Origin of the sequence: Guyparkeria hydrothermalis, assembly GCF_023555385.1 — a bacterium.
GTDB classification, from domain to species: Bacteria; Pseudomonadota; Gammaproteobacteria; order Halothiobacillales; family Halothiobacillaceae; genus Guyparkeria; species Guyparkeria hydrothermalis_A.
Genome location: NZ_JAJSED010000001.1, coordinates 1,142,530 through 1,257,872, shown reverse-complemented (window position 1 = coordinate 1,257,872; position 115,343 = coordinate 1,142,530). Strand labels below are relative to the sequence as shown.

General features: G+C 66.1%; 93 protein-coding genes and 3 tRNA genes (3 of these 96 cut by a window edge). 60 read left to right on the top strand and 36 right to left on the bottom strand.

Annotated features, from left to right (window positions below; genetic code table 11):
• A protein-coding gene (locus LV476_RS05740; RefSeq protein ID WP_250074302.1) for a F0F1 ATP synthase subunit epsilon crosses the window boundary here: on the top strand, positions 1-6 show its 3' portion. It extends 384 nt beyond the left edge of the window; the window shows 6 of its 390 coding nt (coding positions 385-390); its start codon lies beyond the left edge, outside the window; it ends in the stop codon at positions 4-6.
• A protein-coding gene (locus LV476_RS05735) for an AtpZ/AtpI family protein (protein ID WP_250074300.1) crosses the window boundary here: on the top strand, positions 1-343 show its 3' portion. 2 nt of this gene lie to the left of the window's left edge; the window shows 343 of its 345 coding nt (coding positions 3-345); only part of the start codon is in view: it crosses the left edge, with 1 base visible at position 1; the stop codon is at positions 341-343. The genes LV476_RS05740 and LV476_RS05735 overlap by 8 nt, the downstream gene beginning before the upstream one ends.
• Positions 336-647: an ATP synthase subunit I gene (locus tag LV476_RS05730; RefSeq protein WP_250074298.1), complete on the top strand. Its 312-nt coding sequence runs from the start codon at positions 336-338 to the stop codon at positions 645-647. The genes LV476_RS05735 and LV476_RS05730 overlap by 8 nt, the downstream gene beginning before the upstream one ends.
• Positions 638-1,321: a F0F1 ATP synthase subunit A gene (locus LV476_RS05725; RefSeq protein WP_250074296.1), complete on the top strand. Its 684-nt coding sequence runs from the start codon at positions 638-640 to the stop codon at positions 1,319-1,321. The genes LV476_RS05730 and LV476_RS05725 overlap by 10 nt, the downstream gene beginning before the upstream one ends.
• A 26-nt stretch (positions 1,322-1,347) precedes the next feature.
• A complete protein-coding gene (locus tag LV476_RS05720) occupies positions 1,348-1,626 on the top strand; it encodes a F0F1 ATP synthase subunit C (RefSeq protein WP_250074294.1) in 279 nt (92 codons plus the stop codon).
• A 3-nt stretch (positions 1,627-1,629) separates the two neighbouring features.
• Positions 1,630-2,439, top strand: coding sequence for a F0F1 ATP synthase subunit delta (locus LV476_RS05715; protein ID WP_250074292.1), 810 nt, complete (start codon positions 1,630-1,632; stop codon positions 2,437-2,439).
• Positions 2,436-3,998, top strand: coding sequence for an alternate F1F0 ATPase, F1 subunit alpha (locus LV476_RS05710; RefSeq protein ID WP_250074290.1), 1,563 nt, complete (start codon positions 2,436-2,438; stop codon positions 3,996-3,998). The genes LV476_RS05715 and LV476_RS05710 overlap by 4 nt, the downstream gene beginning before the upstream one ends.
• The gene (locus LV476_RS05705) at positions 3,995-4,873 is read left to right on the top strand and encodes a F0F1 ATP synthase subunit gamma (protein ID WP_250074288.1); all 879 of its coding nucleotides are present in this window, start codon (positions 3,995-3,997) and stop codon (positions 4,871-4,873) included. The genes LV476_RS05710 and LV476_RS05705 overlap by 4 nt, the downstream gene beginning before the upstream one ends.
• A 79-nt stretch (positions 4,874-4,952) precedes the next feature.
• Here LV476_RS05705 and LV476_RS05700 read toward each other — a convergent pair whose 3' ends face one another.
• On the bottom strand, positions 4,953-5,606 hold the full coding sequence (locus LV476_RS05700; protein ID WP_250074285.1) for a c-type cytochrome: 654 nt from the start codon (positions 5,604-5,606) through the stop codon (positions 4,953-4,955).
• On the bottom strand, positions 5,584-6,957 hold the full coding sequence (gene soxC, locus LV476_RS05695; RefSeq protein WP_250074283.1) for a sulfite dehydrogenase: 1,374 nt from the start codon (positions 6,955-6,957) through the stop codon (positions 5,584-5,586). The genes LV476_RS05700 and soxC overlap by 23 nt, the downstream gene beginning before the upstream one ends.
• A gap of 417 nt (positions 6,958-7,374) precedes the next feature.
• Here soxC and LV476_RS05690 point away from each other — a divergent pair, with 417 nt between their 5' ends.
• From LV476_RS05690 to LV476_RS05665, 6 genes are all read left to right on the top strand, one after another.
• A complete protein-coding gene (locus LV476_RS05690) occupies positions 7,375-7,848 on the top strand; it encodes a molybdenum cofactor biosynthesis protein MoaE (protein WP_250074282.1) in 474 nt (157 codons plus the stop codon).
• 16 nt (positions 7,849-7,864) lie between these two features.
• The gene (locus tag LV476_RS05685) at positions 7,865-9,058 is read left to right on the top strand and encodes a molybdopterin molybdotransferase MoeA (RefSeq protein WP_250074279.1); all 1,194 of its coding nucleotides are present in this window, start codon (positions 7,865-7,867) and stop codon (positions 9,056-9,058) included.
• Positions 9,055-9,543 (top strand): cyclic pyranopterin monophosphate synthase MoaC, encoded by a 489-nt coding sequence (moaC, locus tag LV476_RS05680; RefSeq protein ID WP_250074278.1) that lies wholly within the window; start codon positions 9,055-9,057, stop codon positions 9,541-9,543. Before LV476_RS05685 ends, moaC begins: the two co-directional genes overlap by 4 nt.
• Before the next feature lie 276 nt (positions 9,544-9,819).
• The gene (moaA, locus tag LV476_RS05675; protein WP_250074276.1) at positions 9,820-10,806 is read left to right on the top strand and encodes a GTP 3',8-cyclase MoaA; all 987 of its coding nucleotides are present in this window, start codon (positions 9,820-9,822) and stop codon (positions 10,804-10,806) included.
• Positions 10,807-10,962: 156 nt separating this feature from the next.
• Positions 10,963-12,351 (top strand): NfeD family protein, encoded by a 1,389-nt coding sequence (locus LV476_RS05670; protein ID WP_250074275.1) that lies wholly within the window; start codon positions 10,963-10,965, stop codon positions 12,349-12,351.
• Between the two features lie 50 nt (positions 12,352-12,401).
• Positions 12,402-13,190, top strand: coding sequence for a slipin family protein (locus tag LV476_RS05665; protein ID WP_349665997.1), 789 nt, complete (start codon positions 12,402-12,404; stop codon positions 13,188-13,190).
• 75 nt (positions 13,191-13,265) lie between these two features.
• On the opposite strand, the gene LV476_RS05660 is transcribed toward LV476_RS05665, so the two are convergent.
• Positions 13,266-14,537, bottom strand: a complete 1,272-nt coding sequence (locus LV476_RS05660) for an Npt1/Npt2 family nucleotide transporter (RefSeq protein ID WP_250074272.1) — start codon at positions 14,535-14,537, stop codon at positions 13,266-13,268.
• Between the two features lie 105 nt (positions 14,538-14,642).
• Here LV476_RS05660 and LV476_RS05655 point away from each other — a divergent pair, with 105 nt between their 5' ends.
• Entirely contained in the window at positions 14,643-15,533 is an 891-nt protein-coding gene (locus LV476_RS05655) for a serine hydrolase (RefSeq protein WP_250074270.1), read from the top strand.
• A 26-nt stretch (positions 15,534-15,559) separates the two neighbouring features.
• On the opposite strand, the gene LV476_RS05650 is transcribed toward LV476_RS05655, so the two are convergent.
• Together LV476_RS05650 and LV476_RS05645 are read right to left on the bottom strand one after the other, a co-directional pair.
• Positions 15,560-16,849, bottom strand: coding sequence for a hypothetical protein (locus LV476_RS05650; protein ID WP_250074267.1), 1,290 nt, complete (start codon positions 16,847-16,849; stop codon positions 15,560-15,562).
• A 40-nt stretch (positions 16,850-16,889) separates the two neighbouring features.
• Entirely contained in the window at positions 16,890-19,874 is a 2,985-nt protein-coding gene (locus LV476_RS05645; protein WP_250074265.1) for a PEP/pyruvate-binding domain-containing protein, read from the bottom strand.
• 180 nt (positions 19,875-20,054) lie between these two features.
• On the opposite strand from LV476_RS05645, the gene LV476_RS05640 reads away from it, so the two are divergent.
• Positions 20,055-20,303: a hypothetical protein gene (locus LV476_RS05640; protein WP_250074262.1), complete on the top strand. Its 249-nt coding sequence runs from the start codon at positions 20,055-20,057 to the stop codon at positions 20,301-20,303.
• A 3-nt stretch (positions 20,304-20,306) separates the two neighbouring features.
• Here LV476_RS05640 and LV476_RS05635 read toward each other — a convergent pair whose 3' ends face one another.
• Positions 20,307-21,098 (bottom strand): dienelactone hydrolase family protein, encoded by a 792-nt coding sequence (locus tag LV476_RS05635; RefSeq protein ID WP_250074261.1) that lies wholly within the window; start codon positions 21,096-21,098, stop codon positions 20,307-20,309.
• A gap of 60 nt (positions 21,099-21,158) precedes the next feature.
• The gene (locus LV476_RS05630) at positions 21,159-22,727 is read right to left on the bottom strand and encodes a BCCT family transporter (protein ID WP_250074258.1); all 1,569 of its coding nucleotides are present in this window, start codon (positions 22,725-22,727) and stop codon (positions 21,159-21,161) included.
• A 381-nt stretch (positions 22,728-23,108) separates the two neighbouring features.
• Here LV476_RS05630 and alaC point away from each other — a divergent pair, with 381 nt between their 5' ends.
• The 3 genes from alaC to LV476_RS05615 are packed head-to-tail and all read left to right on the top strand — an operon-like array spanning position 23,109 to position 27,104.
• Positions 23,109-24,317, top strand: coding sequence for an alanine transaminase (gene alaC, locus LV476_RS05625; protein WP_250074257.1), 1,209 nt, complete (start codon positions 23,109-23,111; stop codon positions 24,315-24,317).
• A 29-nt stretch (positions 24,318-24,346) separates the two neighbouring features.
• Positions 24,347-25,660, top strand: coding sequence for a homoserine dehydrogenase (locus LV476_RS05620; RefSeq protein ID WP_250076263.1), 1,314 nt, complete (start codon positions 24,347-24,349; stop codon positions 25,658-25,660).
• Positions 25,661-25,694: 34 nt separating this feature from the next.
• Entirely contained in the window at positions 25,695-27,104 is a 1,410-nt protein-coding gene (locus tag LV476_RS05615; RefSeq protein WP_250074255.1) for an exonuclease domain-containing protein, read from the top strand.
• Positions 27,105-27,120: 16 nt separating this feature from the next.
• On the opposite strand, the gene LV476_RS05610 is transcribed toward LV476_RS05615, so the two are convergent.
• The gene (locus LV476_RS05610) at positions 27,121-28,635 is read right to left on the bottom strand and encodes an AAA family ATPase (RefSeq protein WP_250074253.1); all 1,515 of its coding nucleotides are present in this window, start codon (positions 28,633-28,635) and stop codon (positions 27,121-27,123) included.
• Positions 28,636-28,808: 173 nt separating this feature from the next.
• Here LV476_RS05610 and mrcB point away from each other — a divergent pair, with 173 nt between their 5' ends.
• The 6 genes from mrcB (at position 28,809) to rnt (ending at position 38,167) form a co-directional block, all read left to right on the top strand.
• Entirely contained in the window at positions 28,809-31,205 is a 2,397-nt protein-coding gene (gene mrcB, locus LV476_RS05605; RefSeq protein WP_250074252.1) for a penicillin-binding protein 1B, read from the top strand.
• Between the two features lie 31 nt (positions 31,206-31,236).
• Complete coding sequence (locus tag LV476_RS05600) at positions 31,237-31,821, top strand: tetratricopeptide repeat protein (RefSeq protein ID WP_250074250.1); 585 nt, start codon at positions 31,237-31,239, stop codon at positions 31,819-31,821.
• Positions 31,818-33,797, top strand: coding sequence for an ATP-dependent DNA helicase (locus LV476_RS05595; RefSeq protein ID WP_250074249.1), 1,980 nt, complete (start codon positions 31,818-31,820; stop codon positions 33,795-33,797). Before LV476_RS05600 ends, LV476_RS05595 begins: the two co-directional genes overlap by 4 nt.
• A 167-nt stretch (positions 33,798-33,964) precedes the next feature.
• Positions 33,965-36,559 carry a putative bifunctional diguanylate cyclase/phosphodiesterase gene (locus LV476_RS05590; protein WP_250074247.1) on the top strand — a complete coding sequence of 865 codons (2,595 nt, stop codon included), beginning with the start codon at positions 33,965-33,967 and terminating at the stop codon, positions 36,557-36,559.
• Between the two features lie 77 nt (positions 36,560-36,636).
• A complete protein-coding gene (folD, locus tag LV476_RS05585; RefSeq protein WP_250074246.1) occupies positions 36,637-37,497 on the top strand; it encodes a bifunctional methylenetetrahydrofolate dehydrogenase/methenyltetrahydrofolate cyclohydrolase FolD in 861 nt (286 codons plus the stop codon).
• 7 nt (positions 37,498-37,504) lie between these two features.
• A complete protein-coding gene (gene rnt / locus LV476_RS05580; RefSeq protein ID WP_349665996.1) occupies positions 37,505-38,167 on the top strand; it encodes a ribonuclease T in 663 nt (220 codons plus the stop codon).
• A 10-nt stretch (positions 38,168-38,177) separates the two neighbouring features.
• Here rnt and LV476_RS05575 read toward each other — a convergent pair whose 3' ends face one another.
• Positions 38,178-39,011, bottom strand: a complete 834-nt coding sequence (locus tag LV476_RS05575; RefSeq protein ID WP_250074244.1) for an HPP family protein — start codon at positions 39,009-39,011, stop codon at positions 38,178-38,180.
• A 224-nt stretch (positions 39,012-39,235) separates the two neighbouring features.
• On the opposite strand from LV476_RS05575, the gene LV476_RS05570 reads away from it, so the two are divergent.
• The 8 genes from LV476_RS05570 to LV476_RS05535 all read left to right on the top strand — a co-directional run bounded on the left by LV476_RS05570 (position 39,236) and on the right by LV476_RS05535 (position 47,695).
• The gene (locus tag LV476_RS05570) at positions 39,236-40,168 is read left to right on the top strand and encodes a metal ABC transporter solute-binding protein, Zn/Mn family (RefSeq protein WP_250074242.1); all 933 of its coding nucleotides are present in this window, start codon (positions 39,236-39,238) and stop codon (positions 40,166-40,168) included.
• A complete protein-coding gene (locus LV476_RS05565) occupies positions 40,165-40,980 on the top strand; it encodes a metal ABC transporter ATP-binding protein (protein ID WP_250074241.1) in 816 nt (271 codons plus the stop codon). Before LV476_RS05570 ends, LV476_RS05565 begins: the two co-directional genes overlap by 4 nt.
• Positions 40,981-40,989: 9 nt before the next feature.
• Positions 40,990-42,195 (top strand): metal ABC transporter permease, encoded by a 1,206-nt coding sequence (locus LV476_RS05560; RefSeq protein ID WP_250074239.1) that lies wholly within the window; start codon positions 40,990-40,992, stop codon positions 42,193-42,195.
• Positions 42,195-43,121, top strand: a complete 927-nt coding sequence (locus LV476_RS05555) for a metal ABC transporter permease (protein ID WP_250074237.1) — start codon at positions 42,195-42,197, stop codon at positions 43,119-43,121. Before LV476_RS05560 ends, LV476_RS05555 begins: the two co-directional genes overlap by 1 nt.
• 189 nt (positions 43,122-43,310) lie before the next feature.
• Positions 43,311-44,345 carry an LbtU family siderophore porin gene (locus LV476_RS05550; RefSeq protein ID WP_250074235.1) on the top strand — a complete coding sequence of 345 codons (1,035 nt, stop codon included), beginning with the start codon at positions 43,311-43,313 and terminating at the stop codon, positions 44,343-44,345.
• 31 nt (positions 44,346-44,376) lie between these two features.
• A complete protein-coding gene (locus LV476_RS05545; RefSeq protein WP_250074232.1) occupies positions 44,377-45,474 on the top strand; it encodes an imelysin family protein in 1,098 nt (365 codons plus the stop codon).
• A 10-nt stretch (positions 45,475-45,484) separates the two neighbouring features.
• Entirely contained in the window at positions 45,485-46,966 is a 1,482-nt protein-coding gene (locus LV476_RS05540; RefSeq protein WP_250074230.1) for a di-heme oxidoredictase family protein, read from the top strand.
• Positions 46,967-47,041: 75 nt separating this feature from the next.
• Positions 47,042-47,695: a DUF1614 domain-containing protein gene (locus tag LV476_RS05535; RefSeq protein ID WP_250074229.1), complete on the top strand. Its 654-nt coding sequence runs from the start codon at positions 47,042-47,044 to the stop codon at positions 47,693-47,695.
• 41 nt (positions 47,696-47,736) lie between these two features.
• Here LV476_RS05535 and LV476_RS05530 read toward each other — a convergent pair whose 3' ends face one another.
• The 4 genes from LV476_RS05530 to LV476_RS05515 all read right to left on the bottom strand — a co-directional run bounded on the left by LV476_RS05530 (position 47,737) and on the right by LV476_RS05515 (position 53,392).
• On the bottom strand, positions 47,737-48,456 hold the full coding sequence (locus tag LV476_RS05530; RefSeq protein ID WP_250074228.1) for a YrbL family protein: 720 nt from the start codon (positions 48,454-48,456) through the stop codon (positions 47,737-47,739).
• A 43-nt stretch (positions 48,457-48,499) separates the two neighbouring features.
• The gene (locus LV476_RS05525) at positions 48,500-49,495 is read right to left on the bottom strand and encodes a 2-hydroxyacid dehydrogenase (RefSeq protein WP_250074225.1); all 996 of its coding nucleotides are present in this window, start codon (positions 49,493-49,495) and stop codon (positions 48,500-48,502) included.
• 121 nt (positions 49,496-49,616) lie between these two features.
• Positions 49,617-51,779, bottom strand: coding sequence for a tRNA(Met) cytidine acetyltransferase TmcA (locus tag LV476_RS05520; RefSeq protein WP_250074223.1), 2,163 nt, complete (start codon positions 51,777-51,779; stop codon positions 49,617-49,619).
• A gap of 38 nt (positions 51,780-51,817) precedes the next feature.
• On the bottom strand, positions 51,818-53,392 hold the full coding sequence (locus tag LV476_RS05515) for an inorganic phosphate transporter (RefSeq protein WP_250074221.1): 1,575 nt from the start codon (positions 53,390-53,392) through the stop codon (positions 51,818-51,820).
• Between the two features lie 121 nt (positions 53,393-53,513).
• Between LV476_RS05515 and recQ the strand changes: the two genes are divergently transcribed.
• A complete protein-coding gene (gene recQ, locus LV476_RS05510; protein WP_250074219.1) occupies positions 53,514-55,322 on the top strand; it encodes a DNA helicase RecQ in 1,809 nt (602 codons plus the stop codon).
• On the opposite strand, the gene LV476_RS05505 is transcribed toward recQ, so the two are convergent.
• Complete coding sequence (locus LV476_RS05505; protein WP_250074218.1) at positions 55,319-57,919, bottom strand: DUF2339 domain-containing protein; 2,601 nt, start codon at positions 57,917-57,919, stop codon at positions 55,319-55,321. The two genes, recQ and LV476_RS05505, sit on opposite strands and share 4 nt — an antisense overlap.
• Positions 57,920-58,062: 143 nt before the next feature.
• Here LV476_RS05505 and LV476_RS05500 point away from each other — a divergent pair, with 143 nt between their 5' ends.
• The 5 genes from LV476_RS05500 to LV476_RS05480 all read left to right on the top strand — a co-directional run bounded on the left by LV476_RS05500 (position 58,063) and on the right by LV476_RS05480 (position 65,186).
• Positions 58,063-61,170: an error-prone DNA polymerase gene (locus tag LV476_RS05500; protein WP_250074215.1), complete on the top strand. Its 3,108-nt coding sequence runs from the start codon at positions 58,063-58,065 to the stop codon at positions 61,168-61,170.
• Positions 61,171-61,559: 389 nt separating this feature from the next.
• Complete coding sequence (locus LV476_RS05495; RefSeq protein WP_250074213.1) at positions 61,560-62,465, top strand: alpha/beta hydrolase; 906 nt, start codon at positions 61,560-61,562, stop codon at positions 62,463-62,465.
• A gap of 151 nt (positions 62,466-62,616) precedes the next feature.
• The gene (locus tag LV476_RS05490) at positions 62,617-63,516 is read left to right on the top strand and encodes a universal stress protein (protein ID WP_250074212.1); all 900 of its coding nucleotides are present in this window, start codon (positions 62,617-62,619) and stop codon (positions 63,514-63,516) included.
• Positions 63,517-63,625: 109 nt separating this feature from the next.
• Positions 63,626-64,555 (top strand): histone deacetylase family protein, encoded by a 930-nt coding sequence (locus tag LV476_RS05485; RefSeq protein WP_250074210.1) that lies wholly within the window; start codon positions 63,626-63,628, stop codon positions 64,553-64,555.
• Positions 64,545-65,186 (top strand): uracil-DNA glycosylase family protein, encoded by a 642-nt coding sequence (locus LV476_RS05480; protein WP_250074208.1) that lies wholly within the window; start codon positions 64,545-64,547, stop codon positions 65,184-65,186. Before LV476_RS05485 ends, LV476_RS05480 begins: the two co-directional genes overlap by 11 nt.
• Here LV476_RS05480 and LV476_RS05475 read toward each other — a convergent pair.
• Both LV476_RS05475 and LV476_RS05470 read right to left on the bottom strand, forming a co-directional pair.
• Positions 65,146-66,876, bottom strand: coding sequence for a potassium/proton antiporter (locus tag LV476_RS05475; RefSeq protein ID WP_250074206.1), 1,731 nt, complete (start codon positions 66,874-66,876; stop codon positions 65,146-65,148). The two genes, LV476_RS05480 and LV476_RS05475, sit on opposite strands and share 41 nt — an antisense overlap.
• A 101-nt stretch (positions 66,877-66,977) precedes the next feature.
• A complete protein-coding gene (locus LV476_RS05470) occupies positions 66,978-67,283 on the bottom strand; it encodes a hypothetical protein (protein ID WP_250074204.1) in 306 nt (101 codons plus the stop codon).
• A gap of 126 nt (positions 67,284-67,409) precedes the next feature.
• Between LV476_RS05470 and LV476_RS05465 the strand changes: the two genes are divergently transcribed.
• From LV476_RS05465 to fhuB, 10 genes are all read left to right on the top strand, one after another.
• Positions 67,410-68,273 (top strand): helix-turn-helix transcriptional regulator, encoded by an 864-nt coding sequence (locus LV476_RS05465; RefSeq protein WP_250074203.1) that lies wholly within the window; start codon positions 67,410-67,412, stop codon positions 68,271-68,273.
• A gap of 195 nt (positions 68,274-68,468) precedes the next feature.
• Entirely contained in the window at positions 68,469-69,110 is a 642-nt protein-coding gene (locus LV476_RS05460) for a hypothetical protein (protein ID WP_250074201.1), read from the top strand.
• Positions 69,111-69,275: 165 nt separating this feature from the next.
• A complete protein-coding gene (locus tag LV476_RS05455; protein WP_250074199.1) occupies positions 69,276-69,863 on the top strand; it encodes a thioredoxin family protein in 588 nt (195 codons plus the stop codon).
• 195 nt (positions 69,864-70,058) lie between these two features.
• Entirely contained in the window at positions 70,059-70,859 is an 801-nt protein-coding gene (locus LV476_RS05450; RefSeq protein WP_250074197.1) for an energy transducer TonB, read from the top strand.
• A gap of 102 nt (positions 70,860-70,961) precedes the next feature.
• A complete protein-coding gene (locus LV476_RS05445) occupies positions 70,962-71,699 on the top strand; it encodes a MotA/TolQ/ExbB proton channel family protein (protein ID WP_434062816.1) in 738 nt (245 codons plus the stop codon).
• Positions 71,700-71,703: 4 nt separating this feature from the next.
• Positions 71,704-72,111 carry an ExbD/TolR family protein gene (locus LV476_RS05440; protein WP_250074193.1) on the top strand — a complete coding sequence of 136 codons (408 nt, stop codon included), beginning with the start codon at positions 71,704-71,706 and terminating at the stop codon, positions 72,109-72,111.
• A 77-nt stretch (positions 72,112-72,188) separates the two neighbouring features.
• Positions 72,189-72,977: a siderophore-iron reductase FhuF gene (gene fhuF / locus LV476_RS05435; RefSeq protein ID WP_250074190.1), complete on the top strand. Its 789-nt coding sequence runs from the start codon at positions 72,189-72,191 to the stop codon at positions 72,975-72,977.
• Complete coding sequence (locus LV476_RS05430; protein WP_250076259.1) at positions 72,977-73,744, top strand: ABC transporter ATP-binding protein; 768 nt, start codon at positions 72,977-72,979, stop codon at positions 73,742-73,744. The genes fhuF and LV476_RS05430 overlap by 1 nt, the downstream gene beginning before the upstream one ends.
• Positions 73,745-73,748: 4 nt before the next feature.
• Positions 73,749-74,630 carry an iron-siderophore ABC transporter substrate-binding protein gene (locus LV476_RS05425; RefSeq protein ID WP_250074188.1) on the top strand — a complete coding sequence of 294 codons (882 nt, stop codon included), beginning with the start codon at positions 73,749-73,751 and terminating at the stop codon, positions 74,628-74,630.
• The gene (fhuB, locus tag LV476_RS05420; protein WP_250074186.1) at positions 74,620-76,599 is read left to right on the top strand and encodes a Fe(3+)-hydroxamate ABC transporter permease FhuB; all 1,980 of its coding nucleotides are present in this window, start codon (positions 74,620-74,622) and stop codon (positions 76,597-76,599) included. Before LV476_RS05425 ends, fhuB begins: the two co-directional genes overlap by 11 nt.
• A 250-nt stretch (positions 76,600-76,849) precedes the next feature.
• Here the strand turns inward: fhuB and LV476_RS05415 are convergent, their stop codons facing one another.
• From LV476_RS05415 to LV476_RS05395, 5 genes are all read right to left on the bottom strand, one after another.
• On the bottom strand, positions 76,850-79,021 hold the full coding sequence (locus tag LV476_RS05415; RefSeq protein WP_250074184.1) for a TonB-dependent siderophore receptor: 2,172 nt from the start codon (positions 79,019-79,021) through the stop codon (positions 76,850-76,852).
• 332 nt (positions 79,022-79,353) lie between these two features.
• Entirely contained in the window at positions 79,354-81,405 is a 2,052-nt protein-coding gene (locus LV476_RS05410; RefSeq protein WP_250074182.1) for a copper-translocating P-type ATPase, read from the bottom strand.
• Positions 81,406-81,570: 165 nt separating this feature from the next.
• Positions 81,571-82,359, bottom strand: coding sequence for a copper resistance protein B (locus LV476_RS05405; protein ID WP_250074180.1), 789 nt, complete (start codon positions 82,357-82,359; stop codon positions 81,571-81,573).
• A gap of 20 nt (positions 82,360-82,379) precedes the next feature.
• Complete coding sequence (locus LV476_RS05400; protein WP_250074179.1) at positions 82,380-84,302, bottom strand: copper resistance system multicopper oxidase; 1,923 nt, start codon at positions 84,300-84,302, stop codon at positions 82,380-82,382.
• A gap of 87 nt (positions 84,303-84,389) precedes the next feature.
• A complete protein-coding gene (locus LV476_RS05395; RefSeq protein ID WP_250074177.1) occupies positions 84,390-84,845 on the bottom strand; it encodes a cupredoxin domain-containing protein in 456 nt (151 codons plus the stop codon).
• A 363-nt stretch (positions 84,846-85,208) separates the two neighbouring features.
• On the opposite strand from LV476_RS05395, the gene LV476_RS05390 reads away from it, so the two are divergent.
• Positions 85,209-85,802 carry a Spy/CpxP family protein refolding chaperone gene (locus tag LV476_RS05390; RefSeq protein WP_250074175.1) on the top strand — a complete coding sequence of 198 codons (594 nt, stop codon included), beginning with the start codon at positions 85,209-85,211 and terminating at the stop codon, positions 85,800-85,802.
• A gap of 149 nt (positions 85,803-85,951) precedes the next feature.
• Here LV476_RS05390 and LV476_RS11300 read toward each other — a convergent pair whose 3' ends face one another.
• Entirely contained in the window at positions 85,952-86,026 is a 75-nt protein-coding gene (locus LV476_RS11300) for an SHOCT domain-containing protein (protein ID WP_434062831.1), read from the bottom strand.
• Positions 86,027-86,221: 195 nt separating this feature from the next.
• A complete protein-coding gene (locus tag LV476_RS05385; protein WP_250074174.1) occupies positions 86,222-87,721 on the bottom strand; it encodes a multicopper oxidase domain-containing protein in 1,500 nt (499 codons plus the stop codon).
• Positions 87,722-87,955: 234 nt separating this feature from the next.
• On the opposite strand from LV476_RS05385, the gene LV476_RS05380 reads away from it, so the two are divergent.
• Together LV476_RS05380 and LV476_RS05375 are read left to right on the top strand one after the other, a co-directional pair.
• Positions 87,956-88,639, top strand: a complete 684-nt coding sequence (locus LV476_RS05380) for a heavy metal response regulator transcription factor (RefSeq protein WP_250074172.1) — start codon at positions 87,956-87,958, stop codon at positions 88,637-88,639.
• Positions 88,636-90,060 carry a heavy metal sensor histidine kinase gene (locus LV476_RS05375; RefSeq protein WP_250074170.1) on the top strand — a complete coding sequence of 475 codons (1,425 nt, stop codon included), beginning with the start codon at positions 88,636-88,638 and terminating at the stop codon, positions 90,058-90,060. Before LV476_RS05380 ends, LV476_RS05375 begins: the two co-directional genes overlap by 4 nt.
• Before the next feature lie 107 nt (positions 90,061-90,167).
• Here LV476_RS05375 and LV476_RS05370 read toward each other — a convergent pair whose 3' ends face one another.
• The 4 genes from LV476_RS05370 to LV476_RS05355 form a co-directional block, all read right to left on the bottom strand.
• Entirely contained in the window at positions 90,168-93,260 is a 3,093-nt protein-coding gene (locus LV476_RS05370; protein WP_250074168.1) for an efflux RND transporter permease subunit, read from the bottom strand.
• A 12-nt stretch (positions 93,261-93,272) separates the two neighbouring features.
• Positions 93,273-94,886, bottom strand: a complete 1,614-nt coding sequence (locus LV476_RS05365) for an efflux RND transporter periplasmic adaptor subunit (RefSeq protein ID WP_250074166.1) — start codon at positions 94,884-94,886, stop codon at positions 93,273-93,275.
• Entirely contained in the window at positions 94,883-96,106 is a 1,224-nt protein-coding gene (locus tag LV476_RS05360; protein WP_250074165.1) for a TolC family protein, read from the bottom strand. Before LV476_RS05360 ends, LV476_RS05365 begins: the two co-directional genes overlap by 4 nt.
• A 175-nt stretch (positions 96,107-96,281) precedes the next feature.
• Positions 96,282-96,656 (bottom strand): hypothetical protein, encoded by a 375-nt coding sequence (locus LV476_RS05355; RefSeq protein ID WP_250074163.1) that lies wholly within the window; start codon positions 96,654-96,656, stop codon positions 96,282-96,284.
• Positions 96,657-96,912: 256 nt separating this feature from the next.
• Between LV476_RS05355 and LV476_RS05350 the strand changes: the two genes are divergently transcribed.
• A complete protein-coding gene (locus tag LV476_RS05350; protein WP_250074161.1) occupies positions 96,913-97,266 on the top strand; it encodes a DUF3147 family protein in 354 nt (117 codons plus the stop codon).
• On the opposite strand, the gene LV476_RS05345 is transcribed toward LV476_RS05350, so the two are convergent.
• Positions 97,239-100,397, bottom strand: a complete 3,159-nt coding sequence (locus LV476_RS05345; protein ID WP_250074159.1) for an efflux RND transporter permease subunit — start codon at positions 100,395-100,397, stop codon at positions 97,239-97,241. The genes LV476_RS05350 and LV476_RS05345 overlap by 28 nt on opposite strands.
• Entirely contained in the window at positions 100,394-101,749 is a 1,356-nt protein-coding gene (locus LV476_RS05340) for an efflux RND transporter periplasmic adaptor subunit (protein ID WP_250074158.1), read from the bottom strand. The genes LV476_RS05345 and LV476_RS05340 overlap by 4 nt, the downstream gene beginning before the upstream one ends.
• A gap of 164 nt (positions 101,750-101,913) precedes the next feature.
• Here LV476_RS05340 and LV476_RS05335 point away from each other — a divergent pair, with 164 nt between their 5' ends.
• Both LV476_RS05335 and LV476_RS05330 read left to right on the top strand, forming a co-directional pair.
• Positions 101,914-102,543 carry a TetR/AcrR family transcriptional regulator gene (locus LV476_RS05335; RefSeq protein WP_250074156.1) on the top strand — a complete coding sequence of 210 codons (630 nt, stop codon included), beginning with the start codon at positions 101,914-101,916 and terminating at the stop codon, positions 102,541-102,543.
• 35 nt (positions 102,544-102,578) lie between these two features.
• Complete coding sequence (locus LV476_RS05330) at positions 102,579-103,034, top strand: cytochrome c (RefSeq protein WP_250074153.1); 456 nt, start codon at positions 102,579-102,581, stop codon at positions 103,032-103,034.
• 13 nt (positions 103,035-103,047) lie between these two features.
• Here LV476_RS05330 and norR read toward each other — a convergent pair whose 3' ends face one another.
• Positions 103,048-104,622, bottom strand: coding sequence for a nitric oxide reductase transcriptional regulator NorR (gene norR / locus LV476_RS05325; protein WP_250074151.1), 1,575 nt, complete (start codon positions 104,620-104,622; stop codon positions 103,048-103,050).
• Positions 104,623-104,827: 205 nt separating this feature from the next.
• On the opposite strand from norR, the gene hmpA reads away from it, so the two are divergent.
• On the top strand, positions 104,828-106,000 hold the full coding sequence (gene hmpA / locus LV476_RS05320) for an NO-inducible flavohemoprotein (RefSeq protein WP_250074149.1): 1,173 nt from the start codon (positions 104,828-104,830) through the stop codon (positions 105,998-106,000).
• A 289-nt stretch (positions 106,001-106,289) separates the two neighbouring features.
• On the opposite strand, the gene LV476_RS05315 is transcribed toward hmpA, so the two are convergent.
• The 4 genes from LV476_RS05315 to LV476_RS05300 all read right to left on the bottom strand — a co-directional run bounded on the left by LV476_RS05315 (position 106,290) and on the right by LV476_RS05300 (position 111,102).
• Complete coding sequence (locus LV476_RS05315) at positions 106,290-106,898, bottom strand: HD domain-containing protein (RefSeq protein ID WP_250074147.1); 609 nt, start codon at positions 106,896-106,898, stop codon at positions 106,290-106,292.
• 96 nt (positions 106,899-106,994) lie between these two features.
• Positions 106,995-107,071, bottom strand: a tRNA-Pro gene (locus tag LV476_RS05310).
• Between the two features lie 87 nt (positions 107,072-107,158).
• A complete protein-coding gene (locus tag LV476_RS05305) occupies positions 107,159-108,781 on the bottom strand; it encodes a bifunctional diguanylate cyclase/phosphodiesterase (RefSeq protein WP_250074145.1) in 1,623 nt (540 codons plus the stop codon).
• Positions 108,782-108,921: 140 nt separating this feature from the next.
• A complete protein-coding gene (locus LV476_RS05300; RefSeq protein WP_250074143.1) occupies positions 108,922-111,102 on the bottom strand; it encodes a response regulator in 2,181 nt (726 codons plus the stop codon).
• A gap of 159 nt (positions 111,103-111,261) precedes the next feature.
• Here LV476_RS05300 and cysM point away from each other — a divergent pair, with 159 nt between their 5' ends.
• The 4 genes from cysM (at position 111,262) to LV476_RS05280 (ending at position 114,089) form a co-directional block, all read left to right on the top strand.
• Entirely contained in the window at positions 111,262-112,164 is a 903-nt protein-coding gene (gene cysM / locus LV476_RS05295) for a cysteine synthase CysM (RefSeq protein ID WP_250074141.1), read from the top strand.
• Positions 112,165-112,258: 94 nt separating this feature from the next.
• Positions 112,259-113,629: a 23S rRNA (uracil(1939)-C(5))-methyltransferase RlmD gene (rlmD, locus tag LV476_RS05290; RefSeq protein ID WP_250074139.1), complete on the top strand. Its 1,371-nt coding sequence runs from the start codon at positions 112,259-112,261 to the stop codon at positions 113,627-113,629.
• Between the two features lie 240 nt (positions 113,630-113,869).
• Positions 113,870-113,960 (top strand) — tRNA-Ser (locus tag LV476_RS05285).
• 38 nt (positions 113,961-113,998) lie between these two features.
• Positions 113,999-114,089, top strand: a tRNA-Ser gene (locus LV476_RS05280).
• A 132-nt stretch (positions 114,090-114,221) separates the two neighbouring features.
• Here LV476_RS05280 and LV476_RS05275 read toward each other — a convergent pair.
• Positions 114,222-114,440, bottom strand: a complete 219-nt coding sequence (locus LV476_RS05275) for a hypothetical protein (protein WP_250074137.1) — start codon at positions 114,438-114,440, stop codon at positions 114,222-114,224.
• Between the two features lie 279 nt (positions 114,441-114,719).
• Positions 114,720-115,343: the final stretch of a hypothetical protein gene (locus tag LV476_RS05270; RefSeq protein WP_250074135.1), read on the bottom strand. It continues 1,536 nt past the right edge of the window; the window shows 624 of its 2,160 coding nt (coding positions 1,537-2,160); its start codon lies beyond the right edge, outside the window; the stop codon is at positions 114,720-114,722.

Sequence of the window (115,343 nt, the reverse complement as noted above, 5' to 3'; positions counted from 1 at the left end):
GACTGAGGGGCGCGATGAGAGAGAGGTCGACCGTAACGACGGCAACGACTTCAGCCGTGCCGTGGGTGCCAAGGCAGCGCGCAAGCTGGCTGCCCAGCGCGACACCACTCACGGTGTCTGGTTCGGCCTGGGCATGATGGGGCTGGTCGGCTGGTCCGTGGCGGTGCCGACCCTGCTGGGTGCACTTGCCGGATTGTGGCTCGACGGGCACTACCCCGCACCATTTTCCTGGACGCTGGCACTGATTGTGGCCGGCCTGATGCTCGGTTGCCTCAACGCCTGGCGCTGGGTCAGTCGCGAACGTCAGGCAATCGACTCGATCGGGGAGGATGCGGATGAATGATCTGTTGGCCCTGCCGCTGGCCGTCATTGCCGGGTTCGCGCTGGGGCTGTTCTTCTTCGGCGGACTGTGGTGGACCGTCCAGCGTGGGGTGATCACACGTCACCCAGCGTTGCTATTCATCGGCAGCATGGTCCTGCGCCTTGCTGTGGCGGCCGGGGGCTTCTGGCTGATCTCGGCTGGCGACTGGCGACGACTGGTCGCCTGCCTGGCCGGTTTCCTGGTCGCCCGCTGGCTGGTGACACGTTGGACGCGCCGGCAGCAGGCTCCCGCCAAGATGGGCGAGGAGAGTCGATCGTGCAGCTAAGCCCCGACGAGATCGTGCTGTGGCAGGCCGGCTGGTTGAAGCTCAACGCGACCATCCTGTTCACCTGGGCGGTGATGCTGTTGCTGGTGCTGGGCTCATGGCTGATCACCTCGCGGCTGTCGAGCGGCGAGGCGCGCTCGCGCTGGCAGAACCTGCTAGAGATCATCGTTATCCAGATCGAGCGGCAGCTTGATGACGTCGGTCTTGATAGTCCGCGCGAGCACGTGGGGTTTCTCGGCACACTCTTCCTGTTTATCGCCGTCTCGGCACTCTGCACCATGATTCCCGGTTACCTGGCGCCCACCGGCTCGCTGTCAACCACCACCGCGCTGGCCTTGAGCGTATTCGTCGCCGTGCCTTTCTACGGCATCGCCGAACAGGGGGTGGGCAGCTACCTGCGGTCGTATGCCCGGCCGACCCCCATCATGCTGCCGTTCAACGTCATCAGTGAGTTCTCGCGGACACTGGCGCTGGCGGTGCGCCTGTTCGGCAACATGATGAGCGGGGCGATGATCATCGGCATCCTGCTGACGATCACGCCGTTCCTGTTCCCGGTCGTCATGACGGCGCTCGGCTTGCTTACCGGGATGGTACAGGCCTATATCTTCTTCATTCTGGCTGCTGTCTACATCGCGGCGGCCACGCGGGTGCACCGGACCGACACCGATCGCTGACAGTCATCAAGGGGAGAAGGGAAACCATGGACAGCATGACCATTATCGCGGTGGTCTCCATCGTCACCGCCGGCCTGACGCTGGGAATCGGCGTACTGGGGCCGTCGCTGGGCGAGGGGCGTGCAGTTGCCACCGCCCTGACCTCGTTGGCACAGCAACCGGATGCCGCCCCCACTATCACGCGGACGCTGTTCGTCGGCCTGGCGATGATCGAGTCGACCGCCATCTATTGCTTCGTGGTCGCGATGATCCTTTTGTTCGCCAATCCGTTCTGGAACCACTTTCTCGCCGCGACGGGTGGCTGATCGATGCTGGTCGACTGGTACACCGTCGCCGCCCAGGTGATCAACTTTGCGGTCCTGGTATGGCTGCTCAAGCGCTTCCTGTATCGCCCGATCCTGGAGGCGATCGACGCCCGCGAGAAGCGCATCAGTAATTCACTTGCCGAGGCGGATGCAACGCGAGCCGAGGCCGAACGCGAACGCGAGACTTTCGAGGAACGCAATGCCGACTTTGAAAGGCAGCGCGACCGGCGGCTTAAAGAGGTGGCCGAGGAAGCGCGCGAGGAGCATCACCGCCTGATGGAAGCGGCGCGGCGCTCTGCCGAACAGCTTCGCGAGCGTCAGATCGAGTCGTTAAAACGGGAGCAGGAGCGTCTGGGGGACGAACTGATGCGCGAGGCCCGCGAACAGGTCCTGGCCATCACTCGGCGGGCCCTGCGTGATCTTGCCCATCGTGACCTCGAGGAGGCAATGACGTCGGTGTTCCTCGAGCGGCTGACGTCGTTGGACGAGGGCGAGCGGCAGCGTCTGACCGAGCAACTGGCGGGAGAGGCTGACGCGGTCCGGTTGCGCACGGCTTTCCCGCTGTCCGACGAGCAGCGGCAACGTCTCCAGAAGTCCCTTTCAGACATCCTGGTCCTGAAGGCCTCGGTGCGTTTCGAGGTCGCCCCCGAGATCATCGGCGGCATCGAACTGGCCACCGACGGTGAGAAGTTGGGGTGGAGCATCGACGAGTATCTCCGGGCCCTGCGTCACCATCTGGCCGAACGGCTCGACGGGGAGGTCGGGGAAAGGAGCGACGGCGACCGCCCGGCCACGGAGGCCCCGTCGCCATGACGGCGCCCGACCAGCTGCTCGCCAACGAACTCGAGCAGGGTCTGCGTGGTCTTGGCGAGGCCTGCGACTCGTTCGCGCCCCGGATCGGCGTGCGTGAAATCGGTCACGTGCGCAGTGCGTCGGCGGGTATCGCGCGGGTGACCGGATTGCCGAATGTCGGCTACGAGGAACTGCTGCGATTCCCGCGCGACGTCATGGGCATCGCGTTCAACGTCGATGCCGACGAGATCGGGGTGGTGCTGCTCGGCGAGCACTGGCAGCTCCAGGCGGGGGACGAGGTGGAACGAACCGGCCGGGTAATGGATGTGCCGGTTGGCGAGGAGCTGATCGGGCGTGTCATCGACCCGCTGGGCCGGCCGCTGGACGATCGGCCGGCGCCGCGTGGTAGTCGTCGTCTGCCGATCGAACGTCCCGCGCCGGCGATTATGGATCGCGCCCCGGTAGCCGAGCCGCTGCAGACCGGGATTAAGGTGATCGACGCCATGATCCCGATAGGCCGCGGCCAGCGGGAGCTGCTCCTTGGCGACCGCCAGACGGGCAAGAGCAGCATAGCGATCGACACCATTCTCAACCAGCGCGACAAGAACGTCTTCTGCCTTTACTGCGCGATCGGGCAGCGCACGGCGTCGGTGGCCAAGGCCGTTGCCACGCTGCGTGCGCATGGGGCGATGGAATACACCACTGTCGTGGTGACCGAGGGCAACGGCCCGCCGGGACTTTCCTACATCGCACCCTATGCGGCCACCAGCATAGCCGAGCACCTGATGGCCGAAGGGCAGGATGTGCTGATCGTCTACGACGACCTGACCCAGCATGCGCGCGCCTACCGTGAGCTCTCCCTCCTGTTGCGCCGGCCGCCGGGGCGCGAGGCCTTTCCCGGCGATATCTTCTACATCCACTCGCGGCTGCTCGAGCGGGCGACTCACCTGCGCGAGGAGGAGGGTGGCGGTTCCCTGACCGCGTTGCCCATCATCGAGACCGAGGCGCAGGACATCTCGGCCTACATTCCCACCAATCTGATATCGATCACCGACGGGCAGGTCTACCTGTCGCCGTCGCTGTTCGAGCTCGGCATGCTGCCGGCAGTCGACGTGGGCAAGTCGGTTTCCAGAGTGGGCGGCAAGGCACAGTTCAAGGCATTCCGTCGCGAAGCCGGAGCTCTCAAGCTCGCCTACGCCCAGTTCGAGGAGCTGGAAACCTTCGCCCGTTTCGGTGCGCGGCTGGACGAGCACACGCGGCGCCGAATCGATCACGGTCGACGCATTCGGGCCAGCCTGAGACAGCCAGAGGCAAGCCCGGTGCCCGTGGCCGAGCAACTGGTAGTGCTGATGGCGCTCAACGAGCAATTGTTCGAACGAGTGCCTCTGGAGCGGATGCCCGAGGCCGAGCACGCGTTGCGGGCGGCCGTGACGGACCTGCCGGAGGCCCTGCGCCGACGTCTGCAGGCGGGGGAGGTCGTGACGGCGGAGCAGCATGCACGCATCATCGAGGTGGCGCGGGATGCGGTGGCATCGATTGCGGTAAACCCGGAGGACAGTCAGGAAGGGACGACCTCGTGACCGCAGGCATGCTGGCATTGCGTCACCAGATAGAGAGCGCACGTGACCTGCAATCGGTCGTGCAGACAATGAAGGCGCTCTCGGCATCGAGTATCGGCCAGTTCGAGGAGTCGGTGCGTGCCCTGGAGGACTACCACCGGACGGTCACCCTGGGGCTGGCGGCCGCGTTGAGGGGCAAGGCTGGCGAGGCGGTTCCGGCACCGGCGGGCAATCGAGGCGAAAGGGTGCGGGTGGCTATCGTGTTCGGGTCCGATCAGGGGCTGGCCGGCCAGTTCAACGAGCGGATCGCGGCCGTCGCCGGGCGTCGCCTCGGAGGAGAGGGCGACACATTGCATCTGTGGGCGGTCGGCGAACGTGTGGAGGCGCGGTTACTGGATCTTGGCCTGGCGGTGCAGGGGCGCTTCGACGTGCCCGCTGGCGTCCACGGGGTCGGCGAGTTGGTTGGCCGCCTGTTGCTGGCAAACGAGGATCAGCTGGGTGATACCGAGGCAACCGAACTGCACTTGTTCCACAATCGGCCGGGCGGCGATGCCCCGTTCGAGCCGACTCACCGGCGACTGTTGCCGCTGGATCGTGACTGGCTCGTCTCACTCAGGGATCAGCCATGGCCGACGAACAACCTGCCCGAGGTGATGGGGGAGGGGGGAGACACCCTGCGGGCCCTGCTGCGCGAGTATCTGTTTGTGACGCTGTTCCGGGCCTGTGCCGAGTCGCTGGCGAGCGAAAACGCGGCTCGCCTGGCGGCCATGCAACGGGCCGATCGCAATATCGAGGACATGCTCGAACGGCTCGAAACGCGCTTTCATCACCAGCGGCAGAGCGGTATCGACGCGGAGCTGTTCGATCTGATCGCGAGCTTCGAGGCCCTCGGCTAGGCGGCCGGAACAGGATTGCCGGACACAAAAAAAGCCCCGCCAGTGGCGGGGCTTTTTCTTACCGAGAGTTTGTCGCGATTTACTCGCTGACGCCGGTTACCGCGGCGCCGACAACCTTCGGCTTCTCGTCGTAGCAGTCGCTCATGCAACGCTTGTTGTCCACGTCCGGACGGGTGTCGGTGACGTAGTACTCACGTGCCGGCATGTCGACGTCTGCGAGCGTCTCGTTGCTGCAGGTGAAGTCCATGTCGACGATGCCGCCCAGGTTCAGGACGTAGCAGGTGACAGCGTAGGACTCGTCAACACCCATGGTGCCCGGTGCGTAGAACGGCATGTGGCGCTTGATCATGTCGAACAGCGTCGGAGCGTGGCCCCAAGCGTTGTTCACGCCACGGTTGCCTACGCCATCGAGGCCCTGCTTGAGGGACTGGATGAACGCGGGCATCGGGTCGCCGGCCATCTTCGGGTAGCCCTCGGCGCCTTCACCGAACGCGCCGTGGCACATGGCGCACTTGGCGTCATACGGCTGCTGGCCCGCCTCGACGGTGCCCGAGCCCTTCGGCAGGTTGGTGCCGTCGTAGAACACACTGATGTCCCACGGATCGACGGCTTTCTCGGTGATGTTCGCGCCGATGCCGTTGAAACCGCCTGCGATACCGGCGGTGCTCAGGCCCAGGGCCATCACACCAGCGGCAAGACCCAGGCCGAACTTAGAAGTTTTCAATTTGGACATTCTTCACCTCGCCGGTCTTCTCGATTTTCCAGGCCTGAATGGAGTTCTTGTGGTAGATGCTGTTGGTGCCGCGAACGTTGCGCAGCTGCATCAGGGTCGGCTGGACATAGCCGGTCTCGTCGGTGGCCCGGCTCATGATCAGGTGCTCGTCCCCGTTCCACTCGAACGGCAGCTTGAACTTGGTCACGCACTTGCTCATGACCGGCTCGACCAGTTCGGCCTCTTTCCAGTTCTTGCCACCATCGACGGATACGTCGACGTGAGCGATCTTGCCGCGACCCGACCAGGCGATACCACGGATCTCGTAGGCGCCTTTGCCCTTCATCTGGTTGTCCGGGCACGGGTAGTTGATGACGGAGTTCGTCTCGTTCACCAGCGAGAACTGGCGGATGGTGCCATCCGGCAGCGGCTCGATGTAGTGGCGGGTCTCCTGGTAGGTGACCAGCGGCTTGTCGACGAACTTGATGCGGCGCAGCCACTTGATCGACATGTTCGCTTCGCAGCCCGGGAGCAGGAAGCGGATCGGGTAGCCGTTTTCCGGACGCAGCGCTTCGCCGTTCTGGGCGTAGGCGATCATCGCGTCCTTGTACATCTCGCAGCTGTCAGCCGGCAGCGGCTCGCCGAACTGGTCCTTGGCGCCTTCCATCGGGATGGAACGCTGCAGGGCAGAACCGTCGGTGCCTTCGGCGTACAGCCAGGTCGACTTCGGATCGACACCAACGTACTCCATCAGGTCGGTCAGCTTGACGCCGGTCCACTCGGAGCAGGCCATCATGCCGTGGGTGAACTGCATGGAGTCCATCTGGACGCCGCGCCATTCCATTGCGCCGTTGGCCGGGCACTCGAGGAAGTGGATCGCGGTGTGCGACGGCATGCGCTTGAGATCTTCCATGGTGAAGATCATCGGCTTGTCGACCATGCCGTGGATAACCAGGCGGTGGGTCTCAGGATCAACGTCGACGGCACCGGCGTGGTGACGCTCGAAGTGCAGGCCGTTCGGCGTGATGATGCCGTTGAGGTCCTGCCACGGGGTGAAGCTGATCGAGGCGACGGTATCGGCGGTCAGCCAGCTGACGTTGCGACGAACGACGTGCTTCTCGAACTTCGACGGCATGCCGTAAGGAACGGATACCACGCCGCGGCCGAGGATGTTGCGGGTCGCGCCAGGCTTCAGCGGATCCGTTACGGTCTCCAGCTTGACGTCACCTGCGTAGGCATTGCCGGCGGCTGCAGCGGCAGCGCCAGATGCCGCCAGCGCGACGCTCTTGCGGAGGAATTTGCGACGGTCGCTGGAAGCCACGCCCTCGCGGGCATCGCTCTGCGGCGTCTGATCAAGTGTGGTTTCTGACATTGCTCACTCCTGCATCGTAGGCAATTGGTCGGATCAACTCATTTCGATCCATTCCGTGCCTTGCGGTTCTCCGACAACCGCAAGGCGCGCATTTTTGAGGACAGGCCGGCGGCTTGCCGATGTCGCCAATTGACCCGCTATTGTTCATGGGTCTTCCGGTCGGGTCAATCCAGACAGGGGTCCATGATCGACCACCGGATCAAAAATTTGAACCGGCAGCAATCTACATCAGAGGGTTCTAATTAACAACCGAGGCCGGTTTTGAACATTTAATGGGGTATCAGTCATGCAGGCGGCTTCAAGCGGGCTTCCTGGCCAGGCGGCATGCTACCGCGCCCCGGCAATAACGCCCTTGGCCGGCGCACGCCGGACCGTTATAGTCTGCCGGAAATATCCAGAAGGGCATCGACAGCAACCGTGTACCGTTCCATTCGTGTTCAAGAGGCCGATTTCGACATCGGCGGTGTGCTCGGCGAACTGCGTTCGCAGTGCGCTCATGTGGGTGCGGTGGCGAGCTTCCTCGGCACCGTGCGCGACATCAACGACGATCTCGAGGTCAGCGACCTGGTGCTCGAGCACTATCCGGGCATGACCGAGCGCGCCCTGGGACGGGTGGCGGACGAAGCGATTTCCCGGTGGCCACTGGCCGGCGTGAGCATCGTTCATCGAGTGGGTCACCTGCGGCCCACGGATCAGATCGTGCTGGTCGCGGTCGCCAGTGCCCACCGACGTGATGCGCTGGATGCTTGCACCTTCATCATGGATTACCTCAAGACGCACGCGCCATTCTGGAAGAAGGAGGTTGATCCCGAGGGCAACACCCGCTGGGTGGATGCTCGTGAGAGCGACGAGGCGGCGCGCCGCCGCTGGTTTGCCGAGTTCGAGGACTGAAGGGGTGGCCGCGCCGATGGATACGGTCGATAACGTGGTTGCGCGCCTGCGCGACTGGATCCAGCCACTCGGGGATGCCGAGCAGGTGCCGGTGCTCGAGTCGGTCGGCCGGGTGCTGGCCGAGCCGGTCACCGCGCCGCGCGACGTGCCGGTTGCCCCGTTGAGCCTGTTCGACGGTTACGCGGGTGCCGGCCCTCTGGTGGCCGGCGAGTCGTGTCCGGTCGTCGGCAAGCAGTTCGCCGGCGACCCGCCCGCGACCCTCGAGCCAGGGACCGCGATGCGCATCTTTACCGGGGCGCTGTTGCCGGAAGGGGCCGATACGGTCATCGCCCAGGAATCCGTCGAGATCGATGCCGACCGGGCCTGTTGGCAGGCTGACGTCTCGCAGGGCGATGGCGTGCGTCAGACCGGTGCGGATACGCGTGAAGGCGAGCGGCTGTTGTCCGCCGGCACGCGTGTCACGGCCGCCATGCTCGGCCTGCTCGCCAGCACGGGGCAGGCAAAAGTGACGGTCGGTCGGCGGGTGCGCGTGGCCCTGTTGACGACCGGTGACGAGCTGCTCGCGCCCGGCGATCCGTTCGCGCCGGGCAAGATCTACGATGCCAACGGGCCGATGCTGGAGGTGCTGCTGGCTGCTGCTGGTGTCGAGATCGTCCAGCGAGCCGTGCTGCCCGATGACCGCTCCGAAATTGACGCGCGCCTGCGCGAGGCGGCCGAGGCCGACCTGATCGTCACCTCCGGCGGTGTGTCGGTGGGGGAGGCCGACCTGGTGCGCGCCGGAGTCGAGGCGCTGGGACGCATCGATCACTGGCGCATCTTCCTCAAGCCGGGCAAGCCGTTGGCAATCGGTGAGGTGCTGGGCACGCCGTTCCTCGGCCTGCCGGGCAACCCCGTTTCCACTTTCGTCACCTACCTGCGCTTTGTGCGTACGGCGATCGACCGGCTGGCCGGGCAGGAAGATCCCGGCGCGTGGCCGACGCTGCCGCTGCCGCTGGCCTCGGCGAGAACCGGTGGGGATCGGCCGGAGTACATCCGCGTGCGCCGTGTCGAGGTCGACGGTCGGGTGATGCTCGACGTCTACCCGGACCAGAACTCGGGGCTGTTGAGCTCGCTCGCCTGGGCCGACGGCCTTGCATTGATCCCGCCCGGAGCCCGTCTTGCCGCCGGCGATACAGTCGAATTCACCGCCTTCAAGGAGCTTGGTCTATGAGCCGCACACTCACCCACCTGGACGAGAAGGGCGAGGCCCGCATGGTCGACGTTGGCGACAAGGCGCACACCCAGCGTGTCGCCGTGGCCGAGTCACGCATCGTCATGCAGCCCGAGACCCTAGAGCTGATCCTCTCGGGCGGCCACAAGAAGGGCGACGTACTCGCCACCGCGCGGATCGCCGGCATCATGGCGGCCAAGCGCACCGGCGATCTGATCCCGATGTGTCACCCGCTGATGCTCACCAAGGTGAAGGTCGAGCTCACGCCGGAGCCGGAACAGCATGCCGTGCACATCACCGCCGAGTGTGCCGTGACCGGTCAGACCGGCGTGGAGATGGAGGCGCTGACCGCTGCCTCGGTTGCCGCGCTGACCCTGTACGACATGTGCAAGGCCGTCGATCGCGGCATGGTGATCGAGCAGACCCGGTTGCTGGAGAAGCGGGGCGGCAAGAGCGGCCACTGGCAGGCCGACGCCGCGTCCTGACGCCAGGCCGCCGGCCACGTTGATCGTGCGTTATCCGTTCGGTTTGTCTCGCCATAACGCTTGCATTTTCATGCGTGGCTGATACCGTTATGTCCAAGTGAACATGACGCACGTTTCACTTGCTCCTGCATAGCAGGCTCCGGTCGAGGCCGATTCCGACCCCTCGGTCCCGGCCGGACCCATTCCCGCGCGATCGGCCGCCGTGCCGGTCACGCTTCTTTCAGACACCCATGCCACTCGGATGTCGGCATGGTCCAGGCAAGGGCTGACAAGACAATGCAGCAGTTGACCGACCCCTTCGGACGTTCCATCAACTACCTGCGGCTGTCCGTGACGGACCGCTGCGACCTGCGCTGTTTCTACTGCATGCCCGAGGGCTTCAAGGACTTCGAGGTCCCCGAGCACTGGCTCACCCCCGACGAGATCGAGCGCCTGGTGGGCGTGATGGCCGACATGGGCCTCTCCCATGTGCGGATCACCGGCGGCGAGCCGTTGGTGCGCAAGGGCATCGAGGACATTGTCGGCCGGGTCGCGTCGATGCCCGGCATTCAGGACGTGTCCCTGTCGACCAACGCCACCCGCATGAACAAGATGGCCGAGACCCTGCGCGCCGCCGGGGCCGATCGGATCAACGTCAGCCTCGACACACTCGATCCCGAGCGCTTCAAGTCGATCACCAAAGGCAAGGTCGACAAGGTCCTCAACGGCCTGGCCGCCGCCAAGGATGCCGGCTTCGATCCGATCAAGATCAATGCCGTGGTGATGAAGGACCTCAACGAGCACGACATGGAAGATCTGCTCGACTACTGCATCGACAACGGTTTCAGCCTGCGCATGATCGAGACCATGCCGATGGGCGAGACCGGCCGCGACGCCATCGATCGCTACGTCAGCCTGCAGGACGTCAAGAAGCGCCTCAAGGCGAAATACGACCTGATTCCCGCAGTCAACTCGGTCACCGGCGCCGGTCCGGCGCGCTACCTGCAGGTGGCGGGTACCGAGACCATGGTCGGTTTCATTACCCCGATGTCCGACCATTTCTGTGAGACATGCAACCGCGTGCGCCTGTCCTGCGACGGCACCATGTACATGTGCCTGGGACAGGAGGAGAGCTTTTCCTTCCGCCCGCTGCTGCGAAAGGGCATTCCCGACGACGAGCTCAAGGAGGCGCTGATGCAGGCGATCGCTCTCAAGCCCGAGCGCCACGAGTTCACCGAAAAACCCGAGAAAGTGGTCCGCTTCATGTCGATGACCGGCGGCTGACGGCTGTCTCTCGACACTCGGTAAAAGAGGCCGCCCATGGGCGGCCTTTTTCGTGGACGGGGCGTTCCTGCCCGGGACAGATCAATGACCTATGCTGGTGTCGGGTTCCGGCCGTCATTGCGGTCGGTGACGGAAGTAAGGAGACGGGTATTCGGCATGCAGGCAGCATCCCACGAGGGAAAAAGGTTCCGGATCGCATGGCGCTGGTTCGCGTGGGTGCTGGTGGCCTTGGCCGGGCTGGTCTGGCTGATTGCCGCCACGGCCCAGGATCGCCAGCGCGAGGCGATCCTGCTGACGGTGCAGGATGCGATCACGCCGGCGACTGCCGATTACGTCATGCGCGGTATCGAATCGGCGGAGACGTCCGGGGCCGAATTGGTCGTCCTGCAACTCGATACGCCCGGCGGCCTCGATTCCAGCATGCGGTCGATCATCCAGGCGATTCTCCAGGCCCGCGTACCGGTAGCGAGCTACGTCCACCCGGCCGGGGCACGGGCCGCCAGTGCTGGCACCTACATACTCTACGGTTCGCCGGTGGCGGCGATGACGCCATCGACCAACCTCGGCTCGGCCACGCCGGTTCAGATCGGCGGCGGTGGCCTGCCCGGCATGCCGTCGCCGGATGAGGGCGGCAATGGCAATGGCGAGGAGGAGCCCGCCAAGGCGGGTAGTGCCATGGAGCGCAAGGTGCTCGAGGACGCGGTCGCCTACATCCGTGGGCTGGCGGAGCGTCACGGGCGCAACGCCGACTGGGCCGAGAAGGCGGTTCGCGAAGGCGCCAATCTCGGGGCGCGCGAGGCACTCGAGCAGAATGTGATCGACATCGTCGCCAAGGACGTTTCCGATCTGCTTGCCCAGCTCGACGGCCGCGAGGCGCTGGTCGGCGGAACGCCACGGACGCTCTCGACCGACGACCTCGAGGTGGTGCGCAAGGACCCGGGCTGGCGCGCCGAGCTGCTCGCCGTGATCACCAATCCCAATATCGCGTATATCCTGCTCCTGATCGGGATCTACGGCATCATCTTCGAGCTGGCCAACCCCGGCGCAATCGTGCCCGGGACGATCGGCTCGATCGCGCTCATCCTGGCCTTCTTCGCCCTGCAGGTGATGCCACTCAACTACGCGGGCCTGGCACTGATTCTGCTGGGTATTGTGTTCATGATCGCCGAGGCGTTCGTGCCCAGTTTCGGCGCGCTTGGCATCGGCGGCCTGGCCGCTTTCACCGCGGGATCCATCATGCTCTGGGACGACCCCAACCTGAATATTGCCCTGCCACTGATCATCGGCGTTGCGCTCGGCATCGCCGGCTTCTCCATCTGGGTGCTGGGCCGCTTTCTCGACGTGCGGCGCAAGAAGCCGGCCACCGGTTACGAGGAAATGGTGGGCATGGAAGGTACGGCGCGCGAGGACTTTTCCGCCACCGGCCGGGTGTGGGTGCACAGCGAGCTGTGGAATGCGCGCACCCGTTCGCCGGTCCGCTCCGGGCAGACGGTACGGGTGGTGGCCATCGACGGGCTGACGCTGACCGTCGAGCCGGTGGAATAGTGACGACGAGACGATAACGAAGGGCCGAGGGCCCCGGGAGGAGACGGACGATGCTCGGTAATTTCGGTGTTCTGGTGGTGCCACTGATCATCCTGGTCGCGATCATCGCGATGTCGCTCAGGGTGCTGCGCGAGTACGAGCGCGGCGTGGTGTTCTTTCTCGGCCGGTTCCAGCGGGTGAAAGGGCCCGGTCTGATCATCGTCGTGCCGGTGATCCAGCAGATGGTCAAGGTCGACCTGCGCATCATCACTCTCGATGTCCCCAGTCAGGATGTGATCTCGCAGGACAACGTCACCGTGCGGGTCAATGCGGTGCTCTACTTCCGGGTGGTCGATTCGGAGAAGGCGGTGATCCAGGTGGAGAACTACTACGCCGCCACCAGCCAGCTCGCACAGACCACGTTGCGGTCGGTGCTCGGCAAGCACGACCTCGACGAAATGCTCTCCGAGCGCGACAAGCTCAACAACGACATCCAGGGCATCCTCGACCAGCAGACGGATGCCTGGGGCATCAAAGTCACCAACGTCGAGATCAAGCACGTCGACCTGGACGAGTCCATGATCCGCGCGATCGCCCGCCAGGCCGAGGCCGAGCGGGAGCGGCGCGCCAAGGTTATTCACGCCGAGGGCGAATTCCAGGCTGCCGAGCAACTCGTCAATGCCGCGAGGATGATGGAGGAGAGCCCGGCGGCGCTGCAGCTGCGCTACCTGCAGACCATGGCGGACATGTCGACCAGCGGCAAGACCAGTTCGATCTTCTTCCCGCTGCCAATGGAGCTCACCGGCGCCTTCCAGCAGTTCGCGGAACACTTTACGCCGAAGGGGCGTGGGGAGGGCTGACGACCGCCCGGCAAAGCCTGCGGACAAAAGACCCGGCCCCTGGAGCCGGGTTTTTTCATGCCCGGCGAGAGACCCTCATGAATTGCGGTGGATTGTCTCGGCCCGCTCCAGTAGATCTCGGTAGCGGGTGCCCAGCCGGGTCAATACGAGCATCCACACCAGACAGATGCCGAGCACCAGCCACGCCAGGCCGGCCGCCTCGAGCGGCCAAGGGATCCACTGCGTGAGCAGCAGGATCAGCAGCGAGCCGGTCACCTTGAACAGCCGGTAGCCGAACATGTCGATCCAGGCCTTGGCACGGAACATCAGCAATGGCGCGATCGGGACGTACAGGAGCTCTTTGGAGGCGCGGTTGATCGAGTAGGACAGGCCGCGGTCGGCGATCTTGAGAAAAGCGCCCGCCTGCAGCGTGGCCTGCGACATGAACCAGAGGCTGCCGGCCAGCACGGCGAGCGGTTGGACGAACAGGCCGCCAAGCGCGCCGAGCCAGCGGTGGATTAGCGGCGTGATCAGCAGGTTGATGCCGATGGCCACCGCGCTGAGTACGCTGAAGAACGCGCCCAGATAGGCGGTGCGCGCGTCCCGGTCAGTGATGGTCGCCTCGACCACCTTCATGAACTGATACTCGATGATCGGCTCGGCCATCTGGGCGAGCAGCAGGATCAGGGCGATCAGCAGCAGGTATCGGTGATGCAGGATCGCGCGCCAGTCGCCTGTCGATGGGCTGACGTGACTGTCCACGCCGTGCTTCTCGGTGTACAGGCCCAGGCGCCCCATAAGCAGGGTGAGCAGGGCCAGCAACCCGAACAGGGCCGCCCCGATGGGAAGCAGGTCCATCGTTTCCAGACCGAACTGACGGATCCACGCGCTCGACGCGATCCCGCCGACAACCCCGCCGACCAGCCCGCCGGTCGCGATGAAGCCGTACCAGCGCTTGCCCTCGCGCGTGGTGGACATGCTGTTGGTCAGGCTCCAGAACTGCTCCACCAGGATCACGCTGGTCATGTCGACGAAGACATAGAACGCGAACGCGGGCGCGAAGCCGCCATTGTCGATCAATGGGTAGAGTGCCAGCAGCACCCCGATGACGATCGTGCAGGTGCCGAGCACCACATGGATGCGCGAGAAGCGCGCAATCAGACGGTGGTAGAGCCCGATGGTCAGTCCGAGCGCGATGGCCGTAGCAATCCAGACCCAAGGCAGGGCATCGGCACCCAGTGCACTGAGGAACAGCGAGCGGCTCGCCGGCTTGAGGTGGTACACCGCGGCGATGATCAGAAAGAAGTTCGTGAACAGCAGCACGCGGCGCAGCGTCAGCGAGGTTTCATGGCGCGGCAGCAGATTCACACGGGGTCCCTCCGTCGAGCTATCACCATGACTTTACGGCAAAAGTGCGGTATTGTGGCGGAGATTTTGTGTTTGATTCCGACCGGCTCCGGTCAGGAGGTGGCCATGCGGCTGATGTGGGCGATGATGTTGTTGGTAGGCAGCGCGTGGGGCGCGGCGCAAGCTGCGCTGCCCGCCGATGCCTCCACCCTGCGCGATGCTGCCGACCCGACCCTGCAGGCCCGCCTCGAGGCCCGGCTGGACGAACTGCGACTGAACGACAGCGTATCGGCGGGCCAACTGGCCGTGACCCTGGTGGACGTGACCGATCCCGAGCGGCCGCGTCTGGCCGAGGTCAACGGTGACGAGATGCTCTACGCGGCCAGCCTGCCCAAGATCGCCATCCTGCTGGCAGCCTTCCAGCGCATCGATCAGGGCGAACTGGCACTGGATGCGGAAACCCGCGATCTGCTCACACGGATGATCCGGAAGTCCTCCAACTCGGCTGCCACCGAGATGATCCGCCGAGTGGGGCGTGACTACATCAACGATGTGCTCCGTTCGCCACGCTATCGCCTCTACGACGAGGAGCTCAACGGCGGGCTTTGGGTCGGCAAGGAGTACGGTCGCGGCTCGGCCTACGAGCGTGACCCCCTGCACCATCTCTCGCACGGGGCGACCACCTTCCAGGTGGCGCGGTTCTACTACCTGCTCGAGACCGGCGGCCTGGTTTCTCCCAAATGGTCGCGGGAGATGAAGTCGATCCTCGGTGAGCCGGCCATCAATCACAAGTTTGTTGGCGGGCTGCTGCACGAGGCGCCGGATGCGCAGATCTATCGTAAATCCGGCAGCTGGCGCGAATGGCACGCCGACAGCGCGATCGTCGAGCACGGTGGGCGGACCTACATTGCCGTGGCGCTGGCCCGGAATGCTCGTGGTGGTGACTGGCTCAAGCGCCTGATCGTCGAGCTCGATGGCCTGATCCTCAAGTCGCCGGTACGCACCGCCGGTCTCTGATCGGGGACGGGGCAGCCGCACGCCTCTCACTCTCGCCAGCCGGTCAGCAGACGGTGGAGCCGGGTGGCGAACGTCTGGTGGGCGACCGCGGAATTCCTTCCCAGCACGTTCGACGTCATGGTCACCAGGTAGACGTGATCGGGGTCGCCAGCGGGCGACTCCACGATGGCGACCGAGTGCATGTAGTTGTAGACGTTGCCCCGATACTTACCGCAGTCCGGGTTCTTCTCCCGGTCGCACTTGTAGAGCGAGCCGGACTTGAAGTACACCGCCGCGTCCCGGAGCGCCGGTGACGAGGCATAGCGGATGCGCCGCTGAGTGATGTAGAGCAGGCGTTTCAGCTCGCGGCTCGACCAGGCATCCACCAGCTCACCCTTTTCCATCTTCACCAGCAGCTCCATCAGCGTTCGCGTGGTCGCGAGGCTGTTGGTGCCGGGCATGCGCTGCTTGCCTTTCGAGGTGAAGAACGCCCCCTGACGCAGGGTTTCCGTGTCGAAGCCGTTGCGCGCCAGCGGGGTGAGCAGGGCGTCCAGCAGCACCTCGCGCCGCTCGCTCCACGACAGCTCCTCGAACAGTTCCGATTCGCGCTCCGGGGGCACCGGATAGGCGTCGCCGAAGTAGTGGAGCAGCACTAGCTGCTTCATCACCGCGCTGGCCGCGGCATTGGAGCTAGCGGAGAGGGTCCAGTCGAGATAGGTCCACAGGTTGGCGGTGTCGCCCACCCGCAGCGGGCGGCGCGTGAAGCGTTGTCGCTCGGCGCTCCACAGCGGCACCTTGTGGCTGTCCCAATGGATGAACTCGTCGGCCGTCACCTGCGTTTCGCGCAGCAGGCGCTTGCGGGCCTCGATGTCGTCTGGGTAGCGGTCGGCGATTGCCTGCAGCAGGGCGACGGCCAGCATTACCTTGCCGACGCTACCGGGCGTGCGGCGGGCATGGCCGTTGTGTTCGGCATAGAGCGGAGCGTCGGGATCGCTGATGTCGAGGACGCTGAGGCTGTATCGCGGTGCATCCGATCCCAGCAGCCCAACGATTCGCCGGGTGAGCTCCGGGTCTTTCGGCGGCAGCGAGAAGCCGGGCTGATCGGTCAGTCGTAGTTGAATCTGATCCCGATCGAGCAGGGCGCCGGGGTGGACCCGATTGCCCGGGATGACGCCGTCGTTGGCCAGACGATAGCCGGTCAGCCGCTCGATGCCGGTTTCCTCGGCGGCATCCAGTGGGTAGGCGCTCACCGTGCCGGGCGCGATCGCTGCCGCCAATACGGCGAGCAGGATGCCCGGCAGGCGACCAGAGGCTGACTGTCCGTTCCACGGGCTCATGAACTGAGCGTAGGCCAGTGCACAGGATGGTGCCTGCCGTTCATGGGGCGCCGCCGAACGGACCGCTGCGCGGCGGTTCGGATAAGGTGACATGCGTCGGGCGGCCGTGCCGGAGCGGGGCGTCCATGTCGGCCAGATAGGCGCTCGCCCGGGCGTGGCGGTTCTCAACCAGCGGGCGGGTCTGGAACAGCGCCAGCCGGCCGTCAACGAAGCCGAACTCGATGTCCGCCGGTGCGGGCGACCCGTCCTCTCCGGTCACCAACGAGCGGCGGTCGACATCATTCGCCAGCGCCCGCAGGCGTTCGATTTCCCCCTCGCTCAACAGGCGTGACGGACCCGCGGCCCGCACTTGCCGCAACCCGCCGCTGGCGACTGCCTCGCGGCGATAGGGGGCAGTTGCCTCGCTCAGCAGGCGCACGGCGCCGGTTTGACGGTGGATGCGCAGCTCCTCGGCGGCCTGTCCCTCGACGACACCCCCCAGGCCCTCGCTGGTGGCGACGCTCAGCCAGTGCGGGTCGCCGCTGTCGAGATCGACCGTCACCATCACTCCCGACTTGTCCACCGGCACCGTCGCCTGTAGCAGGACGGAGGGGTAGACGTGTTCGGGGCTGTCCATGCGCGCTTGTCGCCATGCGAAGGCCCGTTCGGTAAATGGCGAGGCCCAGACCTCGCGGATGGCGGCCACGATCGATTCGAACCCGACGACATGGGCTACGGTGCGATTCAGGCCGGCGCCGCTGAATCCCGGCAGATCCTCGACGTTGGTGTCGCTCCGGACGAAGATGCCGTCGGTATCGGCAGTTCCGAATGTTCCGGTCAGCGCGGCGCGCAGTGCACGCAGAAAGCCGGCGGGAAGTTCGGTGCGGCCGATCCATGCGCGCAGCCGTTCCAGTGTCGCGCGAGCCTCCTGACGGCGACGGTCGGGGTTGCCGATCCGGTCGAGTCGACGGTACTCGGCCTTGAGCCATTCCCGGGCGGATGGGCCACCGGCCTCGATCGGCTGGGCGAGGAGTTGTCGGAAGACGCCGAAGGGAATCACCACCCCGGGACTGACCTGCTGCGGGTAATGGTGGGCCAGTTCGCCGAGATTGGCCGCCTTCGGTCCGACCCGACGCCCCGAGTCGGCCGCCCGAAGGGAATGCAGCCGGATCAGCTCGGTGTGGTCGAGATCGAGTTTTTCGGTGTCGACCTCCAGTTTGCTCTCGGATGGCTGGTCCGATCGTGGGAAGAACCGGTCCCATTCCGGGCTGTCGCGTGCCAGCTGCACTCGTCCGCCGGGGCTGACGGCCAACACCACCGGTTTGCCGAAGAACGGCTCGATTCGGTCGAGTAGCTCGAAGTCGATCACCACGTTGGGAATGCCGAGGTTGCGGGCGAGCAGTTGCACGTGCGACAGCGAACTGCCCTCGTCCCGGGTGAGGATGCCGGCGATCGGCGGCAGGTCGGCGGTCGTCTCCGGCAAGACGTAGATGCCGTCGGCCTGGAAGGCGCCGATCTGGTTGGGGGCATCGGGCGCACGACGGAGCACCCCGCGGCGCAGCCCGGGGTTGAGGGCGCGCAAGCCGCCGCTGACCGACGTGCCGAATAACTCGTCCGGTGTGCCCAGCAGCCGCGAGGCATCGGCACGCAGCGGATCGATCACCCGGCTGAAGACCAGCAACGGGCTGTCACGCAGCCGGTCGGGGATGTAGTAGCGAACCGACGGCGCGAGTTCCGCCCAATGATCCAGTGCCGGGCCGAACTCGAACGCCATGGCCCGTTGCGCCCAGGTCACGACACGCGACAGGTAGGCCAGCCGGTCGGCGTAGTGGCTGGCCTCGAGCGGGGTTTCGCGAAGGTCTGCCACGGCCTCTTCCAGATATTTCTGCTGGCGGGCGGACAGCAAACCTGTTCCATAGAGGCTCTGGCCCAAGGCGGCCAGCCAGTCGAGGCGCTCGGCGCGGCTGGACGGCACTTGCTGTTGGCGGGCAGTGAGCTGGCTGCCGATGGCATAGGCCTCGTTCTCGAGCGCGAGACTGGCCCGCATGAGAAGCAGGCGGTTCTCCGCCGACAGGTCGTTGTCCGCGAGAATCAACTCGCGTGCCGTGGCAGCCAGTTCGCCGGTGGCGGTGAGGCGCTTGCCCAGGTCGTGGCTTGCGGTCAGCCGTTGTGCCGCGTCACCTAGCCACGAACGGAGCGCTGGGTCGCGGGTGTCGCTTGCCAGCTGTTCCAGCCGGTGCACGGCGGTCTGCGGCGCATGCAGGCGCTCGAGAGCCGCCACCAGCTCGTCGAATCGTTCGTCGAGTGCCGGATCGCCATGGGCCTCGGCGTAGTCGCGTACCCGTTCAGCATCGCCGGCATCTGGAAGGCCGTGTATCTTGCTGCGAAGTGGCTGGAAATTGGGGTCAACCTCGGCGATTTCGATGGCAAGGTCGCGGGCGAGGGTGGCGTCGCTTCTGCCTCCCTCTACCGGCAGGAGGCGAGTAGCCTCGCGCAGCGTGAGAAAGCGCTGCGGGTCGCGCCAGTATGGATCGTCGAGCAGGGCGAGCAGCAGTGTCCGTGTCTGGCGTTGCTCGTCCTCAAGCTGGATGGCGCCACGGTAGAACCGGGCGCGACGGAAGACCCAGCCGTCATCGAAGCGGATCAGGAAGCGCTCGACCAGTATCTCGCGTAACCGTTGGTGCTGGCCGTCGGGCCCGAGGAAATCCTCGGCTTCGAGCTCGGCCAGCAGGGTGGCGAAGGGGTAGCCCTGTGCCCGGATCGCCATGGCCCGCTCGTTCCATTGGCCGTGTTGTATCCCCCCACCATGCGGGCGGCACGCATAGGGCGTCGGGGGGAGGACGGTGCCGTCTTCGCAGAACCAGCGGATGCGTTCGAACGGCCCTCGCGGCGCGTTCTTCATGGTCTCTATCCAGGCGCGCATCTCCGCAGGGGTCGCGGAAACCGCCTCGTCCGCGACAGTGATCCCGGTTGCCGTGGCCGCCATGAGAGCCAGGGCGGGAGGCAGGAATCGGAGCGCGCGGCGATTGAGCAGGGCGTGCAGCATGGCCAGGTCATCACGACGGGGTGGCGGTCAGGGGGCGAACCCCTTCGTTAAGTCTAGACGCGGAAGACATCGTGGTGGGCGAATGAGCTGGCTCCGGGCAAGCCGAGCCGGTAGGATGCCGCCCCCGTCGTGGCCATCCCCGAGCCACAACCAAACGTCCTGCGTGTTGCCCCTGATCCGATGAGTACCAGTACGAGAGAAATCCTGACCAGTCAGGCCATCAAGTTTGCCCTGGACTGGCTTGCCGAGAACCGGGTGGAGATCGAGCCGCTCAAGCGGGCCGTCGCCGCCGAGATGGAGCGCTGGGATTACGCCCAACGGGTGCCCAGGGCCCAGTGCGAGGCGATCGTCGAACTGGCCGCCTCGCGCGCCGTGCGCCAGCACATCGAGCGACTCAAGGCACGGCGGTTCGAATGGACGCGCGCCTGAGCGTCAGAGCGCCGTGTCGAGCAGGTCGGTGAAGGCGTCCCAGGATTTCTCGTCGGCCCGCTTCTGGTAGCGGGGCGTGCCGAAGACGGTGAACGCGTGCGGTGCGCCCGAATAGATCTCGATTTCGTAGCTCGCCCCGACTGATTCGAGATCGCGGCTCAGGGTCGTGACGTCCGTCATGGGAATGGCCGTGTCCGCGCCCCCGTGCGTGACCAGGATCGGCACGCCCGGATCGCTCCACTCCTGGTCATCCGGCGTTGCCAGCGTGCCATGGAACGTGGCGAAGCCTCGGATGGAATCGCCCAGGCCATTGCGGGCCATCTCCAGTACCACCGCACCGCCGAAGCAGTAGCCCATCACAACCGTCTCGCGTTCCGCTCCCTGTTCGCGGGCAACATCAAGCCCGGCGAGAGCGAGGCGGCGCATGCGTTCGCGATCCTGGTAGAGCCGCTGGGTTTCGGCCTTCTTCGCCCCGGTTTCCTGAGGGCGATTGCCCTTGCCGTAGATATCGACGGCGAACGCATCGAAACCCATCTTCGACACCATGTCGGCCCGTTTGCGCTCGTAGTCGTCGATCCCATCCCAGTCGTGGATCACCAGAACGGTCCCGCGCGCCATCCCGGCGGCCGGACTGAAGTACCCGCTGAAGGTCTCGTTGCCGACCCGGTAGTCGACTGTCTCCCCGGCCGGTTTGAAGTCGCCCTGGGCGACGGCCGGTGCTTGCCAACCCAGACCGGCACCCAGCAGTACCACGGTCCGGAGGAGGCGCGCGGCAGAGATCCATTGTACGTGCATGATCGGTTCCTCCCGGTGGGCAATCCGGGAGTATAGACACCGCGACAGGTGCCTGTCGGGCTAGTCCTCGGGGAGCAAACCTTGGGCGCGTGCCATTGCATAGGCCGTCTTTGGGCCGGTCCAGAGGGAGGGCAGCAGGATCAGTGACACCGGTATCGCGGTAATGACGATGAACTGCTGCAGCACGCTGATCTGGCCCGATCCCATGTACAGGAGCATCGCCGCCATTACGGCCATTACGCCGCCCCAGAAGGCGCGTACCAGCGGGTGGGGCGCATCGTGTCCCGAGCCAACCATGGCGATCGAGTAGCTCATCGAGTCCCCGGTGGTGGCGACGAAGATCAGGGTCAGCACCATGATCGCCCCGGCCATCCAGGTGCCGCCCGGAAGGGCCTGGGCGACGGTCAGGGTGGCGACGTCGAACTGGAAGTTGTTCAGCGGTTCGGTCAGGTCGATCGCGCCGTCGAGCTGGTAGAAGATGCCCGAGCCGCCCAGCAGGGTGAACCAGATGGTGGTGGCGATCGGCGCCATCACCGCCACGGCGAGGATCATCTGGCGAATAGTCCGCCCGCGCGAGATGCGCGCGACGAACACCGCCATCAGCGGCGCGTAGCCGATGAACCAGGCGAAGAAGAACACCGTCCACCACTGCATCCACCAGCCCGGCGCGGTCTCGGCGGTCATCGTCGCCATGGTGAAGAACGACGAGACGTATTCGCCCATGCCCTGCACGTAGATGTTGGCGAGGAATAGAGTTGGGCCGAAGACGAAGATCACCGCGCCGATGACCATGGCCAGGATCACGTTGAAGCGGCTCAGCCACTGGATGCCGCGGTGCACCCCGGTGACCGCCGAGGTGATGTAGATCGCGCCGAGAAACGCCAGGATCCCCAGCTGCGTTGAAAAGGTCGCCGGCAGGCCGAACAGCTCGTGCAGGCCGTAACTCAGCTGCGTGGCGAGAAAGCCGATCGGCCCGACCGTGCCCGCGACCACCGCGATTACACAGAAGGTATCCACCACGCCGCCGAACCAGCCGCGCATGATGCGTTCGCCGAACACCGGGTAGAGCAGGGTGCGCGGGCGTAGCGGCTGGCCCTTGATGTAGTGCGCGTAGGCGAGCACCACGGCGGTGAGCGAGCCGAGCACCGCCCAGGCGAGAAAGCCCCAGTGCATGAATGACTGCGCCAGGGCGCCGGCGATTGCGCCGGGCGTGCCCGCCTCGGTATCGAACGCCGGTGGCGTGACCAGGAAGTGGTAGACCGGCTCGCCGGCGGCGAAGAACACCCCGCCACCGGCGAGCAGGGTGCACATGATGATCGACAGCCACTTGAAGGTGCTCATCTCGGGGGTCTCGAGATCGCCCACCGTGGCCTTGGCCGCCGGCGACAGAGCCACCCCGATCGCGATGAAGAAGGTCAACAGCAGGAACAGCTGGAAGTAGGAGCCGAGCACGCGGGCCGTCCAGGCAAAGCCCGCGCCGATGCCATCGGCGACCCGATCCATGTCGTACAGGCTCAGGCCGATGAAGGTGACGACGAAGCCAATGGTCAGCACGAGCACCAGGGGGTCGCCGAGACGGCGCATCCCGGTTTCTGTGTCTCGACGCGACAGCGACGGATCGTTCATCATGAGGGGAGTCCCTTCCGTATTCGACGGCCAGGACGGGGAAGCCCGCCCATTCCTGTCCCGTTTGGATGTGTCTGAACCTTAGCATGCGGAGTCGTGGTGCGGAGGGGCGTTGGCGATCGATCGGGGCAGAGGCGAGCCAATCGGTGCCGACAGGCAGGCGGTGTGCGTGCTTCTCCGGACCGGACCGGCAGGTCTGATCGAGGGGGGCGTGGGCCCGTCCGCATTCTGCTCTGCAGATGCTCGTCCGAGCCGCTCGGGAAGGCGGCTCGAACATTGACAGTCAGCCCGCCTCTCCTTACTGTTTGTACCCTTTGCCCGAGCTCGGCCCTTGAGTCGAGCCAGCCGCGTTTTGTCCACCATCCCAGACGCACCAGAGTCCAAGTGAACGAACATTTCGCCCGCATCAAGCGACTGCCGCCCTACGTCTTCAACATCACCGGCGAACTCAAGGCGAAGGCGCGAGCCGCCGGCGAGGACATCGTCGATTTCGGCATGGGCAACCCGGACCAGCCGACCCCGCCGCACATTGTCGAGAAGATGGTCGAGGCGGCTCGCCGCGGCGACACGCATCGCTACTCGCAGTCGAAGGGCATTCCGCGTCTGCGTCGCGCGATCGCCAATTGGTACCGCAATCGCTATGACGTCGAGATCGATCCGGAGTCCGAGGCGATCGTCACCATAGGCTCGAAGGAAGGTCTTGGCCACCTGGCGATGGCGACCCTGTCCGCGGGCGATACGGTGCTGGTGCCCAACCCGGCCTACCCGATCCACCCCTATGGCTCGGTGATCGCCGATGCGGACATTCGTCACGTGCAACTCACGCCGGACGTGGACTTCTTCGAGGAGCTCACCCGGGCGATCAAGGAGACCTGGCCCAAGCCGAAGATGCTGATCCTCAACTTCCCGGCGAATCCGACCACGCAGTGCGTGGATCTGGAGTTCTTCGAGAAGGTGGTCGGGATCTGCCGCGAGGCCGGTATCTGGGTGATCCACGATCTCGCGTATGCCGACATCGTCTTCGACGGCTACAAGGCGCCGTCGATCATGGAGGTGCCCGGGGCGAAGGACGTGGCGGTTGAGTTCTTCACCCTGTCGAAGAGCTACAACATGCCCGGCTGGCGTGTCGGCTTCATGGTGGGCAACCCGACGCTGGTCGGCGCGTTGTCGCGGATCAAGTCGTACTTCGACTACGGCACGTTCACCCCGATCCAGGTTGCCTCGATCCTCGCGCTCGAGGGCGACCAGACGTGCGTCGACGAGATCTGCGACATGTACCGTCGCCGCCGCGACGTGCTCTGCGAGGGGCTGAACGCCGCCGGCTGGCCGGTCGAGCCGCCCAAGGCGACGATGTTCGTCTGGGCGAAGATTCCGGAGCAGTTCGCGCACCTGGGGTCGCTGGAGTTCTCCAAGCTATTGCTGGCCGAGGCCAAGGTGGCCGTCTCGCCGGGCATCGGTTTCGGCGCCTACGGCGACGACCACGTGCGCTTCTCGCTGATCGAGAACGAACACCGCACCCGACAGGCGATCCGCGGCATCAAGGCGATGTTTCGCGCCCACGGGATCACCCCGCCGTCGGAGGGAGGTCAATGAGCCAGATGCAGACACACGAGACAGAGGCGCTGCCGCCAGTACGTATCGGGCTGCTGGGCCTGGGTACCGTTGGTGGCGGCGTGGTCAACGTCCTGACCCGCAATGCCGAGGAGATCGCCCGCCGCGCCGGCCGGCGTATCGAGGTGGTGCACGCCTCGGCCCGCAATCTCGACGCGCCGCGCATCTGCCCGCTGGAAGGCATCACGCTGACCACCGATCCGATGGAAGTGGTCGAGAATCCGGAAGTGGACGTGGTGGTCGAGTTGATCGGCGGCATGCGTCCGGCCGGCGACCTGATGCGGCGCGCGCTCGAGCTGGGCAAGCCGGTGGTGACGGCCAACAAGGCGCTGATCGCCCACGAGGGCATGGAGTTGTTCGAGCTGGCCCAGAAGCATCACACCATGGTCGCCTTCGAGGCGGCCGTGGCCGGCGGCATCCCGATCATCAAGGCGATCCGCGAGGGTCTGGCCGGCAATCGCATCGAGTGGCTGGCGGGCATCATCAACGGCACGGGCAACTACATCCTCACCGCCATGCGCGATGAGGGTCGGGCGTTCGCCGAGGTGCTCGCCGAAGCCCAGTATCTTGGCTTTGCCGAGGCCGATCCGACCTTCGACGTCGAGGGCATCGACGCGGCGCACAAGCTGACCATCCTGGCCGCGATCGCCTTCGGCATGCCGCTGAAGTTCGACGAGGTCTACACGGAAGGCATCTCCGGCATCGAGACCGAGGACGTCCAGTACGCCCGCGAGTTCGGCTACCAGATCAAGCACTTGGGCATTGCCCGACAGCGTGACGACGGCGTCGAGCTGCGCGTCCACCCGACCCTGATCCCCGAGCGTCGCCTGCTGGCGAACGTCGACGGCGTGCAGAACGCCGTGCTCGCCTGGGGCGATGCAGTCGGTCCGACCATGTACTACGGCGCCGGTGCCGGCGCCGATCCGACCGCCTCGGCGGTGGTCGCCGATCTGGTCGATGTTGTGCGCACGCTCACCGCCGACCCGATGCACCGCGTGCCGCATCTCGCGGTGGTCCCCGATCAGATCAGTGACATGCCGGTCGCGCCGATGGAGTCGATCGAGACGGCCTACTACTTGCGCATTGCGGTGCAGGACAAGCCGGGCGTGCTCGCGCGCATCGCCCAGATCCTTGCCGACCACGAGGTCTCCATCGAGGCGATGATGCAGAAGGAGATGAGCGAGGACGAGCGGACCCTGCCGATCGTCATGCTCACGCACCAGGTGCGCGAGAAGGCGATGAACGAGGCGATCGCCGAGATCGAGGCACTCGATACCGTCCGGGCGCCGGTGGTGCGCATGCGCGTGGAGACGCTCGACGGGTAGGGCGTTGATCGGTCTTCCCCAACCCGGTGAGCGCATGGAGGCGCTGGCATCCCTGCCAGTGCCTTTTGACCGTCTGGCGTTCGTCGATCTCGAGACCACCGGCACGCGGCCGACGCGTGACCGCATCACCGAGGTCGCCATCATCCCGGTCGATAACGGCGTGGTCGGCGAGCCGCTGCAGAGCCTGGTCGATCCGGGCGTGGCCATTCCCCCCACTATCACCCGCCTGACCGGCATTTCCGATGCCATGGTCGAAGGGGCGCCCGTGTTTTCCCGCCTGATCGAGGCGATCGCGGAGCGGCTCGAAGGCCGCTGGCTGGTGGCGCACAACGCCCGCTTCGATGCCGGTTTCTTGCGCAATGCGTTTCGGGCGGTCGGTGAGGTGCTCACGCTCCGCGAGCTGTGCACGGTGAAGCTGTCGCGACGGCTGGACCGGGGTGAGCGACGTCACAACCTCGACAGCCTGGTCGCCAGGCACCAGCTGCCGGTGGGCGACCGCCACCGGGCGATGGGCGACTGCCAGGCGCTGCCGGCCCTGATGGCGCGCTTTGTCGAACGCGACGGGGTTGAAGCGGTGATCGAAGCGCTCGCCCGGCAGGTCCCCCGCGCCAGCACGCCGCCCAACCTCGACCCGGCGGTCCTTGATGCCGTGCCGGCTGTGCCGGGCGTGTATCGCTTCTACGGTGAGGAGGGGGCGCTCCTGTACGTCGGCAAGAGCGTCAATCTGCGCTCGCGGGTACGCTCGCACTTCTCTGACGACCACCGCAACGATCGCGAGATGCGCATCGCTCAGCAGACTTATCATCTCGACTGGATCGAGACCGCCGGCGAGTTCGGTGCGTTGCTGACCGAGGCCTGGCTGGTCAAGCGCGACCAGCCGATTTTTAATCGCCGCCTGCGTGCCCAGCGTTCGCTTCTGACCTGGTACTGGGACGACGAGAGCGACCGGCCGCCGCAGCTGCGCGCGATCGACGAGATCGATCCGGCCGACCTGCGTCGCGCCCACGGCATGTTCCGTTCCCGTCACAAGGCGCGCGAACGCCTGACCGAGCTGGCGCGGGAGCATGGTCTGTGCCCGCAGTTTCTCGGACTGGAGTCAGGCAAGGGGCGGGCCTGCTTCGCCCACCAGATCGGTACGTGTCGAGGGTTGTGCGCCGGGGCCGAACCGGAAATCGCCCATCGCCTGCGGTTGAAGCTGGCGCTGGCGCCGCTGGCGTTCGAGGCCTGGCCGTACCCGGGCGCCATCGCCATCCTCGAGTCGCGAGACGGCAGGGAGGAGCGGCACCTGTTCCGGCACTGGCGCTATCTGGGCACGGCGCGAGCGCCCGGTGAGGTGGAAGAGATACTGCATGGCGTGGATGCCGAGCCGCCGCTGGATATCGACATGTATCGGCTGGCGGTCGACGCGGTCCGGGGTGGGGCGACGGTCGAGCCGCTGGAGTGATGGCCGGTCGGTCGCCTCAGGGGAGGCGCTCGGCGATCTGTGCCCCGAAAGGAACGTCGCATTTCAGGCGGACGCAGTGCCTTGCCTCGTCCGGGCCGAGGGCCTCGAGTTTCTGCAGCTGATGCTCGAGGACCTGCTCGTCGGCCTCGGAGATGTCGCCACCGTGAGCCTGACGGTCGCGCAGGTACTTCAAGAGCTGCTCGTTGTCGCACTCGATGAACAGGATCGTGTAGGGCGTGCCGATCTCTTCTGCCAGCGACTCGAACTGGGCGCGACGCTCACGCTCCAGGAAGGTGGCGTCGATGGCCATCGGCCAGCCGGTCTCCGCGCCCAGTCGGGCGATCTCGGCCAGGCGGTCGTAGGTGCGATCGCTCGCCATCTGCGTGTAGCGTTCGGCCGGGTCGGTGAACATGCGCTGGCGCTCGGCGTCCGAGCGGACCCGCACCGCGCCGCGGCCGATGACCAGTTCCTGGCTGGCGAGCGACTTGCCGCTGCCACTGACGCCCATGGTGATGTAGATCTGCCCCTGACTCGGGGTGAAGAACGCATTGGCGAGGTCCGCGTAGTCGCGGAAGTCCTGCCATGCGGCCTCGCGCTCCTCGTCGGGCATGCCGTCGCGAAGGCTCAACAGCGCGATCTTGGCGCGCACCGCCGCACGGTAGCCCTGGTAGTAGCGCAGGGTGGGCAGGGCCTCGTAGTCGCCGCTGATCTCGAGGTAGCGGTTCAGCAGCTGGCGCGCCGCGGCAATGAAGCGCCGCTTGTTGAGGTCCATCAGGGCGAAGGCAAGGTCGTTGGCGGTATCGGTCCAGCGGAAATCGTCGTTGAACTCGATACCGTCAAAGATGGTCACAACCCCGTCCTGCAACGCCATGTTGGCCAGATGCATGTCGCCATGGCATTCGCGGATGTGACCTTCGCGCTTGCGACGCTCGAGGGTCGGGCGAACCGCCTCGAAGGCGGAGCGGGACAGGCGGGCCATCTCGTCGAGGCGTGCACGATCCTCGTCGGTTTCCAGCAAGGGCCCGATCTGGTCGAGATTCTGCTGCATCGGTGCCCACGCCGTTTCGGGGGTGCCGAAGTGCGTCTCGGCCGGGGCGACCTCGGCCCGGGCGTGGAAAGCGGCAATCTGGTCGGCGATCTGATCGACGAGCTCCTCGTCGAGGCCCTTGTGTCGGGCGAGGTGGTCGAGCCGGTCGGCCTGATCGAAGCGGCGCATTCGAATGACGAATTCCTCGGCCGCCTCACTCGACTCGATCAACTTGCCGTCGGCGTCCAGGCCAAGCACCGAGTCGTATAACTCGGGAGCCAGTCGGGCGTTGAGCCGAAGCTCTTCCTCGCAGAAGTGGCGGCGTCGATCGAGGGTGGAGAAGTCGAGAAAACCGAAATTCATCGGCTTTTTCACCTTGTAGGCCCAGGGACCGGTCAGGAACACGTGCGAGATATGCGTCTGCATATGTTCGAGTGACGGGTCGTCGGCGGCGAGGTTCTCCTTGAACCGTTCGATGAGTCGCTCTTGCGGATGCTCGGCCATGGGCGCTCCTGGATTGGATCGATTCGGATGCGAACGCATCGGACGGCGTGACGGGGAGGGCGGCTCGTTCCGGGCGCGTGCCCGCCGGTCTCGCCGGCCTGATAGACTGGCGCTCGGGCCGCATCAGCATGCGGACCGGGATCATTCACCAAGTGTAACAGTGTGGGTTGACGGTGGCATCCAGCAAGGGAAGCGGTAAGGGCAAGACGCGCCAGGCGCGTCGTGGCCCGGCGAAGAAGAGCACGCCGGCGCGTGGCCGGTCGAGCAAGCGCACGCCGCGGCGCAGTTGGCGCCGCCGTGCGGTCGGTTGGCTTTTGCGCGGTGTCCTGCTTGTGGCCGCCATTGGTCTGCCGCTGCTCGCCGCCTGGGCGTGGTACCTGAACGAGCGCGTGACCGAACGCTTCGAGGGGGCGTTGTTTACCCTCCCGGCTACGGTCTACGCGGCGCCGGACGAGATCTATGTCGGGCAGTCGCTGGATGTCGACCAGCTGGTGGCGTCGCTCGAACGGTTGAATTACGAATCGGCGGATTCGCTCGATGGCACCGGTACCTTTCAGCGACGCGGTAACCAGGTGGCCTTCCATCGGCGCGCGTTCGCCTTCCCGGACGGGCAGCAGCCGTCGCGGCGGGTCGAAGCCCGCATCGTGGACGGGCAGGTCGTCGAACTCGATGATCCCAATGGTGAATCCGTCGGCATCATCCGCCTCGAGCCCCGTTCGATCGGTACGCTCTATCCCAATCGGACCGAGGATCGAGTCCTGCTGTCGATCGACGAGGTTCGTGACCAGGCGCCGCTGCTGATCGACTCCCTCCTGGCCGTTGAGGACCGGGCCTTCTACGACCACGGCGGCGTGGTGCCTACCGCGATCCTGCGGGCGTTCCTGACCAATCTGGTGTCGGGCGAGCGCGTGCAGGGTGGCAGCACCATCACCCAGCAGCTGGCGAAGAACCTGTTCCTCACTCACGAGCGCACCTACCGGCGAAAGCTTGCCGAGATGATCATGGCGCTCGAGATGGAAACTCATTATTCGAAGGACAAGATCCTCGAGGCCTATCTGAACGAGGTCTACCTTGGTCAGGACGGCAACCGTGCCATCCACGGCTTCGGTCTCGCGGCCAGCTTCTATTTCGGTCGACCGGTAAGCGAACTCAAGCCCGAGCAGGTCGCGCTGCTGGTCGGCATGGTCAAGGGGGCGAACTACTACAACCCGCGCCGCAACCCCGAACGGGCGCTCGCGCGCCGCAACCTCGTGATCGACGTGATGGTCGACCTGGGGCTGACCGATCCGACCACCGCGGCCGAGTGGCAGTCGCGTCCGCTGGGCGTGCTCGAGCGGGCCGGGTCGCGTGACCGGCATCCGGCCTTCGTCGACCTGGTGCGCCGGCAGCTGGTCGAGCAGTACGAGGCCGAGGACCTTAGAACCCGCGGACTGAACATCTTCACCACACTGCGCCCGCGGGTGCAGGCGGCTCTGGAGCGGAGCACCGAGCGGCTCGGCGACGTCGAGGCAAGCCGGGGGCTCGACGAGGAGACCCTCGAAACCGCCGGCGTGATCGCCTCGGTGAGCACCGGCGAGGTCGAGGCCATGATCGGCGGCCGCGATGCCGATTTTGACGGCTACGATCGGGCACTGGATGCTCGGCGTCAGATCGGCTCGCTGATCAAGCCGGCGATCTATCTCACCGCGCTGTCGCGCCCGGCGGAGTACAACCTGATCACCTCGCTCGCCGACGAGCCGATCGCGGTCGAGCAGAAGGGGTCGGATACTTGGGAGCCGGTGAACTACAGCGACACGTTCCACGGGCCTACCCCGCTGATCGAGGCACTGGCACACTCGCGCAACGTGCCGAGCGTGCGCCTCGGGATGGACCTGGGTCTCGACTCGGTGGCCGACACGCTCGAGCGCCTCGGTGCGCCGAGGCCGTCGCCGTTCTATCCGTCGATGCTGCTCGGCTCGATGGGCATGACGCCTTTCGAGGTCGCGCAGATGTACCAGACGCTGTCCGGCGACGGCTTCGTCACACCGCTGCGGGCGATTCGCAGCGTGGTCGACCAGCAGGGCAACGAGTTGTCGCGCTACTCGCTGGATGTGCGCCGCGCGGTGGACCGTGAGCCGTTGTATCTCCTCCAGCACGGCCTGCAGACGGTGGTGGCCGAAGGCACCTCCACCCGGCTGAATCAGGTGATCCCGCCCTCGCTGGGCGTGGCCGGCAAGACCGGTACGACCAACGACGGCCGTGACGCCTGGTTCGCGGGCTTCACCGGCAACCGGGTCGGGGTGATCTGGGTCGGTCGCGACGACGACCGACCGGCGAACCTGACCGGGGCGAGCGCCGCCCTGCCGCTGTGGGCGGCGACCTTCGAGCGACTCGACAACCAGCCTCGCGACCGGCTGGTGCCGCGCGGGGTGCGTATGGTCAACGTGGACCCGGAACGGAAATTTGTCGTGCCCGACGACTGCCCCGGCGAGCAGTTGCCATTCATCGCCGGGCATGTGCCCGAGATGGCCGAGACCTGCGATGGCGAGTCGTCCCGAGATCGGGGCAGCGTCTGGGACTGGTTTCGCTGAGTAGTACTATTAGGACCCAATGGATAGCAGCATGAACACAACAAGACTTCTCGTGGGCGCCTCCTGGCGTCGGCCTCTCCTGTCGATGGCGGTGGCGGGTCTCGTACTGGCCGGCTGTGCACCGATGCCGTCTCGTCAGACGACTCCGCCACCGGCGCCTGAGCCGGAATCCGAATCGGACGTGCGCGCCTCGCCGCTGCAAGAGCCGACCGTTCGCCAGGAGCAACTGCCGAGTGCCTCCGAGCGCGAACAGCAACCCTCGAAAACCTCCCCGGCGGTGCTTGCCCTGGTGACTCAGGCCGATCAGCGCCGTCGCGCCGGTGATCTCGCCGGCGCCCAGTCGACCCTCGAGCGGGCTGTGCAGATCGAGCCGACCAATGCGCGTCTGTGGCTGGATCTGGCCCAGGTGCGTCTCGCGCAGAATCAGCCGGCCCAGGCCGAGCAGCTGGCCCTGCGCGCCGTCGAGCACGCGGCCGACACCGAGACGCTTTCCGCCGCCTGGTCCTTGGTTGCGAAAGCCCGTCGCGCACTGGGTGACGAGGCCGGGGCTCGCGAGGCCGAGGAACGTGCCGGGGGCCACTCCGCAGCACTGACGCGCCGCGCCGCGCGCGCATGAGCGAAACGGCCGAGCGCCCGCCCCGGCTGGGGCTGGACGAGGTCTTCGGTGCCGGCGGTCGCCTGGCCGAGGCCTTCGAGGGCTACCAGCCGCGTGCCGGCCAGCAACGGATGGCCGAGCGCATCCGTGACGCGATCAACGACCAGCACACTCTGGTGATCGAGGCGGGCACCGGTGTCGGCAAGACGTTCGGCTACCTCGCCCCGGTGCTGCTCTCGGGCAAGCGGGCCCTGATCTCCACCGGCACCAAGCACCTGCAGGACCAGTTGTTCGACCGCGATCTGCCGCAGATGCGCGAACTGCTCGGGGTCAAGGCACAGGTGGCGCTCCTCAAGGGGCGGGCGAACTACCTCTGCAAGTACCGGCTGGAGCTGGCCGAGGAGCAGGCGCGTCTGCCGCGCCGCGAGGATGCCCGGGCTCTGAGTCGTGTCCGTGACTGGGCCGCCCGCACCATCGACGGTGACCGGGCCGACTGCCCGGGCGTGGCAGACGACCACGAGATCTGGCCGCTGGTCACCTCGACCAACGACAACTGTCTGGGGCGCGAGTGCCCGCTCTACGACGAGTGTTTCGTCGTCAAGGCGCGCGACCGCGCACAGAAGGCGGATATCGTGGTGATCAACCACCACCTGTTCTGTGCCGACCTCGCTCTGCGCCAGACCGGGTTTGCCGAACTGCTGCCCGATACCGACGTGGTGGTCCTCGACGAGGCGCACCAGGTGCCGGAGGTTGCCTCGATGTTCTTCGGCGAATCGATCGGCTCGCGCCAGTTGCGGGATCTGGCGGCCGATACCCGGGTCGAGCAGAAGCACGAAGCGCGCGATCAGCCGGGTCTGGCCGAGGCGGCCGATACCCTCAAGGGGGCGACCGACCCGGTGCTGGAAGCGCTGGGCCGGGTCGAGGTCGACCGTCTGCCCTGGACGGAGGTCGCCGAGGATGCGGTGATGACCGGGGCACTCGACCGGCTGACCGAGGCCCTGGATGGCCTGATCCACGAGTTGGAGATCGGTGCGCCGCGAGGCAAGGGCTTGCAGGCGCTGCTCGGTCGGGCACAGGGGCTGCGCGAGGAGCTCACCGCCTTCCGCGAGGGCAAATCGGAGGCGGAAGGGCACGCGGTTCGCTGGGTGGAGCGCCGGCCGCGCTCGTTCACCCTTCACACCACCCCGGTCAATGCTGCCGGGCAGCTCAAGTCGCACGTCGAATCGGCGCCGCGCGCCTGGATCATGACCTCGGCGACGCTGGCGGCGGGAAAGGACTTCAGTCACTTTACCCGCCGGATGAATCTTGATGACGCCCGCTGCGAACAGGTGGAGTCGCCATTCGACTTTCCCAACCAGGCGGTGCTGTATTTGCCGCCCAATCTGCCCGAACCGTCCGGGCCAGGCGGGCCGCGCGAGCACACGCTTGCCTCGTTGCGGGCGGTCTACCCGTTGCTCAAGGCCAGCGGTGGTCGCGCCTTTCTGCTGTTCACGTCGCACCGGGCATTGAAGCTTGCGGCCGAGACGCTGGGTGAGCACCTGACCGAGTTGCCGCTGTTCGTGCAAGGCACCCGGGCCAAGTCGGCCCTGCTCGAGGACTTCCGTGCCGCCGGCAACGGGGTGCTGCTCGGTACGCAGAGCTTCTGGGAGGGGGTCGACGTGCGTGGCGAGGCGCTGTCGCTGGTGATGATCGATCGCATCCCCTTCGCCGCCCCCGGCGATCCGGTGCGTGCAGCCCGCGAGCAGCGATTGAAGGACAAGGGGCTGGTGCCGTTCGTGCACATGGCCCTGCCCGAGGCGATCATCACCCTCAAGCAGGGCGTCGGCCGGCTCATCCGCGACACCGCCGATACCGGCGTGATGGTGCTCTGTGATCCCCGTCTGCAGACCAAGGGGTATGGGCGAACGATCCTCGACGCGTTGCCTCCCATGCGTCGAACCCGCGATGGACGAGTTGCCCGCGACATGCTGGTGCGCGTTTCCGGCGAGTCCGCCTGAATTCCAATAATCAATTCCAATAATCAGCGAGTTGCGCCTCTCCAGGGCGTTCTCCGTCAGATGGCGCTTATATAAGCGTTCCATTAACCGAGAAAAACAGTGCGTTGAGCGGTCCGCCGGCTCTCCCTACTATCGCCGATCAGACCGGGGCAGGGAGGTGAACCGGATTGATCCACGGCTACCGCAACATCATCCGCATGCGCACCATCAAGTCGTTCATCCTCGCGATGTCCCTGCTTGTCTCCCTGCTGTTCTTCGGCGGGGCCTACCTGATCGTTTCCAGCATCTTCAATCAGTCCGTGCAGCAAAGCGCGCTCAAGGATTCCGATCTGCTGGCGCGCTCGACCTTCGCCTCGATGTACCAGCTGATGAGCACCGGCTGGACCCGTGAGCAGCTCGAACAGTTCGTGCAGGCGAATCGCGAGGCGCTCGCCGGCAGTGGCTACGAGCTGGACATTTTTCGCGCGCCTGCAGTTGAACGCCAGTATGGCGAGATCGACCAGGCGCCGATCGACGACACGGTGGCGGCGGTGTTCGATTCCGGCGAGACCCGCGAGCAGGTCGTATCCGAGCACGCCATCCGCTACATCTTCCCGCTCAAGGCCGAGGAGAAATGTCTGTCCTGCCACGCGACCGCCGAGCGAGGCGACGTGCTCGGCGTGATCGACGTTGAGCAGGATTTCTCCGGTGCGGTCGCCGAGGCGCGCGAGAATTTCTTCTTCTGGCTGATCCTGCTTGCGCCGCTGCCGGTCATCGGCGCCGGGTTGATCACGCTACTGGTCAACAGTCGCATCACGCGTTCGGTGGAGCTGCTCGAGGAGAACGCCGAGAAGGTCAATCGGGTCGCCGATCTGCGCAAGCTGTCGTTAGGCGATACCGATCTCGGCTTCGACGAGCTCAATCGCGTGTTCCGCAGTTTCGAGGAGCTGGTGGGCAAGTTCCGATCGGTGGCGGTCGACCGGGATCTGCTCGAATTCGAGATCAAGCTTCTCGAGAAGTTCATTATCACCTCGGAGGTGGTGCGCGACTGGCACGACTATGTCTGCCGGCTGATGACCGACATAAACGAGGTGATCGACACCTACACGCTGTTCTCGATCTTCAAGGTCGACGACGAACTGTTCGACCTGGACGTGTTCTGGCGCTCACCGCCCGCCCAGTCCAGCAAGGAACTGCTGGAGGCATCGGTCCGCGAGCACATGAGTGCCCACCCCAGTTTCGGCGATTCCGCCCTGGTGCACATCAATCACCACGTCGCCAATCCGGACGGGCCCGAGATCGAACTCGACCCGGAGGACGTGCGGGTGCAGGTCAAGTCGCTGCTGGTCGACTCGCCCAAGATCGGCGGGATCGTCGGTATCGGGGTGCAGGCCGAGACGGTCAACGACGAGACCCGCCTGCTGGTGATCGAGAGCGTGCTTTCGACGCTGCTTAACGTGGTCGGTTCGGTCAAGGCGATCTTCAAATACACCCGTGATCTCGAGTACTACGCCACCCGCGATCCGCTGACCGATCTCTACAACCAGCGGGTTTTCTGGGAGCTGATCGGCTACGAGATCGACCGGGCCCAGCGCCACGACCAGCGGTTCGCGCTGCTGCTGATCGACTTGGACAATTTCAAGCTAGTCAACGACGGCTACGGCCACGCCTTCGGCGACTCCTTCCTCAAGGCCTTCGCCAGTGCAATCGGCAAGGGCCTCAAACGCGGCGACATCTTCGCCCGGTACGGCGGCGACGAGTTCGTGGTGGTGCTGCCCGAGACGGACCTGGAGCAGGCCTGCGTGGTCGCCAACCGGGTGCTGGCCGAGACCGACCGCATCGCGCTCTCCGCGCCGGACGGCGAGCAGGTTTCCGCTTCTGCCTCCATCGGGGTGGCCGTGTTCCCCGACCACGCGGTCGAACCCAAGGACCTGTTCCTGTTCGCCGACAACATGATGTACAAGGCCAAGGCGGAGGGTAAGGCGCGCGTGGCCGTTCCGAGCGAGGAAGACGTCATGGACGTGTTCCGCTCGATCAGCGAGAAGGGGCTGACCATTCAGCGCGCGGTCGAGGAGCGCCGCATCGTGCCGTACTTCCAGCCGATCCTGGCCACCGCGGACGATCGCATCGAGGCGGTCGAGGTCCTGTCGCGTATTGACCTGGGCGATACCGTCATGGGCGCGGGCGAGTTCATCGAGATCGCCGAGAAGATGGGCGTGATCGACCGGATCGACTACATCGTGATCGAGAAAGCGCTGGCCGAGATCGATCGCAGCGGCTTCGACGGGATGGTGTTCATCAACCTCTCGCCACGAGCCCTGGTGCTGTCCGAATTCCTGCCCACGGTGCGCGGCATCGTCGAGCGGGCCGGCGTGGCCAAGGAACGGATCGTGTTCGAGCTGACCGAGCGCGACACGGTCAAGAACATCCAGCTGCTGGAAAAGTTCGTCCAGGAGCTGCGCATGGAAGGCTTCAAGTTCGCTGTCGACGACTTCGGTTCGGGCTTCTCCTCGTTCCACTACCTCAAGCACTTCCCGATCGACTTCCTCAAGATCGAGGGCGACTTCATTCTCAGCCTGCTCGATGATCCGCGTGACCGGGCCTTTGTCCGACTGATCGCCGAACTGGCCCGCGAACTGTCGATTCTCACCGTGGCCGAATTTGTCGAGAGCGACGAGGTTCTCGAGCAGGTCCATCGGCTCGGCATCGACTACGCGCAGGGCTTCCTGATCGGCCGGCCGGATCCGTCGCCCATGCGCTACCTGGTGGCGACGGTCGACTAGGCCGGCGACGTGCGCGGCGTTGAGTCGCTCCGGGGCGCGTGCGACAATCGCGCCTTTCCCCGCATGTGACACGTCCCATGACTGCAAGACTTCTCGATGGCAAAGCCGTCGGCGCCAATGTGCGCGCCGGGCTTGCCGAGACCATCGCCGCCTATACCGAGAACGGCCATCGTCCGCCCGGCCTGGCGGTGGTGCAGGTGGGAGGCGACCCCGCCTCGTCGGTGTACGTGGCCAACAAGCGCAAGGCCTGCGCCAAGCTCGGTATCGAATCGTTCTCGCACGATCTCGATGCCGGCATCAGTCAGGCCGAGCTCGATGCGCTGGTCGACGAACTCAATGCCGACGAGCGCGTCGACGGCATCCTGGTCCAGCTGCCGCTGCCCGAGCACCTGAGCGCCGAGTCGATCATCAACCGCATCGATCCGGACAAGGACGTCGATGGCTTTCACCCGACCAACATCGGCCGGCTGGCCATCCGTCAGCCGGGGCTGCGCCCCTGTACGCCCTACGGCGTGATGCGGCTGCTCGAGGAGACCGGTCGCGATCTGCGTGGCGTCGAGGCGGTCATCGTCGGGGCGTCGAACATCGTCGGTCGGCCGATGGCCCTCGAGCTGCTGCTCGCCGGGGCCACCGTCACCGTTTGCCATCGCTTCACCGAGGATCTGGCCGCGCACGTCCAGCGTGCCGATTTGGTCGTGGTCGCCGCCGGTAAGCCGGGGCTGGTCAAGGGCGAGTGGATCAAGGACGGGGCGATCGTGATCGATGTTGGTATCCACCGCCGCGAGGATGGCACGCTGCACGGCGACCTCGACTTCGAGGCCGCCTCCGAGCGAGCCGGTTACATCACGCCGGTGCCCGGTGGGGTGGGGCCGATGACCATCGCCATGCTGATGCACAACACGGTGGTCTCCTGGCGGGGCCGGCTGGGCCTTGACTGAGCAGATGATGAGCGAGGCTGTCGCCGACCAATCCGACTGGACCGTCGCGCGCCGCTTCCGCGGTTTTGTGCCGGTGGTGGTGGACGTCGAAACCGGCGGACTCGACCCGCAGGGGCATGCGCTGCTGGAACTCGCCGCGGTCCTGCTCGACGTCGACGAGCACGGCCGGCTGTACCCGACCGAGGAGATCGCGGTCTCGGTGCATCCCAGTAGCCTCACTGAGGTCGACCCGGTCTCGATCAAGATTCACGGTATCGACCCGGACGACCCCGAGCGCGAGGCGCTCGAGGAGCGGGCGGCCCTGGAAGACTTCTTCCGTCCGATCCGCCGCCAGGTAAAGTCGCTCAACGCGCGCCGCGCGATCCTGGTAGGGCACAACGCCCCGTTCGACCTGGCGGTGGTCAAGGCCGCCTGCGAGCGTACCGGCTACAAGCGCAATCCCTTCCACCCGTTTTCCACGCTCGATACGGTCACCGCTGCCGCCGTGGCGGTGGGCGAGACCGTCCTGGCGCGCGCCTGCACTGCGGCCGGCTTCGATTGGGACAACAGCCGCGCCCACGGCGCGCTCTATGACGCGCAGATGACGGCCAAGCTGTTCTGCCACATCACCAACCAGCTCTCGACCGAGAACGGCCGGGCGGCCCTGCGGGTGCGCGAGCCGCTGAAGTAATCGCGCCGGCCTAGTCCCGGGAGTCGCCTGCGTTTTGCTTGCCAACCACGTTGAGAGTAATGCGACCGCGCCCTTGAGACTCCTCCGTCTCGTCAATCCGCTTGTGAATGGTGACCGACTCGCCCTTCTCGGCGTGTACGTAGCGCTCGCCGATCGGGACCTGTAGGGGCGAGTTGTCCTGGGTGGCATGAGCGATGGCGCTCCTCGCGATCGCGTCGAGTTCCGCGGGTGTTATGTCGACCACCACGTTCAGATCGCGCACGGCGGCCTGCAGATGTTGCGATGTCAGCGGTGGCGCGGGCGGCTCGTCCCAGTGCGCCAGACCGATCGGATAACGGCGCCATGGGAACGGGTAGTTCGCGGCGACGGCCACGAGAAAGATGATCGCGGTATTGGCCAGCACCGGCAGCAGCACGTAGCCGTAATTTAGCTCGTGGACCGCCGGCCCGCCGATTACCGCGATCAGTGCCGTCGCCCCGCCGGGCGGGTGGATACAGCGCAGTGCCTGCATGGCCGCGATAGCTCCGCCAACGGCCAGGCCGGCTGCCAGTCCCGGGTCGGCGATCCACTGCGCCGCGGCAACCCCGATCACCGCGGACGCCACTTGCCCACCGAACACCGGCCAGGGCTGGGAAAGCGCCCCGTGCGGCACCGCGAATAGCAGCACTGCCGCCGCGCCCATCGAGCCCACCATGAAGATCGCGGCCTGAGGGCCCGCAATCCAGCTTGTCAGCGTATGGACTGCCGCGATGCCGATCAGGGCAGCAATGCCGGCGATGACGATTTCTGCCAAGCCGACCGCCGTGGTGCCCGGACCGATCAGTTTCCCGAGGCGCTCGTTCATGGAAAGGTTTCCCTGGCTATGAATTTGGAGCCGGATTCTACGCCGAATGCCCCGTTGTGGTGCAAACCTTAATGCCGTGCTGAGACATTGACGGCAGGCCCGCGGCCTCGCTAAAGTGCAAAGTTAGTCTTATCTAACTTTTATCGGGCGGTGACATGCGAACAGCGGGAATTCCAGACAGAAGGGCGGGTGCCAGCCGTGCCGTGCCGGGATGGCGATTGGTCGTGTTTCTGGCGACTTTGTTCCTGGCACCCGTCGCTCCGGCCCAGGAGCCGCTGGCGGTGGTTGCCACTACCGGGATGATCGCCGACGCGGCCCGCGAAATCGGCGGTGAGTCCGTCAGCGTCAAGGGGCTGATGGGCCCGGGGGTCGATCCGCACAGCTATCGTCAGACGCGCAGCGATATCGTAGCGCTGGCCCAGGCCGACCTGGTGCTCTCGCACGGGCTGTACCTCGAGGCGCAGATGGAGGAATTCCTGCATCGCCTGTCCGGCCGCCAGACGGTGGTCGCGGTGGCCGAGGGATTGTCGCGGGACCGTCTGCTCGGCCACACGGATTACGAGAACAAATTCGACCCGCACGTCTGGATGGCCCCGACCCTGTGGGCCGATGTCGTGGGCGCCATCCGCGATGCCCTGGCCGAGGCCCGGCCCGAGCAGGCCGAGCACTTTGGCGAGCGGGCCGATGCATACCTCGAGGAGATCGAGCAGCTGTCCGCCTACGCCGAGAAGGCGACGGCCAGCGTGCCTGCCGACAGCCGTGTGCTGCTGACCGCTCACGATGCCTTTGCCTACTTCGGTCGGGCCTTCGACTTCGAGGTGATCGGCATCCAGGGTATCTCGACCGAGTCCGAAGCCGGCCTGCGCCGCATTCGCGACCTGGTCGACCTGCTGGTCGAGCGCGACATCGGCGCGGTATTTGTCGAGAGCTCGGTGCCTGAGCGCAATGTCCGCGCCCTGGTCGAGGGCGCCGGCGCCCGCGGTCACGAGGTGCGTGTCGCCGGTACACTCTACTCGGATGCCATGGGCCCGGTGGGCACCTACGAGGGCACCTATCTGGGCATGATCGATCACAACGTCACCACCATCGTTCGCGCCCTCGGCGGTGAAGCACCGGAGGACGGCATGCAGGGCCGACTGGGTGAGGAGGCGCGATGAGTCTTCGCCTGCCGTTCGGCCGTAGTGAGCCGGCCGCTGCCGCCCCGCTTGCCGAACTCTCTGACAAGCCACTCGCCGTCCGTGGCCTGACGGTGGCCTACGGGCAGAAGCCGGCGGTGTTCTCGCTCGACATGACCATCGAGGACGGTTCGATGACCGCGATCATCGGGCCGAACGGCGCCGGCAAGTCGACCACGCTCAAGGCCGTGCTGGGCATCGTGCCGCGCTTGTCGGGGGTGATGGCCGTCTACGGTCAGCCGCTGGCGAAAAGTCGTCAGCGCATCGCCTACGTACCGCAGCGTGCCTCGGTCGACTGGGACTTCCCCACCCGCGTGATCGACGTGGTCCTGATGGGACTGGCCCGCGAGCTCGGCCTGCTGCGCCGGGTGAGCGCCACTCATCGCCAGCGGGCGTTCGACTGTCTCGACCGGGTCGGCATGCGCGACTTCGCCGATCGGCAGATCGGCCAGCTCTCCGGCGGTCAGCAGCAGCGGGTGTTTCTCGCCCGCGCGCTGGCCCAGGGCGCCGATCTGTATCTCCTCGATGAGCCGTTCGCCGGCGTGGATGCCGCCACCGAGCGGGCCATCATCGACGTCCTGAAGACCCTCAAGGCCGAGGGGCGCACCGTGGTCGCGGTGCACCACGATCTCTCCACCGTCCGTGACTATTTCGACCACGTGATGATGATCAACGTGCACAAGGTGGCCGAAGGGCCGGTCGCCGAGGCGTTCACCGAGGATCACCTGCAGAAGGCCTACGGCGGGCGGCTGGCCGCCAACCTGATGGACCAGCTCCAACTCGGTGGCCACTGAGGCGCTTTGATGTTGATTGATGCGCTCACCCTGCAACTGGGCTACAACGCCACGCTGGTCGCCATCGGGGCGGCGCTGCTGGGTATTGCCGCCGGGGCGGCCGGTACCTTCCTGTTTCTGCGCAAGCGCGCGCTGGTCTCGGATGCCATCAGCCACTCGACCCTGCCTGGGGTGGGTCTCGCCTTCCTGGTGATGGCGGCTTTCGGTGGTGACGGCCGACATCTGGCCGGCTTGATGCTGGGCGCGGCACTCACCGCGGGTGCGGGGCTGTTGTGCATGCACTGGCTTACACGCCATACGCGGTTGGCTGAGGATGCTGCCATCGGTGCGGTGCTGTCGGTGTTCTTCGGCTTCGGCGTGGTGCTGCTGACCGTGATCCAGACGGTCTCGATCGGCCGGCCGGCGGGGCTGGCGGACTTTCTGCTCGGGGCGACCGCGGGCATGCTCTTCGGCGATGCCGTGCTGATTGCAGTCGCCGGGGCGTTGGCGGTGCTCGCGGTATGGGCGCTGCGCCGTCCGATGACGCTGGTCGCCTTCGATGCCGGTTTCGCCGCGGCCTCGGGCATCGACGTGCGCCGGGTCGACCTCGCCATGATGGGGCTGGTAATGGCCGTGACCATCATCGGCCTGAAGGTGGTCGGGCTGGTGTTGATCGTCGCGCTGTTGATCATCCCGCCGGTGGCCGCTCGCTTCTGGAGCGACCGCAGCGACCGGGTGCTCGGTATCGCCGGTGTGTTCGGTGGCTTGTCGGGTTTCATCGGTGCGGCTATTTCGGCCACGGCACCGTCGCTGCCGACCGGGCCGATCATCGTTCTGACCGCGTTCGTACTGTTCACGCTGTCGATGCTGTTCGCGCCCGGCCGGGGGCTCTTGGTCGGCTGGCTGCGCCATCGCCGTCAGCAGCGGCGCATCCACCTGCGCCAGGGGCTGCTGGCCATCGCCCAGGATCTGCCCATCTACGAGCGGTACACGCTCAATCTGCTGGTCAAGGCCGGTCTTGCCCGGCCCGACGGCGTGGCCACCGAGTTGGGGCGGTTGCGGGCAACCAAGGCCTGCCGTGACGAGTCGCGCTGGGCCGTGGCGCGACGGATGCATTCCCACGAGGCGACCGTGTCGCGCTACGACGGCCTGCGCCCGATCGAGGCGGTGCTGACCGGAGACGAGATTCGCGAGATCGACCGGCAGCTCGCCGAAGACGAGGAGGGCTGCGCGTGATGGGTGCCGAATTCGTGATGCTTTCCCTGGCGCCGATCCTGATCGGTGTGCTGGCAGCGATTGCCTGCGCGTTGCCGGGCAACTTCCTGGTCTTGCGTCGTCAGGCCCTGATCGGCGATGCCATCAGCCACGTGGTGCTGCCCGGGATCGTGGTCGGCTTCCTGTTGAGCGGCACGGTCAGTTCCTGGGCGATGATGGCTGGAGCGGCCGGATCGGCGGTGGTCGCCGTGGTGCTGATCGAGTTGATCCGGCGGCTTGGCCGGATCGAGCCGGGGGCAGCCATGGGGGTGGCCTTCACCGCGATGTTTGCCTTTGGCGTGCTCTTGCTCGAGCAATCGGATACCTCCTCGGTGCACCTCGACGTCCAGCATGCGCTCTACGGCAACCTCGAGAGCCTGATCTGGGTGGACGCTCGCGGCTGGGGTTCGCTGCTCGATCCGGCCGCGCTGGCCGAGTTGCCTCCGGAGCTGCCCCGCATCGCCATTGTTGCCGCCCTGATGCTGATCTTCACGGTGGTGTTCTGGCGGCCGCTCAAGATCTCGACCTTCGACGAGGGCTTCGCCCAGGTGCTGGGCATGCGCACCAACCTGATCGGCTTCGGTCTTGTGATCATGGCGGCGGTGGCGGCGGTCGCCGCCTTCGATGCGGTTGGTTCGATCATCGTCATCGCCATGTTCATCTGCCCACCTGCCGCCGCCCGCCTGATGACCAACCGCCTCGAGCATCAGGTGCTCTGGTCGGTGGCCTTCGCGGTGTTCTCCGCGGTGGTCGGCTACGTGGCGGCCGGTTATGGACCGCTGTGGCTGGGCGCCGAGGATGCCGTCAGCGCGGCCGGCATGATCGCCACCGTCGCGGGCCTGGTGTTGGCCATCGCCGCGCTCTATGCCCCGTCTCGCCGGGGTAGCGGCGTTACCGCCGATCGCTGATCCCGACGCTAGGGCTGTGCCCTTCCGGGAATCGCACCAATAGGTGCAATACGAACGATTTGCATTACAATGCGGGGCCAGCGCACGGCCCGACTCGTGCGTTTTCTCTAAAGGGCAAGCCAGCCGTCGCCAGCCAGCCCTGACCAACAGTCGCCTCTCAATAGGGGCGAATGACGATCAGGAGTTGTCATGCAGCAGATCAAACCTGCCGGCCGACTGGCTGTTTCCCTGCCTCTCTCGCTGGCGTTGGCCGCACCGGCTATCGCCGAGAAGACCCCATCCTTCCCGAGAATCGCCGTCGAGGGGCTGGGGGAGATCGAGGCGTACCACGCCACGCCCTACACCGGGGCGGACGAAAGCGACATTGTGCTGGCAACCGGGGCACTCGGGGTTGAGGCGATCCTCAACGAGTGGTTGAGCGCCGAGGTCACCACGCTCTACGAGGAAAACGCGACGCCGCTGGAGATCGACACGGCGAGCGTCTCCGTGATCCATCCGGATCAGGTCTGGTCACTGCGTGCCGGCCAGTTTTACGTGCCGTTCGGGCTTTTCGAAACCGCTATGGTGTCCGACCCGCTGACGCTGGAACTGGGCGAGGCGCGCGAAACGGCCATCTCGGCTCAGGCCGGTGCCGGTGGCTTCCGCGTTGGGGTTTACACCTTCAATGGCGATGCGGACGGTGAGACCCGGGTCGACAACTGGGGCGCGACCGTCGATTACGAGGCGGATCTCGGGGAGGTCGACGTGCTGGTCGCCGGCGGCTACCTCAACCACTTGGGTGAATCCGACGCGCTTCAGGAGCAGGTCGCCGCTTCCGACGAGGGCCGGGGCGAGGAGGTCGGCGCCTGGACGGCCACCACGGTGCTCGACTTCCATGGATTCACCCTGGTGGGGGAATACCTGGCCGCGATCGACGACTTCGCCGCGGGGCAGCTCGCCTTTCATGGCGTCGGGGCTCGCCCGGCCGCCTGGAACGTCGAGGTTGGCTACGGCTTTCATATCCATGGCCGGCCGGCCCAGGTCGCACTTGGCTACCAGGGCAGCGAGGAGGCGGTCGAGGTGGGCCTGCCGAGACGCCGGGCCCTGGCGGCTTTCTCGGTGGATGTCTGGCGCAACACCACGCTCGGCTTCGAGTACGCCCACGATCATGACTACGACCCCGCCGAGGGCGGTACCGGCGAGACGGCCGGCACGTTCACCACCCAGCTGGCGCTGTCCTTCTAAGTCACCCTGCCGAGTTCACGAGGAACGATCCATGAGCATTCACGTACCCATGCACGGCCTGGTCCTGGCTTCGGCCTTCATCCTTGTCGCCCCGGTCGCCCAAGCGGGCACGACGGCCTCCACCGCGCCGGACACGAAGGTCGTTCTCGAACACGTGGCCACCGACGTCATCGCACGCAACTATCGGCGTTTGGCCGGCGCCACCGATCGGCTCGCCGACCGGCTTGCGGCCCTGGAGAGGGAGCCGCTGCCGGGGAATGTGATTTCCGCCCGCGAGGCATGGCGCAGCGCGCGTGCCTACTGGGAGACGGGCGAGGCGCACCTGTTCGGGCCGGTCGATACCGACGGCCACGACCCGGCGATGGATTCCTGGCCGCTCGACCAGCAGGAGCTCGCGGGCCTGCTGAGCGGCGATGCGGCGATCGATGCCGAAACGGTCGCCGGGCTCGACGGTGACCTGAAGGGCTTCCATGCCATCGAGTACCTGCTCTGGCACAGCGCTGTCGTCGATGGCCGCGAGTCGGCCCAGGCCGCTGCCGAGCGTCTGGCCGCCTCACCGCGCCAGCGGGCGATGCTTGCCGCCCTCGGAGGCGATCTCCACTCGCATGCCCGTGCCATGGCCGAGGCCTGGCAGGGCGATCAGGGTTACGCCGTCCAACTGGCCCGCGCGGGCACCCCGGAATCCCGTCTCTATCCGGGGCAAAAAGGGGCGCTCCAGGAACTGACGGAAGGCGTGGACGGCATCGCCGACGAACTGGCTGCCGCCAAGCTCGGCGAACCGCTTATTTCCGGACGACTGGACGGGGTCGAGTCGCCGTACTCGCGCAACACCCGCGCCGACATGCGCTTCAACGTCGAAGGTATCCGCAACCTGTGGTTTGGCTCGCTCGACGGGATCGATTCCGGTCTCGGCCTGCGGGCACTGGCCTCGGATCCTTCCGGTGTCGACCGCGCCCTGCTGGCCGCCGAAGGGCACTTGGCTGCCATCGGAGAGGTCGACGCTAAGGAGGGACGGCTTGCGTTCGCCGAGGCGATCGCCTCGGACGCCCCGGCGCAGCGTGCTCGCATCGAGGCGGCCGTCGCGGCGGTGCGGGACCTGCAGGACCGACTCAACAAGGCCCTGCACTAGGAGAGTCGAGATGGCGGAATCGCTTGTTCCCGACGCGAGGTCGGTCTGCGACGCAGCAGGGGGTCCGGGGCACCGCTGTCGCCGTTCCTTGTTGCTGGGTGTGCTGCTGGCACTTGCGCCGGGATTGGCTGTTGCCGAACGGCCGCCGGTGACGGTCGACTCGGCCAGCAGCAATGCGTTCTCCCACCCCACACCGGGGATGGACGACGAGGAGCTGGCCCGGTTCACGCGAGGCGATGCCGATTTCGAGACGCCGTTCGTCAGCAGCGGCAATGCCATCCGCCCCGGCCTCGGGCCGGTATTCAACGCCTCGAGCTGCGAGGGCTGCCACCCGCGCGACTCGCGTGGCGCGCCGCCTCCGGATCCCGCCGATCACCGCAGCAACCTCGCGGATGCCGAGTCGATGCTGCTTCGGGTAAGTATTGGCAACGATCCGCGAACCGGGCCGATTCCCGTGCCGGGCATGGGCACCCAGCTTCAGCACCAGGCGGTTGCCGGCGCCGTCCCCGAGGCCGATGTCGAGGTGCACTGGCATCACCGCACCGGGCAGTACGCCGACGGCGAGGCCTACCAACTGCGTTGGCCGACCATTCACCTTTCGCAGCCGGCCGACCCGGATGCACTCGCCGAGGCGGGGCTCGATATCGACGACATCCGCATCTCGCCGCGCGTGGCCCCGCCGCTGCACGGGCGGGGCCTGATCGAGGCGGTCCCGGCGGCAACCCTCGAAGCCCTGGCAGATCCGGATGATGCCGACGGCGACGGTATCAGCGGGCGTATCAACCGCGTGCGGGACCCGGTGACTGGCGAGACCCGGGTCGGCCGGATCGGTCTCAAGGCCAATAATCCCGATCTGCTGCTGCAGAACGCGGGTGCCTACCACCAGGACATGGGGGTAACCAACTCGGTCTACCCGGAGGAGAGTGGGGGTAAGGCCGCCAGTCGGGATGCCGTTGCCGACGACCCCGAGCTCGGCTGGGACAGTGCCGCCGGACAGATCGACCCCGAGGCAGCGAAACGGATACTCGACGAGGTGACCTTCTACACCCAGACGCTGGCGGTGCCGTCGCGCCGTTTCGTCGACAACCCGCGCGTTCGGCGCGGGGAGGGGCTGTTCCGGCAGGCCGGCTGCGCGGCCTGCCACGTTCCGCAGATGCGTACCGGCGAGCACCCGGACGGCATTGCCGTGCTGTCCGACCGCGAGATCGAGCCGTACTCGGACTTCCTGCTGCACGACATGGGCGAGGGGCTGGCGGATGGCCGCGGTGACTTCCTTGCCAGCGGGCGCGAATGGCGCACGCCGCCGCTATGGGGCATCGGCCTGACGGAGCTGGTCACCGGCCACCGATTCTTTCTGCACGATGGCCGGGCGCGCGGGCTGGCCGAGGCGATCCTGTGGCACGGTGGCGAGGCCGAGCCGGCGCGCGAGCGTTTCCGCCGACTGTCCGCCGGGGACCGCGAGGCACTGCTCGCCTTCCTGCGCAGTCTCTGATCGTGCAGGCCGTGTCCGGCGCGGCAAAACTCTGCCATCCTCGGGGACGTTGATCGCAAGCGTTCCCGAGGAGCCATGCCCAATCCCGCCTTCCTGTTTGCCGCGCTCGGCCTGATCGTCCTGTTCACGCTGATCCAGCTTGGGGCGTTGCAGCTGGCGTTCGGCAAACTGGGGTTGGACCCGCAGGCCGGAGTCACGCTGCTGTTCGTCTCCCTGATGGGCAGCCTGGTCAATGTGCCCCTGTTCCGCATGAGTGCCGAGGGGCCGGAGCAGCCGCTGCCCGAACCCATCCGTCGCATCCTGAGCCACAGCCAGCAGCCGTTCGAGGGCTTCACGACGGTGGCGGTCAACCTGGGCGGTTGTCTGCTGCCGATGACGTTCTCCGCCTATCTGGTCATGCATGCCGGCGCGGGCCTGTTCGACTACCTGGTCGCGGTGGGATTCGTCTCGGCGGTCGCCTATGTTTCCAGCCGACCGGTGCCCGGTCTGGGCATCGGCATGCCGGTGCTGGTCGCCCCGCTGGCGGCGGCTGCGGCAGGGTTGATGCTCGACCCCGAGCACAGCCCGGCGCTGGCCTATGTCGGCGGGACGGTGGGGGTGCTGATCGGTGCGGACATTCTGCGATTGAAGGACGTGCGCAAGCTGGGTTCGCCGGTGGCCTCGATCGGCGGGGCGGGCACCTTCGACGGCATCTTTATCACCGGCATTCTGGCGGTGCTGCTGGCCTGAGGTGGTGTTGCCGGTTTGCTAGCCAGCCGACGGGCGGGACGTTAGTCGAGCAGCAGGTCGATCTGGGTGGCGATCAGGCCGAGCAGCGCCACCAGGATAGCGATGGCGATCGCGACCGGATGCTTGCGGCGGGCCGGTTCGGCTTCCGGACCGATTTGCTGCACCAGCCGTTCGATCTTCTTGCGCTTGTAGCGACGGTTTAGCCACTGGCTGTGCGAGCGGACCGGAATGGCGGCGCGGTCTCCCATGCCGTCGATCAGGACGAAATGCCCATCCTGGTGCCAGACGAGGTTGTCGGGGGAGAGGTCGTTGATCAGCACGTTCGAGGTCAGCGCCCAGTCGGCGAAGGTGTCGAGCGCCTGTTGCTCGCGCGGCCCGAACTCGCCGCGCCGCCGCAAGTCGGCGAGGCTTGGCGCCGGCTGTCCGTTCTCGTCGAGAACGGCCTCGACCAGCAGGGCGGCGCCCAGGTCGGTGTCGACCATGCCGAGGATGTTCTGCAGGTGGCGACAGGGGGCATAACGGCCCGCATGGCGGGCTCGCGAGGCGAGGTGCTCGCGGACTTCACGCTCGAAGGCGCGGTAGTGGCCGATCCGCCGGCGGCGCTTGTAGAAGGCGTCCTTGCGGTCATGGCGCGTGATGAAATCGGGGTTCACCACCTTCACCAGCACCCGCGGATCCTCCGGGTGCCGGTAGACGAGTTTCTGCGCCCCGCGACCGATCGGGTCGAGCGGAGCGAGTGTCAGTGGGGCGAGCAGGTCCATGGGCAAGCGCGGTATCGGAGCAAAGCGGCGGATTATACCCGCGCTACGCCGCCAGGGTGAGTTCCCGCTCGCAAGCCACGCCGGTCTCGATGCAGGTCAGGTTTTCCAGCGTCTGCTTCGCGATCTGGTCCAGCGCCTCGCGGGTCAGAAAGGCCTGGTGGCCGGTGACCACCGCGTTCTGGAACCCCAGTAGCCGGGCGAACTGGTCATCGGTGAGCGGCTCGTCGCTGCGATCCTCCCAGAAGAGGGGACCCTCGTTCTCGTAGACGTCGATGCCGAGTCCGCCGATCTGTCCGGATTTCAGTCCGTCGATGGCCGCCTGCGTGTCGATGACCGCACCGCGGCTGGTGTTGACGATCAGCACGCCTCGCTTGAGCCGCGAGATCGCCGCTGCGTCGATCAGGTGGTGGCTGTCCTCGGTCAGCGGGCAGTGCAGGCTGATGATGTCCGAGCGCGCCAGCAGATCTTCCAGCGGGACGTAATCGATGCCCATCGCACGACATTCGTCGTTGGGATACGGGTCGTGGGCGATGACCTCGGCGCCAAATCCCTGCTTGAGAATGCGGGCGAACACCGTGCCGATGCGCCCGGTACCGACCACGCCGACCGTCTTGTCGACCACGTCCATGCCGACCAGTCCGTGCAGGGCGTAGTTGCCCATACGGACCTGCGAGACGGCGCGCGGCAGGTGGCGGTTGACGGCCTGCATCAGTGCCACGGCGTGTTCGGCGACCGCGTTGGGCGAGTAGGCGGGAACGTTCACCACGCGCAGACCGGTCTCGCCGACCGCGTCGAAATCGACGTGGTTGCAGCCGGCGCATCGCAGGGCGAGCACCTTGGTACCGCCCTCGACCAGGGCGTGGATCACCCGCGCATTAAGGATGTCGTTGGCGAAGACGCAGACCGCCGGATAGCCCTGGGCCAGATGGACGGTTTCTTCGCTCAGGCGCTGGTCGAAGTAGTCGATCTCATGGCCTTTCCGTTCGGCCTCGAAGGCCTCGCGATCGTAGGGCTTGGTATGGAAGAAAGCGACTTTCATAACAGTGTGGTCCCCGCAACGATGTTCTTGTCTGCAACGGTGGTGCCGGCCGGCCGGTCGCTGGCTGATGGGCCCAGCTCACGGTTGGCACTGGTTCCAAGCATAGCGCGTGACCGCGCCCCTAGTGCGACAGCACCGCGAGTATCTGGCCGAGGGTTTGTCGGCAGGCCGCCTCGATCTGGCGTCGTCCGGCAAGATCGAAGCGGCGGGCCAGTGCTGCTTCCTCGCCAAGCTGCAGAAAGCGCCCGACCAGCAGGGCGCGATCATCCGGAGTGACGGCCTCGACCACGGCCGGTCGTGTCAGGGCCGCCGGCAGCAGGCGACGCAACGGGCCGAGTGCGGCATCCAGATGATGCTGACGGTAGGCGCAGGCCTCGATTTGCCGGCGTTCGAGGTCGTCGAGCGACGGCAGGGGGATTGGCGGCGTGCTTGCCAGTAGCCGTACCAGTCGGGCCGGGTCGGCATGGCGCAGCGGGCCGGCGGCCCGGTCGGCGAAGGCATCGACCAGACGGCGCGCAGTGTGGTCGATCGCCTTTTTCCCGGCCGGCGAGAGCCCCGTGGCCATGACCATGGCCTGTTCGCCGGAGGCCGGGTCGCGGTGCTGGCCGAGGTGCAGGCCGACGAGATTGCAGGCCTGCCAGAAGTCGACCAGGTCGTCCTGTGCGCCGAAACTCACGCCGAGGAAATCCTGGCCGTCGGCACGGGCCGCCTTGGCGATGGCCGCCACCAACTGCCGGCCGAGTCCGCGCAGGCGGGCCGACGGATGCACGGCGATGCGCTGGATCCGTCGGCCGGACAGCGTCGGCCAGTCGATCTGGCCGGCGTGTGCCGCGAGGGTCTGCGGCAGCAGGTGGCCGTGCAGGCGCCGCTCGCCGGCAAACACCGCCTCGGCCAGCGATGCGGGCAAGCCGCCCTCGTCCTGTACCACGGCGGTTGCCAGGATTCGGGCGTCCGCCTCGATTGCCCACAGCTGGGTGCCGGGTGCCTCGAGCAACTGGCGCAGATCGCGTGGTGTGGTGCGGTAATGGGCGCTGACCAGCAGACCGAACAGCTCGACCAGCCGGGCCTCGTCGACGGCCAGGGCGTTGCGATCCAGTTGCCGTGGCGGGCCGGGGTCGAGCGGTCCATCCGCCGGCAGGTCGGCCGGCTCGGCATCGAGAAGCAGCAGTCGGTCGATCAGGGTCTCGAGCGGGTCGTCTGCCGCCCAGCGTATCGGTGCGGTGAGCCGTTGGTGATACACCGAGACCGCCCGATCCTCGAGACGTGGCAGGAACCGCAGCGCGAAGCCGCGGCCGCTGCCCTCGTAGCCGTGTTCGGTGGTGGCGAACACGCAACGCGAGTGGCTCTCGAACAGGTCGTCGAGCAGGCCGGCGGGCAGGGCCGCGGCCTCGTCGACCAGCAGCAGGCGGCCCGAGGGACCTTGCTCGATCAATACATCGGGCGGCACAAAGCGCAGCTGGTGTTCGCCGAGAGGGATTGCCCCGTTGGCGTCCATCCCGACACCGAGGAGTTCGGCGGCTCGTTCGAATAGTGGCCTGGCCGCTTCGCGGCGAGGTGCGGTGACCAGTACGTCACCCAGCCCCATCTGCAGGGTTCGAGCCGCGGCGATGCCGAGCGCCGAGCTCTTCCCCCGACCACGGTGTGAGCGCAGCACCAGCGGTCGGCGTGGGCGCCCGTTGGCTACGGCAAGAATACGCTCGACCGCTTCGGCCTGCTCGGGCGTGCGGCAGGGTGCCTCGGCCAGTTTCGGTTCGCCGACATGCGTGGCGGGAAGCGGTGCCGGTGGCAGCGGCTGGCCTTCGCTCACCCTCCATAACACGGGCTGTTCGGCCAAGAGGCGAATCAGGCGGTGGATATAGGCCGAGCCGGCATCCGCCGGGGTGAACGGGTAGGGCGTGATCCGGGCGAGTTCCGGGTCCTCCCGGTCGGACCAGTCGGCCAATGGCGGGGCGAGCAGGATCAGGCAGCCGCCGGCGCGGGGCAGGCCGGCGACTGCACCGAGGGCGTCGGGATCGAAGCCCGAGAGGGCATTGAACACGATCCGGTCGCATTCCCCGCCCAGCGATTCGCGTGCGCGGCGCAAGCTCGTCGATCGCACCGACGCGGGGGCATCCGGGCCGACCCAGAGCGTGTCGTCACTGACGAGCGACTGCGCCGCGCTCAGGGCCCAGTCGCGGCAGCCGCTGATCAGGATCGGCAGCCGGTGCCCGGCCCGGCGCCAGGCGGGCAGGGCGGCATCGAGCGCGTCGCGCAGCTCGTCTTCGCGAAGAGTGGTGGCAGCCATGGCAAGGATTGTACTGTCCCCGCCCGTGCGGCGGCGTATCAGCCGGATGCGATGGCGCGAATCAGGACGAAGAACAGGGCGGCGAGCAGAGCGGCGGCCGGTACGGTGATCACCCAGGCTGCAGCGACCTTCAGCACTAGCGAGCGCTTGACCAGTTCGCGCTTGTAGATCTTCTTCAGTCCCTTGCGCTGACGCTTGCTGATGTGGACCTCTCGCCGGGTGCTCTTGCTCTTGAGTTCCTGCAGCATCAGCTTCTTCTGCTTGAGCGAAGCGGCCCGGAACCGCTCCAGGTAGTCCTGCATCACCTCGTCGTCGTCACCGTTCGGGTGCAGGTCGCGCACCTGTTGTTCGAGGCGGTCGTAGTTGGACTTGAGGTGTTCGCGCAGGAACCCCACGCCGAACACCGCACCGATGGTCACATGGGTGGTGGAAACCGGCAGGCCCAACTGCGAGGCGAGGATGACGGTCAGCGTCGCTGCCAGGGCGATGCAGAAGGCACGCATCGGGTCGATGTCGGTGATCTCGTGGCCGACGGTGCGGATCAGCTTCGGGCCATAGAGCGCGAGCCCCACCGCGAGGCCCAGCGCCCCGATCGCCATCACCCACAACGGGATGGCCGCCTTGGCTGCGGTACCGGCGTGGGTGAGCGCCTCGTTGATCGCGGCGAGCGGGCCGACGGCGTTGGCCACGTCGTTCGAGCCATGGGCGAAGCTCAGCAGGGCGGCGGCGAAAACCAGCGGCAGGGTGAACAGACGGTTCACGCTCGCCTTGCTGTTCTCCTGCATTCCGTCGGCGGCGCGCGCCACCAGCGGACGCACGGCGACATACACCAGCGCCGCGATTACCAGCCCGACGGCCGCCGCCCCGAGGAAGGGGATATCGGTGATCCGCTTGAGGCCCTTGACGGCAAGATAGGTGGCGAACGCCCAGGCCATCAGCGCGAGGAACCAGGGTACGCGGCGCTTGGCAGCCGCGATCAGGTCGTCCTGATAGGTGATGCTGCGCTTGATCAAGTAGAGCAGGGCGGCGGCCAGCAGACCGCCCAGCAGCGGCGAGATCACCCAGCTGGCGGCGATCTGACCTACCGTGCCCCAGTTGGCGATGCCCCAGCCGGCCGCGGCGATGCCGCCGCCCATCACGCCACCGACGATCGAATGCGTGGTGGAGACCGGCGCGCCCAGGGCAGTGGCGAGGTTGAGCCAGATGGCCGCGGCCAACAGGGCAGCCATCATCAGCCAGACGAAGGTCATCGGATCGCCGATCGCCGTGGGATCGATGATGCCGCCCTTGATGGTGGAGACCACCTCGCCGCCGGCGATCAGCGCACCGGCCGCCTCGAAGATCGCGGCAATGACGATCGCCCCGCCGAGGGTCAGGGCGCGGGAGCCCACCGCCGGGCCGACGTTGTTGGCCACATCGTTGGCGCCGATGTTCATCGCCATGTAGGCGCCGATCACGGCGGCGATCACCATTACCACGCTGACGTGGCCCTGCGTGATCCAGGTGAACAGCGCCACCCCGATCACGAACAGCACAGCCAGGCCGAAGCGCAGCAGTTCGTGGCGGGTGGAGCGGGGAACCTTGTCGAATGCGTCTACTTCATCGAGATCCATGTCGGGGCGCCTGTCATCCTGTCATGTTGTCACCCGGACGACCCTAGCCCAGACCGTCGCGGTCGTCCATCGCCGGTCGCAGCGGTTCCTTTCATGTGAGGAATCTGGCCCAATAGCCGCCATGTCGAAAAGCCCCCGCGAAATCCTGAACAGCGTCTTCGGCTACGAGGACTTCCGCCCGCCGCAGGGCGAGGTGATCGATACCGTCATGGGTGGTAACGACGCCCTGGTGTTGATGCCCACCGGCGGCGGCAAGTCGCTGTGCTACCAGGTGCCGGCGCTGGCACGCTCCGGCACGGCGATCGTGGTCTCGCCGCTGATCGCCCTGATGCAGGACCAGGTCGCCGCATTGCGCCAGCTGGGTGTGGCCGCTGCCTTCCTGAATTCGAGCCTGTCGGCCGAGGAGGCGCGCGAGGTGCTCGGCCGGCTGCACGAGGGTTCGCTGGATCTGCTCTACGTCGCCCCCGAGCGGCTGATGATGCCGGCCACCCTCGAGCGGCTGGCCGGTGTGCCGCTGTCTCTGATAGCGATCGACGAGGCGCACTGCGTTTCGCAGTGGGGCCACGACTTCCGTCCGGAGTACATCCGCCTGGGCGAGCTGGCCGGGCAGTTCCCGGGCGTGCCGCGCATCGCGCTGACTGCCACCGCCGACGAGGCCACCCGCGAGGAGATCGTCGAGCGGCTGGGGCTCGGTAACGCGCGACGCTTCATCTCGGGCTTCGACCGCCCCAACATCCGCTACCGCATCAGCCAGGGCACCGGCGGCGGCCGCGACCGGCTGCTGCGCTTCATCCGCGAGTCGCACCCGGGTGAGGCGGGCATCGTCTACTGCCTGTCACGCAAGAAGGTCGAGCAGACCGCCGAGTGGCTGGAAAAGCAGGGTCTGACCGCGCTGCCCTACCACGCCGGGCTCTCGGCCGAGCACCGGCGTCGGGTGCAGGAGCGCTTTCTCGCCGAAGAGGGTGTGATCGTGGTCGCGACCATCGCCTTCGGCATGGGCATCGACAAGCCGGACGTGCGTTTCGTCGCGCATCTCAATCTGCCCAAGAGCATCGAGGCCTACTACCAGGAAACCGGCCGGGCCGGCCGCGACGGCCTGCCGGCGGATGCCTGGATGGACTATGGCCTGCAGGACGTGCTCACCCTGCGCCAGATGATGGCCGGCTCCGAGGCCGACGAGCGCATCAAGCGCATTGAGCGAACCAAGCTCGACGCCATGTTGGGCCTGACCGAGATGACCACCTGTCGGCGCCAGGCGCTCCTCGCGTACTTCGGCGAGACGCTGGCCGAGCCCTGCGGAAACTGCGACAACTGCCTCGAGCCGCCTGAGACCTGGGATGCCACCGAGGCGGCGCAGAAGGCACTGTCCTGCATCCATCGCACCGGGCAGCGCTTCGGCGTGAACTACCTGGTGAGTGTGTTGCGCGGCGAGGCCGACGAGCGCATGCGCCGTTTCGGCCATGATCAGATTTCGACCTTCGGTATTGGCACCGACCTGTCCGCGGCGGCCTGGCGCGGCCTGTTCCGTCAGCTGATCGCCCGCGGACTGATCGCCGTCGACGCCGAGGGCCACGGTGGACTGCACCTCGACCCGAGCTGTCGGGTCGTGCTTAAAGGCGAGGAGACCCTGCGGTTGCGCCCGGAGCTCAAGCGCAAGGCTGCCACTCGTGGGGGTTCCCGTCGTCAGCCGATCGCGGTGCCGGTCGAGGACGAGCCGCTATGGGAGTCGCTGCGCGCCCATCGCAAGCGGCTGGCCGAGGAGCAGGGCATTCCGCCCTACACCGTCTTCCATGACGCGACCCTGAAGCACATGATCGAGATCCGCCCGGCCACCCTCGAGGAGATGGAAGCGGTCTCAGGCGTCGGCGAGCGCAAGCTGGAGAAGTACGGCGAGGGATTCCTGCGCATCCTGCACGCTCACGCCGGCTAGGCCGCCTCGTCGGCCGGCGTGCGTGGTCGCGCCAGCAGCTGGTGGACGTAGGCCAGGGCCAGGAGCGACAGCCCCAGCCCCATGAACGAGACCGCCCGCAACAGGCCGGTCAGCCCGCTCATGTCCACCAGGAAGATCTTGACGATCACCAGTGTCAGCAATGCCAGGCCGCCGCGGTATAGCGCAGGGCGTTCCCGCACTATGCCGGTGAGCAGGGCCGCCATCGCCATCAGCAGCCACACGGCCGAATAGGTGTAGAGCTCGCCGTTGGAGGTAGCGTCGACCAGGGAAAGCTCGCCCTGCCAGATATGGCGGATCTCGAAGCTTGCGAACAGCCACAGGCCGATGCCGGCCACCACGGCGAACTGGCGTCGGGTCATCGGTTCGTAGATGCGGCTGGCCAGAGCGAACAGCACCACCGGTAGGCCGTAGGCGAGCAGCAGCAGGTTGAACAGCGGCGTGTCACCGATGGTGCCGGCCTGCGGCCCGCCCCACAGCGGATTGGCGTGGATGAGCAGGTAGGCATAGGCGAGCAGCGCAAGCACCATCATCACCCGGCCGGCCAGCCGATAGACGACCTGCAGCTGGGTCGAAAGCTGGCCACGCCAGTGATAGACCAGCCCCAGCGCGGCGGTGAGGTTGACGTCGATGGCCGCCTCGAGGAAGTCGAAGCGCGGCGCGAACACCGCGCCGTCGTAGAGCCAGTAGCGCAGTTCGACCACCAGGAACAGCAGCAGCAAGTGCAGCGCCCCGCCTTCCAGCCAGCGTCGCAGCGGAACATCGGGTGGCACCTGCCGGCTGGCCAGCACGGCCAGCAGCAGGCTGCCGCCATAGGTCCACAGCGTCCAGTGGCCTTCGCCCGCGTAGGTGAGTAGCCACGGGTTGAGTGTCAGGCGGATCACCACCACGGCCAGCACCAGCTTGACCAGCCAGTGCAGGTTGTCCATCGGCACGCGTCGCATCACCCAGGTGAGCGACACCAGCTGGGCGGCCAGCGCGAGCGTGAGGGTGGCGTCGTCGAGCGCGATCACCGCGGCCAGCGAATAGGCCAGATGACCACCGGTGACCAGCCAGAAGGCGACGCCGTCGGTCGACCCGTGGCGCAGTCGCCAGACGGCCAGGTTCAGCAGCAATCCCCCGTAGACGATGCAGGCGACGGCAAGCCCCCAGGGGGGCAGCGCCGCGCGGGCCAGCAGGTAGGCCAGTGCCACGGCCACCAGCGGTGCCACCACGGCCAGCGAGGCATCCAGCGCCGAACCCGGCCGATTGCGCAGGTGCCATAGCCCGGCACCCGAGAACAGGCCGGCCAGCAGGGCGAGGAAGGCGAATAGCGTGCCGTGATGCTCCGCGGAGACCGGGTCGACCATCAGCGTGGGCTTTTGGGTGGGCAGTGGCGCGATCTGGGCGGCGATCAGCCCGACGGTGATGACGGCCAAGGTCAGCCACGGCAGCGGCCGCAGATGATCGTTGTAGCGTGCCGCAATCAAGAGTACGGCGGGCAGGGGTAGCCAGACCAGCGGTCCCCCGGCCCAGTGCGGGTCGCGGCCCAGGCTGAGTCCCAAGCCAGCCAGCAGCACCAGCAGGCCCAGGAGGAGACCGCGCTGTTCTGTCGGTATCAGGCGCAGCCAGTCGCGCCAGTGGGGCGGGTTGTCGGCTGCGACGACCTGGTCTAGCCGCCAGTTGCTCGAGCGGATGGCAAGCATGCCCCAGGCGAGCACGGCGAGATAACTGCCCAGCCAGGCTTCGCTGTGCTTGCCCGTCATCAGGGCCACCCACCACCAGAACAGGGCGCCGCCGATGGTGCCCCACCACAGCCAGTCGCGGTAGACATAGCGCATCAGCGTGAAGCCTGACAGGGCGATTACCGTGCTGTAGACCAGCGTCGTGACCAGCTGGTCGGACTGTGTGCCCAGGAGGGCCGGGACCGCATAGCCGCCCAGCAGGCCGAGGATTGCGAGCACCGGGCCGTGCCACAGGGCCAGTACGAGGGTGGCGAGCGAGATCAACGCCAGCACGGCGAAGACCAGTCCCACCGGCCAGAGCTGGTACAGGTGCAGGGCGGCCAGGGCGGCCGCGTAGAGGGTCAGGCTCGCACCGCCGGCCAGTGCGGCGACGGCGTCCGATCGCCAGTCCGAGCGCCGGCGCAGCCATTCGGCCAGTGCATGCAGGCCAAGCCCCGTGACCAGTCCCGCCGTGATGCGGGCGGCCGGACCGAGATAGCCCTGCTCGATCGAGTAGCGCACCAGGAAGACGCCGGCGAGACCCACCGACAGCCCGCCGAGCCAGATCATCCAGTGCTCGCGTACGCGGCCGACGACCCCGGCGGCCCGGCCCGGCGCGGCAGCGGGTGTGCTGGCAGCCGTTTTTTCGGTCGGGGCGGGGTGTCGGCGTCCTTCGGCCCACTTGGGTGGGGCGTGCCGTGGCGGGGGCGTCTCGTGCTCCGGTTGGGGTTCCGGTTCTGCGGGGCGTTGACGGGCCTCGAGCCGGTCGAGGCGCTCCTCCAGTCGGCGCAGTTTGAAAAAGCTGATCCAGCCGAGCACGCCACCGGTGAGCAGGGCCAGGAATGAAAGCACGGCAAACAGCAGCAGCTCGCCCATGAGTCATGTCCTTGAAGTATCCGAGGAGCTTTCGCGCCGCCTTCCGCTGCGGCGATCAGGTGATGGTAGCCCCATTCGGTGCGGGTCGATACCGCCCGACGACAGGGTGGATTTCGGTAACTGTACAGATATACAGTATCGGTATGAATGCCTATGCCGAATTGTCTGCCCGCTCCAACTTCAGTTTTCTCGCCGCCACCGCCGATCCCGAGCAACTGGTGGCGACGGCGGTCGAGCGCGGCTATGCGGCCATCGCCATCTGCGACGAGTGCTCGTTCGCTGGGGTGGTGCGCGCCCAGCAGGGCTGGAAGGCGCTGCCGGCGGATGACCGGCCGCAGCTGATTCTCGGTGCGCGGCTGGTGCTGGAGGAGGGCGACGAGCTGGTGCTGCTGGCGGCCGACCGGGCCGGCTATGCCGCGATCAGCCAGCTGATCACCCGCGGTCGGCGGGCGGCGGCCAAGGGCGAGTACCGCCTCGATCGGGCGGCGGTACTCGACGGGCTCGCAGCCGGGGTGCGCGTGATCTGGCAGGTGCCGGCCGACGACCGCCTTGGCCCGGCGTGGCTGCTGGCCGCCACCCGTCCCTGGCTCGGCGTGGTGGCCTGGCTCGACGGGCTCGATGGTGCGCGCGCCGCAAACGCGCGGCGGCTGGCTGCGGCGCACGGCCTGCCGGTCACGGCGCTGGGCGACACGCTGATGGCCGAGTCCGAGGAAAAGCCGCTGTTGGATGTGGTTACGGCCCTGCGCCATCGCACCACGGTGATGGCGGCGGCCGACCGCCTGCCGCGCAATGCCGAGCGCCACCTGCGCCCGCTCGAGGCACTGGCCGAGCTGTTCCCTGCCGAATGGCGTGCCGAGGCGCTGCGGCTGGCCGGCACGTGCCGGTTCTCGATCGACGAGCTGGCCTACGAGTACCCGCTCGACGACATCCCGCCGGGCGTGCCGGGCCATGAGCACCTGCGACGGCTGACCTTCGAGGGGGCGGCGAAGCGCTGGCCCGACGGTGTGCCGCCGAAGGTGGCCGCGCAGATCGAGCGCGAGCTCGGTATCATCCGCGAGATGGCCTTCGAGCCGTACTTTCTCACCGTCCACGACATCGTCCGCTTCGCCCGCTCGCGCGGGATCCTCTGCCAGGGACGTGGCTCGGCGGCCAACTCGGCGGTGTGCTTCGCGCTCGGCATCACGGCGGTCAACCCGGCCGAGTCCTCGATGCTGTTCGAGCGCTTCATCTCCAAGGAACGTGCCGAGCCGCCGGACATCGATGTCGACTTCGAGCATCACCGCCGCGAGGAAGTGATGCAGTACATCTACCGGCGCTACGGCCGCGAACGGGCGGCGCTCGCGGCCACGGTGATCCGCTACCGGCGCCGCTCGGCCCTGCGCGACGCCGCTCGGGCGCTGGGTATCGGCGAGGACGTGCAGGAACGGGTCAATGAGCAGCTGGCCTGGTGGGATCGCGAGGTGAGCGCCGAGAAGCTGGCCGCGGCCGGCATCGACGGCGAGCAGCGACGCATCCGCTGGTGGCTTGCGATCGCCCGGCAGCTGACCGGCATGCCACGTCATCTCTCGCAGCACGTCGGCGGTTTCGTCATCGCCCGCGGGCAGCTGGCCGACCTGGTGCCGGTGGAGAACGCCTCGATGGCCGACCGCACCGTGATCCAGTGGGACAAGGACGACCTCGATGCCGTCGGCCTGATGAAGATCGACGTGCTCGCACTGGGCATGTTCTCGGCGGTGCGCCGGGCGTTCGAGCTGGCCAACCGGCATCGGCCGCGCGAACTGCCGCTGGCGCTGTGGTCGATCCCGCGCGAGGACGCCGCGACCTTCGAGATGATCAGTCGTGCCGATACCGTCGGCGTGTTCCAGATCGAGTCGCGCGCGCAGATGAGCATGCTGCCGCGCCTGCAGCCGCGCTCGTTCTACGATCTGGTGATCGAGATCGCGATCGTCCGCCCCGGCCCGATCCAGGGCGAGATGGTTCACCCGTACCTCAAGCGCCGTCAGGGTCTCGAGCCCGAGGAGTATCCGAACGAGGAGATCCGGCGGGTGCTGGGGCGCACCCTGGGCGTGCCGATCTTCCAGGAACAGGTGATCGAGCTGGCCATGGTGGCGGCGGGCTTTTCCGCCGGCGAGGCCGACCAGCTGCGCCGGGCGCTGGGGGCATGGCGAAAGCGCGGCACGCTCGAGGACTTTCGCAAGAAGCTGTATGACGGCATGACCGCGCGCGGCTTCACGCCCGATTTTGCCGACCGGGTCTACCGCCAGATCCTCGGTTTCGGCGAGTACGGCTTCCCCGAATCGCACTCGGCCAGCTTTGCCGTGATCGCCTACGCCTCGGCCTGGCTCAAGTGCCACGAGCCGGTCGCCTTCTACTGCGCGTTGCTTAACAGCCAGCCGATGGGCTTCTACGGGCCATCGCAGCTGGTGCAGGACGCCCGTCGCCACGGCGTGGTGGTGCGTCCGCCCTGCGTGCTGGCCAGTCAGGACGAGAGCACGCTCGAGCCGCTGGCAGGGGGTGGCGGTGCCACCGCGACCCACGCCTTGCGTCTGGGGCTGGACCGCATCCGCGGGCTGTCCGCCGGCGGTATCGAGCGCCTGCTGGCCGCTCGTCGGGTCGCGCCGTTCCGGCAGGTGGCCGACTGCGTGCGCCGTGCCCGGCTGGATGCGCGTGACCGGCGGGTGCTGGCGCAGGCCGGTGCCTTCGCCGCGCTGGAAGGCAACCGGCATGCCGCCCACTGGTCGGCGACCGGCATTCCGGACGATCTCGCGCTCGAGGCGGGTCTGCCTGCCGACCGCTCGGTCGGCGAGCCGGCCGTCGAGTTGCCCGCCCCCGATGCCGCACAGACCATCCTTGCGGACTATCAGCGGCTGGGGCTGTCGCTGAATGGTCATCCGCTGGCATTGCTGCGCGAGCGGTTGCGCCGGCTGCGGCTGCGACGCAGCGACGAGCTCAAGACCCGACATGACGGCGCACACACGCGCTACTGCGGGCTGGTGACCATGCGCCAGCGCCCCGGTACGGCCAAGGGGACGGTGTTTATGACGCTCGAGGACGAAGCGGGCACGGTCAACGTGATCGTCTGGCCCGATCGGGTGGCCGAATACCAGCAAGTGGTGGTGGGTGCCCGCCTGCTGGAGGTGCGCGGCCAGTGGCAGCATCGCGAGGGCGTGGCGCATCTGGTCGCGCGGGTGCTGGTCGATCACAGCGAGTGGCTGGGGCGCCTGCCGGCGCGCTCACGCGACTTTCACTGACGAGCCCCACGCGTCTCGCAAACGGAAACGCGAAACGTTTGCATTTGCATGTGTGATTGATATACTTCTCCCCGTCACATGAAAACGAAGTGAGGCAGGCCAAGTCAGCCAACCCAGCCGCTCACGATGTATCGATCCGGGGAACTCCTGAATCTTTTTCCGGTCAAAGCATGTGGGTCGCGTTGAGAGCTTCTTCTCTTCGTTTTTATTGACTCCTCCTGCGGTGAGTTTTCGGGCAGGCCGATCCCTTTTGGGGAACGGCCTGCCCATTTTTTTGTGGCATGGCTTATCGATTTTCCTCGCCCGGGCCTGCCTACGGGGCATTATTTCCCCTTTCGTCCGGCTAGACTTTCCGGCGGAACCGGTATTCACCAAAGGAGCCAACAACAATGAAAAGCATCTTCCGGACCCTGACCGCCGTCGCCTTGAGTCTGCCGCTTCTCGGTGGCCTCGCGCAGGCGGCCGAGCGGGTCGAACTGGACCACGACGGCACGACACTGGTCGGCCACATGGAAATCGCGCCGGGCAGCGAGATCGCCGACGGCGTGGTCCTGATGGTCCATGGCACGCTTGCCCACGGCCAGATGGAGATCATGCGCAGCATGCAGTCCCTGCTGGCCGAGTCGGGCTACAACGCGCTCGCCATCAACCTCAGCCTGGGGCAGGATGCGCGCGAAGGCATGTACGACTGCGCCAGCACCCACCGCCACAAGCACGAGAACGCCGTCGACGAGATTGCCGCCTGGGCCGAATGGCTGAAAGGCGAGGGCGCCGACCGACTGGCGGTGATGGGCCACTCCCGTGGTGGCAACCAGGTGGCGCGCTATCTCGCCGGCGAGCCCGATCCGGCCGTCGAGAAGGCGGTGCTGCTCGCGCCTCAGACCTGGACGGCGGGCTATCACGCCAAGGACTACCAGAAGCGTTACGACGCTGAACTGGCGCCGCTCCTCGAGAAGGCCAAGACCCTGGTCGCCGAGGGCAGCGGCGACGAGGTGATGGAGATGGACTTCATCTACTGCGAGGACACCACGGCCACGGCCGCCAGTGTGGTCAGCTACTACCGCGAGGACCCGCTGATGGATACCCCCACCGTGCTGGGCGCGGTTTCGGTGCCCACCCTGGTGATCGTAGCCGGGGCGGATACCACGATTACCGACCTCGAGGAGAAGATGGCCGAGCCGGCCAAGGAAGAGCACATCGAGATGACGGTCGTCTCGGGCTCGGATCACATGTTCCGTGACCTGTTCCTCTACGACGCGGCGGATGCGGCCACCGCCTTCATCGGCTGGCACTGACGAGTCTTCGCCCCACCGGGGCATACTCGCGTCCACACGGCGGCCTCCCGGGGCCGCCGTTTTCGTTCGTGCCGGCGCATTCCGCTGGTGGGAAAGCGATTCGCAGGTGCTACTGTTTTTGCATTGATCGATGGCAGACGAGGAAGCAGCCATGAGCCAGCCACGCCCGATCCTGATCGCCAGTGACCTCTCGCCGGCCAGTGACGCGGCAGTCACGCGCGGTCTGCAACTGGCCGATCAGCGCGGGTGCTCGGTCATCCTGCTGCATGTTATCCGCGAGGAGCCCCTGTGGTGGGTGATCATGAGCCGGGAGCTCGATCCCGAGGAGTTGCGCGCGGCGCTGGCGCGCGAAGCGACAGCCGGCCTGCAGGACCAGGTGCGTCAGGGCGTATCCCAACTGGGGATCGCCTCGCCTCGAGTCGAGATCGTGGTGCGTTGGGGCAAGCCGGCAGCGCTGATTACCGAAGCGGCAGAGTCTCGCGAGGCGGAACTGATCGTCGCCGGCACCGATACACGACCCGATGCGAGTCGCTGGATCATCGGTTCGACGGCGGAAAAGCTGGTACGCGCCGGCAGTTGCCCGGTGCTGGTCGTCCGTCACTCTCCCGGGCCGGGATACGCGCGTATTGCGGCCGCCGTCGACTTCTCGCCGGCCAGCCGCGAGGCCCTGGCCGAGGCGCTCGCTCTGGCACCGGAGGCCTCATTCACCTTGATTCATTCCTACGAGACCTGGTTCGAGACGTACATCGACCCGGCAACCTACGAGCGGCTTCGTTACGAACAGGAAGAAGCCTTGCATGAGCGACTGAGGGCCTTTGCCCACGATGCCGGTGTGCGTGAAGGACAGGACGTCGACTACCAGGTGGTGGCGGGGCTGCCGGGGGTGGCAGTGCTTGATGCCGCCCATGCGTTCGAGGCCGATCTGGTCGTCTGCGGCACCCAGGGGGAGACCGGCCTGCGGCACCTGCTGCTCGGCAGCGTTGCCCAGCATATACTGCGCTCCGCGGGGACCGACGTGCTCGCGGTCAGGGCATCGAGTGCCGGGGGCTGAGTCGCTTGTGGCGGGCTTTGCGTTGACTGGGTTGGCCAGCCTTTTCCGGTTTACAAACCCGGGGGCGCATGCTTGATTTGAGCGATATCCCGAGCCGAGGAATGCCGCCATGTTGATCTACAGCCATCCGGTCTGCTGGAAGCACGAGAACGAGAACGACGTGATGCTGCCGCACCCCGAGCGCCCCGAGCGCCTGGATGCGGTGATGGCCGCCATCGACCGGTTCCCGGCCGACCGTTACCAGCGCCTCGAGCCGCCACTGGCCGACAAGGCCGACTACGAACTGGCGCACGACCCGCGCTACGTCGATGCCATCTTCACCCAGGCGCCCAAGGACTTCGGCGTGCTGCGCGTCGACGGCGACACCTCGCTCAACGAGTACACCCTCGATGCCAGCCGGCGGGTGGTCGGCGGGGCCATGGACGCGGTCGATCGGGTGCTGGCGGGACCGGATCGCCGTGCCTTTCTCGCCACGCGCCCGCCGGGCCACCACGCCGCCCCGTGCCAGCCGGCGGGGTTCTGCGTGTTTAACAACGTGGCGATCGCCGCCTACCACGCCATTCGTCATCACGGCCTCGAACGGGTGGCGATCGTCGATTTCGACGTGCATCACGGTGACGGCACCGAGCAGATCGTCGCCAACAGCGCGCCGGTGCGCTTGTTCTCGTGTTTCCAGCACCCGTACTACCCCTATTCGGGCATCCCGCCGCTCGCGGACAACTGCCTGCCGGTGCCGCTGGAGAACCTCACCGACGGCGAGGGCTTCCGTCGGGCGATCCGTGACTCGGTCTGGTTCGACACGCTGGCCGAGTTCCAACCGCAGCTGCTGCTGTTCTCCGCGGGCTTCGATGCGCACAAGCAGGACCTCCTCGGTGGACTGCTGCTCCTGGAGGAGGATTTCGCCTGGATCACGCGCGAGGTGATCGCCGCGGCAGGCGGCGACGATCTGCCGGTGGTTTCCCTGCTGGAAGGGGGCTACGACCTCCAGGCGCTCGAGGATTCCGTGCTCGCGCACCTGACCGCACTGGATGTCGGCTGAGCCGCTGGAACTCAACGCGCTCGAGGCCGAGATCCGGGCCTGCCGGCTGTGCGAGGCCGAGCTGCCGCTCGGCCCCCGGCCGGTGTTCATCGCCCGTCCCGAAGCGCGTCTGCTGATCGCCGCCCAGGCGCCGGGGCGACGGGTCCACGAGACCGGCTTGCCGTTCAACGACCCCAGCGGCGACCGGTTGCGCGACTGGCTCGGCATCGATCGCGAAACCTTCTACCACCACCCGTCGATCGCCATCGTGCCGATGGGGTTCTGCTATCCGGGTACGGGGCGGGGAGGGGATCTGCCACCACGACCGGAATGCGCCCCGACCTGGCGTCGACCGCTACTGGAAGCCATGCCGCGGGTCGAGACCACCGTGGTGATCGGCCGCTATGCGCTGGGTTGGCACCTCGGGCTGAAGCGCGGACAGCGCGTCACCGACCTGGTGGCCGACTGGCGCCGCCTTGCGCCAACGCAGTTCCCGCTACCGCACCCCAGTCCGCGCAACAATCGCTGGTTGCGCAACAACCCATGGTTCGAGGCCGAGGTGGTTCCCGCCCTGCGGGCGCGGGTGGCGTCCCTGCTCGAGACGTCGTGGGCTACCCGCTGGTCTCACGGAACTTCAGGCCCACCTGGGTGATGGTCGATCCTTCCATCTCGCGCACGGTCAACTCGACCCGGTCGAGCAGCACGGCATCGCCCACTACCGGCGGATTGCGCAGTAGGGCTTTGATCGCTTCGTCGAGCGTTGTCTCGCGCAGCTCTGCCGGCGGGTCGATGCCGTAGACCTGGGCGAGATCGCTCACGCGGGCGCCGCCGCGCAGGGAGAAGGCGCCGAAGAAGGTCTGCTCGGCGAGCGCCGGCTTTTTCCTGCGTTCGCCGGTGAAGAAGCGGTTGAGGTCGTTGATCATGTCCTCGGGGATGATGGTCAGCACGATGTCGCCAGCCCGGAAACGAAAGCCGCGTTCGGGCGTGCGCAGCCCGAGGTTGCGGACCACCCCCGCCACCGTCACCGACTCGCCGAACGGCAGACGGTCGAGCCCGACGCCGTCGGCATCGGTGTGTTCGCCCACGACGAACTGCACCATCTCCAGCCTGGGTTCGATCGGCAGGTTGAGATCCGCCCGCTGGCGGGGTTCTGCCAGCGGCGGCACCTCGACCTTGAGCAGGCGGGCAGCAAGCGGCACGGTGCTGCCCTGGATCAGGAGCGAGGTGATCACGACCACGTAGGCCACCTCGAAGAAGCGGTCGGCCTCGTCGATGCCGTAGATCATCGGGAACAGGGCCAGCACGATCGGCACCGCCCCGCGCAGTCCGACCCAGGCGATGAAGGCCGTCTCTCGCCAGTTGAAGTGGAAGGGCCACAGACCGATGGTCACCGCGAGCGGCCGGGCGACCAGCAGCAGGGCGAAGGCAAGGATCAGGGCCGGCACGATCTGGTCGAGCACCGCCGTGGGTGTGACCAGCAGACCGAGGATGAGGAACATGCCGGCCTGCGCGAGCCACGCTAGCCCGTCCATGATGCGCAGGACGTGGAAGGTGCCCCGGTTCTTTGCCGTGCCGATCACCAAGCCAGTGAGATAGACGCCGAGAAAGCCGCTGCCGCCGAGCTCGTTGATCAGCGCGAAGGAGAGCAGGCCCCCGGAAGCGATCAGCAGGGCATAGAGGCCCTCGGCCAGTTCGATGCGCCGCAGCGTCTCGCGCAGTATGAAACCGAAGGCGACGCCGAGCACCGCGCCGATGCCGAACTGCTGGATCAGGAACAGCCCGGTCCAGGGATCGAACAGGGACTGGTCGGTCGAGATGACCTCCAGCAGCGTGATGGTGAGGAATATCGCCATCGGGTCGTTGATGCCCGACTCGATCTCAAGCGTCGAGCCGACCCGCTCGTTGAGCCGTGTGCCGCTGCCCTTCAACAGTGAGAACACCGCCGCGGCGTCGGTTGAGCCGATGATCGCCCCCATCAGCAGCCCGTAGTGCCAGCCGAAGCCCATCAGCCAGGCGGCCAGTGCCCCCATGGCGCCGGCCGTGATCATTACACCGACGGTGGCGAGAGACAGTGCGGGCTTCAGGGCGACCCGGAAGGTGCGGATGTGGGTGCGCAGGCCGCCGTCGAGCAGGATGATGGCCAGCGCGATGTTGCCGATCAGGAAGGCGGTCTGGAAATCGTCGAAAACCACGCCGCCGATGCCGTCCTGGCCGGCGAGCATGCCCACGCCAAGGAAGATCAGCAGCAGCGGGAAGCCGAAACGCGACGAGGCCATGCCGGCGAGAATGCTGGTGAACAGCAGCAGGGCACCGAGCAGAATGAAGGAATTGGTCGCGTCCATAGCGTCCTTGAGAAACCGTGCGGGCCGATCGGTTCCATCATACGCGAGCTCCCCCGGCGTGTTGGCGCCGGGGGAGCGTTCTGGTCGGTATTGCGGCAGGCTCAGATCGGTTGGGCGACCAGCGTCGGCAACGGAGCAATCAGGCGGCGTGCCGCCGGCGCCGGCGTTGCCGGTGCCTCGGGCAGGGGATAGCGGGCATCGATCTCGCGCCGTACCGCGGCCTGCTCGGGCAGTAGCGGCAGGTGACCGCCGGCGAGCATCTCGACGGCATCGGACAAGCCGAGCTGATCGAGATGCTGCTGGGGATCCTCGAGAAAGGTCTCGAGATCCAGCCCGGCCGTCGAGAGGCGGCAGGCCCGAAAGATGTTGGCCCAGAAATCGATCACTTCGTCGCGGTAGGTATGCATGACTGTGCTCCTCTGTTGACTGCCTACAAAATAGGCATGTCCAGATAGTATGCATACAATATGGGCGTGTCAACAAAATCGTGTCGTTTTTATTGACACACGATTCGCCTGCCGCAAAATGACCGCATGGAACCTTCCGTCGACACCCTCAAGTGGGATCTGCGCCAGCGGCTCAAGCTGCTCGAATGCACCTTGCTCCTCAATGGCTGGGTGCGCACCCAGGCCCTGACCGAGAGCTTCGGCATCAGTCGGGCCCAGGCCTCCAAGGATTTCGCCGTCTACCAGTCGCTGGCCCCCGAGAACCTCATCTACGACCGATCGCAGAAACGGTACGAGGCTTCTTCGGCATTCGCTCCGGTGTTGTTGTCCGGGCGGACCTCGGAAATGCTGGACGTGCTGGCCGCGCTGCCGGGAGAGGACAGCCCGGTACTGGCACTGGCGGCACTCGGGCCCAGTGTCGAGATTCTCCGCCCCATGGAGCGCGAGCTGGACCTGGCGGTGTTCCGTTCGGTCAGCGCCGCGGCGAGCAATGGCCATCGGGTGGAGGTCGATTATCAGTCGATGCGGCGCCCGGAGCCCCGGCGCGTGGTGCTCTCGCCGCACACGCTCGTCTACAGCGGGTTCCGCTGGCACGTCCGTGCCTACAGCCACGCGCATGACGAATACCGCGATTTCGTGCTCGCCCGTATCAAGCGGGCCGAGTCGTTGCCGGAGCTGGCCGGCGAGTCGCGCGACGGCGATCGCGACTGGTTCGAGGAGGTCGATCTGGCCGTCGGAGTGCATCCGGATCTGCCGGCGACGCAGCAAGCGGTGATCGCCGCGGATTACGGCATGAGCGACGGGCGGGTCGTGTACCCGGTGCGCCGCGCGATGGTGCCGTACTTCCTGCGGCTGATGCAGATCGAGCCCGAACGCGAGCATCCCGATCCATCGATCCAGCAGATCCGGTTGCTCAACCCCGAGGTGGTCGAGGACGCTCGCTGGGACTAGGGGGCCGTCTGTCGGTCGTGCTACCGGCAGGCAAAGGCGTGTGCCGTCAAACGGTGATCGATCGTAACTTGTTGTTTCTTTGACACATACGCGTCGGTTTTCTAGCGTCAGTGGCAGTTGGGGCACGACTTGTCGGGAGACGAGGAAGTGCTCCATCCCATTTGCCGATATCCCTGGTTAGGGAAGGAGGCGCACATGAAACGCAATCTGATTACCACCGCGCTGATGCTGTCCTTTGCCAGCGGCAGTCTGGCTGCCGAGAGTCCGTCCGGGCTGCCGGATCAGTCCGCCCTGGTGTTGTCGGGCACGGCGGTCGAGACCACGCCGAGTTCGTTCGTGATGGATTACGGCCAGGGCCTGATCACGGTCGAGGTCGACGATTGGGAGTGGGTCGAGAAGGAGGCCCGCGGCCTGATCGAAGGTGATGAAGTGACGGTATACGGCCGCATCGACGACGACTTCAGCGAGGCCCGGACGATCGAGGCCAGCAGCCTGTACGTCGAGAATCTCGGCACCTACTTCACTGCCGAGCCAGGCGACGGGGAAGACGTTTCGGTTATCCCGACGCTGGTGTTCAACGTCGACTCCGGGATGGACGTCACCGGCAAGGTGACATCTGTCTCGCCGGGCGAGAAGGAGTTCACCATCGATTCGGGCGCCCGACAGATCACCGTGGATACCACCGAGTTGAACTACGACGTGCTGGATGATCAGGGTTTCCAGCAGATCGACAAGGGTGATCTCGTTGCCGTCAACGGCTACATGGAAAACGACTTCCTGGAGAGCATGGAGTTGAAGGCCGACTCGGTCGTCACCTTCGCCCAAGGTTATTACTAAGCGCTATTCCGAAACGATCCCTTGCTTTCATCCCCCTTGTGGCAAAGGGGGATTTTTTTGTGTTGACGAGCGGTGTGATGGAGTGCCGGTCACAAAACGTGCGACTATCGCCGGACTACGAATCATGCCGGCGTGTCCGGCGGACGTGACAGGGAGAGAGCATCGATGAAGGGACAGGCAGCAAGTCGCGGGAACGGCATCAAACGGCAGGGCAGGGGGCTGGCGCGGTTGGTCGCGCTGACCCTGTTCCTGCCGCTGGTCGGGCTGGCGCAGGCGGGTGATTCCGACCCCTATACCGACGAGGTCGCATTCGTCGATCACCTCAACGATCTGCCGGCGGACCTGGCCTGGATGCAGGAACACGACAAGCCGATGATGGTGTTCTTCCATGCCAGCTACTGTGGCTACTGCCAGAAGATCGACGACGAGTTCATCATCCCGATGCGGCTGAGCCCCAAGTACCAGGGGCGATTGATCATCCGCCGGGTGCAGATCGACGGCGACCAGACATTCACCGGTGTCGACGGTACCACCCAGCAACCGGAGGCCTTCGCCGACCGCCTAGACGTGCGAGGCGTGCCTTACGTCCTGTTCTTTGCACCGAACGGCCAGCGGATCGGCGAGATCACCGGCACCGCGCCCGGGTTCTACAACCACTACCTCGAACGCAATGTTGACCTCGCCGAGCGCTGTGCCCGCGACATGGGGGCCGAGGAATGCCAGCAGATGAGTAACCGGCCCGGCCTGCGGTAGGCACCCACCGGTTCTCGTTGCGGGGTGATCGTGGCCAGGCGGTAGGCGCCGCGACTGATTGATGCCGGCTTCAATAGAACTGCGAATCATTGCTATTTGCGCCCGTGATTCGTTTGGATTACCGTGGCGGCCCGCTGGGTTCGATCGGCCACGATCGAATCGGCCGCGCTCGTCGTAATCCGGTGTTCTTCAGCCATGCCAAGACAAACAACTCGGTTGGTCGTGATCGGGGTGACGGTCAGTGCCTTGTTGCACGCGGCTCTCGCCTGGTTTGTGCTCGATCAGCCGGCACAGACGCCCGATTCGTCCGCAGCCGAGAATGCTCCTCACGTCCAGTGGATCGATCTGGCCCGGGCCGAGGCGAATCAATCGCCTGACACCGTCTCCCGGCCCTCGGCTTCCGCTGCGCAGGCTATGCCGTCCACGCCACTGGCGGCGAAATCCTCTCCGGCGGCCAGCATGGAGCCCAAGCTCGAACCGAAGCCTGAACCGGAGTCCAAGCCTGAACCGGAGTCCAAGCCCGAACCGGAGTCCAAGCCCGAACCGGAACCGAAGCCCGAACCAGAACCCAAGCCGGAGCCGAAGCCAGAGCCGAAATCGGATCCTGAGCCAGCCCGCCAGGAAGTCGGGACTGGGGCGCCCGCTGAGGCGAGTGCTCCGTCGGCCAGTGATGGGGCGTCACCGACCGAGCCGGCTCGGCCGGAGCCGGAGCCCGTTTCGCCGCCGAGTTTCTCCGCGGGGTATCTCGACAACCCGCCGCCGACCTATCCGCGCGCGTCGCTACGGTTGCGGCAGGAGGGGACGGTACGCATCCGGGTGCAGGTCGGCCCCGACGGACGACCGGTGGACTGGTCGATCGAGCGTTCCAGCGGTCACGAACGGCTCGACCGGGCGGCGATGGCGGTCATCGAACAGTGGCGCTTCGATCCGGCCACAAAGGGAGGGCGCCCCGTCGCGGGTGACGTGATCGTGCCGCTGACCTTCCGCCTGCGCTAACCGATGGCTGGCGGGCGAGGGTGAGATCAACAACCGAAATGCGAACGGTTTGCATTGGCATGATCAATCCAATAGGATTCGCCCTGTTTTCTCCGGCAAGGGGTGTTTCCCGTGGACCTGTTCAGTGTTTTTCATCAAGGCGATGCCGTCCTGGTGGCTGTGTTCCTGATTCTCGCCGCGATGTCGGTGGCGACCTGGGCCGTGGCCGTAGCCAAGTTGATGGCCTGGTTCGAACGGGCTCGCTCGAGCAGTCGGTCCCAACGGGAGATTGCCGAGTCCCGCTCGGCCTCGACCCTCTCGCAGCGGGTTGCCGGCCGGAAGAATCCGGTGGCTGCCATCGCGCGGGCAGGGCTCCAATCGGCGCGCGCGTTCCGCGGTCGCCTTGATGGCAGCCTGGTCGACAACCAGCGGCTCGACGAGTCGCTGATCCGCGGGATTCGCCAGGAGCTCGACCGACAGGAAGCACGGGTACAAGCCGGGCAGACGCTGTTCGCCAGCGTCGGCTCGTTGGCACCGTTCGTGGGTCTGTTCGGCACCGTCTGGGGGATTCATGGGGCTCTCGTGGGACTTGCCGATGCCGAACGCGTCACCATGGATCTCGTCGCCGGCCCCCTCGGCGAGGCGCTGGTCGCGACCGCGGCAGGGCTTGCCGCCGCGATTCCCGCCGTGCTGTTCTTCAACCTCTACAACCGCAGCCATCGGTTGTACTCCCAGGCCCTGGAGGCGAGTGCCCACGACGTGCACGCCCTGTTGATGCACGATCCGGAACTGGCTCGTTGGGCGCGCGGCGAGCGCGAGCCGGCGGCGACACCCGCCTCCCTCTCGACGGTAGAGGCCTGATCCCATGGCATTCGGTCGCCTCGGCGAACAGCGCGAGCCCATGGCGGAGATGAACATCATCCCGCTGGTCGACGTGATGCTGGTGCTGCTGGTGGTGTTCATCGTCACCGCCCCCGTGATCACGCACTCGGTCAACGTGAAATTGCCGACGGCCGACGCCTCGCCACAGGACGAACGCCCCGACAGCCTGACGATTTCACTCGATGCCGCCGGGCAGCTCTACCTGGCTGACGAGCCGGTTCGTGCCACGCGACTCGAATCGCGCCTGGAGCAGGCGATGAGCGAGAACCCCGAGCTGGTCGTCTACCTGCGTGCCGACGAGTCGACCCCCTACGGCCGCGTGGCCGAGACGATGGCCAAGGCCCGCCAGGCGGGGGTCGAGCGGCTCGGCTTCGTTTCCCGTCCCGAATGATGACGTCCCGGGGAGACACGATGAACGTAGCCACCCGTCCCGCTTTGCCTGTCGCGTTGTCCCCTCAGGACCGCGGCATGGCGATATTCCGATCGGTATTCTCCGGTCCGCTGGCAAGGCTGCCTCGCCCGGTGCTGGGCGAGTGGTCGGGGGAGGGGGTCTCGCTCACTTTGCGACAACTGCGCGATCCGTCGGCCCTGGCGGTGATCCTGGAGCGGTTTGCCCCCAACTATCCGGGAGGTGACCGCCGCGCGGTGGCATCGATGTGGTCCAAGTGGTTCTTCAACGCTGTGCTGCCACCCGTCGTCGGGCTTCTGCTTGCCGAGCGACGGGCATGCATCGCCGACGATGCCTCGGTCGGCGTGATCATCGATGCCTCCGCTCGTCCCAGTCGGTTCTGGCTGCGGGAATCAGGTGATATCACCGATCCCGTATCAGTTGAGACGGGCATGGAGCGGCTGGTTCGTGAGCGTCTTTCCCCCGTGGTCGAGGCCCTGTCGGTCGCATCCGGGGCCTCGCGCAATGTCTTCTGGAGCAATGCCGGCAATTCGGTCGAGTACCTGGTCGGCGAAATGGCGCGTCATCCGGCGATCACGCCGGCAACGCTCCAGGTGGCCTATGCCTTTTTCGAGTGTCGGCGATTCGGCGACGGGCTGCGCAACCCGCTGTCCCGTCCGGTGCGCTACCGCGCGATTGCCGACGAGAGCAGGGGCGTCGAGCGGCAACGGCGGGTCTGCTGCATCCGGTACCTCCTGCCGGAGGTGTCGTATTGTGCCAACTGCCCGCTGGCTTGCCGCCGCACCGACGAGGCGTCGACGGGCGGAGCATGCCGCACCGTGCGGCACCCCTCTCGGGGGGCGGCGTGATGTTCGAGCTCGAGGACGTCACCTTCTCCGTCAACCACAAGCGGCTGCTCGAGCCGGTCGACCTGCGTCTCGAGCCCGGTCGCGTCGTCGGCCTGGTCGGGCACAACGGCTCGGGCAAGTCGACGCTGGTCAAGCTGCTCGCTCGGCAGGCCCCACCGTCCGGCGGCACACTGCGGTTTGAGGGACGGCCGCTGGGCGAGTGGTCGTCGCGGGCGTTTGCCCGACGCGTGGCCTACCTGCCGCAGCATCCGCCGGCCGCCGGGCATCTCACCGGCCGTGAGCTGGTCGGTTTCGGCCGCTATCCCTGGCATGGGCTGCTGGGACGGTTCGGCGCGACCGATCGGCGGCAGGTCGATCAGGCTATGGCGATGACGCAGACGACCGCATTCGCCGACCGGCGTGTCGAGACGCTTTCCGGTGGGGAGCGGCAACGGGTCTGGCTTGCGATGCTGCTCGTCCAGGAAAGTGACTTCCTTCTCCTCGACGAGCCACTCTCGGCGCTCGATATCGCCCACCAGGTCGAGATGCTGCATTTGATCCGTCGCCTCTCCCACGAGCTGGGATTGAGCGTCGTGATCGTCCTGCACGACATCAACATGGCCGCGCGCTACTGCGACGAACTGGTCGCCATGCACAGCGGTCGCCTGCTGGTGCGCGGCACCCCGGACGAACTGATGGATGCCGCAACGCTGCGATCGATCTACGGCGTCTCGATGCAGGTGGTCACGCCGCCGGGCCAGTCCCGCCCCGTGGCAATCGTCGACTGATCCCATGGGTGGCTCGCTGGTTCGTCACGCCGTGCGGCGGTGGGTGATCACGCTCGTGGCATGGCTTGCCACGACGAGTGTCGTCGCGGCCACGCCGGACGGGGCGCCGCGGATTGCGACGCTCGACTGGACCATTGCCGAGACCCTGATCGCGCTCGACGCCCGCCTGGTTGGGCTTGCCCAGATCGACGGCTACGCCGCCTGGGTCGGTGAACCGGCGGTGCCCACCAGCGTGCTGGACCTCGGTCTGCGGGCGCAACCGAATCTCGAGCAGCTGGCCGGGCTGGCGCCGGACCGGCTCGCGCTGTCCCCGATGTTCGCTGGTCTCGCGCCGCGACTGGAGACGATCGCCCCGGTCACCACCTTCTCTCTCTATGGTCCGGATGCCGAGACGTGGCCGGCGATCCGGCGCCTGACGCGTGAGTTGGGTGCCTTTGCCGACCGCGAGCGGGAAGCCGAGGCGCTGATCGCGCGCTCGGAGGCCAAGATCGATCAACTGGCGCAACGCCTGCCCGCCGGGACCCCGCCGCTGATCGTGGTGCAGTTCATGGATTCGCGCCACGTACGCGTGTTCGGCGAGAACGGGCTGTATCACGCGGTGCTCGAGCGGCTGGGGCTCGAGAACGGCTGGACGGGGGAAACCAATCGCTGGGGCTTCTCGCTGGTCGGGCTGGAATCCCTGGCGCGACTGGACGGTCGGCTGGTGGTGGTGCGGCCGTACCCCGTCGGCGTAGCCCGGTCGCTGGCCGACAGTGCGCTCTGGACGCGGCTGTCCAGCCGGTCGCACGGCGAAGTGATCGAGCTCGATCCGGTCTGGAGTTTCGGTGCCTTGCCCTCGGCGACCCGTTTCGCCGAGGCGCTGGTGGAGGCGCTCGATGCGGACTGAGCGAGGCGCCATCTCGCCGGCCGGGGCGAGCGGCCTGCTGCTGTTCGTCCTCCTGGGGTTGATGGTGCTGGAGCTGCAGGCCAGGACCGGCGGGTTCGTGCCCGGGCAATGGTGGCCCTGGCTCGGCGACGGGGCCATTACCCCGCCCGAATGGCTGCTGGCCCTGGCGTGGTGGCCTCGGCTGGTGACCGCGCTTGCCGCCGGGGCGGGGCTTGCGATTGCCGGCGTGTTGATGCAGCAGGTCCTGCGCAATCCGCTCGCCTCGCCAACCACCCTGGGTGTGGCCGGCGGGGCGAATCTTGCCCTGATGGCGGCCAGCCTGTTTGCCCCGGCGTTGATGCTCGCGGGTTCCGAGTGGGTCGCGCTTGCCGGTGGGGCGGCCGCCATGGGACTGGTCTTCCTGCTGTCGTGGCGTCAGGCGCTCTCGCCGCTGGTGGTCGTGCTGGCGGGCCTGGTGGTCAATCTCTATCTCGGCGCGCTGGCCATGGTCTTGCTCCTGTTCAACCAGGAGACCCTGCAGGGGCTGTTGATCTGGGGGGCGGGCTCGCTGGCGCAGGACGGGTGGCATGATGCCGTGTTCCTGCTGCCGCGACTGGCGCTTGGCCTGCTGGTCGCGTGGCTGCTGCTGCGGCCGCTACGGGTGCTCGAACTCGACGATGCCAGCGGACGCAGCCTCGGGGTCAACCTGGCCGGGCTTCGCCTGGCTGCCCTCGGCGCGGCGGTGTTCCTGACGGGGAGCGTGGTCAGCGTGGTCGGCCTGATCGGTTTCATCGGTCTGGCCGCACCCAACATCGCCCGTTTGCTTGGCGCCGAGCGCCTCGGTTCCCGGCTGCTCTGGGCGCCGATCATCGGGGCACTGCTGCTGGCCGTCACCGACCTGTTGCTGCAGTCCGCCGACGCCTGGCTGCCGACGCTGATCCCGACCGGCGCGATGACCGCGGCACTCGGGGCGCCGATGCTGCTGTGGCTGATCCCCCGCCTTCGCCTGGAAGCCGCGTCACCGGCCTCGGTCGAGACCGGCTGGCCCCGGGCGTCTCGTCCGGGGCCAGGGCTGGCATGGCGCGCCGTGGCACTCGTGCCGGTGGCCTTGCTGGCGCTGTTCAGCGGCCATGTGGCGGGCGCGTGGCGCTGGTGGGCCGCCGCGGGGGTATGGGAGTGGCGCGTGCCCCGCCTGCTGGCGGCGGCCGGGGCCGGCATCCTGCTCGCCGTCGCCGGCACCCTGCTGCAGCGCCTGACCGGCAACCCGATGGCCAGTCCGGAGGTGCTGGGTGTCAGCAGCGGGGTCACGATCTTTCTGCTGCTCGGAATCGTCCTGTTGCCGGGCGTGGATCTGCCGTTGTTGGTATTGCTGGGCGTGATGGGCGCCTTCGCGGCCCTGGCGCTGCTGGTGCTGCTCAATGCCCGCAGCGGCTTTCTCCCCGAGCGGCTGCTGCTGACCGGGGTGGCGATCACCGCGCTGGCCGAGGCGGTGCGCGCGCTGGTGCTGGCGGGAAGCGATCCGCGTGGCCAGCAGATCGTCGCCTGGCTGTCCGGCTCGACCTATTTCGTCGGCACGACCGAGGCATTGCTGGTGCTGGGGTTCGGCGTACTCGCCGCCCTCGGCGTGCTGCTGCTTTCCCGCTGGCTGGATGTGCTTCCTTTGGGCGCCTCGGTCAGCCGGGCGCTGGGGGTGCCGGTGGGTGCCGGGCGGCTGGCGGTGCTGGCGGTCGCGGCCGTCTTGACCGCCGCGGCCACGCTCGTGATCGGGCCGCTGTCCTTCGTCGGTCTTCTCGCCCCGCACATGGCGCGCCTGCTGGGCCTGTCGCGTGCCCGCGATCACGTGCTCGGGGCGGCGCTGATCGGTGCCGTGCTGATGATCGCCGCCGACTGGATCGGACGACAGATCCAGTTCCCGCAGGAGATCCCCGCCGGCCTGGTGGCCTCCCTGATCGGTGGCACCTACTTCCTCTGGGCGCTGCGGCGCCTCTAGCCCGTCGGTGGACCGCGCCGGGGTGGCGTCGCATGCCCGCGGTCCGCCACCAGCCAATCCGCGTTCCGCGTCATCCATGACCACAAGACGTTTGCCCTTCATGGCCGCCAAACGGGGCAGGGGGAATGGGTTTATGCCAGCGGCCTGGTGGTACGGCAGCGTGGTGCCGGGCGAACCGGCATGAAAAAGCCCCGCCGAATGGCGGGGCACTGTCGGTCATCGTTCCGGCGTCGAAGACGCCGGGCAGGGGTCAGTAGCGCCAGTTGACGCTCAGCATGGCGTTGCGCGGTGCGCCGTAGTAGCCCTGGTCCCACTGCAGGCTGGTGAGGTATTTCTCGTCGGTGACGTTGTTCAGGTTGAGCGTGACGTCCACCTGGTTGTTCACCTCGTAGCGGGCCATCAGGTCGACCACCGTGTAGGCATCCTGGCGGGTCGTGCCGTCGGCAGAGGTCTGCTCCCGGGAGATGTCGCTCTGCCAGCGCAGCTGGCCACCAACTGTCAGTTTCGGCAGGAACGGCAGCCGGTACGTCGTGCTGGCCCGCAGCATCTGCTTCGGGATGAAGCTGCGCGCACGCTCGCCGTCGGCGTTCTCGATGTCCACGTAGGTGTAGCCGGCCATGGCTCGCCAGCCCGGCAGAATCTCGCCGGCGGCGGTCAGCTCGATGCCCTGGCTGGTGATCCCGTCGGCACCGCGGTAGTAGGTGTCCACGGTACCCGGGATCGTGCCCGCGGGCTCGGCGACGTTGTCCTGCTCGGTGTGGAACACGGCGAACGAGGTGTTCAGCCGCTTGTCGAGCAGTTCGGCCTTGAGACCGACCTCGTAGTTGACGCCATCGATCGGATCGAGGCGCTGTCGGTTGATGTCCACCTCGGTCTGCGGCTCGAAGATCTCGGTGTAGCTCGCGTAGGCGGACAACTGGTCGTTGAGGTCGTAGACCAGGCCGGCGTAGGGGGTGAGCTCCGCGTCGTAGGACGTTTCGCGCGTGGTGCCGTAGGTCTCGCCGGTGTTGTCCAGCCAGGTCGCCCGCGTGCCGAGGATCGCCGTGGTGCGCTCATTGAGGTTCAGTCGCGCCGCGGAGTAGACCGCCGTTTCCCTGTCGGTGAACTCGCTGCCGCCGGTGCCGCCGGTGAAGTCAGGCTCCGGGTAGTTGCCGTCCCACTGCTCCAGCGGCGGCAGCGGTGTGCCGATGTCCTCGCCGTAGTGCGAGATGTCGTCGGTCTCCGAGCGGGTCCAGTTTACGCCGGCGACCAGTTCGTGCGTGCGGCCGAGCAGATCGAACGGCCCCTTGGCCTGAACGTCGGCGATCCACTGCTCGTTGTCGTAGTCATAGCGGCTCGGGTAACTGTACAGGCCGCGTCCGGTGGATGGGTCCGGGGTGCCGTACATGTAGAACAACTTGGCGTCCGCCTCGGTTTCGACGCGGTTGATGGCCGCGCGCGTCTGCCAGCCGTTGGTGAAATGGTGTTCGAGCTCGACGAAGGTGCGCCGGTCCTGATTGTCCCAGTAGGCCCAGTTCGAGGACGTGGCGGTGGAACGATCGTAGTCCGTCTGGGTGCCGTCGGTGTAGTACAGCGGCAGGGCGCCCCAGAGCGGGCTATCGGCGTTGTTCTGCTGCCAGGTGTGGCCGGCGGTCAGGATGGTGTTGTCCGTGAGGTCCGCCTCGACTACCCCGTAGGCGACGTAGCGGTCGCGCTCGTAGCGGTCGAGATACGATTCGCCCTGTTCGCCGGCGACGACCAGGCGGCCACGGATGCGTTTGTCTTCGGTGATTGGTCCGGACACGTCGCCTTCCACGCGGCGGCGGTTCCAGGAGCCGGCACTCAGCTCCACCTCGGCCTGGGCTTCGGGTGTGGGGCGCTTGCGGATGAAGTTGACGGTGGCCGACGGTGAGCCGCTACCGGACATCAGGCCATTGGCGCCACGGATGACCTCGATACGGTCGTACACCGCCGTGTCGATGTCGCCCTGGACGTTGCCGTAGGCGAACGGTGCCCCGAGGCCGTCGATCTGGAAATTCTGGATGTCGAAGCCGCGCGAGGTGTAGTAGGTGCGGTCGGTTTCGACCTTCTCCACCGTCACGCCCGGGGTGGCTTCGAGCGCCTTGTTGGCGCTGTCGAGGTTGAAGTCCTCGATCTGCTGGTTGGTAACGACCGAGAGAGATTGCGGCGTCTCGCGCGCGGAAAGGGTCAGCCCGGTCGCCGTCTGCGAGTCGGTGGGGGCGTACTGGCCCGTCTCCTCGGTGGGCAGGCTGAAACCGGCCCCCTCGACCACCACGCTCTCGAGCACGGTTGTTTCGCTGCCGGCTTCTTCGGCGAGGGTGGTGCCAGTGGCGCCCAGCGCTAGACAGGGCACGGACCAGGCAAGCGCTTGCCGTACGGCGCGACTTGTCGGGGTGCGTCGCACCTTCGTCGTCATCTTCATATGCGGTCAATCTCTGGTTCTGTAGGGATGAGATGCAGTCGCGACTGCGATCGCGGTGAGCAATCTACATGATAATGGTTCGCATATGCAATATGACGATATGGATTGGCCGATGCAGCGACTCACAGGGGAAGGGGGTGCCCTGCGGACGTAGCGGTCAAATACCCGGAAGGCCGTCGCCGTTTTGGGTCGAACGGCAGACAGGGTTCAGTAGGCCAGATAGGGGAAAGCGCGACGCTGGTTGTGACGCGCGCCAAGGCAGGGGCGTAACCGGCATCGTCTCTCGGCGTTGCAAGGCACCACGCCGAGGGACGATGTGTGAAGAGGTCGGTCTAGGTCATCGCCTCCTTCGCGTCGCCGGGCTGGAATCGCTCCAGCAGCTTGGCGTTGATCGCGACCACGATGGTGGAGACCGACATCACTGCCGCGCCGATCGCCGGTGGCATCAGGAAACCCACGCCATAGAGGACACCGGCGGCGAGCGGGATGGCGACGATGTTGTAGCCGGCGGCCCACCAGAGGTTCTGGATCATCTTGCGGTAGGTGGCCGCGGAGAGCTCGGTGACGGTGGCGACGTCACGCGGGTCGGAGTTCACCAGCACGATGTCGGCCGATTCGACCGCCACGTCGGTGCCGGCGCCGATGGCGATGCCGAGATCCGCCTCGGTCAGTGCGGGCGCGTCGTTGACGCCGTCGCCCACCATGGCCACCGACAGCCCCTTCTCCTTAAGTTCGCGGATGCGGGTGGCCTTCTGGTCGGGCATTACCTCGGCGAAGAAATCGTCCAGGCCCAGTTCGTCGGCCACCGCCTGGGCGACGGGCTTCGAGTCGCCGGTGAGCATCATGCACTGCATGCCCATCGCCCGGATCCGGTCGACCGCCTCGCGCGAGACCTCGCGGACGATGTCCGATAGGGCGATCGCGCCGGCGGGCTGGTCGTCCACCAGCACGAAGACAACCGTCTTGCCTTGCTCTTCGAGCCGTTTGACCCGGTCGTCGTCGATTGCGATGTCCTGCCGTTCGAGGTAGCCCGGGCTGACGATGCGGACGGTCTCGCCATCGACGCGCGCCTCGACCCCCTCGCCGGGCAGGCTCTGAAAGTCGCTCGCCTCGGGCAGAGAGAGATCGCGATCGCGGGCCGCTTCGGCGATACCCACGGCGATCGGGTGTTCGGAGCTCGACTCCAGCGCGGCGGCCAGTCCGAGCAGCGTGTCGTCGCCCCGATCGCCAAGGGCGACCACGTCGCTCACCCCGAATCGGCCCTCGGTGAGCGTGCCGGTCTTGTCGAATACGAACACGTCGGTCTTGCGCGCCCGCTCGAAGGCGGCCCGATCACGGATCAGGAGGCCGTTACGCGCCGACTTGCTGGTCGAGACGGCCACCACCAACGGCACCGCGAGTCCCAGCGCGTGTGGGCAGGTGATCACCATCACCGTGACCATGCGCTCGAGCGAGAAGTCGAAGGCGTAGCCGGCAATCAGCCAGGCGGCAAGGGTCACCGCGCCGACGGTCAGGGCGATGTAGGTCAACCAGGCTGCGGCGCGGTTGGCCAGGTCTTGTGTGCGCGAGCGCGAGGCCTGGGCCTGCTTCACCATGTCGATGACCTGGGACAGGTAGGTCGACTCGCCCGTGCGGCTGATCTCGACCACCAGCGTGCCTTCGCTGTTGATCGCACCACCGATCACCTCATCGTCCTCGCTCTTGCTTACCGGCTTGGATTCGCCGGTCAGCAACGACTCGTTGACGTTCGAGCGGCCCTCGACGATTCGCCCGTCGGTTGGGATCTTCTCGCCCGGCTTGACGCGCACGCGGTCGCCCGGTTGCAAGGTATCGACGCGGACGTCCTCGGCTTCGCCGTTATCGCCGATCCGGTGGGCGGTAGCCGGCATCAGTTTGACGAGGGCCTCGAGCGCGCCGGAGGCGCCCATGATCGAGCGCATCTCGATCCAGTGCCCCAGCAGCATCACGTCGACCAGGGTGGCCAGTTCCCAGAAGAACACGCGTCCGGACAGGCCGAGGACCACGGCGGAGGAGTAAAGGAACGCCACCGTGATGGCCAGGGCGATCAGCGTCATCATGCCCGGGGCGCCTTGACGGATCTCCGAGACCAGCCCGGTTAGGAACGGCCAGCCGCCGTAGAAGAACACGGCGATCGACAGGACGAACAGCAGGTAGCGGTCACCGGGGAAGTCGAGCGCCGCTTCCAGGCCGAGAAAGCCCTGGATCATCGGCGAGAGCAGCAGGATCGGCATGGTCAGGGCCAGCGAGATCCAGAAGCGGCGCCGGAAGTCGGCGATCATCGCACCATGATCATGATCGCCATGATGCGAGTGATCGTGCTCGTCGTGATGGTGCTGATGGACGGACGGAGAGTCCTCGTTCATGAATCGCGGTCTCCTTGTTCATCTTTAGGGCGGTGTGACAACTCAAGCACATGGGCGCCCGAGTTGCTCGGCTGCCGTCGAAAACGGCGCGCCCCGTCATGCGGGGGCGCGGTGATCACAGCGGCGCGAAGCCGGTGGTTTTTGAGTGGGCCGGTCGTTGCCGCCCTAGAACCACATTCGTACCCCCGCAAGCACCCGAAAGTCGCTGGTGTCCTCGCCTTCGGCCTCGGCCATGTCGGCGGTGTCGCCGAGCTTCCGGTTCCAACTCACGCCGATGTAGGGGGCGAACTCGCGCTTGATCTCGTAGCGCAGCCGAACGCCCAGCTTGACGTTGTTGATGCCCTGGCCGACACCGAATTCCTCGACCTTGTCAAAGGCGTACGAGGTCGCCAGTCGGGGCTGGAAGACGACCCGCTGACCGAGCTGGACGTCGTATTCCGCCTCGAAATCCATCGAGGTGTCGCCTTCGTCGCTGACGCGCAGGTTGGTGTCGATCTCGAACCAGTAGGGGGCCAGCCCCTGCAGGCCGATGACCGCGAAGCCGCGATCATGATCCGGTCCGGGCCCGTATTCGAGCTGATAGCCCACGCCGCCCTGGATGGACCAGAAGGCCGAGATCAGCCGGCTGTACAGCAGGTCGAGCTTCTCGATCTCGCCGCCGCTGCCGCCGGAGACTGTGTCCTCTCCTTCGCCTTTGACCATGACGCGGTTGTAGTCGCCGCCGTACCAGCCCTGGAATTCCCAGTTGACGCTGTCTTCGTCGTCACCGGCGGCATATTCGAGGCGGTCGATCAGGAATCGACCGTAGGGCTCGTCACCCACCGGTGGTGCCCAGCCCTTGTCGCGGGCGAAGGGTGCCTGGCCGTCGGCCAAGGCGGCCATCGGTGTGCCTGCCAGCATGCCTGCCGTCAGCAGGCTGCCGAGCACGGTGCGGATAGTTGGCTTGGTGCTCATCGACTTGCTCCTCTTGATCATCAGGCGACGGATACGACACGGAACATGCCGGCCTTCATGTGGTACAGCAGGTGGCAGTGGAAGGCCCAGTGACCCTTCGCATCCGCGGTAATGCGGGCAGACACCATTTCGCCCGGTTTGAGCGACAGCGTGTGCTTGCGCGGCCGGTATTCACCGTGGCGGTTCTCCAGTTCCATCCACATGCCGTGCAGGTGGATGGGGTGTTCCATCATGGTGTCGTTCACCAGGATCAGGCGGAGTCGCTCGCCGTAATGGAACTGGATCGGGCCGTCGACTTCCGAGAACTTCTGCCCGTCGAATGACCACATGTAGCGCTCCATGTTGCCGGTCAGGTGCAGTTCCACCTCGCGCTCGGGTTCGCGCTGATCCGGCCATGGCGCGTGGGCACGCAGGTCGTCGTAGACCAATACCCGGTGTTCGGGCGTGTTCTCGAGCCCGACACCCGGATCGCTCATCCGGTTTCTCGGGTTCATCGCCACCATGGCGGCACCCGGGCCGTGCTTGTCCGGGCCGTGTTCAATCGTTCGGCCGGCCAGGGGCCAGGCGCTCGCGTCGGCGCCGTCGGCCATCGCCATGTCGTGACCGCCCTTTATGTCCATCGAGCCGCCCGATGACGGCTTGGAGGCAGGCTGCTTGCCGCTGTGCGATGACATGCCGGCCATGTCGTCGCCCTTGGCCTTCATGTCCCCGCCCATGTCCATGCCGCCTTTCATGTCCATGTCGTTCTTCATGTCCATGCCGGCCATGTCCATGTCACCCATGTCCATTCCCATGGCGGCCATGCCGCGCTCGGGCATCGGGCGCGGGGCGGGGATCTCGGCCTGCATGCCCACCTCGGTGGCGAGCGTGCCGGCCGCAAAGCCGCTGCGGTCCATGACCTCGGCGAAGATCGTGTAGGCCTGTTCGTCCTCGGGCTCGACGATCACGTCGTAGGTTTCTGCGACCCCGATGCGGAATTCGTCGACCGGGACCGGTTCGACGTCCTGGCCGTCGGCCTGCACCACGGTCATCTTCAGGCCGGGGATGCGCACGTCGAAGAAGGTCATTGCCGAGCCGTTGATGAACCGCAGGCGGATCTTCTCTCCCGGCTTAAACAGGCCGGTCCAGTTATCGCGCGGGGCCCGGCCGTTCATCAGATAGGTATAGGTGCTGCCCGTGACGTCGAGGATGTCGCGGGAGCTCATGCCCATCTCGCCCCACATGGCGCGCTCGCGCATGGTCTGCGCCCAGCCCTTCTTCTCGATGTCCTCGAGCAGGGTCTGGACGGTGCGCTTCTGGTAGTTGTAATAACCCTCGGCCACCTTGAGGTTGCGGAAGACGTCGTGCGGGTCCTCGAAGGTCCAGTCCGATAGCATGACGACGTAGTCGCGGTCATACTCGTATGGCTCGGGCTGGGCCGGCTCGACGATCAGCGGACCGTAGTGACCCAGCTGCTCCTGGAGACCGGAGTGGCTGTGATACCAGTAGGTGCCGGCCTGCTTGAGCGGGTAGTAGTACTCGAACGTGTCCTTGGGCGGGATGCCCTTGAAGGTCACGCCGGGCACGCCGTCCATCTGGAACGGCAGTAGGATCCCGTGCCAGTGGATCGAGGTCCACTCGTCGAGCTTGTTCTGAATACGAATGCGGACATTGCGCCCTTCACGCATGCGGATGGCCGGCCCCGGGACAGTGCCGTTGACGGTGACCGGGTTGGCCGGCTTTCCGTCGATCTTCATCGGCGTGCGATCGATGACCAGGTTGAAGATGTCGGTATCGCCATCCTCTACTCGTTCGGCTTCATGGTTACCGGCCTGCGGCCAGCCGAGGGCAGGGCGGATGCCGCCATAGCCATACAACGCGGCCAGGACGCTCATGGAGGTGACGTTTCGCAGGAACCGGCGCCGTGAGTGGCCTTTCCCGGTCAGGGTTTCGTATTGGTCCATTGTCGTTTTCCTCAGTCGTGCGGAAAGCGTGATTCGTTGGTTCGGCGAATTACGTTGCTCGCGGGAGCGGGATCGCCATCAGGACAGCTAGCGGACGTCGATCGTCCCCTTCATGCCCGCTTCGAGGTGCCCGGGTATCAGGCAGGCGAAATCCACCTCGCCGGCCGAGGGAAAGTGCCAGACGATCTCCCCGCTCTCGCCGGCATCCAGCCGGATCATGTTTGGCTCGTTGTGCTTCATGCCCGGCTGTTCGCGCATCTGCTCGGCGTGTGCCTTGAGTTCGTTAAGCGAGCCAATGACCATCTCGTGGGGCTGCTGGCCGGTGTTCTTCACGGCGAATCGGACCGTCTGGCCGGCCTCGACCCGGATGCTTTCCGGGGCGAAGCGCATCTGGTCATTCATCGATACCTCGATCGTCCGGTCCACCTCGGCCGATTCGCCCGGCGTACCGGTCATCGCCTCGTGGCCGCCGCCGTGATTACCGCCCGCGCTCGCCATCACCGGCATCAGCGCGAGTGCAAGCAGGATCTGTCGTCGGTTCATGCGTCTCGTCCTCTTGGTGACGGTGCGTGAAGGAAGCGTCCGCCTCCCGATTTCGTGCCAACGACTTTAGTGCGCCCCCCTGTCCCGCGCCTGACTGCAGGATTACGTTTTTGTCAGGTGGGTTTTCGGCTCGGGATAAAACAAGAGGGCGGTAGGGCAGGGTTTGTCGGCGGAAATGGCCTGAATGGCGTCGAAACAAGGGGTTGGCATCGGCTGGCGATCTTGGGTAGCCCTGCTACGTTCCTTATTGCGCGGGACGTATCGGACGCAGTGCCCTAGCCCTGCGTGGAGCGTCCCCGGGAGGCCGACCTTCCCGGGGCGATACCTTGTTGACGGCCTTCAATCCAGAGGAGGAGAAGCGCCATGAGAAAAGCCAGACTGATCCGCGAACTGACTGCCTGCACACTTGCCGTCGCCATTGTCGGGGCGGCGCCCGCCTCGTTCGCCGATGACGAGCCCAGACGCGGTGCCTACGGGCCCGGCATGATGATGGGGGGTGGCTACGGGCCGGGATATGGCCCAGGCATGATGGGGGGTGGCTACGGCCCGGGATATGGCCCAGGCATGATGGGGCGCGGCTATGGTGGTAACTACGGCCCCGGTTACGGTAGCGGCTACGGCCCCGGCATGATGGGCGGTGGCTACGGCCCCGGCATGATGGGACCGGGCTATGGTGGTGGCTACGCACCCGAGTGGGGCTGGAATGGTCAACGACTGACCGATCAGCAGCGGGACCGCCTGAGAGCCATCCAGGAAGACCAGCAGGAAAAGCAGTACAAGCTGATGCAGAAGATGCAGGACCGGCAGCGAGAGCTCTATCGCATGCAGCTGGCCGCCGACCCGGATTACGAGGCAATCAAGAAGAAGTCTCGCGAGATCGGGGATCTTCAGCAGCAGATGGCCCAGGAGCGCATCGAGGCTCACAAGCGCATGGAGAAAGCGTTGGGCGAGAACTGACGTTCCCGGCAGTCATCGTGTTGGGAAAGGCAAAGGCCGCCCGGATATCGGGCGGCCTTTTTCGTGGCGGAGAGGGTCGGTCCCTCATCGGCCCGGCAATGCGTGCGTAGACGAGCCGAGGCCGGTCAGTGTCCGGCGCAGACGGGTGCTCAGTCGAGGTCCCGCTTCATGCGCTCGTAGGTGTCGTGGTCGATTTCGCCCCGTGCGTAACGGCGATCGAGGATCTCCTTGGCAGTGGAGCGGCTGGACAGGCGGTCACGATTCGAGATGCCGAGGACCAGTCAGACGACGGCCGCGATCAGCAGTATCCAGATGATCCACATGAAGCCTCCGCCGAATCCCATGAAGTGTGCATAGTCCATGCTTGTGCCTCCCGTCGGGATACTTGGTGAATGTCAGCCTCGAATCGGCCTTTCTGCTCAGGAAACGCTGAAGTGCCCCATCATCCCGCCATCCTCGTGTTCGAGGATGTGGCAGTGGTACATGAACGGTTTCTCGTGGCTCGCCGGTTGCGTGAATTCCACCGCGAGTTCGGCGCGACCGTTCACCAGCACGGTGTCCTTGTATCCCTGGTTCTCCAGGCGCGTCGATCGACCGTTCTCGTCCGCCAGTACCCGGAAGCGGACACCGTGAATGTGGAAGGGGTGCATCAGCATGTCGCTCTCGACGGTCCAGTGCTCGGTGGTGCCGAGTGACACCTGCTCGTTGATGCGCTGCATGTCGAACGGTCGGCCGTTGATGCCCATGGTCGGGCCGCCGCTTCCGCCCATCATGCCCATCATCGGCATGCCGCCGAGCATCATGTCGAGCCGGAAGTGACGGCGCTGGGCAAAGCGTGTCGTCGGTGCGGGTAGCTCGTCGTCGATGGTCTCGGGAAGCTGGTCGACAGCACCCTTTTTGCCCGCCGGGTGGAACGAGAGAACCGGCATGTCACCCTCCAGCAGCGAAGAGGTGAAGGAGCGCAGACCGCTCATCATGCCCATCATGCCGGGGCCGCCCTGGTTTCGGTCCGGCCCGGTGACCAGGCGGGCGTCGTGGCCGTCACGGAAGTCGACCAGCACCTCGATCCGTTCGCCGGGGGCGAGACGCAGTTCGTTGGCGGCCGTCGGCTTGGGCCAGTAGCCCGAATCGCTTGCGATGACGTGCATGGGCCGGTCGTCGTCGAATCGCAGATGATAGATGCGGGCATTGGAACCGTTCAGCAGGCGCAGCCGCACGATCGAGCGCGGCATTCGCGCACGCGGGTTTTCGGCCCCGTTGACCAGGATCCGATCCCCCTGGAAACCATGCATGCGGTCCATCATGCCGAGGCGGTAGTCCAGACGGCCGAGCGAGTCGAAGCGGCGGTCCTGGATGATCAGCGTGAAGTCGTCGTCGCCGTGGTCATGCGGCAGGCCCCGCTCGTCGTCGCGTCCGTCGTCGATCTGGAAGACACCGGCCAGCCCGGCATAGACCTGTCGGGCCGTATGCGGGTAGGTATGGGCGTGGAACCAGGCGGTCGACGGCGGCTGGTCGATGGGCAGCACCGGCTTCCAGAGCGCACCCGGGTGGATCGGCTGGTGGGGGCCGCCGTCGACATTGCCCGGCACCAGCAGGCCGTGCCAGTGCGTGGCCAGCGGTTCTGGCAGGTCATTGAGCAATCCGACGGCGACCTCCTGCCCGCGGCGGGCCCGGACGACCGGACCCAGGAAATCCTGGTTGTAGCCCAGCGTCGCCGAGGAGGCGCCGGGGAGGAACCTGTGATTGCCGCGCTGGGCGACCAGATCCAGCCGGCCGCTCTTGCTCACGTCGATCAGGTTGGGCAACGGCAGCGACGGCCGATTGGCCGAGTCCGCTCGAGCCCATGTGGTTGCTCCCATGCACAGGGTCGCGCTGGCGGCGCTCGCCAGACTGCCCTTCAGGAAACGACGTCGATCCATTTCTGATTCCCTCCTCAACGCGTTCACGACCCGGCTCAACGAGTCTGCGCGATCAATGTTGTTCGGGGACGCCCTGCGATTGGATCTTCGCGGCGGCGCTGCATTCCCGATCTCACGGACAACGCTAGTCACTGCGACTGTCCGGTACCTGACCTGAACATTACATCCTTGTAATCTGGACAGGCTGACGTCGCCGGGTGGCAGAATGCCCCCGGAACCGGATCGGAGATGCACATGAAGGTTTTGATCGTCGAGGATGAGGACAAGACAGGGCGCTACCTGCAGCAGGGCCTGACTGAGGCCGGCTACACGGTCGATCTGGCCAATGACGGCGTGGACGGTCTGCACCTGGCCCTGACGGGCGATCACGACCTGGTCATCCTCGACGTGATGCTGCCCGGCATGGATGGTTGGCAGATCCTCGAGACGCTGCGCCGTGGCGGGCGCGACATGCCGGTGCTGTTCCTCACGGCGCGGGACCAGGTGGAGGACCGCGTTCGCGGCCTCGAGCGGGGTGCGGACGACTACCTAGTCAAGCCGTTCGCCTTCTCCGAACTGCTGGCGCGGGTGCGCACCCTGTTGCGTCGCGGGCGAGGAGAACCGGAAGCCACCACGCTGCAGGTCGCCGACCTGGAGCTGGACCTGCTCGGGCACCGGGCAACCCGGGCCGGGCAGCGTATCGATCTCACCGCCAAGGAGTTCGCGCTGCTGGAGCTGTTCATGCGCCGCCAGGGCGAGGTGTTGCCCCGTTCGCTGATTGCCTCGCAGGTCTGGGACATGAACTTCGACAGCGACACCAACGTGGTCGAGGTGGCGGTGCGGCGCCTGCGGCGCAAGATCGACGAGCCATTCGACCAGCGACTGATCCGTACCATTCGCGGCATGGGTTACGTGATGGAGGTCGAGGAGGAGGAATGACGCATCCGGCCTCCCTGACCACGCGTCTGACGCTGCTGTTCATCCTAGTTTCCTCCTCGGTGCTGCTGGGGCTCGCCTGGGTGCTGCATGCGGCGGTCGAGCGCCATTTCGTGGAGATGGATCGCGGCATACTCCAAAGCAAGGTCGAGGTGCTCGAACGCCTGCTAAAGCAGCCGCCGCAAGCGCAGGAATTGACGGCTTTGCAGAGTGCCGTGGTTGAGATGTTCCGCAGCGATCCGGAATTGCGGGTGTTCGTCCAGACCGCCGACGGCAGAGTGATACTCGCTCCGGAGGAGCCTGATTTCCCCGCGGACGAGTTGCCCCAGCGGGCAAGCGGGGTGCGGCCGGGGCTTTTTACCTGGTGGTATGACGGTTCCAGATATCGGGGGCTTGCCGATGCCATTCAGCCCGCGCTTCCGGGTTTCGAGCCATTGATCGTCGCGGTGGCCATCAACATTGATCACCATGAGCGCTTCATGGAGCGCTATAACCGCACTCTGTTCATCTTCATCCCGTTTGCCGCGATCCTGAGTGGTTTTCTCGGCTGGCGGGCCGCCCGCCGTGGCCTTGTCCCATTGCGGTTGATGCAGGAACGGGCCGCCTCGGTGACGGCGAGCCAGTTGAACACCCGCCTGCCCGAGGGCTCCGTTCCCCATGAACTGACCGGGCTCGCCCACGAGCTCAACCGCATGCTCGACCGTCTGGAAGAGGCGTTCCGCCGGTTGTCGAACTTCTCTTCTGACCTCGCCCACGAGATGCGCACGCCTGTGAGCAACCTGCTCACCCAGACGCAGGTGGCCCTGTCGCGTTCGCGCAGCCAACGGGAGTACCAGGAAATCCTGGCCTCCAGCGCGGAAGAGCTCGACCGCCTGTCGCGGATGATCGGCGACATGCTGTTTCTGGCGAAGGCGGACCATGGCCTGTCGCTGCCCTCGGTAGAGGAGTTGCGCCTGCACGAGGAAGTGGCCGACCTGTTCGAGTTCTACGACGCGCTTGCCGAGGAGGAGGGGGTGAGCCTGTCCTCCGCGGGCCGGGCGGTGCTCCGTGGCAATCGCCTCATGTTGCGACGGGCGTTCAGCAACCTGCTTTCCAACGCGCTCCGACATGCCGACGAGGGCGGCTACGTCGCCGTGAAAATCACCGAGCAGCCGTCGACGGTCTCCGTGGCGGTGGAAAACTCGGGCCAGCCGCTGGCACCGGAGGAGTTTTCCCGGATCTTCGAGCGCTTTTACCGTGCCGAGGGAGCTAGAACGCGCCCTCAGGGTGCCACCGGCGGACTGGGGCTTGGCCTGGCAATTACCCGGGCGATCATCCGGGCCCACGGCGGCGACATCACGGCAAACTCGGAGGAGGGGGTCACCTGTTTTCTTGTCACCCTGCCCCGAGAGCCGTCGCAACACGCCGGCGGGGAGAGCGCCTGACGAGTCGTGCTATGGGGGCACTGCAAAAAACTGCCCGCCGAAGGCGTCTCCGGCGGGCAGTGGATGACCCCCAACGGGGAGGGCGACTCGGGTGACGGTCTAGCGCATCAGCTGACGGCTGTCTTCTCGGTGCGCTGGGCCACCAGCCGGTAGAGCGCGGGCAGGACCACCATGTTGAGGAAGGTCGAGGTGGCCAGCCCGCCGAGGATCACCACGGCCATCGGGGCCTGGATCTCGGTGCCGGCCTCGCCCAGCCCCATGGCCAGCGGGATCAGCGCCAGGCCCGCGGTCAGTGCGGTCATCAGGATCGGCGCGAGCCGCTCCATGGAGCCGGCGACCACCGCTTCATCGACGGCCATGCCCTCACGGGCCAGGGCCTGGAAGCGGCTGATCAGCAGAATGCCGTTACGGATGGCGATACCGAACAGGGTGATGAAGCCCACCAGCGCGGCCACCGTGATCGTCCCGCCCATGAGCCAGACGGCGGCCACGCCGCCGACCAGCGCCAGCGGGATGTTGACCATCACCAGCAGCGCCAGCTGTAGCGAGCGGAAGGCCATTTGCAGCAGGAGCAGGATGCCGGCGAGCACCGCCAACGAGACCCAGCCGATGGTGCGGGTGGCATTGGCCTCGGCCTCGAACTGGCCACCGTAGGCGATCCGGTAGCCCTCGGGGAGTTGCATGTCCGCATCGACCCGTGCCCGGATGGCCTCGACCGCCCCGCGCAGGTCGCGCCCGGCGACGTTGGCACTGACCACCAGCCGACGTTCGGCATTCTCGCGCAGGATGGTGCCCGGCCCCTGCTCGAACGAGGGGCTGGCCAGCGCGCGCAGCGGCACCATGTCGCCCGTGGGGGTCTCGACCAGGGTGTCGCCGACGGCCTGCCGATTCGCGCGTGCTGCGTCGTTGAAGCGCACCACCAGGTCGAAGCGCCGGTTGCCCTCGAACACCTCGGAGACGACGCTGCCGCGATAGGCGGTCTCCACCAGTTGCGCGACTTCCTCGACCGTCATGCCGTAACGGGCAATCGCCTCGCGGTCGGCACGCAGTCGCAGCTGGGGCACGGATTGCAGCGGCTCCATGGCCACGTCCACCAGGCCGTCGACCTCCTTCATGGTGCCTTCGAGCTCGCCGCCGAGGCGGCGGAGCTCCCCGAGCGAGGGACCGAAGAGCTTCACCGCGATCGCCGCCCGCGTGCCCGAGAGCATGTGGTCGATGCGGTGCGACAGCGGCTGGCCGATATTGATATTGACGCCGCGCAGCCCTTTGAGCGTCTCGCGCAACTCGGCCAGGAATGCCTCCTTGCCTTGGGGCAGCTTGCCGAGGGTGACCTCGAACTCGGAGGCATTCGGCCCCTGGGTATGCGCATCCAGCGCGGCGCGGCCGGTCTTGCGGGCCACCGTTTCGACCTCGTCGAAATCGAGCAGCAGGTCCTCGACCTGTCGCCCGATGTCGGCCGAGGTCTCCAGCGAGGTGCCCGGCGGGGCGGTCACCTTGATGGTGAGGCTGCCCTCGTTGAACTCGGGCAGGAACGAGCGCCCGAACTGGCTGATCACCAACAGGGTGGCGACCACCATCACGAGCGAGAGCCCCAGTACGGCGGGCGCAAAGCGCAGGCTCGCGTTCAGGATCGGCGCATAGACCCGCTTGGCGAAGCGGATCACCGGCGGGTCCTTGTCCTCGCCCATGGCCTTGTCCTTCGCCAGCAGCCACAGGCTCAGGACCGGTGTGAGGGTCAGGGCGACCAGCAGGGAGGCGGCGATCGCGAACAGGTAGGCCAGCCCCAGCGGTTCGAGCAGCCGGCCCTCGACGCCGTCGAGGAAGAACAGCGGTGCGAACACCAGCATGATGATCGCGGTCGAGAAGACCACCGACTGGCGCACCTCCGAGCAGGCGCGGTAGACCACCCGGGTGGCCGGCGCGGGCCGTTCCCGCAGCGCGTTCTCGCGCAGGCGTCGGTAGATGTTCTCGACGAAGATGATCGCATCGTCCACCAGCGCGCCGATGGCGATGGTCATGCCGCCGAGGGTCATGGTGTTGATGCCGATGCCCATCCACTTGAGCCCGACCAGGGCGACGACCAGCGACAACGGAATCGCGAGTACCGAGATCAGTGTGGTGCGAAAGCTGAACAGGAAGGCGAACAGCACCACCACGACGAAGATCGCCCCATCGCGCAGGGCGACGGCGACGTTGTCGATTGCCCGGGATATGAAGTCCGCCTGGCGGAACAGGCCCGGTTCCAGGGTGATGCCCTCCGGCAGGTCGGCTTGCGCCTCCTGCAATACCGTCTTGATGCGCCGGGTCAGTTCGAGGGTGTCGGCATTCGGCTGCTTGGACACCGCGACGATCACGCCCGGATCGCCGTTGACGCCGGCATCACCGATCGGGATGCCCGGGCCCTCGCGGACCTCGGCGACGTGGCGGATGCGGATCGGGGCATCGTCGCGCACCGTGATGACCGCCTCGGCGAGATCCGGGGCCTGCTGGGTGCGGCCCATGAAGCGCAGGACGTAATCCTGACCGCCCTCGCTGATCCAGCCGCCGCCGGCATTGCGGTTTGCCCGGCTGGCCGCTTCGCGCACCTGGTCCAGTCCGATCTGCATCTCCTGAAGACGATCCGGGGAAACCAGCACCTGGTATTCGCGAATGTCGCCGCCCAGCGCGGTGACGTTGGCCACGCCGGGGATGGCGAGCAACTTGGGTTCGAGCTGCCAGTCGGCGATCTCGCGGGCCTGCATCAGGCTCGCCCCTTCCGAGGCGCGTATGCCGAAGAACTCGATCTCGCCCATGATCGAGGTGATCGGGCCGAGTTGCGGCACCCCGGCGCTCTCGGGCAGGTCGTCGCGCGCTTGGTCGAGACGTTCGGTGACGATCTGGCGGGACTCGAGGATGTCGGTGCCCCACTCGAATTCCACCCAGACGATGGAAAACCCCGGCACCGACTGCGAGCGCAGGCGGCGCACGTCGGTCGCCCCGTTCATCGCCGTCTCGATGGGGAAGCTGACCTGCTGCTCCACCTCCTCGGTGGCAAGCCCGGGGGCTTCGGTCATCACGGTGACCGTCGGGGCGGTCAGATCGGGAAACACGTCCACCGGCGCATCGCGAGCGGTCACGACGCCAAGGACGAGCAGCAGGGCGGAGGCGGCCACCACCAGCAGGCGGTTCTGCAGTGACCAGTCAATCAGTCGGTCCAGCATGTCCGTTCTCCGTTAGTGGGCGTGGCCGTGGCCGATTTCCTGTTCACCTCGCGAGGCGAGCAGGACGGTGTAGGCCCCCTCGGTGACCACGTGCTCGCCCGGGCGCAGGCCGGCGGTGATCGCCACGCGGTCGCCACTGCGGATGCCAGTCTTGACCTGACGGCGCTCGAACTCCTCGCCGCCGTGCTGGACGATGACCACCTCGATGCCGTCGTCGTCGAGGATGGCGGATTTCGGTACCACCACGGCCATCTGGCCGGTACCGGTGGAGAAGGCCGCCGACCACGCCGTGCCCGGGACCAGCCGGCCGTCGGGGTTGGGGATATCGAAGACCACCGGCACGGTGCCGTTTTCCTCGGTCCGGGTGCCGATGTAGGCGAGCTCCGCGCCGGGGAGCGACTGCCACTGGCCGCCGGCCTGACGAGCCAGCACGTTGCCGGGCCGCTTGATCCGCGTCATGTCGCCCGGGTAGGCCATGGCCTTGAGCCAGACCTGACTGTCGTCGAGCAGAGAGAACACCGCCTCGTTGGCGGCAACCACTTCGCCGGCTGCGCGGGGGCTGGCGGTAATCACCCCGCTGATCGGTGCGCGCAGGGTGACGGCCGCGTTCGCCTGGTCACGCTCGCCTTCGATCTGACCGAGCCGGGTACGGGCGCGTTCGAGAGCCTGCTGCGCGATGCGGTATTCGGACTGCGCCTGATCGAGCCGTTTTTCCGCGACGACGCCGTCATCAAAGAGGCCTTGCACGCGGTCGCGCTCGGTGCGGGCCAGGGACACCCGCTCGCGGGCCTGGGTGAGATCGAGATCGAGCTGGCTGACGTCCTCGGCGCCGCTCAGCGGCAGGACACGTGCCAGTACATCGCCGGCCTCGACGCGATCCCCGGGACGTTTCCAGGTGCCATCTTGGGGCGCTGCCAGTCGGCCGCTGGCCGGTGCCGTCGCCTGGGCGTTCTGCCCGGGACGGGGCTCGACGCGCGCCGGGACGGACAGGCGCTCGCTGATGTAGTCGCGGAAGGCCGGTCGGACGGCAAAGTCCATCCGCCATTGCTGTTCCTTGAGGAACGCGATGTCGCCGCCGTGCGCGCCATGACCGCCGTCGCCATGGTCGTGACCGTGGTCGTCTGCGGTGATCGTCTTGCCCGGCGCCGTGACCGTGACGTGGCCGGCATCGACGGTGAGTGCCTCGTCATCGGTGCCGAGGATCAGGTCGAGCTGGTAGTGGCCCGGCTTCTCGACGCGAATTTCGGGCAGAAAGATGCCGTCCCGCGCGATCGTCTCGGCAACGTGCTCCTCGACATGCCCATCGTCGCGCTCAAATCGATAACGGAGCGGGCCGGACATGACCGGCGAGAAGTCCTTCAGGAGGGTGAGGTGCGTGATGTATTTGCCGGGCGTGCCGGCGGTCGGTGCGGGGAACTCCATGAACAGTTCGAGTTCCCGCGACCAGGTCGTGACCGCCCGCATGGGTGGCTCGTCCGTGGCGGCATCCTCGTCATTTGCGTCGACATGCTCGCCCTGCTCGTCGTGTTCGTGGCCGAGTTCGTCGAGGCAGCCGGACAGGGGAAGACTCAGGGCAGTCGCCAGCACGAGCCAGAGGCGCCGGCGGGGGATTGCAATCGGGTTCATCGGTCTTGCTCCGGGTAATCGGTCGTGAGCATCAGGCCGGCGGCCAGACGCAAATCGGATTCGTGTTTACGCGCTTCCAGCAGCAGGTCGATATAGCGCCTCGAGCCGCGGATGTTGGCCTGGGCCGCATCGATCAGTTCGGTCAGGCTCAGCTCGCCCTGCTGGAAACCTCGGCGGGTTTGTTCGAGCACGGTTTTGGCGGGCTCAAGCACGGCGGTTCGGTGCTCGCGGATGTGTTCGAGCGCACCGGTGAGGCGGGTGTGGGAGCGTTCCAGCCGGATGCCGAGGTCGCGTTCGGTCAGCCGGCGTTCGGCGTCCTGGCGGATGGCCTCGCTCTGCTTTGCATCGACTCGACCATGCCCCTGTGACCAGAGCGGCAATTCGACCTGGAGCCCGACGTGGTTGGTGGTCTCATCGCGACCGTTGATGTGAGCGCGTTCGCGTCCCATGCGCACGGCCAGGTCCGGCAGCCGCTCGGCCCGGGCCTGTTCCACCTCGGCGCGAGCGGCGGCCACCTGCCGGGCGGCGGCGCGCAGGGTGGGGTGCCGGTCGAGTCGTTCGCGCAGGGTGTCGAGTGACGGCGGGGAATCGGGGCGGCTCAGTTCGGTCAGGGAAACGGAGGCGTTTTCGTCGATGTCGAGCACGCCTCGGTAGGTGGCGAGCGCGGCTTCGTGCACCTGACGTGCCTCGTCCAGCTCGGCCTGAGCCTCGGCATGCAGCAGGTTCAGCCGCAGGCGTTCGCGTTCGGACAGGTCGCCGGCGCTGGCACGACGGTCACCGATGCGTGCGAAGCGCCGGGTCCATTTCTGTTGGGCCGCTGCCTGTTCGACACGAGCTTGTGCCCATTGCATCTGGTGAAACGCGAGGGCCGCGCGATGCTCCATCGCCAGTGCGCGCTGAAGCTGCCGGGACTCCGCCACCTCGACCCGCCTGTCGGCGGCGTCGGCGCGGTGACCGATCCGTCCGTCGATCGGCAGGGGCTGGCGGATGGCATATTCCTTCACGGACCAGCCGCCGGAGCCGTCCTGCAGACCGAGCTCGTCACTGAAATCGAATTCCAGCGAGGGGTTGGGCCAGCGACCGGCCTCGTCGGCCAGGCCGACACGACGGTCGCGTTCCGCTCGGGCGGCGTCCAGCTCGGGGGCGACAGTCAGTGCCCGCTCGGCGGTGCGATCGAGCGTCCAGTCGGCGGCCGGACTGCTCAGGGGGGCAAGAAGCAACAAGCTGCTCACGAGCAAGGGGTGTTGGGCACATTTTGCCCAACGCTTTCGGAACGTCAGGGGCATGACGAACTCCTGTAAACGATGGATCGGGCCCACGACGGGGCGGGGTCACGTCGTCGGATGCGCCGACGGTTTACGTGACGTGATCGGTATCGATAACGGTGGGGAGTTGTCAGGCCAGGGGCGGGGCGCGTTCGGGTGGCCGTAGTCTCAGCCGAGACGAGGAAAGCGCTGGTGTGGTCAGCGGGGCGCGGATCGCCTGCGTCATTGGTAGGGCGATCAGCAGGGAAAGAACCACGATCAGGCCGAGGCCCTCGCTGAAGAACTTCAGCACGGCAGTCGGTTCGACCTCGACGGCGTCGGTCGGTGAGTCCGCGTGGGATTCGTGGTGCCCGAGGTGGGTCGTGCCGACCGCTTCCGCTTCCACGTGCGGGGAGGTGTGGATATGCCAGGCACAGCACCATAGCGTCTGCAGGACGACCGTCAGGCAGAGCAGTCCGACAAGGCGTCGGTGACGGGCAATCTGTTGTTGCAGGCGTTGGATCAAGGAACGTCCCGGTGTGGTGGCATAGTCATGACCGAACGGATCGGCCACGCGGTGCGCAAGCTACTATAAGGGTTGCTTCGCGCCGGCGGCAACCGCCATGTTTGGGCTCGGACAAGGGGATGGTTACTGCGGTTCCGCCCGTCGACAGCGGTGCCTGTCGGGATATCCGATACAGCGTGGCATGTCCGTGGGCCCACAAGGTCATCACCGGTTGATGGCCGCGTGCGCCAGGGGCCAAGAATGGAAGGAGGGCGTCATGGGCTGGTTGGTGGTCAAGTATCTGAGCACGGCGGGGATCGTGGTGCTGGTCTCCGAAGTGGCGAAACGCAGCGACAAGCTCGGGGCACTGATCGCCGCCCTGCCGCTGGTTACGATCCTTGCGCTGATCTGGCTTCACATCGAGACCGGCTCGCAGGAGAAGGTGGCCAATCATGCCTGGTACACGTTCTGGTACGTCGTGCCGACACTGCCGATGTTCCTGACCTTCCCGTTTCTGCTGGGACGGATCGTGTTCTGGCCCACGATGGTCACCAGTGCCGCCATCACGGTGGCTTCCTTCTGGCTGTTTACCTTCGTCGCTCGCTACTTCGGGGTGGAGTTGACGCCCTGAGCGGCCGAGTGGGGCGGAGATCCAATCATGCGTCGCTCATGGGTGCCGCCCAGATCATCGAGGATCACATACAGCGCGGGCAGCACCAGCAAAACCAGAACCGTGGAGACCAGCAAGCCGAAGACCACGGCAATGGCAAGCGGAATGATGGCGGTTGCCTGAGTGGATGTTTCGGCCAGCAGCGGAAGAAGTCCGGCGATCGTGGTCGATGACGAGATGAAGATTGCGCGGGTTCTAGCGCGGCTGGCCTTCCCGGCGGCGCTGATTGCATCCATGCCGTCGTCGTCGCGGTACTTCTTGATGAATTGCACCAGCAGGATGGCGTTGTTCACCACGATGCCCGCAAGTGACGCGGCACCGACCAGCGAGGGCATCGACAGGTTGTATCCCATGAGGACGTGACCCCATACCGCGCCGAGGAATGCGAGCGGGATGGCGAGCATGACGATCAGCGGTTCGACGTAGCTTCGGAACTGGTAGGAGAGGATCAGGAAAACCCCGATCAGTCCGATAAGCAGGCCACGCGCAATCGACTGACCGGTTTCGGCGGACCGGGCCACCTGTCCCTCGTAGCCGATGTCGAGGGATGGATAGGTGTCTTTGAGCTTCGGGGCGAGGGTGGTTCCAAAGTCGTCCACGATGGCCTGGGCGTTGTTCCGCTTCACGTCGACATGGGCCGAGACCGTCACGGTCCGTTGCCCGTCGATGCGTGTAATGCGTGCCCACTCGCGGGTGTCGACAACATCGACCAGTTCGGTCAGCGGTACGGCCTCGCCCGAGGGCGAGAGGATGACGCTCTGTTCGAGAAAGTCGATGCGGCCACGTTCGTCGTCGGTCTGGCGCACGACTAGGTCGACGGGCTGATCGCCGATCTGCAATGTGGTGAGCCGATCGCCCAGCACGCCCGTTCGCAACTGGTCGGCGATCTCTTGGGCGGTGAACCCCAGGGCGTAACTCCCCGGGGCGAGATGTAGCTGTCGTTGCGGTTTGCCAGGGCGAAGGTCGTCGATGATGTTGTACACCCCGTCGTAGTCGGCCAGGGCGTTTTGAACGTCCAGGGATGCCGCCTTCAATGCATCGAGGTCCTCGCCCATCAGGCGGATCTCGATCGGTATGCCTGCCGGACCGAAACCGGGTTCCTGGATGTTCAGGCGAACCAGGCCGTCGATTCGGGGCAGGGCGGCCTCCCAGGCGCTCGTCAATTCGTCCAGGGTCGTGCTGCGTTCTTCCGCGGTCAGCAGGTCGACGGAAACAGTCGCGACGTGAGGCCCGACTTCGTTCGCGCTCGCATTCTGTCCGTAGCGAATCTGAACGGCTTCGACCAAGCGCTGGCCGCCCGGTTGTTCGTTATCCTTCGCTGCGCCCACCTGCTGCACGGTGTTTGCCACCTGTTCCGCGACCTCCTCGGTGCGCTCAAGCGGCGTTCCTTGTGGCATCAGGATCCGTGCCTCCAGGACATCGCCTTCGATATCGGGCATCGCTTCCATCTTCACGTTGCCACCGGCAATAAAGCCCACCGAACCCAACAGGATGACCAGAAGGCCGGCCGCCGTCAGGTAGCGGAAACGGATAGCGGTGTCGGCTAGCCGGCCAACGCGTTCGCGGAATCGTTCGAATCCCCGGTGAAACCGACCGTGCCAGCCCGTTTCGTCGGCGGGGTCCGCGGTCAGGTCATGCCGTTCGGCACTGTGCTTGAGGTGGTGTGGCAGGATCCAGAAGGCCTCGACCAGGCTTGCGGCAAGCGCTGCGATCAGGACCACGGGCAGCACCTCGAGCACCGCCCCGAGTTCGCCGGCGAGGAAGGACAGTGGCGCGAATACCGCAACTGTCGTCAAGAACGAGGACATGACGCCCGGCAGAATCCCCCGGGCCCCGATGCTCACCGCCTCCAGGGTGCTGGGCTGCCGTTTGAGCTGTTCGACGATGTGATCGGTCAGTACGACCGAATCGTCCATCACGATACCCACCGCCATCAGTAGGGCGACCAGGGTGATCATGTTCAGCGACAGGCCGAACAGACTCATGGCAAAGAAAGCGCCGGCGAAGGCGACGGGCAGGCCCAGCACAGCCCAAATCGCCAGTCGCGGGCGGAAGAAAAGACTCATCACCAGCGTGACCAGAATCAGTCCGGCGATGCCGTTCTTCACCAGCATCTGCAGCCGATCCTCGACGATCGACGTCATGTCCTGGGTAATCGTCAGCGCGACCGATTCGCCTCGTGCGGCCTGTTCCTCGGCCATGAATGCCTTGAGGCCCGCCATCACGTCGAGGGCATCCTCCGAGCGGCTCTTGAACACCTCCAGCACCACGGCTCGCTGGCCGTCGTAGTCGATCCGTTCTTCGGGGCGCTCGTAGGTTTCAGTGATTTCGGCGATCTCGCCGAGTGTTATCTCGGCCCCCGAAGCCGAGCGTAGGGCGGGCAGCGACGCGAGCGCATCCACATTCCTTCTCTGGTCGACGAACCGAAGCTGGATTTCCTGACGATCGCTCTCGATGGTGCCGATCGGCAGGTCGATGTTCTGCTGTCGGATGACGTTGGCGACGTCGCGTACGGTCAGCCCGTACTGCCGAAGTTCGTCTCGGGAAAGCCGCACCTCCCAGCGTCGATCGGAGAGCCCCGCGAGCCTGACGTCGCTCACCCCGTCGAGCCGACGCAGACGGTCTTCCAGCGACCGGGCGTAGCTCTCAAGATGGGGAAGGCTGGTGTCGGCCCGAACGGCCAGTGCAGCAACCAGATCGTTGCGATGCAGCTCGCGGATGATCGGGGGGCGAGCCTGTTCGGGGAAATCGATGATCGCGTCGATCTCGGTACGGATGTCATCCAGGAAGCGGCTGGCTTCCCCGTCGGGTTCCATTTTCGCGACGGCATCGGCCAGGTTGTCCTGGGCGTGACAGACGAACTCCTCGAGGTCTCCCACCCCGGCCAGCGCGTCGTCCAGGCGCAGGCAGATGTTTTCCTCGACATCGGCGGCCGTGGCCCCCCGGTATTCGACCGATATCGCCGCCTCGACTGGCTGATAGTCGGGAAAGGTCTCCCGGATCAACTGCGGTGCGCTGAACGCGCCGACGGCCAGCAATAGGATCAGCAGCAGGTTGGCGGCCGTCGGATGGCCGGCGAACCACCGGATCACGTCGTCTCTCCGGTGGCCATTTCGACCAGGGCCTTCTGAGCGTCAGGGTCGTGACGTGGTCGCAATGCCATCCCGTCGATGGCCGGGACGGGGTCGTCGATGATCACCCGATCGCCGGGCTTCACGCCCGTTTCCACGATGACCCAACCGTTTTGCGGACGGGAGGTTCGGACGTCGCGCCGTTCCAGTCGGTCTTGCTCGTCGACGAGATAGACCTGGCCCTGATGGACCGCTTCGACCGGGACAACCAGCCGCGACTCACTTGTCGCGACCGTGAATCGCCCCTCGACAAACGTGCCCGGGACAAGGGCCGGTCGTCGGGGCGGTTGAGCGTTTCGATAAGGCTGGTCGATGGCCGTGATGACCTGCAGCGTGCGAGTCGCCAGGTCGAGCCCTTCGGCCACCCGGACGATTCGTGCATCCCAGCTTGCCCGTTCCCCCGAGCCGGTGAGAATCCGGACATCGATGCCCGAGAGTGCCTCGGTAGAGGGCACGGGGCCCTTGAGAGTCAGGGCATTTTCCCCGAGCCCGGCGACCAGATCGCGCATGTGGGCAAATGAGATCTGAATGGGTGCTTCGGCCACCTGGATACCGTCGGCAACGAAAAGACGCTGCCCACGCGAGACCTGTTGGCCGGATTCGACCTCGACCTTCCCGATCCGCATGTCGAATGGGGCGGTGATGCGCGTGTCGGCAAGGTCTTCCCGAGCGAGTTCCCGACGGACTTCGGCCTGCTCCCGTCGAGCTGCCAAGCGGTCGAGCTTGACGGGGATCTGGGCGAGTTGGTTTGCCAGGGTTTGCGTTGATTGTCGTTGCTGGATCGTCGCGCGCCGCTGGGTATCCAGCTGGTTCGCCGAGAGCATGTCTCGGTTGGCAAGTGACTCGGCGCGAGACAGCTCCCGCTCGGCCAGTGCCAATCGCTGGCGCTCCAGTTCGTACAGCGCTTCGGTGTTTTGTTGTTCCTGCAGGAGTTCTCGACGCTCGGCCTCGATGCCCTTGAGGTCGGCATTCGCTTGTTCGAGCGCCAGTTCGTATCGGCTGGGGTCGATCACCAGGAGCTCGGTTCCGGCTTCGATGAATTCGCCGTTCTCCAACCCCGCGTGACGGCTCACCACCCGACCGGAGACGTTGGCAATGGCTGCCCAGGGCCGGGCGGATTGGACGGTTCCAAAGCCGGTGGCTTGAAGCGTTGGTCGTATCGGGGTGGCTTCGATAAACCGCACCGCCGGTTTTTGCAGGGCCTCGTCGCTTTCGGGCGGGCCCTGCCGGGTCGCGATAAATGACGCCAGGATGATCCCGCCGATGAGGAGGCCGGCGAATACGGTCAGTGTGCGGGTAAGGCGTGTCGCCATGGGAAGTCCCTTTGATCTTGACGAGCGGAGGCGACCAACGAGGCGCCAGTCCAGAAGTGATCGACTGCTATCTTCTCCTGCCGCCCCGGGCTTCTGTCAAGCGTTGACATGTGCTGGCTCATGCCAAAAGATAGTGATCAATTACTTTTTTTGAGGATCGAACATTGTCGCCATCCAACAACGAACATGAGTCGGTTCGTTCTCGCCAGTATCTGCCATCCGAAGAGAGACGGGACGAGACGGCGCGTGCCGTGGTCGATCTCGCGGGAGAGCAAAACCCCAACGGGATCAGCACCAAGGCGATCGCCGAGAAGATGGGCGTGACTCAGGGCGCGTTGTTCCGTCATTTCCCGAACAAGGAGGCGATCTTCGCCGGGGTGATCCAGTGGGTGGCTCGTCGACTCATGAAGCGAATCGACAGCGCCATTCGAGGCATCGATTCACCGACCGCGAAGCTCGAGGCCATGTTCCATGCCCATGTCGGATTCGTCACCGATCACCCGGGTGTGCCGCGGATGGTATTCGGCGAACTGCAGCACCACGGCGATCGTTTGCCCAAGCGCATGGTGAGGGAGTTGGTCGGTCGTTACACCGACAAGGTTGCCGGACTGCTTCGCGATGGTCAGCAAGCCGGGGAGGTCGACGCAACCGTGGATGTCGAGGCGGCGGCAAGTCTGTTTATTGGCACGATCCAGGGGCTGGTGATGCAGTCGCTGATCGCTGGCGATCCGGTGCTTGTGCGAGAGCGTGCATCGGGGGCGTTTGCCATCTATCGGCGCGGTATCGAACCGTGATAACCGGTCGTTGTTCCAACAGGAGGGAATACATCATGAACATATCGAACCGCATCGGGGCGTGGGTAGCGATCCTGGCGCTTGCCGGTGCAGGAGCAGCCGGCGGGGCGTTGGCTGATGAGGGCGCCGCCCCGCACGAGTTCCACGAGATCATGGAAGACCTGGGTGACCAAATGGTGGGTATTACCGAGGGCATTACCCATGAGGACTGGATTCGCGTGGCGGAACACGCCGAGGCGATTGCGAATCACCCGCGGCCGCCCATGAGCGAACGTGTCCGCATCATGGCGTTTGCTGGCACGGAGGTGGCGCAATTCAAGAAGTACGACAAAGAGGTGCACGAAGCGGCGTCCAGCCTGGCGGACACGGCGGCCGGCGGTGATGGCTCGGCGGTCATCTCCGCGTTCGGTCGTCTGCAGAACGGTTGTCTCGATTGCCACGCCGCGTTCCGGTCGGCCTACCGGGAGCATTTCCACTCCGCCAAGGATTAGCCGGTCTCGTCGGCTATTTGTTTGTTCCCGGTGTCTTGATCCCGAGCCGTACCGCCATGCGATGCAGGTTGCCGGGGTCCATCTCGAGGCGACGGGCGGTGGCTGCCCAGTTGCCGTCCTCGGCGGCCAATGCCCGACGGATCATGTCTCGTTGGAACAGGGCGGTCGCTTCCCGCAGGCTTCCGTGTGGCGCGAGTGATTCGAGCTTTTCCTGACTGGATGGGGTCTCGTCCTGTCGGGGTGTGTCCTGTCGAGCCAAATCAAGATGTTCGCTTCGTATCGGGACGATCCCCTTACGTCGTTCATCTGGTGAACGAAACTCGGCGTCACCCAGCGCCCGCAGCGAGGCGCGGGCAATGACATGTTCGAGTTCTCGGATGTTTCCGGGCCAATCGGATTGCAGCAGGAGTCGCTCGGCGTCCCTTTCCAGCCTGAGATTGGCCACCCCGAGTCGCACGCGGTTCTCCTCCAGGAAATGTCCGGCAAGGAGGGGGATGTCTTCGATGCGCTTGCGAAGCGGAGGAACGTCCAGGGGAAACACGCCCAGTCGGTGATAGAGATCCTCGCGAAAACGCCCGGCCGTCACCTCGGTAGTGAGGTCACGGTTGGTGACCGCCACCACGCGGACGTCGACAGGCTGGGAGCGCTCGTGACCCAGCGGCTGGATTTCGCCCTCCTGCAGGGCCCTGAGTAGCTTGGGTTGAAGCGAGAGGGGCAATTCACCGATCTCGTCGAGCATCAGGGTTCCCCCGTCGGCCATGGCGAAGTGCCCCCGGTGATCGCTGACTGCGCCCGAGAACGCGCCGCGACGATGGCCGAACAGGGCGCTTTCGATGAGGTTCTCCGGCAAGGCGGCGCAATTGACGTGAACCAGCGGGCCCTTGCGCCGTCGTGATCGCTCGTGGAGCGTGCGAACGACGTGTTCCTTCCCCACGCCGGTCTCGCCGGTGAGCAGGACATTCATCTCCGTCGGCGCAACCAGGTCGATGGCCTTCATCAGATCGCGCATCACCGGACTGGCCCATTGGTTCAGCAGCGGCTGGCGATGGTTGTCGTCCAGCACCTCGCTCAGCAATGAGCGCGTGGCGTTCAGACGTCTGGCGAGACGAAGACAGGTCGCCAGGAGTTCCGCTGCTGCCCGAAGCTCGCTCTCGTTGATCTGGTCAAGATCGCCCGGACGCAATGCATCCAACGTCAGGATGCCCGTCAGCTCGCCCTTGTCTCGCAGGGCGACACCGACGCAGTCGTGAACGTGCGTCAGCGCCTCGTCGAGCAGCCCGTCGAACGGGTCCGGGAGATCGGTATCCGGTGGGAAGCGGCAGACGGACGGGTGCGCGGCGATGGCGGCCAGGCGAGGGGTGTCGGCCAGGGCGAACTCGCGTCCCCTGACTTCGTCGTCCAGGCCCAGGACGGCAACCGGGCGGAGGACGTTGCCATCCATCACCAGCAAGGAGCTCGCATCGGCAGGGTAGTTGCCCACCAGGGCCCGGAGTACGGCCTGCCAATACTGGCTTAGCGTCTCGTCGTCATTTCCCTCGGCCAGTTGGGTGAGCAATTCACGTAACGCATGCAGAAATTCGGTCATCATGGGCTGTGCTTATAACAACGATGTTGTTTTATTAACAGCAACAAGCTTTGTCTTAACGACATTGTCGCTCCTGACACTCGGGCGTGATTTCCTCACCAAAGAGCACCATGGCGGCCATCCCCGAGACGAATGGTCGTCCGTAAGGCGCCGGCATGGCACTTGCTCGATCAGTGGGCCGTTATCCATCCCCACCGAGAAACCGAGCATGATGACAAAAGACCAGGAACACCTCATCGAGACGACGGCACCTCTCGTTGCGGAACACATCGAGGCGATCACCCAGCGGTTCTACCCCCTGATGTTCGATCGTTATCCTGACGTCAAACCCCTGTTCAACGAGACGAACCAGAAGAGCGGTCAGCAGCCGCGCGCCCTGGCAGCGGCCGTCGTGACATATGTCCAGATGCGGGGTAACCCCGAGATGGTTCGCGACAAGATGGCCGTGGCGGTGAGCAAGCATGTCTCGCTCGGGATTCGTGCCGACCAGTACCCGATCGTCGGGGAGTGCCTGATCGCCGCCGTCGCCGACGTGCTGGGCGATGCAGTCACGCCCGAGATCGCCGAAGCCTGGACGGCCCTTTACTGGGAGCTCGCCGAACTATTGATCGAGATGGAAGACGCGCGCTACGCCGCGTTTGAATCCTTGCCGGGCGGCTGGCGCGGAACGCGTCGCTTCCGGATCGCCTCGATGCAGCAGGAAAGCGCGGTGATCCGCTCCTTTCTGCTTGAGCCCGAGGATGGTGGCGCAGTCGCGGACTTCGAGCCCGGTCAGTTCATCGGTGTGCGCCTGACCATCGACGGTGAACCCTTGTATCGGCATTACAGCCTGTCTGATACGCCCAATGGGCGCACCTATCGCATTTCCGTGAAGCGCGATCCGGAAGGTCGCGCCAGCCGACACCTCCACGATGCGATGAAGGTGGGCGATACGCTGGATCTGCTGCCTCCGTCCGGGGATCTCACCCTGGAGCAAGGACAGGAGCCGTTGCTGTTGGTCAGCGGTGGCGTGGGCCAGACCCCGATGCTACCGCTTGCACGGCAGGCATTGGCGCAAGGGCGTCGGGTCGTCTATCTGCATGCCGCCCTCGATGCCGATCATCATGCGTTCGGCGAAGAGATTGCCGCGCTACGACAGGAACATCCCGAACAGATGCACGCAGTCACGATCTACGAACACGGAGAGGGTGCCGATCATGCCGGCCTCATCGACCGTGACCTGTTGGCCCGCTACCTTCCCGACCATCAAGCGCGCTGCTATTTCGTTGGCCCGCCGCCGTTCATGACCGTGGTGGACGACGCGCTGGAGACGTTGGGTGTGCCGGAGAACCGGCGCCACTACGAGTATTTCGGTCCGTCACAGCCACTCAAGGCTGCATGATCGGCTAATTGTGTGCCTGTGCGACATGTCGCGTGGTAAGTAGCGAGTGGCTTGAGCCGTCCCGGACCCGTCCGGGACGGCTTTTTCGTGTCGGCGTCATCGGTTTTCGGATGCGGGGGGCAGGCGTGGCTCACGCAACCACTGTCGCGAATCAGGTCGATCGAGAACGAGCGGTTGATGGCGCGCTTCTGCCCGCGGAGGCGAGTGGTGATGCCGAGAGGCCCGTAGTCAGGAGGTGACCGCGCCCCGTTTGTGCATCCCATAAGGCACGTTGTTGGGGCGTTCCACCTTATACCGTGCAGTCGGGGCCCGAGGCCCCGGCTGCGTCGTTCTCCTCGAGATTGCGGATGAGCTCTTGGATGCAGTCCTGAACCCGTTGCCTCAGCCTCGGATGCCCTCGATCAAGACGATTGATCAGTGAGGCCTTCTGAGGAAGGTATACATGCTTGGCGAAGTCGGGGTCGTGCTGGGCGATCGACCTGACGTTCAGAAACACGTCGGCGTATTTGATCGTCTGCGACCGTGAATCGGCCCGGACGACGTGGGCGTGATCGATTGCCTTGCGACTTGCGCGGTCACCATCCGTCGGCTGCGAGGGATTGGTCAGTGAGAGCACCATGCGTACGACCGAGGCGGGGAAGCGAGATGCCAGGTCTGATGCCGTCACCTCGGTGTCCTCGACCACATCGTGGAGCAAGGCGGCGGCCAGCACGAGAGGATCGCGCTCGTATTCCGAGGCCACGTGCGCGACAGCGACAGGATGCAGGACGAACGGTTCGCCGGTGTAACGCCGGACCTGTCCGTCATGAGCGGCGATGGCGACGTCAAGTGCCTCTCGCACCACGAGGGATGGGTGCGAAGCGAAATAGTCGATCGGCGAATTGGCGGTCTTGGTCATCGTGTCGGTTGCCCCGTATTGGGCCGTTCACGTGCGCCGGGGTGTGTCCAGACGCGACGAAGGGGTTGCCCCATCGGGACAACCCCTTCAAGTTTTTGGTCGGAGTGGAGGGATTTGAACCCCCGACCACCTGCACCCCATGCAGGTGCGCTACCAGGCTGCGCTACACTCCGAAACAGGGCGCGCAGGATAGCGCATTTTCCCCGGGGTAGGAAGGCCGCCGCGCCTTGTCGCCGCATGTATTCCCTTGCTCGTTCGGATCAGATCTCGTGGACGATGTGCCGGGCGTTCGCGTGCTCCGGGTGCACGATCTCCGGGTGGCCGAAGTGGAAGCCCTGGCCCCAGTCGATTCCCATGTCGCGCAGCAGGTCGGCCGTGTGCTGGTCGCCGATGAATTCTGCGACCGTGATCAGACCCATGTCGCTGGCCATTGCCTGGATGTGGCGGACGATCTTCTGTGCCCGCTGGCTTTGGCTCATGTTCTGTACCAGGGCGCCTTCGATCTTGAGGAAGGTGAAGGGCATGTCCAGCAGGTAGCGGTAGGAGGAATAGCCGCTGCCGAAGTCGTCCAGGGCCAGGCGCAGCCCGAAGTCGATCAGCGGCTTGAGCGCGCTGTAGGCGTCGGCCGTGTCGTCCAGTACCTCGCGCTCAGTCATTTCCAGCACCAGCGGCTTGACCTCCCGTTCGCCGCCCAAACCGGCACAGGCCTGACGCGCGTTGGTGATGATCTTTTCCATCAGCTCTGGGTGCTGGAGGAAATCGCCGGAGATATTGACGAAATGCGCCATCGGCTGGTGGGTGAGCGATGTGACGCAGTTGTGGATCGTCTGGTTGATGATCTCGAAATCGATCCGGTGCGCCATCTGCAGGCGCGAGGCCGCCTCGATGAACAGTCCGGCCGGAATCACCTCGCCTTCGGGGGTGATCATGCGGGCGAGGGTCTCGTCGGCCACGACCTCACCGGTCTTGAGGTCGACGATCGGCTGGGTGGCCGCGACGATGCGACCTTCGTGGATGGCCCGGTCGAGTGCGCCCCCGGTGGTGTAGACGGAGGGTTGCCGCAGGTGATCGGCGTCGACCACCCGGTCGCGGCCGGTGCGCTTGGCCTCGTAGACCGCGGCATTGACGGCGCTGAGCTGGTCCCGAGGCTGGATTCGGCTGGTCTCGCCGGGGCCGAGGGAGCCATGGCCGATGCTGACGGTGACAGTGCCCAGGTGCGGCGCGTCATCGTCGGGTGCAAAGTGGATGCCGGCAGCCGCCTTACGAATGTTCTCGGCGATCTGAGGTGTGCGTTCGGCCTGCCTCGGTGGGATCAGCAGCATGAATTCATGGCCGCTCCAGCGCGAGATCATCACGTCTTCGGGAACCATCAACTGCATGGCGCGGGCCAGGTCCCGGATCACGCGGTCGCCTACGTGGTAGCCGAGGTAGTCGTTGACGGTCTTGAGCCGGTCGATGTCGACCAGCAGCAGCCGGTGGCCGCCGTCACCCGTGGTCTGGATCTCGCGCACGCGCTCGAGCATCACGCTCCGGTCGGGGAGTCGGGTGAGCGAGTCGAGGCTGGCTGGGGCACACAGGCTTTCGAGGAGAACGACCAGTCGCTGGTACTCGTCGAGCGGCGTGACACCGAGCGTGACTTCCCGGTTGTCCATCAGGCCGCGCAGCGACATCGGCTCGCCGTCGATCAACGCGCTGATCAGCAAGTGGCTGTTGTTGAGGCTCAAGCGGCCCTCGAGCCGCTCGCGCAGGGTCTCGTCGCTCTCGGGCGGGAAGACCTCGTCGGCCCGTGGGCTGGCGCTGATCACGCGCCCGGAGGTGTTGCACAGGAAGACGATCATGCCTTGATCTGTTCCTCCATTCAGCACACTGCTGTCGAACTCCATGTTGTCCAACCTTTCCCTGGATGCGTTTGCCCAACCATGGGCGCTAGACCGACGTGCGGTTATGAATATAGGCCGATCCTAGCAATGAATCTCGTGAACCTGAATCCGGCTCCGTCGGCAACCGGCGTCATGAGGGCGGTTCACGACTCGCTGGTTCGACAGGCGGGGGCGGCGTTGATCTGATCGATCCGCTCGATCAGGGCGTCGATCAGGGGCTGTATTTCACTCGCTGATGCCGAGCGATCGAGGCTTTCCTCCAGCTTTCCGGCCAGCGTCTGCAAATCGGTTTCCTGGCAGCAGGCGGCCGCTCCACGCAGCTTGTGGGCCGCGTGACGCAATGCGTCGGGATCGTCGGGCTGTTGCGCCAGCAGGCGGCGATAGCCGGGCAGTTCGTCGCAGAGCAGACGCATGAGAAACGGGTCGCGACCCTTGTCGTCACGTGCGTTCGTCTTGGCCTGGGTGTCGGACTGCCCGTGCGTCTGCAGTGGGAAGAATTCGCCGATTGCGCTGAGCAGGTCGCCGGCGGTCACCGGCTTGGTCAGGACGCGCTCGATGCCGCTATGCAGCAGGTCCTGGTGCACGTTGCCCTGCCGGTTGGCGGTGATCGCGACGATCGGCGTTTCCAGGTGGCGCGGGCGTTTCTTGAGGATGCGCGCCACTCCGGCGCCGGTGATGTCCGGCATGTGCATGTCGGTGAAGACGATGTCGATGTCCTCGTGATCCGCCAGTGCCAGTGCCTGCTTGCCGTTGGTAGCCGAGAGCACGTGGAAGCCGAGTTCGCCCAAGGTCTGGCCCAGGTGTGCGAGGTAGACCGGGTCGTCGTCGATCACCAGGGCCGTGCGTCCGGCAAACGAGTACAGCTCGTGTCGCGAGGGTTTGGCCGTTCGCCGGGGCTCGATGCTGGGCTGGGTGGTAGCCGAGGCCGGGGGCGCCGATCGGGCCGGGGGCCTGGAGGGGCTGCGGCGCGGTCCCGGTGCCGGGGCGACAAGGACCCGTTCGAGCGAGGCGGACAGCGCCCTGGCCCGGATGAACAGCGGCAACGTGAAGTCGGCCCAGTGCAGCGGGGCACTCGGGCGACCGCGAATCGTCAGGTGGCTGGAAAGACCGATAACCCGGCCGGCAAGCGAGATCCACTGGTTGAACGCCGGGTCGTCCCGGTTCCGCTCCACCACCCGCTCGTCGAGGAACAACAGGTCGACCGGCTGCCCGAAGTCCGGCTCCAGCTGGAGGTCCGCTCCGAGCGCCGCGAGGTTGCCCTGCCACGCGCGCCGGTGCTGCTGTGAGGCACAGAGCACGCCACAAAGCTGGTCGGCCAGCCGGTCGCCGCTGTCGGCTTCGCCCAGGAGGATCGGGGCGCTGAAGGTGGCGGTGAAGCCGAATCGATCCGGCCCGGTGGTCACGACCTCCAGAGCCGAGTCGAGGTGCTTGGAGATGCAGCGGATGATCCAGATGTCGATCAGGTCGTCGACGAGCAGGCCTTCCAGCGACTCCGGCAGGCTCTGGTCGAGGCGTGCGGCCAGACGCTCGGCAGCAAGCGAGTCGGGTGCGGCCCGTTGACCGTCGACAGTGAGGCGGAACCGGCCGATGAGATCGCCGCCGTCATTCTCCTGCTCGTCCTCGAGCTCCAGGGTGACCGCCGGCTCGCGCAGGTGGGCGTTGCAGAGCACCTCGTTGAGCAACCGGTCGAGAAGGCGGCGGAGCATCTGCGGGTCGAAAACGATTTCCCGCGGCAGGTCCTGATAGCCGATGAACTGCAGAACCTGGCCGTCGCGCTGGGCGGTGGTCTGCCAGTCGGTTACCAGGTCTTCGCCGGTGGTGCGCAGGTTCACCCGGCTGTCGGTGCGGGTCATCCGACCGGCGGTGATCTCGTGGTAGTCGATGATGTTCTCGATCGAGATGCGCAGTCGGTGGCTGGCATGCCGCATCAGTTGCAGCGATCGCGCCGGTTCCGGCTCGCCGTCGGCGGTGGCGGGCGCGCAGCGGGACAGTCGGCGTTCCATGGTGGCCAGCTTGTCGACCGCCGAGCGGATGTGTCCCAGCGGCGTGACCCATTGCTGATTGACCAGTTCGAGTACTGATGCCGGCGAGAGGTGACTGCTCGGCGGTTCGGGGCTGCTGGCCGGCGTAGACGGCGCTGTCTCGTCCGCGCTTGGCCGTGGCTGTCGCCGGCGGCGGCTCATCCACCAGGCCATGCCGGCCAGCCAGGCCGCCGCCCACCCGGCGATGGAAGTGAGGAAGGCCGGGGACAGGATCGGGCGACCCGCGAGCAGGGCGTCGATGGCAAGCAGTATCGGCGGGGCGGCCAGCGCCGCAAGTGCCACCGCAACGACCGGAAGCCGGCCGGCGTGGCCCCCATGGTCGGCGGCCTGTTGTCTACGTGTCGAAGCGTTCACCGAGGCCCTTTGTGGCATACTCCGGGGGCGGGAGGATCCGCTTTTTCCGGATTATCTTCAGGTAAGTCAGAGCGAGCCAACAAGCGTATGTTAGGTCACCGTCTTGATCAATTGATCGGTAACACCCCGCTGGTGCGCATCCAGCGGCTCGACCCCGTTGGTGCCGAGCGCGGCAACGTGATTCTCGGCAAGCTCGAGGGCAACAACCCGGCCGGTTCGGTCAAGGATCGGGCGGCTCACTCGATGATTACGCGCGCGATCGAGCGAGGCGATCTCAAGCCGGGTGACCGTCTCGTGGAAGCCACCTCGGGCAATACCGGCATTGCGCTGGCCATGGTCGCAGCCACGCTGGGTCTGCGTCTGACGCTGATCATGCCCGAGCACATGTCGGTCGAGCGGCGCCAGTCGATGGCCGCCTACGGGGCGGAGCTCAAGCTGGTATCGCGGGAAGAGGGCATGGAGGGTGCGCGGGATCTCGCCGCGGCCATGGCCGCCCGAGGCGAAGGTGTGGTGCTCGATCAGTTCGCGAACCCGGACAACCCGCGTGCCCACTACCAGACGACGGGCCCGGAGATCTGGCAGGCGACCGAGGGGCGGGTGACGCACTTCGTCTCCGCGATGGGCACCACCGGCACGATCATGGGCACCTCGCACTACCTCAAGGAGCAGAACCCGGACGTGCAGATCGTCGGTGTGCAGCCGGGCGAGGGCGCGCAGATCCCGGGCATCCGCCGCTGGCCGAAGGAATACCTGCCGTCGATCTTCGAGCCCGCTCGCGTCGATCGAACGCTCGATATCTCGCAGGACGAGGCCGAGGACATGACCCGTCGGCTCGCCCGTGAAGAGGGCGTCCTTGCCGGCATTTCCTCGGGCGGGGCGATGGCCGCCGCCCTCAAAGTGTCCGCCGAGGTGGAAAATGCCGTGATCGTCACCATCATCTGCGATCGCGGTGATCGCTACCTGTCCACCGGGGTATTCCCGGCCGGCTGATCACCGTTCGTTCATTGCACCCGATACGGCCCTGCAGCGTGCCGCGCTGTGGGGTCGTTTGCCGTTTGAACACGCTATTCATCGCCCGGAAATCATGGCCCGAAAAACGCACAGCAATAAGCGCATCAAGAAAAAGAAGGCGCTCCCGCGGGGCGAGTTTCCCGCGCACGTCGAATCACTGACCCTCGAGGGACGTGGCGTGGCCCACGTCGGTGGCAAGGCCACCTTCATCGGCCGGGCGTTGCCGGGTGAGGACGTGCGTTTCGTCTATCGCGACCAGCGTCGTCATTTCGACCTCGGCGATGCCGTGGCCGTCGAGCGGGCCAGCCCCGAGCGGATCGAGCCGGGTTGCCCGCATTTCCATCTCTGTGGTGGCTGCGCCATGCAGCATCTGGATCCCGAGGCGCAGGTGGCCCACAAGCAGCAAGCGCTGCTCGACCAGCTTTCGCGCATCGGTCGGATCGAGCCCGAGCAGCTGCTCGAACCGCTGACAGGCCCGATCTGGGGCTACCGGCGCATGGCCCGTCTTGGGGTGCGCTACGTGCGCAAGAAAGGCCGCGTGCTGGTCGGTTTCCGCGAGCCGGGCAGTCCGATGATCGCCGATATCGATACCTGCCCGGTACTCGACCCGCGGGTGGGTGAGAAACTGCCGGCGATATCGGAAATGATTGCCGGCCTGAAGGCATGTCGCGACATTCCTCAGATCGAGGTTGGCTGCGGCGATGAACACTGCGCGCTGGCGTTCCGTCACATGGTGCCGCTGGACGCGGCCGACCGCGCGCGCCTGGATGCGTTTGCCGACGAACACGGCTTCGCCATCTTCCTGCAACCCGGTGGGCCCGAAACACTGGTGCCGCTGGTGGAGGGTGAACGCGATGTCTACCCGAGCTACCGTCTCGACGACTTCGACGTCGAGATCCGCTTCTCGCCACTGGACTTCGCCCAGGTCAACGCCGAGATCAATCGGCGCATGGTGCGCCAGGCGCTCGACTGGCTCGAGGTGGGTCCGGGTGATCGCGTGCTCGATCTGTTTGCCGGGCTGGGCAACTTCAGCCTGCCGCTGGCGCGCCGCGCCGGCCCGGCAGGCCAGGTAACGGCGGTGGAAGTCGACGAGGCCATGGTGGCCCGCGGGGCGGAGTGGGCCGCCTCCAACGGCATCGACAACACTCGTCATGTGGTGGGAAACCTGTTCGAGCCGGACGCCGCGCTTGGCTGGATGCGTGAATCGTACGACCGCGTCCTGCTTGATCCACCGCGCGCCGGCGCCGAGGCGATGATGCCGGTCATCGCGCGCATGAAGCCGCGTCGGGTGGTCTACGTCTCCTGCCACCCGGGATCGCTGGCCCGTGATGTTGGCCACCTGGTGCACGAGCACGGCTGGCGGCTGGTGGCCGCCGGTGTGATGGACATGTTCCCGCACACGGCTCATATCGAGTCGATGGTTGTCCTCGAACCGGGACGCTGAGTCGGCCGGCGACGAGCCGCACAAGGAGTAGCAACGTCGGGCGGGTCACGAGGAACGTGCGCCGGAGCGGTTCATGGGTCAGGGCCTTTCGGCCGGGTTCTTCGGTGGGTTCGGGGCGGGATTTGGCGGGCACTGGCGTATCGAAGCCGGTTCGGAGCCTACGGGCCATTGTCACGAGCCGGTGGTTTGGTTAGAATCCGCACCCTTCCCGAGTCACGGGTTCCCCGCTGACCGGAAAACGGAGAGATGTCCGAGCGGTCGAAGGAGCACGCCTGGAAAGCGTGTGTACGGTAACCCCGTACCGAGGGTTCGAATCCCTCTCTCTCCGCCAGTTTCATGTCGACATGGTTCACCATGTCGTCCCCGTTTGGAGAGGTGCCGGAGCGGTCGAACGGGGCGGTCTCGAAAACCGTTGACCCCCTCGCGGGGTCCCAGGGTTCGAATCCCTGCCTCTCCGCCAATTTCTGATTTAAGCCGTTGTTTTGCAACGGCTTTTTTCATGCCCGAAATTGGCTACCTACCTTCGTACATACCTTGTCGTGGCACAAAAAAGCCCGGCGCAATGGCCGGGCCTGGTCCGCGTTTGCTGCGGCTACTGGCTCGACTTCTCCATCTCGCGCACCTTGTCGAGCATCGCGTAATACTCTTCGGCTGCCTTCTCTGCCAGCTGCTCGATCCCGCTCAGGGATGACATCAGGGCATCGGTGCGGCTGGTCTCGAGGATGGCCTCGTCATTGATGGTGGTCAGCAGGCTTCGCACCTCGTGCAGGCGTTGCTCGAGGTTGTGGCCGTGGTCCATGTAGCTGCTCATGATTCGATCTCCATAGGTTCAGTGAGGATCCCGCCGTGGCGGGTGGCCGGGACTCAACTCGGTCCTATGGAACCGTGCCGGTATTTCCCCGAAGGGTGTTTTATTTCCGACTATCGTCCCGGCCCTAGAAACAACAACGCCCGCACAAGGGGCGGGCGGTCGCGTGCTGTATCGGGCACGTCCCGCCATAGGTTTAAGTAAGGCCAGTATCAGCAGTAAAGGGCTGGATTTCAACTCGCACCCCGCTCTCCCCCCAATGGGGGATGAAGCAGATCTGCGTCATCGGTTTCGCCGTTGCGCCCGCATGATCGAATCGCCGACCCTGGCCGCGATCCGTTCCTCGGCCGCTCGCATGCCCCTGGCGTCCGGTGTCGTGATGCTGAAGTGATTGACCACGTTCATACCCTGACCGCTGTTCTGCGCCGAGCGAACCGTGCCGCTCGAGTCAGGGACGAACAGCTCCGGACCATGCTCGCCGACCATGTAAGGCGTGCCGGCGCTGACCGGGCCACCGATGGCGCGACCGCCGCCGAAGATGGAAGAGAAGTTGGCGAAGCCATTGCCTGTGTTTATCTCGCCGGTCACCACCTGCGCCCCGGACGACGCCCAGCTAGTCCCGCCGCCGCTGCCGAAAATTCCCCCCGCAAGATTGCCGACGAGACCCTCAAGCCACGAGCCGCCAGAACTGGCGTTACCCTTGCCCAGGTAGTCGAGAAGCTGCGACGCCATCAAGTCGGAAACCATCTTGTCGATGGTCCGCTTGAAGCCATCTGCCATGTTGTCGAAGTCGCCCTGCATGACGTCGAAGAAGAACGTCGACATGCTGTCCTGCATGTTGCGAGCGGCCTGTTCCCAGAACACGGACATCGAATCGGCCGAATCCTCTGACGCTGCCTCCAGCTT

Excerpts from the sequence above, each read along its gene's own strand:
- rlmD (WP_250074139.1), top strand. The coding sequence starts at position 112,259 with ATGGCCCGAAAAACGCACAGCAATAAGCGCATCAAGAAAAAGAAGGCG.
- LV476_RS05615 (WP_250074255.1), top strand. The coding sequence starts at position 25,695 with ATGGAGGCGCTGGCATCCCTGCCAGTGCCTTTTGACCGTCTGGCGTTC.
- LV476_RS05700 (WP_250074285.1), bottom strand. The coding sequence starts at position 5,606 with ATGTCCAAATTGAAAACTTCTAAGTTCGGCCTGGGTCTTGCCGCTGGT.
- LV476_RS05385 (WP_250074174.1), bottom strand. The coding sequence starts at position 87,721 with ATGGATCGACGTCGTTTCCTGAAGGGCAGTCTGGCGAGCGCCGCCAGC.
- LV476_RS05610 (WP_250074253.1), bottom strand. The coding sequence starts at position 28,635 with ATGGCCGAGCATCCGCAAGAGCGACTCATCGAACGGTTCAAGGAGAAC.
- LV476_RS05430 (WP_250076259.1), top strand. The coding sequence starts at position 72,977 with ATGTTCGAGCTCGAGGACGTCACCTTCTCCGTCAACCACAAGCGGCTG.
- LV476_RS05405 (WP_250074180.1), bottom strand. The coding sequence starts at position 82,359 with ATGAGCACCAAGCCAACTATCCGCACCGTGCTCGGCAGCCTGCTGACG.
- LV476_RS05375 (WP_250074170.1), top strand. The coding sequence starts at position 88,636 with ATGACGCATCCGGCCTCCCTGACCACGCGTCTGACGCTGCTGTTCATC.
- LV476_RS05515 (WP_250074221.1), bottom strand. The coding sequence starts at position 53,392 with ATGGATCTCGATGAAGTAGACGCATTCGACAAGGTTCCCCGCTCCACC.
- LV476_RS05635 (WP_250074261.1), bottom strand. The coding sequence starts at position 21,098 with ATGCACGTACAATGGATCTCTGCCGCGCGCCTCCTCCGGACCGTGGTA.
- LV476_RS05505 (WP_250074218.1), bottom strand. The coding sequence starts at position 57,919 with ATGGGCGAGCTGCTGCTGTTTGCCGTGCTTTCATTCCTGGCCCTGCTC.
- LV476_RS05495 (WP_250074213.1), top strand. The coding sequence starts at position 61,560 with ATGAAAAGCATCTTCCGGACCCTGACCGCCGTCGCCTTGAGTCTGCCG.
- LV476_RS05395 (WP_250074177.1), bottom strand. The coding sequence starts at position 84,845 with ATGAACCGACGACAGATCCTGCTTGCACTCGCGCTGATGCCGGTGATG.
- fhuB (WP_250074186.1), top strand. The coding sequence starts at position 74,620 with ATGCGGACTGAGCGAGGCGCCATCTCGCCGGCCGGGGCGAGCGGCCTG.
- LV476_RS05560 (WP_250074239.1), top strand. The coding sequence starts at position 40,990 with ATGTTGATTGATGCGCTCACCCTGCAACTGGGCTACAACGCCACGCTG.
- LV476_RS05730 (WP_250074298.1), top strand. The coding sequence starts at position 336 with ATGAATGATCTGTTGGCCCTGCCGCTGGCCGTCATTGCCGGGTTCGCG.
- LV476_RS05500 (WP_250074215.1), top strand. The coding sequence starts at position 58,063 with ATGAATGCCTATGCCGAATTGTCTGCCCGCTCCAACTTCAGTTTTCTC.
- LV476_RS05710 (WP_250074290.1), top strand. The coding sequence starts at position 2,436 with ATGACGGCGCCCGACCAGCTGCTCGCCAACGAACTCGAGCAGGGTCTG.
- LV476_RS05370 (WP_250074168.1), bottom strand. The coding sequence starts at position 93,260 with ATGCTGGACCGACTGATTGACTGGTCACTGCAGAACCGCCTGCTGGTG.
- LV476_RS05670 (WP_250074275.1), top strand. The coding sequence starts at position 10,963 with ATGCAGGCAGCATCCCACGAGGGAAAAAGGTTCCGGATCGCATGGCGC.
- LV476_RS05465 (WP_250074203.1), top strand. The coding sequence starts at position 67,410 with ATGGAACCTTCCGTCGACACCCTCAAGTGGGATCTGCGCCAGCGGCTC.
- LV476_RS05460 (WP_250074201.1), top strand. The coding sequence starts at position 68,469 with ATGAAACGCAATCTGATTACCACCGCGCTGATGCTGTCCTTTGCCAGC.
- LV476_RS05440 (WP_250074193.1), top strand. The coding sequence starts at position 71,704 with ATGGCATTCGGTCGCCTCGGCGAACAGCGCGAGCCCATGGCGGAGATG.
- LV476_RS05525 (WP_250074225.1), bottom strand. The coding sequence starts at position 49,495 with ATGAAAGTCGCTTTCTTCCATACCAAGCCCTACGATCGCGAGGCCTTC.
- LV476_RS05275 (WP_250074137.1), bottom strand. The coding sequence starts at position 114,440 with ATGAGCAGCTACATGGACCACGGCCACAACCTCGAGCAACGCCTGCAC.
- LV476_RS05630 (WP_250074258.1), bottom strand. The coding sequence starts at position 22,727 with ATGATGAACGATCCGTCGCTGTCGCGTCGAGACACAGAAACCGGGATG.
- LV476_RS05575 (WP_250074244.1), bottom strand. The coding sequence starts at position 39,011 with ATGAACGAGCGCCTCGGGAAACTGATCGGTCCGGGCACCACGGCGGTC.
- LV476_RS05340 (WP_250074158.1), bottom strand. The coding sequence starts at position 101,749 with ATGGCGACACGCCTTACCCGCACACTGACCGTATTCGCCGGCCTCCTC.
- LV476_RS05425 (WP_250074188.1), top strand. The coding sequence starts at position 73,749 with ATGGGTGGCTCGCTGGTTCGTCACGCCGTGCGGCGGTGGGTGATCACG.
- LV476_RS05365 (WP_250074166.1), bottom strand. The coding sequence starts at position 94,886 with ATGAACCCGATTGCAATCCCCCGCCGGCGCCTCTGGCTCGTGCTGGCG.
- LV476_RS05400 (WP_250074179.1), bottom strand. The coding sequence starts at position 84,302 with ATGGACCAATACGAAACCCTGACCGGGAAAGGCCACTCACGGCGCCGG.
- LV476_RS05545 (WP_250074232.1), top strand. The coding sequence starts at position 44,377 with ATGAGCATTCACGTACCCATGCACGGCCTGGTCCTGGCTTCGGCCTTC.
- LV476_RS05530 (WP_250074228.1), bottom strand. The coding sequence starts at position 48,456 with ATGGACCTGCTCGCCCCACTGACACTCGCTCCGCTCGACCCGATCGGT.
- folD (WP_250074246.1), top strand. The coding sequence starts at position 36,637 with ATGACTGCAAGACTTCTCGATGGCAAAGCCGTCGGCGCCAATGTGCGC.
- fhuF (WP_250074190.1), top strand. The coding sequence starts at position 72,189 with ATGGCGATATTCCGATCGGTATTCTCCGGTCCGCTGGCAAGGCTGCCT.
- LV476_RS05555 (WP_250074237.1), top strand. The coding sequence starts at position 42,195 with ATGGGTGCCGAATTCGTGATGCTTTCCCTGGCGCCGATCCTGATCGGT.
- rnt (WP_349665996.1), top strand. The coding sequence starts at position 37,505 with ATGAGCGAGGCTGTCGCCGACCAATCCGACTGGACCGTCGCGCGCCGC.
- LV476_RS05350 (WP_250074161.1), top strand. The coding sequence starts at position 96,913 with ATGGGCTGGTTGGTGGTCAAGTATCTGAGCACGGCGGGGATCGTGGTG.
- LV476_RS05390 (WP_250074175.1), top strand. The coding sequence starts at position 85,209 with ATGAGAAAAGCCAGACTGATCCGCGAACTGACTGCCTGCACACTTGCC.
- LV476_RS05475 (WP_250074206.1), bottom strand. The coding sequence starts at position 66,876 with ATGGACGCGACCAATTCCTTCATTCTGCTCGGTGCCCTGCTGCTGTTC.
- LV476_RS05485 (WP_250074210.1), top strand. The coding sequence starts at position 63,626 with ATGTTGATCTACAGCCATCCGGTCTGCTGGAAGCACGAGAACGAGAAC.
- LV476_RS05645 (WP_250074265.1), bottom strand. The coding sequence starts at position 19,874 with ATGCTGCACGCCCTGCTCAATCGCCGCGCGCTCCGATTCCTGCCTCCC.
- LV476_RS05455 (WP_250074199.1), top strand. The coding sequence starts at position 69,276 with ATGAAGGGACAGGCAGCAAGTCGCGGGAACGGCATCAAACGGCAGGGC.
- LV476_RS05715 (WP_250074292.1), top strand. The coding sequence starts at position 1,630 with ATGCTGGTCGACTGGTACACCGTCGCCGCCCAGGTGATCAACTTTGCG.
- moaC (WP_250074278.1), top strand. The coding sequence starts at position 9,055 with ATGAGCCGCACACTCACCCACCTGGACGAGAAGGGCGAGGCCCGCATG.
- moaA (WP_250074276.1), top strand. The coding sequence starts at position 9,820 with ATGCAGCAGTTGACCGACCCCTTCGGACGTTCCATCAACTACCTGCGG.
- LV476_RS05305 (WP_250074145.1), bottom strand. The coding sequence starts at position 108,781 with ATGGAGTTCGACAGCAGTGTGCTGAATGGAGGAACAGATCAAGGCATG.
- LV476_RS05410 (WP_250074182.1), bottom strand. The coding sequence starts at position 81,405 with ATGAACGAGGACTCTCCGTCCGTCCATCAGCACCATCACGACGAGCAC.
- cysM (WP_250074141.1), top strand. The coding sequence starts at position 111,262 with ATGTTAGGTCACCGTCTTGATCAATTGATCGGTAACACCCCGCTGGTG.
- LV476_RS05520 (WP_250074223.1), bottom strand. The coding sequence starts at position 51,779 with ATGGCTGCCACCACTCTTCGCGAAGACGAGCTGCGCGACGCGCTCGAT.
- LV476_RS05600 (WP_250074250.1), top strand. The coding sequence starts at position 31,237 with ATGAACACAACAAGACTTCTCGTGGGCGCCTCCTGGCGTCGGCCTCTC.
- norR (WP_250074151.1), bottom strand. The coding sequence starts at position 104,622 with ATGATGACCGAATTTCTGCATGCGTTACGTGAATTGCTCACCCAACTG.
- LV476_RS05685 (WP_250074279.1), top strand. The coding sequence starts at position 7,865 with ATGGATACGGTCGATAACGTGGTTGCGCGCCTGCGCGACTGGATCCAG.
- LV476_RS05550 (WP_250074235.1), top strand. The coding sequence starts at position 43,311 with ATGCAGCAGATCAAACCTGCCGGCCGACTGGCTGTTTCCCTGCCTCTC.
- LV476_RS05535 (WP_250074229.1), top strand. The coding sequence starts at position 47,042 with ATGCCCAATCCCGCCTTCCTGTTTGCCGCGCTCGGCCTGATCGTCCTG.
- hmpA (WP_250074149.1), top strand. The coding sequence starts at position 104,828 with ATGATGACAAAAGACCAGGAACACCTCATCGAGACGACGGCACCTCTC.
- LV476_RS05480 (WP_250074208.1), top strand. The coding sequence starts at position 64,545 with ATGTCGGCTGAGCCGCTGGAACTCAACGCGCTCGAGGCCGAGATCCGG.
- LV476_RS05540 (WP_250074230.1), top strand. The coding sequence starts at position 45,485 with ATGGCGGAATCGCTTGTTCCCGACGCGAGGTCGGTCTGCGACGCAGCA.
- LV476_RS05470 (WP_250074204.1), bottom strand. The coding sequence starts at position 67,283 with ATGCATACCTACCGCGACGAAGTGATCGATTTCTGGGCCAACATCTTT.
- LV476_RS05490 (WP_250074212.1), top strand. The coding sequence starts at position 62,617 with ATGAGCCAGCCACGCCCGATCCTGATCGCCAGTGACCTCTCGCCGGCC.
- soxC (WP_250074283.1), bottom strand. The coding sequence starts at position 6,957 with ATGTCAGAAACCACACTTGATCAGACGCCGCAGAGCGATGCCCGCGAG.
- LV476_RS05640 (WP_250074262.1), top strand. The coding sequence starts at position 20,055 with ATGAGTACCAGTACGAGAGAAATCCTGACCAGTCAGGCCATCAAGTTT.
- LV476_RS05330 (WP_250074153.1), top strand. The coding sequence starts at position 102,579 with ATGAACATATCGAACCGCATCGGGGCGTGGGTAGCGATCCTGGCGCTT.
- LV476_RS05720 (WP_250074294.1), top strand. The coding sequence starts at position 1,348 with ATGGACAGCATGACCATTATCGCGGTGGTCTCCATCGTCACCGCCGGC.
- LV476_RS05315 (WP_250074147.1), bottom strand. The coding sequence starts at position 106,898 with ATGACCAAGACCGCCAATTCGCCGATCGACTATTTCGCTTCGCACCCA.
- LV476_RS05415 (WP_250074184.1), bottom strand. The coding sequence starts at position 79,021 with ATGAAGATGACGACGAAGGTGCGACGCACCCCGACAAGTCGCGCCGTA.
- recQ (WP_250074219.1), top strand. The coding sequence starts at position 53,514 with ATGTCGAAAAGCCCCCGCGAAATCCTGAACAGCGTCTTCGGCTACGAG.
- LV476_RS05595 (WP_250074249.1), top strand. The coding sequence starts at position 31,818 with ATGAGCGAAACGGCCGAGCGCCCGCCCCGGCTGGGGCTGGACGAGGTC.
- LV476_RS05655 (WP_250074270.1), top strand. The coding sequence starts at position 14,643 with ATGCGGCTGATGTGGGCGATGATGTTGTTGGTAGGCAGCGCGTGGGGC.
- LV476_RS05565 (WP_250074241.1), top strand. The coding sequence starts at position 40,165 with ATGAGTCTTCGCCTGCCGTTCGGCCGTAGTGAGCCGGCCGCTGCCGCC.
- LV476_RS05665 (WP_349665997.1), top strand. The coding sequence starts at position 12,402 with ATGCTCGGTAATTTCGGTGTTCTGGTGGTGCCACTGATCATCCTGGTC.
- LV476_RS05650 (WP_250074267.1), bottom strand. The coding sequence starts at position 16,849 with ATGAGCCCGTGGAACGGACAGTCAGCCTCTGGTCGCCTGCCGGGCATC.
- LV476_RS05380 (WP_250074172.1), top strand. The coding sequence starts at position 87,956 with ATGAAGGTTTTGATCGTCGAGGATGAGGACAAGACAGGGCGCTACCTG.
- LV476_RS05450 (WP_250074197.1), top strand. The coding sequence starts at position 70,059 with ATGCCAAGACAAACAACTCGGTTGGTCGTGATCGGGGTGACGGTCAGT.